The 113,371-nt window shown below is 59.7% G+C and carries 109 protein-coding genes, 8 tRNA genes and 2 pseudogenes (2 of these 119 running past the window's edge); 55 read left to right on the forward strand and 64 right to left on the reverse strand.

Annotation, left to right across the window (positions count from 1 at the left end; all coding sequences use genetic code 11):
• A protein-coding gene (locus C2U37_RS13155; RefSeq protein WP_041215639.1) for a thermostable hemolysin crosses the window boundary here: on the reverse strand, positions 1–12 show its start. The gene continues 654 nt to the left of window position 1, outside the view; the window shows 12 of its 666 coding nt (coding positions 1–12); it begins with the start codon at positions 10–12; its stop codon lies beyond the left edge, outside the window.
• A gap of 187 nt (positions 13–199) precedes the next feature.
• Here C2U37_RS13155 and C2U37_RS13160 point away from each other — a divergent pair, with 187 nt between their 5' ends.
• Together C2U37_RS13160 and C2U37_RS13165 are read left to right on the forward strand one after the other, a co-directional pair.
• Entirely contained in the window at positions 200–841 is a 642-nt protein-coding gene (locus C2U37_RS13160; protein WP_104452462.1) for a class I SAM-dependent methyltransferase, read from the forward strand.
• A 74-nt stretch (positions 842–915) separates the two neighbouring features.
• A complete protein-coding gene (locus C2U37_RS13165) occupies positions 916–2,136 on the forward strand; it encodes a winged helix-turn-helix domain-containing protein (protein ID WP_104452463.1) in 1,221 nt (406 codons plus the stop codon).
• A gap of 10 nt (positions 2,137–2,146) precedes the next feature.
• Here the strand turns inward: C2U37_RS13165 and C2U37_RS13170 are convergent, their stop codons facing one another.
• Complete coding sequence (locus C2U37_RS13170; protein WP_104452464.1) at positions 2,147–2,788, reverse strand: TetR/AcrR family transcriptional regulator; 642 nt, start codon at positions 2,786–2,788, stop codon at positions 2,147–2,149.
• Between the two features lie 93 nt (positions 2,789–2,881).
• Here C2U37_RS13170 and C2U37_RS13175 point away from each other — a divergent pair, with 93 nt between their 5' ends.
• Complete coding sequence (locus C2U37_RS13175) at positions 2,882–3,580, forward strand: DAPG hydrolase family protein (protein ID WP_104452465.1); 699 nt, start codon at positions 2,882–2,884, stop codon at positions 3,578–3,580.
• Positions 3,581–3,724: 144 nt separating this feature from the next.
• On the opposite strand, the gene frdD is transcribed toward C2U37_RS13175, so the two are convergent.
• From frdD to mscM, 7 genes are all read right to left on the reverse strand, one after another.
• Complete coding sequence (gene frdD / locus C2U37_RS13180; RefSeq protein WP_010673803.1) at positions 3,725–4,081, reverse strand: fumarate reductase subunit FrdD; 357 nt, start codon at positions 4,079–4,081, stop codon at positions 3,725–3,727.
• Between the two features lie 112 nt (positions 4,082–4,193).
• Positions 4,194–4,592 (reverse strand): hypothetical protein, encoded by a 399-nt coding sequence (locus C2U37_RS13185; protein WP_010673804.1) that lies wholly within the window; start codon positions 4,590–4,592, stop codon positions 4,194–4,196.
• Positions 4,593–4,608: 16 nt separating this feature from the next.
• Positions 4,609–5,343 carry a succinate dehydrogenase/fumarate reductase iron-sulfur subunit gene (locus tag C2U37_RS13190; protein ID WP_010673805.1) on the reverse strand — a complete coding sequence of 245 codons (735 nt, stop codon included), beginning with the start codon at positions 5,341–5,343 and terminating at the stop codon, positions 4,609–4,611.
• A complete protein-coding gene (gene frdA, locus C2U37_RS13195; RefSeq protein WP_010673806.1) occupies positions 5,336–7,120 on the reverse strand; it encodes a fumarate reductase (quinol) flavoprotein subunit in 1,785 nt (594 codons plus the stop codon). The genes C2U37_RS13190 and frdA overlap by 8 nt, the downstream gene beginning before the upstream one ends.
• A gap of 515 nt (positions 7,121–7,635) precedes the next feature.
• On the reverse strand, positions 7,636–9,513 hold the full coding sequence (locus C2U37_RS13200; RefSeq protein ID WP_010673807.1) for a methyl-accepting chemotaxis protein: 1,878 nt from the start codon (positions 9,511–9,513) through the stop codon (positions 7,636–7,638).
• Between the two features lie 156 nt (positions 9,514–9,669).
• Entirely contained in the window at positions 9,670–10,347 is a 678-nt protein-coding gene (locus C2U37_RS13205) for a glycerophosphodiester phosphodiesterase (protein WP_104452466.1), read from the reverse strand.
• A 29-nt stretch (positions 10,348–10,376) separates the two neighbouring features.
• Entirely contained in the window at positions 10,377–13,652 is a 3,276-nt protein-coding gene (gene mscM / locus C2U37_RS13210; RefSeq protein WP_104452467.1) for a miniconductance mechanosensitive channel MscM, read from the reverse strand.
• Between the two features lie 153 nt (positions 13,653–13,805).
• On the opposite strand from mscM, the gene C2U37_RS13215 reads away from it, so the two are divergent.
• On the forward strand, positions 13,806–15,140 hold the full coding sequence (locus C2U37_RS13215; RefSeq protein ID WP_104452468.1) for an MATE family efflux transporter: 1,335 nt from the start codon (positions 13,806–13,808) through the stop codon (positions 15,138–15,140).
• Between the two features lie 87 nt (positions 15,141–15,227).
• Here the strand turns inward: C2U37_RS13215 and C2U37_RS13220 are convergent, their stop codons facing one another.
• Positions 15,228–16,055: a M23 family metallopeptidase gene (locus C2U37_RS13220; RefSeq protein WP_010673811.1), complete on the reverse strand. Its 828-nt coding sequence runs from the start codon at positions 16,053–16,055 to the stop codon at positions 15,228–15,230.
• Between the two features lie 137 nt (positions 16,056–16,192).
• On the opposite strand from C2U37_RS13220, the gene C2U37_RS13225 reads away from it, so the two are divergent.
• On the forward strand, positions 16,193–16,507 hold the full coding sequence (locus C2U37_RS13225; RefSeq protein ID WP_199770444.1) for a hypothetical protein: 315 nt from the start codon (positions 16,193–16,195) through the stop codon (positions 16,505–16,507).
• A 40-nt stretch (positions 16,508–16,547) separates the two neighbouring features.
• Positions 16,548–17,330, forward strand: coding sequence for a BPSS1780 family membrane protein (locus tag C2U37_RS13230; RefSeq protein ID WP_045525644.1), 783 nt, complete (start codon positions 16,548–16,550; stop codon positions 17,328–17,330).
• Between the two features lie 60 nt (positions 17,331–17,390).
• Here the strand turns inward: C2U37_RS13230 and C2U37_RS13235 are convergent, their stop codons facing one another.
• Complete coding sequence (locus tag C2U37_RS13235; RefSeq protein ID WP_069652134.1) at positions 17,391–18,305, reverse strand: LysR family transcriptional regulator; 915 nt, start codon at positions 18,303–18,305, stop codon at positions 17,391–17,393.
• Positions 18,306–18,425: 120 nt separating this feature from the next.
• Here C2U37_RS13235 and C2U37_RS13240 point away from each other — a divergent pair, with 120 nt between their 5' ends.
• The 3 genes from C2U37_RS13240 (at position 18,426) to oxyR (ending at position 21,028) form a co-directional block, all read left to right on the forward strand.
• On the forward strand, positions 18,426–19,283 hold the full coding sequence (locus C2U37_RS13240; RefSeq protein ID WP_104452469.1) for a Vmh family MBL fold metallo-hydrolase: 858 nt from the start codon (positions 18,426–18,428) through the stop codon (positions 19,281–19,283).
• Between the two features lie 74 nt (positions 19,284–19,357).
• The gene (locus C2U37_RS13245; protein ID WP_103259702.1) at positions 19,358–20,002 is read left to right on the forward strand and encodes a DsbA family protein; all 645 of its coding nucleotides are present in this window, start codon (positions 19,358–19,360) and stop codon (positions 20,000–20,002) included.
• A 129-nt stretch (positions 20,003–20,131) separates the two neighbouring features.
• Complete coding sequence (oxyR, locus tag C2U37_RS13250; protein WP_104452470.1) at positions 20,132–21,028, forward strand: DNA-binding transcriptional regulator OxyR; 897 nt, start codon at positions 20,132–20,134, stop codon at positions 21,026–21,028.
• A 69-nt stretch (positions 21,029–21,097) separates the two neighbouring features.
• On the opposite strand, the gene C2U37_RS13255 is transcribed toward oxyR, so the two are convergent.
• Complete coding sequence (locus tag C2U37_RS13255) at positions 21,098–23,587, reverse strand: penicillin-binding protein 1A (protein ID WP_039039577.1); 2,490 nt, start codon at positions 23,585–23,587, stop codon at positions 21,098–21,100.
• Positions 23,588–23,885: 298 nt separating this feature from the next.
• Between C2U37_RS13255 and tapM the strand changes: the two genes are divergently transcribed.
• From tapM to C2U37_RS13350, 19 genes are all read left to right on the forward strand, one after another.
• Positions 23,886–24,947, forward strand: coding sequence for a PilM family type IVa pilus assembly protein TapM (gene tapM, locus C2U37_RS13260; RefSeq protein ID WP_302058766.1), 1,062 nt, complete (start codon positions 23,886–23,888; stop codon positions 24,945–24,947).
• Positions 24,935–25,504, forward strand: a complete 570-nt coding sequence (tapN, locus tag C2U37_RS13265) for a PilN family type IV pilus biogenesis protein TapN (protein WP_039039579.1) — start codon at positions 24,935–24,937, stop codon at positions 25,502–25,504. The genes tapM and tapN overlap by 13 nt, the downstream gene beginning before the upstream one ends.
• Complete coding sequence (gene tapO, locus C2U37_RS13270; protein ID WP_041212566.1) at positions 25,501–26,097, forward strand: PilO family type IV pilus biogenesis protein TapO; 597 nt, start codon at positions 25,501–25,503, stop codon at positions 26,095–26,097. The genes tapN and tapO overlap by 4 nt, the downstream gene beginning before the upstream one ends.
• Positions 26,098–26,099: 2 nt before the next feature.
• Positions 26,100–26,627 carry a pilus assembly protein PilP gene (locus C2U37_RS13275; protein WP_029314119.1) on the forward strand — a complete coding sequence of 176 codons (528 nt, stop codon included), beginning with the start codon at positions 26,100–26,102 and terminating at the stop codon, positions 26,625–26,627.
• 16 nt (positions 26,628–26,643) lie between these two features.
• Positions 26,644–28,869, forward strand: coding sequence for a type IV pilus secretin PilQ (locus C2U37_RS13280; protein WP_052814886.1), 2,226 nt, complete (start codon positions 26,644–26,646; stop codon positions 28,867–28,869).
• Between the two features lie 191 nt (positions 28,870–29,060).
• A complete protein-coding gene (aroK, locus tag C2U37_RS13285) occupies positions 29,061–29,579 on the forward strand; it encodes a shikimate kinase AroK (RefSeq protein ID WP_010673824.1) in 519 nt (172 codons plus the stop codon).
• Positions 29,580–29,596: 17 nt separating this feature from the next.
• Positions 29,597–30,679: a 3-dehydroquinate synthase gene (gene aroB / locus C2U37_RS13290; RefSeq protein WP_039039582.1), complete on the forward strand. Its 1,083-nt coding sequence runs from the start codon at positions 29,597–29,599 to the stop codon at positions 30,677–30,679.
• Positions 30,669–32,225 carry an SPOR domain-containing protein gene (locus tag C2U37_RS13295; protein WP_104452472.1) on the forward strand — a complete coding sequence of 519 codons (1,557 nt, stop codon included), beginning with the start codon at positions 30,669–30,671 and terminating at the stop codon, positions 32,223–32,225. Before aroB ends, C2U37_RS13295 begins: the two co-directional genes overlap by 11 nt.
• A gap of 70 nt (positions 32,226–32,295) precedes the next feature.
• Positions 32,296–33,168: a Dam family site-specific DNA-(adenine-N6)-methyltransferase gene (locus C2U37_RS13300; RefSeq protein ID WP_029314124.1), complete on the forward strand. Its 873-nt coding sequence runs from the start codon at positions 32,296–32,298 to the stop codon at positions 33,166–33,168.
• Between the two features lie 190 nt (positions 33,169–33,358).
• A complete protein-coding gene (gene rpe, locus C2U37_RS13305) occupies positions 33,359–34,033 on the forward strand; it encodes a ribulose-phosphate 3-epimerase (RefSeq protein ID WP_010673828.1) in 675 nt (224 codons plus the stop codon).
• Complete coding sequence (locus tag C2U37_RS13310; protein ID WP_049636543.1) at positions 34,020–34,685, forward strand: phosphoglycolate phosphatase; 666 nt, start codon at positions 34,020–34,022, stop codon at positions 34,683–34,685. Before rpe ends, C2U37_RS13310 begins: the two co-directional genes overlap by 14 nt.
• A gap of 39 nt (positions 34,686–34,724) precedes the next feature.
• Positions 34,725–35,729 (forward strand): tryptophan--tRNA ligase, encoded by a 1,005-nt coding sequence (gene trpS, locus C2U37_RS13315; protein WP_010673830.1) that lies wholly within the window; start codon positions 34,725–34,727, stop codon positions 35,727–35,729.
• 120 nt (positions 35,730–35,849) lie between these two features.
• Positions 35,850–36,065, forward strand: coding sequence for a hypothetical protein (locus tag C2U37_RS13320; protein ID WP_104452473.1), 216 nt, complete (start codon positions 35,850–35,852; stop codon positions 36,063–36,065).
• Positions 36,066–36,381: 316 nt separating this feature from the next.
• Positions 36,382–36,963 carry an aminodeoxychorismate synthase component II gene (locus tag C2U37_RS13325; protein WP_104452474.1) on the forward strand — a complete coding sequence of 194 codons (582 nt, stop codon included), beginning with the start codon at positions 36,382–36,384 and terminating at the stop codon, positions 36,961–36,963.
• A gap of 278 nt (positions 36,964–37,241) precedes the next feature.
• Positions 37,242–38,459 (forward strand): aspartate aminotransferase family protein, encoded by a 1,218-nt coding sequence (locus tag C2U37_RS13330; protein WP_039039586.1) that lies wholly within the window; start codon positions 37,242–37,244, stop codon positions 38,457–38,459.
• A 75-nt stretch (positions 38,460–38,534) separates the two neighbouring features.
• Positions 38,535–39,554 (forward strand): arginine N-succinyltransferase, encoded by a 1,020-nt coding sequence (gene astA, locus C2U37_RS13335; RefSeq protein WP_039039587.1) that lies wholly within the window; start codon positions 38,535–38,537, stop codon positions 39,552–39,554.
• A gap of 67 nt (positions 39,555–39,621) precedes the next feature.
• A complete protein-coding gene (gene astD, locus C2U37_RS13340) occupies positions 39,622–41,091 on the forward strand; it encodes a succinylglutamate-semialdehyde dehydrogenase (protein WP_039039588.1) in 1,470 nt (489 codons plus the stop codon).
• A 69-nt stretch (positions 41,092–41,160) separates the two neighbouring features.
• Positions 41,161–41,958: a DUF1338 domain-containing protein gene (locus tag C2U37_RS13345; protein ID WP_104452475.1), complete on the forward strand. Its 798-nt coding sequence runs from the start codon at positions 41,161–41,163 to the stop codon at positions 41,956–41,958.
• A 181-nt stretch (positions 41,959–42,139) separates the two neighbouring features.
• Entirely contained in the window at positions 42,140–42,391 is a 252-nt protein-coding gene (locus C2U37_RS13350) for a hypothetical protein (protein ID WP_039039590.1), read from the forward strand.
• Positions 42,392–42,430: 39 nt separating this feature from the next.
• On the opposite strand, the gene C2U37_RS13355 is transcribed toward C2U37_RS13350, so the two are convergent.
• Positions 42,431–43,057: an HAD family hydrolase gene (locus tag C2U37_RS13355; protein ID WP_052814891.1), complete on the reverse strand. Its 627-nt coding sequence runs from the start codon at positions 43,055–43,057 to the stop codon at positions 42,431–42,433.
• Between the two features lie 164 nt (positions 43,058–43,221).
• On the opposite strand from C2U37_RS13355, the gene C2U37_RS13360 reads away from it, so the two are divergent.
• Complete coding sequence (locus C2U37_RS13360) at positions 43,222–44,586, forward strand: MDR family MFS transporter (protein ID WP_104452476.1); 1,365 nt, start codon at positions 43,222–43,224, stop codon at positions 44,584–44,586.
• A 104-nt stretch (positions 44,587–44,690) separates the two neighbouring features.
• Here C2U37_RS13360 and C2U37_RS13365 read toward each other — a convergent pair whose 3' ends face one another.
• The 3 genes and pseudogenes from C2U37_RS13365 to yqfB all read right to left on the reverse strand — a co-directional run bounded on the left by C2U37_RS13365 (position 44,691) and on the right by yqfB (position 46,468).
• Entirely contained in the window at positions 44,691–45,077 is a 387-nt protein-coding gene (locus C2U37_RS13365; RefSeq protein WP_010673839.1) for a DUF1622 domain-containing protein, read from the reverse strand.
• Between the two features lie 61 nt (positions 45,078–45,138).
• Positions 45,139–46,081: pseudogene (locus tag C2U37_RS13370) on the reverse strand (alpha/beta hydrolase).
• A 54-nt stretch (positions 46,082–46,135) separates the two neighbouring features.
• Positions 46,136–46,468, reverse strand: coding sequence for a N(4)-acetylcytidine aminohydrolase (gene yqfB, locus C2U37_RS13375; protein WP_041215617.1), 333 nt, complete (start codon positions 46,466–46,468; stop codon positions 46,136–46,138).
• 270 nt (positions 46,469–46,738) lie between these two features.
• Between yqfB and C2U37_RS13380 the strand changes: the two genes are divergently transcribed.
• Positions 46,739–48,571 carry an SLC13 family permease gene (locus tag C2U37_RS13380; RefSeq protein WP_042878180.1) on the forward strand — a complete coding sequence of 611 codons (1,833 nt, stop codon included), beginning with the start codon at positions 46,739–46,741 and terminating at the stop codon, positions 48,569–48,571.
• 197 nt (positions 48,572–48,768) lie between these two features.
• Here C2U37_RS13380 and C2U37_RS13385 read toward each other — a convergent pair.
• The 10 genes from C2U37_RS13385 to C2U37_RS13430 all read right to left on the reverse strand — a co-directional run bounded on the left by C2U37_RS13385 (position 48,769) and on the right by C2U37_RS13430 (position 52,918).
• Positions 48,769–48,852, reverse strand: a tRNA-Leu gene (locus C2U37_RS13385).
• An 8-nt stretch (positions 48,853–48,860) separates the two neighbouring features.
• A tRNA-Met gene (locus tag C2U37_RS13390) sits at positions 48,861–48,937 on the reverse strand.
• A gap of 36 nt (positions 48,938–48,973) precedes the next feature.
• Positions 48,974–49,048: transfer RNA gene (locus C2U37_RS13395), tRNA-Gln, on the reverse strand.
• A gap of 46 nt (positions 49,049–49,094) precedes the next feature.
• Positions 49,095–49,171: transfer RNA gene (locus C2U37_RS13400), tRNA-Met, on the reverse strand.
• Positions 49,172–49,210: 39 nt separating this feature from the next.
• Positions 49,211–49,285: transfer RNA gene (locus C2U37_RS13405), tRNA-Gln, on the reverse strand.
• A 41-nt stretch (positions 49,286–49,326) separates the two neighbouring features.
• Positions 49,327–49,401 (reverse strand) — tRNA-Gln (locus tag C2U37_RS13410).
• A 42-nt stretch (positions 49,402–49,443) separates the two neighbouring features.
• Positions 49,444–49,518, reverse strand: a tRNA-Gln gene (locus C2U37_RS13415).
• Positions 49,519–49,526: 8 nt separating this feature from the next.
• Positions 49,527–49,603: transfer RNA gene (locus C2U37_RS13420), tRNA-Met, on the reverse strand.
• A gap of 580 nt (positions 49,604–50,183) precedes the next feature.
• Complete coding sequence (locus tag C2U37_RS13425) at positions 50,184–51,806, reverse strand: type I restriction-modification system subunit M (protein ID WP_104452477.1); 1,623 nt, start codon at positions 51,804–51,806, stop codon at positions 50,184–50,186.
• Positions 51,803–52,918 (reverse strand): AAA family ATPase, encoded by a 1,116-nt coding sequence (locus C2U37_RS13430; RefSeq protein ID WP_104452478.1) that lies wholly within the window; start codon positions 52,916–52,918, stop codon positions 51,803–51,805. The genes C2U37_RS13425 and C2U37_RS13430 overlap by 4 nt, the downstream gene beginning before the upstream one ends.
• Positions 52,919–53,058: 140 nt before the next feature.
• Between C2U37_RS13430 and C2U37_RS13435 the strand changes: the two genes are divergently transcribed.
• Complete coding sequence (locus C2U37_RS13435) at positions 53,059–53,976, forward strand: IS5 family transposase (RefSeq protein ID WP_104451977.1); 918 nt, start codon at positions 53,059–53,061, stop codon at positions 53,974–53,976.
• Here C2U37_RS13435 and C2U37_RS13440 read toward each other — a convergent pair.
• The 6 genes from C2U37_RS13440 to C2U37_RS13465 form a co-directional block, all read right to left on the reverse strand.
• On the reverse strand, positions 53,969–55,219 hold the full coding sequence (locus C2U37_RS13440; RefSeq protein WP_104452479.1) for a restriction endonuclease subunit S: 1,251 nt from the start codon (positions 55,217–55,219) through the stop codon (positions 53,969–53,971). The two genes, C2U37_RS13435 and C2U37_RS13440, sit on opposite strands and share 8 nt — an antisense overlap.
• A complete protein-coding gene (locus C2U37_RS13445) occupies positions 55,216–56,379 on the reverse strand; it encodes an RNA-binding domain-containing protein (RefSeq protein ID WP_104452480.1) in 1,164 nt (387 codons plus the stop codon). The genes C2U37_RS13440 and C2U37_RS13445 overlap by 4 nt, the downstream gene beginning before the upstream one ends.
• Positions 56,361–59,003 (reverse strand): TrlF family AAA-like ATPase, encoded by a 2,643-nt coding sequence (locus C2U37_RS13450; RefSeq protein ID WP_104452481.1) that lies wholly within the window; start codon positions 59,001–59,003, stop codon positions 56,361–56,363. Before C2U37_RS13450 ends, C2U37_RS13445 begins: the two co-directional genes overlap by 19 nt.
• The gene (locus C2U37_RS13455; protein ID WP_104452482.1) at positions 59,000–61,972 is read right to left on the reverse strand and encodes a type I restriction endonuclease subunit R; all 2,973 of its coding nucleotides are present in this window, start codon (positions 61,970–61,972) and stop codon (positions 59,000–59,002) included. The genes C2U37_RS13450 and C2U37_RS13455 overlap by 4 nt, the downstream gene beginning before the upstream one ends.
• A gap of 68 nt (positions 61,973–62,040) precedes the next feature.
• Positions 62,041–62,250 (reverse strand): helix-turn-helix domain-containing protein, encoded by a 210-nt coding sequence (locus C2U37_RS13460; RefSeq protein ID WP_023109365.1) that lies wholly within the window; start codon positions 62,248–62,250, stop codon positions 62,041–62,043.
• Between the two features lie 607 nt (positions 62,251–62,857).
• Positions 62,858–63,595: a hypothetical protein gene (locus tag C2U37_RS13465; RefSeq protein ID WP_104452483.1), complete on the reverse strand. Its 738-nt coding sequence runs from the start codon at positions 63,593–63,595 to the stop codon at positions 62,858–62,860.
• 129 nt (positions 63,596–63,724) lie between these two features.
• On the opposite strand from C2U37_RS13465, the gene C2U37_RS13470 reads away from it, so the two are divergent.
• Positions 63,725–65,068 carry an AAA family ATPase gene (locus tag C2U37_RS13470; protein WP_199416846.1) on the forward strand — a complete coding sequence of 448 codons (1,344 nt, stop codon included), beginning with the start codon at positions 63,725–63,727 and terminating at the stop codon, positions 65,066–65,068.
• 381 nt (positions 65,069–65,449) lie between these two features.
• Here the strand turns inward: C2U37_RS13470 and C2U37_RS13475 are convergent, their stop codons facing one another.
• The gene (locus C2U37_RS13475; RefSeq protein WP_000427623.1) at positions 65,450–66,454 is read right to left on the reverse strand and encodes an IS110-like element IS4321 family transposase; all 1,005 of its coding nucleotides are present in this window, start codon (positions 66,452–66,454) and stop codon (positions 65,450–65,452) included.
• A gap of 205 nt (positions 66,455–66,659) precedes the next feature.
• On the opposite strand from C2U37_RS13475, the gene C2U37_RS13480 reads away from it, so the two are divergent.
• A complete protein-coding gene (locus C2U37_RS13480; RefSeq protein WP_103243984.1) occupies positions 66,660–67,232 on the forward strand; it encodes a hypothetical protein in 573 nt (190 codons plus the stop codon).
• A gap of 8 nt (positions 67,233–67,240) precedes the next feature.
• Here the strand turns inward: C2U37_RS13480 and C2U37_RS13485 are convergent, their stop codons facing one another.
• From C2U37_RS13485 to C2U37_RS13500, 4 genes are all read right to left on the reverse strand, one after another.
• Positions 67,241–70,201 (reverse strand): Tn3 family transposase, encoded by a 2,961-nt coding sequence (locus C2U37_RS13485; protein ID WP_103243983.1) that lies wholly within the window; start codon positions 70,199–70,201, stop codon positions 67,241–67,243.
• Between the two features lie 174 nt (positions 70,202–70,375).
• Entirely contained in the window at positions 70,376–71,614 is a 1,239-nt protein-coding gene (locus C2U37_RS13490) for a chromate transporter (protein ID WP_146054366.1), read from the reverse strand.
• 107 nt (positions 71,615–71,721) lie between these two features.
• Positions 71,722–72,660 (reverse strand): chromate resistance protein ChrB domain-containing protein, encoded by a 939-nt coding sequence (locus C2U37_RS13495; RefSeq protein ID WP_103827480.1) that lies wholly within the window; start codon positions 72,658–72,660, stop codon positions 71,722–71,724.
• A 287-nt stretch (positions 72,661–72,947) separates the two neighbouring features.
• Positions 72,948–73,925, reverse strand: coding sequence for a DNA-binding protein (locus tag C2U37_RS13500; RefSeq protein WP_103243981.1), 978 nt, complete (start codon positions 73,923–73,925; stop codon positions 72,948–72,950).
• 190 nt (positions 73,926–74,115) lie between these two features.
• Here C2U37_RS13500 and C2U37_RS13505 point away from each other — a divergent pair, with 190 nt between their 5' ends.
• Complete coding sequence (locus C2U37_RS13505) at positions 74,116–75,129, forward strand: tyrosine-type recombinase/integrase (protein ID WP_103243980.1); 1,014 nt, start codon at positions 74,116–74,118, stop codon at positions 75,127–75,129.
• A 397-nt stretch (positions 75,130–75,526) separates the two neighbouring features.
• On the opposite strand, the gene C2U37_RS13515 is transcribed toward C2U37_RS13505, so the two are convergent.
• A complete protein-coding gene (locus tag C2U37_RS13515; RefSeq protein WP_103243979.1) occupies positions 75,527–75,811 on the reverse strand; it encodes a helix-turn-helix transcriptional regulator in 285 nt (94 codons plus the stop codon).
• Positions 75,812–76,393: 582 nt separating this feature from the next.
• Between C2U37_RS13515 and C2U37_RS13520 the strand changes: the two genes are divergently transcribed.
• The 5 genes from C2U37_RS13520 to C2U37_RS24635 all read left to right on the forward strand — a co-directional run bounded on the left by C2U37_RS13520 (position 76,394) and on the right by C2U37_RS24635 (position 81,323).
• Positions 76,394–77,410, forward strand: a complete 1,017-nt coding sequence (locus C2U37_RS13520; protein WP_103858632.1) for a tyrosine-type recombinase/integrase — start codon at positions 76,394–76,396, stop codon at positions 77,408–77,410.
• Between the two features lie 58 nt (positions 77,411–77,468).
• Positions 77,469–78,107 (forward strand): hypothetical protein, encoded by a 639-nt coding sequence (locus C2U37_RS13525; RefSeq protein WP_103858633.1) that lies wholly within the window; start codon positions 77,469–77,471, stop codon positions 78,105–78,107.
• Between the two features lie 96 nt (positions 78,108–78,203).
• Entirely contained in the window at positions 78,204–78,452 is a 249-nt protein-coding gene (locus C2U37_RS13530; RefSeq protein ID WP_199770445.1) for a hypothetical protein, read from the forward strand.
• A gap of 349 nt (positions 78,453–78,801) precedes the next feature.
• Complete coding sequence (locus tag C2U37_RS13535; protein WP_199770446.1) at positions 78,802–80,298, forward strand: helicase RepA family protein; 1,497 nt, start codon at positions 78,802–78,804, stop codon at positions 80,296–80,298.
• Positions 80,299–80,642: 344 nt separating this feature from the next.
• Positions 80,643–81,323: a hypothetical protein gene (locus C2U37_RS24635; RefSeq protein WP_158656250.1), complete on the forward strand. Its 681-nt coding sequence runs from the start codon at positions 80,643–80,645 to the stop codon at positions 81,321–81,323.
• A gap of 133 nt (positions 81,324–81,456) precedes the next feature.
• Here the strand turns inward: C2U37_RS24635 and C2U37_RS25085 are convergent, their stop codons facing one another.
• From C2U37_RS25085 to C2U37_RS13545, 4 genes and pseudogenes are all read right to left on the reverse strand, one after another.
• Positions 81,457–81,666: a hypothetical protein gene (locus C2U37_RS25085; RefSeq protein WP_233768390.1), complete on the reverse strand. Its 210-nt coding sequence runs from the start codon at positions 81,664–81,666 to the stop codon at positions 81,457–81,459.
• A 9-nt stretch (positions 81,667–81,675) separates the two neighbouring features.
• Positions 81,676–82,763 (reverse strand): IS3-like element ISKpn10 family transposase gene (locus tag C2U37_RS13540; RefSeq protein ID WP_099368947.1). Its coding sequence is split into 2 segments (ribosomal slippage): positions 81,676–82,511 and positions 82,511–82,763, totalling 1,089 coding nucleotides; the frame shifts between segments, so codons are not numbered across the junction.
• Between the two features lie 66 nt (positions 82,764–82,829).
• Positions 82,830–83,267 (reverse strand): hypothetical protein, encoded by a 438-nt coding sequence (locus C2U37_RS24640; protein WP_158656251.1) that lies wholly within the window; start codon positions 83,265–83,267, stop codon positions 82,830–82,832.
• A 729-nt stretch (positions 83,268–83,996) separates the two neighbouring features.
• Positions 83,997–84,751, reverse strand: a pseudogene (locus C2U37_RS13545) (IS3 family transposase); the annotation flags it as partial.
• Positions 84,752–84,830: 79 nt separating this feature from the next.
• Between C2U37_RS13545 and C2U37_RS13550 the strand changes: the two are divergent.
• A complete protein-coding gene (locus C2U37_RS13550) occupies positions 84,831–85,106 on the forward strand; it encodes a dual specificity protein phosphatase family protein (protein WP_103243978.1) in 276 nt (91 codons plus the stop codon).
• Between the two features lie 333 nt (positions 85,107–85,439).
• Here the strand turns inward: C2U37_RS13550 and C2U37_RS13555 are convergent, their stop codons facing one another.
• Entirely contained in the window at positions 85,440–86,033 is a 594-nt protein-coding gene (locus C2U37_RS13555) for a TetR/AcrR family transcriptional regulator (protein ID WP_018429645.1), read from the reverse strand.
• A gap of 71 nt (positions 86,034–86,104) precedes the next feature.
• On the opposite strand from C2U37_RS13555, the gene bdcA reads away from it, so the two are divergent.
• Complete coding sequence (gene bdcA / locus C2U37_RS13560) at positions 86,105–86,818, forward strand: SDR family oxidoreductase (RefSeq protein WP_026227545.1); 714 nt, start codon at positions 86,105–86,107, stop codon at positions 86,816–86,818.
• Positions 86,811–87,491 (forward strand): NADPH-dependent F420 reductase, encoded by a 681-nt coding sequence (locus C2U37_RS13565; protein WP_199416583.1) that lies wholly within the window; start codon positions 86,811–86,813, stop codon positions 87,489–87,491. The genes bdcA and C2U37_RS13565 overlap by 8 nt, the downstream gene beginning before the upstream one ends.
• A gap of 998 nt (positions 87,492–88,489) precedes the next feature.
• Here C2U37_RS13565 and C2U37_RS13575 read toward each other — a convergent pair.
• The 8 genes from C2U37_RS13575 to C2U37_RS13610 all read right to left on the reverse strand — a co-directional run bounded on the left by C2U37_RS13575 (position 88,490) and on the right by C2U37_RS13610 (position 93,579).
• Positions 88,490–89,023, reverse strand: a complete 534-nt coding sequence (locus C2U37_RS13575) for a peptide-methionine (S)-S-oxide reductase (protein ID WP_103243975.1) — start codon at positions 89,021–89,023, stop codon at positions 88,490–88,492.
• Positions 89,024–89,074: 51 nt separating this feature from the next.
• On the reverse strand, positions 89,075–89,569 hold the full coding sequence (locus tag C2U37_RS13580) for a Dps family protein (RefSeq protein ID WP_018429639.1): 495 nt from the start codon (positions 89,567–89,569) through the stop codon (positions 89,075–89,077).
• 198 nt (positions 89,570–89,767) lie between these two features.
• On the reverse strand, positions 89,768–90,034 hold the full coding sequence (locus C2U37_RS13585; RefSeq protein WP_103243974.1) for a hypothetical protein: 267 nt from the start codon (positions 90,032–90,034) through the stop codon (positions 89,768–89,770).
• 170 nt (positions 90,035–90,204) lie between these two features.
• A complete protein-coding gene (locus C2U37_RS13590; RefSeq protein WP_046092728.1) occupies positions 90,205–90,486 on the reverse strand; it encodes a DUF427 domain-containing protein in 282 nt (93 codons plus the stop codon).
• Between the two features lie 69 nt (positions 90,487–90,555).
• On the reverse strand, positions 90,556–90,747 hold the full coding sequence (locus C2U37_RS13595) for a glutaredoxin domain-containing protein (protein WP_409050291.1): 192 nt from the start codon (positions 90,745–90,747) through the stop codon (positions 90,556–90,558).
• Between the two features lie 133 nt (positions 90,748–90,880).
• Positions 90,881–92,146, reverse strand: coding sequence for a thiolase family protein (locus C2U37_RS13600; RefSeq protein ID WP_033982398.1), 1,266 nt, complete (start codon positions 92,144–92,146; stop codon positions 90,881–90,883).
• A gap of 82 nt (positions 92,147–92,228) precedes the next feature.
• Positions 92,229–92,981 (reverse strand): ferredoxin reductase, encoded by a 753-nt coding sequence (locus tag C2U37_RS13605; RefSeq protein ID WP_033982390.1) that lies wholly within the window; start codon positions 92,979–92,981, stop codon positions 92,229–92,231.
• Positions 92,974–93,579: a sulfite oxidase-like oxidoreductase gene (locus tag C2U37_RS13610; protein WP_033982388.1), complete on the reverse strand. Its 606-nt coding sequence runs from the start codon at positions 93,577–93,579 to the stop codon at positions 92,974–92,976. The genes C2U37_RS13605 and C2U37_RS13610 overlap by 8 nt, the downstream gene beginning before the upstream one ends.
• A gap of 605 nt (positions 93,580–94,184) precedes the next feature.
• On the opposite strand from C2U37_RS13610, the gene C2U37_RS25360 reads away from it, so the two are divergent.
• The 7 genes from C2U37_RS25360 (at position 94,185) to C2U37_RS13640 (ending at position 98,449) form a co-directional block, all read left to right on the forward strand.
• Positions 94,185–94,418 (forward strand): alcohol dehydrogenase catalytic domain-containing protein, encoded by a 234-nt coding sequence (locus tag C2U37_RS25360; protein ID WP_442778402.1) that lies wholly within the window; start codon positions 94,185–94,187, stop codon positions 94,416–94,418.
• Positions 94,415–95,194 (forward strand): zinc-binding alcohol dehydrogenase family protein, encoded by a 780-nt coding sequence (locus tag C2U37_RS13615; RefSeq protein WP_442778403.1) that lies wholly within the window; start codon positions 94,415–94,417, stop codon positions 95,192–95,194. The genes C2U37_RS25360 and C2U37_RS13615 overlap by 4 nt, the downstream gene beginning before the upstream one ends.
• A gap of 73 nt (positions 95,195–95,267) precedes the next feature.
• Entirely contained in the window at positions 95,268–95,699 is a 432-nt protein-coding gene (locus C2U37_RS13620) for a GlcG/HbpS family heme-binding protein (protein WP_004357630.1), read from the forward strand.
• Positions 95,700–95,761: 62 nt separating this feature from the next.
• Positions 95,762–96,052 carry a DUF1330 domain-containing protein gene (locus tag C2U37_RS13625; RefSeq protein WP_011191344.1) on the forward strand — a complete coding sequence of 97 codons (291 nt, stop codon included), beginning with the start codon at positions 95,762–95,764 and terminating at the stop codon, positions 96,050–96,052.
• 151 nt (positions 96,053–96,203) lie between these two features.
• Positions 96,204–96,674: a TlpA family protein disulfide reductase gene (locus C2U37_RS13630; protein WP_011191345.1), complete on the forward strand. Its 471-nt coding sequence runs from the start codon at positions 96,204–96,206 to the stop codon at positions 96,672–96,674.
• Between the two features lie 3 nt (positions 96,675–96,677).
• A complete protein-coding gene (locus C2U37_RS13635) occupies positions 96,678–97,190 on the forward strand; it encodes a DM13 domain-containing protein (protein WP_004357637.1) in 513 nt (170 codons plus the stop codon).
• Positions 97,178–98,449 carry an MFS transporter gene (locus C2U37_RS13640; protein ID WP_004357638.1) on the forward strand — a complete coding sequence of 424 codons (1,272 nt, stop codon included), beginning with the start codon at positions 97,178–97,180 and terminating at the stop codon, positions 98,447–98,449. The genes C2U37_RS13635 and C2U37_RS13640 overlap by 13 nt, the downstream gene beginning before the upstream one ends.
• Positions 98,450–98,479: 30 nt before the next feature.
• Here the strand turns inward: C2U37_RS13640 and C2U37_RS13645 are convergent, their stop codons facing one another.
• The 8 genes from C2U37_RS13645 to C2U37_RS13680 form a co-directional block, all read right to left on the reverse strand.
• On the reverse strand, positions 98,480–98,881 hold the full coding sequence (locus C2U37_RS13645) for a RidA family protein (RefSeq protein ID WP_004099044.1): 402 nt from the start codon (positions 98,879–98,881) through the stop codon (positions 98,480–98,482).
• 106 nt (positions 98,882–98,987) lie between these two features.
• Positions 98,988–99,437 (reverse strand): hypothetical protein, encoded by a 450-nt coding sequence (locus C2U37_RS13650; RefSeq protein WP_004099042.1) that lies wholly within the window; start codon positions 99,435–99,437, stop codon positions 98,988–98,990.
• 87 nt (positions 99,438–99,524) lie between these two features.
• Positions 99,525–100,097, reverse strand: a complete 573-nt coding sequence (locus tag C2U37_RS13655; RefSeq protein ID WP_004099040.1) for a hypothetical protein — start codon at positions 100,095–100,097, stop codon at positions 99,525–99,527.
• A 91-nt stretch (positions 100,098–100,188) separates the two neighbouring features.
• Positions 100,189–101,157, reverse strand: coding sequence for a magnesium and cobalt transport protein CorA (locus tag C2U37_RS13660; RefSeq protein ID WP_018716208.1), 969 nt, complete (start codon positions 101,155–101,157; stop codon positions 100,189–100,191).
• Positions 101,154–101,858 carry a glutathione S-transferase N-terminal domain-containing protein gene (locus C2U37_RS13665; protein ID WP_004099038.1) on the reverse strand — a complete coding sequence of 235 codons (705 nt, stop codon included), beginning with the start codon at positions 101,856–101,858 and terminating at the stop codon, positions 101,154–101,156. Before C2U37_RS13665 ends, C2U37_RS13660 begins: the two co-directional genes overlap by 4 nt.
• 132 nt (positions 101,859–101,990) lie before the next feature.
• Positions 101,991–102,488: a peptide-methionine (S)-S-oxide reductase MsrA gene (gene msrA / locus C2U37_RS13670; RefSeq protein WP_004357647.1), complete on the reverse strand. Its 498-nt coding sequence runs from the start codon at positions 102,486–102,488 to the stop codon at positions 101,991–101,993.
• Between the two features lie 43 nt (positions 102,489–102,531).
• A complete protein-coding gene (msrB, locus tag C2U37_RS13675) occupies positions 102,532–102,975 on the reverse strand; it encodes a peptide-methionine (R)-S-oxide reductase MsrB (protein WP_004099035.1) in 444 nt (147 codons plus the stop codon).
• 146 nt (positions 102,976–103,121) lie between these two features.
• Entirely contained in the window at positions 103,122–103,997 is an 876-nt protein-coding gene (locus tag C2U37_RS13680) for a LysR family transcriptional regulator (protein ID WP_011191349.1), read from the reverse strand.
• Between the two features lie 231 nt (positions 103,998–104,228).
• On the opposite strand from C2U37_RS13680, the gene C2U37_RS13685 reads away from it, so the two are divergent.
• From C2U37_RS13685 to C2U37_RS13695, 3 genes are all read left to right on the forward strand, one after another.
• Complete coding sequence (locus tag C2U37_RS13685) at positions 104,229–105,461, forward strand: bifunctional alpha/beta hydrolase/OsmC family protein (RefSeq protein ID WP_103243973.1); 1,233 nt, start codon at positions 104,229–104,231, stop codon at positions 105,459–105,461.
• A 107-nt stretch (positions 105,462–105,568) separates the two neighbouring features.
• A complete protein-coding gene (gene msrA / locus C2U37_RS13690) occupies positions 105,569–106,057 on the forward strand; it encodes a peptide-methionine (S)-S-oxide reductase MsrA (protein ID WP_045269765.1) in 489 nt (162 codons plus the stop codon).
• Positions 106,057–107,082 carry a zinc-binding alcohol dehydrogenase family protein gene (locus tag C2U37_RS13695; protein WP_004357654.1) on the forward strand — a complete coding sequence of 342 codons (1,026 nt, stop codon included), beginning with the start codon at positions 106,057–106,059 and terminating at the stop codon, positions 107,080–107,082. Before msrA (C2U37_RS13690) ends, C2U37_RS13695 begins: the two co-directional genes overlap by 1 nt.
• A 396-nt stretch (positions 107,083–107,478) precedes the next feature.
• On the opposite strand, the gene C2U37_RS13700 is transcribed toward C2U37_RS13695, so the two are convergent.
• Positions 107,479–107,973: a MarR family winged helix-turn-helix transcriptional regulator gene (locus C2U37_RS13700; RefSeq protein ID WP_004099028.1), complete on the reverse strand. Its 495-nt coding sequence runs from the start codon at positions 107,971–107,973 to the stop codon at positions 107,479–107,481.
• 750 nt (positions 107,974–108,723) lie between these two features.
• Between C2U37_RS13700 and C2U37_RS13710 the strand changes: the two genes are divergently transcribed.
• Positions 108,724–109,212: a YkgB family protein gene (locus C2U37_RS13710; RefSeq protein ID WP_018429614.1), complete on the forward strand. Its 489-nt coding sequence runs from the start codon at positions 108,724–108,726 to the stop codon at positions 109,210–109,212.
• Between the two features lie 24 nt (positions 109,213–109,236).
• Complete coding sequence (locus tag C2U37_RS13715) at positions 109,237–109,668, forward strand: DUF6314 family protein (RefSeq protein ID WP_232092758.1); 432 nt, start codon at positions 109,237–109,239, stop codon at positions 109,666–109,668.
• Between the two features lie 38 nt (positions 109,669–109,706).
• Here C2U37_RS13715 and C2U37_RS13720 read toward each other — a convergent pair whose 3' ends face one another.
• Positions 109,707–110,666 (reverse strand): YeeE/YedE thiosulfate transporter family protein, encoded by a 960-nt coding sequence (locus C2U37_RS13720; protein WP_103243971.1) that lies wholly within the window; start codon positions 110,664–110,666, stop codon positions 109,707–109,709.
• Between the two features lie 26 nt (positions 110,667–110,692).
• Positions 110,693–111,100, reverse strand: coding sequence for a MarR family winged helix-turn-helix transcriptional regulator (locus tag C2U37_RS13725; RefSeq protein ID WP_231082216.1), 408 nt, complete (start codon positions 111,098–111,100; stop codon positions 110,693–110,695).
• A gap of 382 nt (positions 111,101–111,482) precedes the next feature.
• On the opposite strand from C2U37_RS13725, the gene C2U37_RS13730 reads away from it, so the two are divergent.
• The gene (locus tag C2U37_RS13730) at positions 111,483–112,379 is read left to right on the forward strand and encodes a LysR family transcriptional regulator (protein WP_103243970.1); all 897 of its coding nucleotides are present in this window, start codon (positions 111,483–111,485) and stop codon (positions 112,377–112,379) included.
• Here C2U37_RS13730 and C2U37_RS13735 read toward each other — a convergent pair.
• Together C2U37_RS13735 and C2U37_RS13740 are read right to left on the reverse strand one after the other, a co-directional pair.
• Entirely contained in the window at positions 112,376–112,615 is a 240-nt protein-coding gene (locus C2U37_RS13735; RefSeq protein ID WP_018429611.1) for a DUF2274 domain-containing protein, read from the reverse strand. The two genes, C2U37_RS13730 and C2U37_RS13735, sit on opposite strands and share 4 nt — an antisense overlap.
• Positions 112,615–113,371, reverse strand: partial view of a TrbI/VirB10 family protein gene (locus tag C2U37_RS13740; RefSeq protein ID WP_103243969.1) — the 3' portion only. It continues 464 nt past the right edge of the window; the window shows 757 of its 1,221 coding nt (coding positions 465–1,221); the start codon falls outside the window, past its right edge; the stop codon is at positions 112,615–112,617. Before C2U37_RS13740 ends, C2U37_RS13735 begins: the two co-directional genes overlap by 1 nt.

The following is a 113,371-nucleotide window of genomic DNA, read 5'->3' on the forward strand; positions in this document are numbered from 1 at the left end:
CTCGATGGTCATGGTTGGCTCCTTCTCTTGCGATGGGATGAGAGTAAAAAGGCAAACTTAAGAAACCCTTAAGGCGCAAAAAAAGACGAAAAAAACTGGCGGGGGGTGAACGGGGGTCGATGGGGGCTCCAGACAAAACAGTTGCCAGCAGCGGGCGTGGCAGGCAATCTGCCCCGCTGTCGCCACCCGAGGAGCTGCCATGTCATCCCCTGTTCACTGTCCCCTGTGTCTCTCCCCTCGGCACCATGCCCTGCCGGTGGCGGGCAAGGGCTATTACCGCTGCCTGGCGTGCGAGCTGGTCTGGATGGACGAGGCGGACCACCTGGACGAGGGGGCCGAGAAGGCGGTCTATGACGGGCACGACAACCGGGTGGACGATCCCCGCTACCGGGCCTTTCTGATGCGTGCCTTTGGCGAGGTGCTGGCCCGGGTGTCGCCTCCTGCCAGCGGCCTCGATTTTGGCTGCGGCCCCGGGCCTGCCCTCATCGCCATGGGGCGGGAGGCGGGCTTCGAGATGGCGGGCTACGACAAGTTCTATGCCGACAACCCCGAGTGCCTGACAAGGCAATATGACTTCATCACCAGCACCGAGGTGATAGAGCACATCGCCACCCCCCGCGCCGTGCTGGACACGCTCTGGGGCTGTCTCAAGCCCGGCGGGGTGCTGGTGTTGCAGACCCAGCGGGTGCTGGGGGACGAGCGCTTCAAGACCTGGCGCTATCGCCACGATCCCACCCATATCGTCTTCTTCGCCGAGGCCTCATTCCGTGCCCTGGCGGTCCGCTGGCAGGCAGCGGTCGAGTTTCCTCATGCGGATGTGGCGCTGTTCACCAAACCCTGAGCCGGGCGTTTTCATTTGGCCATGAGTTGGGCATGCTGGTGGCCTGATACTCAGGAACGGATGCCCCTATCTCCATGTCGATCCCCCACCTCTCATTGCAAGACGCCCGCCACCTGCAACTGGCGGCCCAGGGGCTGCTGACCCCGCGCCGCGCCAGAGCAACCCCCGCCGACCTGCTCGCCTGCATTCGCCGCATGGCGTTGCTGCAGATAGACACCATCTCCGTGGTGGCCCGCAGCCCCTATCTGGTGCTGTTCAGCCGCCTTGGCCACTACGATCCGCGCTGGCTGGAACAACTGCTGGCCGATGGTGATCTTTTCGAATACTGGGCCCACGAGGCCTGTTTCGTCCCCCGGGAAGATTACCGGCTGCTGCGCCATCGCATGCTGGATCCCGCCGCCATGGGCTGGAAGTTCTCCGCCCAGTGGCTCAAGACCCACGGCGGCGAGATAGCGCAGATAGTGGAGCGCATTCGCCAGGATGGCCCGGTGCGGGCGGCAGACTTCGAGCGCAAGAGGGGCAAGGGCAACGGCTGGTGGGACTGGAAGCCCGAAAAGCGCCACCTGGAGGTGCTGTTTACCGCAGGCCAGCTGATGGTGCGCGAACGGCGCAATTTCCAGCGGGTCTACGATCTCGCCGAGCGGGTCATGCCGGAGTGGAATGACGAGCGGGATCTGCCGAGTCCTGATCTCGCCCGGCGGGACATGGTGCGAGCCAGTTGCCGGGCGCTGGGGCTGGTCAAGACCGGCTGGGTGGCGGATTACTATCGCCTTAAACGGGGGAAATACGACGCCCTGCTCCACCAGCTGGCGGACGAGGGGGAGCTGTTGCCGGTACGAGTGGAGGGGTGGCAGCACGGAGCCTTCGTTCACGCCTCCCTGGCCGATGAACTGGTCCGGGCCCAGGCGGGCTCCCTCAAGGCGAGCCACACCGCCGTGCTCTCGCCCTTTGACCCGCTGGTGTGGGATCGCAAGCGGGCCAGCGAGTTGTTTGGTTTTGACTATCGCATCGAGTGCTATACCCCGGCCCCCAAGCGCCAGTACGGTTATTTCGTGCTGCCGTTGCTGCATCGCGGCAAGCTGTTGGGCAGGATGGACTCCAAGGCCCATCGCAAGGAGGGGGTGTTTGAGGTCAAGAGCCTCTATCTGGAAGACGGGATCAGGGTGACCCGGACCCTGGCCCAGGATCTGGGCAAGGCCATCCAGAAGCTGGCGGAGTGGCACCAGACCCCGCTGCTGCGTTATGGCAACGTTCCTGCTCCCTTGTTGGCTCAATGGCAGGAGGTGGCACGCTGAGGAAGGACGCCTACCCTCGCATCAAGCCGGGCAGCACCAGCGCAACGGCCGCGGTGATGCGCGCGCGGATGTCGCTGCCCGGCGCCAGCAAGCCGAGCGCCATCTGGCGCAGCGGCTCCGCCATGGTCATCGCCAGCAACAGATCGCTGGTCTGGGCAGCGTCCAGCTCGCGCAGCCAGCCCAGTTGCTGCTGGCGCTGTAGCCACGCCGCCAGGGTCGCCCTGCCGCGGGCAATACCGTTCTCCTGATAGGCCACCAACAGGGCATCCCGCCCCGTGAACTCATGCTGCAGCAGCCGGAACATGCCCACCGCCGGTGCGCTCAGCACCTGATCTGCAATCGCCTGCAAGCCCTGCTCCAGCATCTCTCCCAGTGCCTCGGGGTGGGTTGCATCCTGCTCGAAGGCCGGCTGGAAGGCATCGGTCCAGCTGCGCACCGCCTGCGCTACCAGCTCGTCGCGATTGGCGGCGAAGCGGTAGAGGGTCTTCTTGGCAACCCCCGCCTCTTTAGCCACCGCATCCACGGTCGCCGCGCTGTAGCCCCCCTTGAGCAACAAGGTCAGTGTCGCCTCGGCGAGGGCGGCGCGAAGGTCGGCTTCCGGGGTGACCGGACGGCCTCGTGAGCGTGTTTCTTCATCGTTCTGGTGCGACATATGGGCTCCTGGAAAGTATTGACAGACTAAGCATACAGGCATAGCGTAATTTAAGAAACGAACTTCGTTTCCTAAATTTATGGGAGTCATATCATGCATCCTTCTGCCCTGTTTGCCCCCTGGGGCGTCAATGACATCAATGAGTTGCTCAGTCCGCAACCCCTTCGCCTGGAAATGGGTCTGACCCGTAGCACCGACGGCCTGCTGACGGTCGCCATCCGCACCGATCTGCACGGCTGCAAGGGGCGCATGCTGGATTGGTGGTTCACCTTCTTCGAGACGACCCAGCACATCAGGTGGTGGCACCCCCACGATCATGTCGAGCACCGGGGCTGGGATCATCACTGGAAAAAAGGGGAGCGCTTCGTGGGAGCCAGCATAGAGGCGGTGGAGTGGCTTGCCGAGCTGCCGCCGGTGGCAGCTCGCCTCAAGTTCCACGGCGCCGAAGAGGTGTTCGCCCCGCAATCGCTACAGGAGGCGCGGGAGACGCAGGCTCTCTCTGCCGCCATCTGCGCCCGTATCGGCTTTGGCGATGAGGTGGCGCTGGATGAGCAGGGGGCGCCGCTGGATGGCGAGATGTTGCACCTGGCGCGCGATACCCCATACGGCTGTGTGCTGCGCAGCCGCTTCCTGCTGGGCAAGGCCTGCACCAATCCGCTTGACGAGGTGCCGGACGAGATAGGCTTCAACCTGATGCGCCACTGCTACAGCGAGTTCAGCTATCTGGCGCAGTTTCTGCCGTCGCTCTACTACGCGGAAAACGGTCGTGAACCGGCGCCGACGCTCTGGTGACGGGGCTGACAGTTGGCGCTGAATGTGGCTGAGTGCCTTGACACATCCAGTGGGAATGCCGGCTATCGGGCTGTGGCGTGAGCCGCCGAGGGGCCATAAAAAAACCGGGCACTGGGCCCGGTTTGTCATGCAGTCAGGATGTGCTTACTGGAGCACCAGCACCATCAGCAGGCCGACGGTGATGGCGGACACCAGGAAGGCGAAGCCATAGAACACATAGTGGTGCAGCTTGGTGGTGTGGATCCCCAAGTCATGCAGGCCGTGGTAAATGCGGTGCATGCCGTGCCAGACGGGCAGGGCGATGATCACCAGCAGGATGCAGGCACCCCACCAGGAGCTGGCGAATGCCAGCACGCGCTCGTAGCTCATGGTCTCCACGTCCATGATGCCCATGGGCACCAGCAGACCTGTGATGAGGACAATGACCGGCAGCAGCATGGCAACCACCATGCCACCCGCACCAAACAGACCCCAGTAAATTGGCTCGTCAGAACGTCTCATATTTTTTCCTCAAATCATGATTGAGTGATCGTGGCCAACGTTTCTGAGTGAGAGCCCGGTACCAAACAGACACCAATAACCGGGTTCGTCAGAACGTCTCATGGTTTTCTCCTCAGGCCACGATGATCAGGACAAGCAGGGATACCGCCGCCAGCGCCACATACTGGGCGATGACGATCGGCTTCTCCGGCACCAGGTCTTCGCCACGGAAGATGCGCATGGCTTTCGGTGCCAGTGCGAACCAGGTCTTGGCGTGGAACAGGCAGGCTGCCAGGGCGATGACGTGGAACAGGATGGCAATGGGGCTCTGCAGGGATTCCAGCCAGCCGTTGAATGCCTCCTGGCCCTGTACCAGGCGCAGCAGACCCCACATCAGCACGACGGCGTAGATGGAGACGAAGATGCTGGTGCCTTCGCGGATCATGTAACCGGTGTAGAAGGCATTCTTCAGCCACCAGTCTTTCTTCATCTCGCGCACGTAGGGCTTACGTTTGCTCTCAGTGTTGTTCATGGTCTCACTCCTGGTCTCAATCCGGCTTGAACATGGCGATCATGTAGTCCTTGGCGCTCTCGACCTTGCCAAGCTGGATGGCGGCGGCCGGATCCACGCCCTTCGGGCACACTTCGGAGCAGTAGCCCACGAAGGTACAGCCCCAGACGCCCTCGTCCTGGCTGATGATCTTCATCCGCTCCCTGGACGCGCTGTCGCGGTTGTCGGCGTTGTAGCGATAGGCCAGTGCCAGGGCCGCCGGGCCGGTGAACTTCTTGTTGATGCCATATTGCGGGCAGGCCGCGTAGCACAGACCGCAGTTGATGCACATGGAGAACTGGTGATACTTCGCCATGTCAGCCGGCGTCTGGGTGTACTCGCCATCGCACAGGTTGCGCGGCTCAGACGGGATGATGTAGGGCTTGATGCTCTCCAGCTTCTCGATGAAGTCGGACATGTCGACCACCAGATCGCGCTCGATGGGGAAGTTGTTGAGCGGTTCGATAGTCATCTTGCCCGGCAGGTAATCCCGCAGGAAGGTCTTGCAACCGAGTTTCGGAATGCCGTTGACCATCATGCCGCAGGAGCCGCAGATCGCCATCCGGCAGGACCAGCGGAAGCTCAAGGTAGAGTCCAGATGATCCTTGATGTATTGCAGCGCATCCAGCAGGGACATCTCTTTGAGGTAGGGCACCTGGAAGGTCTGCATCCAGGGCTCGTTATCCTGCTCGGGACGGTAGCGCAGGATTTCAATTTCGATCATCTCAGCCATTCTTCTTAGCCTCGTCTTGTTTCTCACCCTCGGAACCGTACACGCGCTTGGCCGGTTGGGATTTAGTGATCTTCACATCGGAATAATCGATGGTCGGGGCCCCTTCGCCGTTGTAGAAGGAGAGAGTGTGCTTGAGGAAGTTGACGTCATCGCGCTCCTCGTAACCGTCCAGACGCTGGTGGGAACCGCGGGACTCTTTGCGGTTGATGGCGGAGTGCGCCATGGCTTCCGCCACGTCCAGCATGTAGCCCAGCTCGATGGCGTACAGCAGGTCGGTGTTGAAGACCGAGGACTTGTCGTTGATCTTGATCTTCTTGTAACGGGCTTTCAGCTCGTTGATCTTGTCGATGGTGCCCTGCATCAGCTCTTCGGTACGGTAGATACCGACACCGGCCTCCATGGACATGCCCAGTTCGTTGCGGATATCCGCCGGGTTTTCGGTGCCGTCGATGTCCAGCAGGGAGAGGTGCTGCTTGATGAGCGCCTCGGCCTTGGCGACCAGCGCCTGGGTGTTGCCGTGTTGCTGGGTGGCGGCAAACTCGGCTGCCTGCTCACCGGCCACCTTGCCGAAGACCACGATCTCGGATAGGGAGTTGGAACCCAGACGGTTGGCGCCGTGCAGACCGACGGAGGCACATTCGCCAGCGGCATAGAGACCGGCCAGACGAGTGGCGCACTTGCCGTCGGTTTCGATGCCACCCATGGTGTAGTGGGCGGTCGGACGTACCGGAATCGGCTCTTTTACCGGATCCACACCCACATAGGCCTTGGCCAGTTCGCAGATGAAGGGCAGACGCTCTTTCAGGTACTTCTCGCCAAGGTGGCGCAGGTCGAGGTGAACCACGTCACCCATGGGGCCCTGGATCACGCGGCCTTTTTGCTGCTCCTGCCAGAAGGCCTGGGAGAGACGGTCGCGCGGACCCAGCTCCATGTGCTTGTTCTTCGGCTGGCCGACCGGGGTTTCCGGGCCCAGACCGTAATCTTGCAGGTAGCGATAGCCATCCTTGTTGAGCAGGATGCCACCCTCACCACGACAACCTTCGGTCATCAGGATGCCGGTGCCCGGCAGACCGGTCGGGTGATACTGGACGAACTCCATGTCCCGCAGCGGTACGCCGTGGCGGTAGGCCAGGGCCATGCCGTCACCGGTGACGATGCCACCGTTGGTGTTGTAGCGATAGACACGACCGGCGCCGCCGGTGGCCAGCACCACGGACTTGGCCTGGATGAAGCGGGTGATGCCGTTCTGGATGTCAAAGGTGACGACACCCTGGACACGGCCATCTTCCACGATGAGATCCAGACAGAAGTGCTCGTCGAAGCGCTTAATGGTCGGGTACTTGATGGAGGTCTGGAACAGGGTGTGCAGGATGTGGAAGCCGGACTTGTCGGCGGCGAACCAGGTGCGGGGGATCTTCATCCCGCCGAAACGGCGCACGTTGGCCTTGCCGTCCGGTTTGCGGCTCCAGGGGCAACCCCAGTGCTCCAGCTGGATCATCTCGTTGGTGGCGTTGTTGACGAAGTACTCGACTACGTCCTGCTCACACAACCAGTCACCACCGGAGACGGTGTCGTTGAAGTGGTTTTCCAGGGAGTCGTCATCACGGACGACGCCTGCGGCGCCACCTTCGGCGGCCACGGTGTGGCTGCGCATCGGATAGACCTTGGAAATCAGGGCGATTTCCAGCTCCGGGTGGGCTTCTGCAATGGCGATTGCGGCACGCAGGCCACCGCCACCGGCACCGATGATGGCAACATCGGTCTTGATAATATCCACATCTGCCTCCTTAGGGATAGATTTGCTGGGCACGATTTTGCTCTATGAAAAAAATTCAGGCTTGATGCAAGTCAAACTGCTTTGTTTTAGTGCTTGGCAACGGTGATTTTTATTAAAACCACCCCATTCCTTGGATGAAAATGCCGTCATTATCGCCATCCATCAGTGATCTGGATCAGCCGTACTCGCTACTCTGGTGATTTTAACTCCAAGATTATACGTAGTTTTCTTTCAAAAAAATGAGAAATGCCTCTCTTTTTGGGTATTACCCATAAAGTTTTTAAGTTTTTTATCAAAACAGTTTAATGATAACTATTATCACGATGACATATCGATATTAGGCATCAAAAAAGTAATGCGAATATAGCCATGACAGACTGGGCCCGTCTCCCACACATGGGCAAAAGGAGATGTCGATCACAGGGTTGAGGGTCTCGAAAGGGGATTATAACCGTTGAAACAAAAAGGGTTTATAAAAAAAGGGGCCTGAACGGCCCCTTTCTTCCCATGGTCGATCAGATGCGGAACATGCCGACCTGATTATTCAATTCACCTGAAATATTTTTAAGCTGGGCCGACAGATTGCGGGAGCTGTCTGCATCCACTGCCAGCTCGTCCGAGACATCCTTGACCGCCTGGATGTTGCGGCTCACCTCGTCGGTGACGGCACGCTGTTCCTCGGCGGCGCTGGAGATCTGGGTCGCCATGTCGGAGATCTGGTTGATGGAGGTGGTGATCTGCTCCAGCGCCTGGGTCGCATCGTTGGCATCTTCCACGCTGTTCTGGGCCAGCAGCTGACCCTCGTGCATGGTACTGACGGCGCCCTGGGTGTTGCGCTGCAGGGTCTCGATCATGCTGCGGATCTCGACGGTGGAGCTGTGGGTGCGCTGGGAAAGCACCCGCACCTCGTCGGCCACCACGGCAAAGCCGCGTCCCTGCTCGCCAGCCCGGGCGGCCTCGATGGCGGCGTTGAGCGCCAGCAGGTTGGTCTGCTCGGCGATGCCCTGGATGGTGGAGAGGATGGTGTTGATCTCCTGGGCGTTCTTCTCCAGTTCCTGAATGATGCCGGAGGCCTGCTTGACCTGGGTGGCGAGATCCGTGATGGAGCGCTGGTTGCGGGCAATCACCTGCTTGCCGTGCTCGCAACTGCTGGAGGAGCTGCGGGCCGCTTCCGCGGTCTGCTCGGCGTTGCTGGCCACTTCGACGGCGGTGGCGGACATCTCGTGCACTGCGGTCGCAATCTGGGAGATCTCGTTTTGCTGGCGGGCCAGCCCCTGGTTGGATTTCTCCGCCATGTCGTGGGAAGACCTGGCCTGCTGGTTGAGCTGGGTGGAGGAGTTGGAGATGTCCTGCACCATGACGTGGATGCGCTCGATGAAGGTGTTGACGTGCTTGGCGACGGTACCGACCTCGTCTTCACGCTCGATCTTGATGCGACGGGTGAGATCGCCGTTGCCGCGGGAGAGATCGGCAATCGCCTCGCCCAGGGTTTTCAGCGGCGCCAGGGAGCCGTTGATGGCGACATAGGAGAAGCCCGCCACGATGAGGATGGTCAGCAATCCCTGAATGAGGGCGGAGGTGACCATGCGGGAGACGGACTGGTAGGCGACCGCTTCATCCACAACGATGCCGAAATACCAGTTGGTGTTGGGGATCTCGGTGAGGTCGAATACGCTCGCCTTGCCGCTGATATCCATCTCGGAGATGGTGTTGTCATGGGCCAGCTCGTTGACCTTGGCTGCCGTCAGTTCCGGGGAGATGGCGGTGGCGGGTTTGAGGGTCAGATCCTTGTCCGGGTGGGCGATGATGGTGCCGTTGCTGTCCACCAGAATGGCATAGGTGCCTTCCGAGTTCATGGCGAGCACGTCTTTCACCAGGCCGTCGATGGAGACGTCACCGGCGATGACGCCGTCGGTGTTGCCGCGACTGAAGGGCTCGGCGATGGTGATGATGAGCTGGCCGGTGGTGATGTCGGCATAGGGGGCCGTGATGGCGAGCTTGCCGGCGGCCATGGCGTCCTTGTACCAGGGGCGCTGGCGAGGATCATAGCCGGCCGGCAGATCGGTCGGCTTGCTCTGGATCATCCGGCCATCCTTGGTGCCCACGTAGACGAGATCGAAGTTGCCCGCATTCATGGACTGGGCCAGGTGGCTGAGGGGCTCGTCTTCCTTGGCGAAGGCTTCCTTGGTGGCGGTGACGAGATTGATGCGGGCGTCGAGCCAGCGGGAGATCCCCTTGACGTTGGCGACCGAGCTGTCGTCGATGAAGCTCCAGATCAGCCGCTGTGTTTCACTGCGCAACTGGGAGGTGTTGTACCAGACCTGCAGGCCGGTGATGACCAGAATGATGGCCCCGATGGAGAGGACCAGCTTGTTCTTGATGGATAGGTTCATGTTTACATCCTTGTGAGCGTCAGTCAGAGATCCATGGTGTTTGTTATTGTTATGAGCCAACTCTGTATCGGCTGGCTATGGACTTTATGTATCCCGGTGCACCGCATTTTTTCAATTCTTTTCACCTCCTTGTGGCCTGCCAGGCCGCGCCGATACTCAGCTGAATCGATCTGGCCGGTTGGTGAAGATGCCATCGACACCCATGCTGGCGAGGGCGCTCCCATCACTCACTTCGTCGACCGTGTAGACCAGGATCTTGAGCCCCCGGTGATGGGCATCCGCCACCAGGGTCTCGTCGACGAAATCCACGTCGCAGTTCAGTGACCAGGCCCCCAGCGTCTCGGCAAAGGCGGCGCCGTCGAGGGGCAGGCTGGCCGTGAGGGCGCCGATCCTGATTTCCGGTCGCAGTCCCTTGAAGCGTAACAGCTCGGGATGATGAAAGGAGGAAACGATCCAGTGCGCCTGGGTAAAGCCAAGCTCGGCCTCGGCCCGCCTGGTCAGGGCGGCCACCGGCTCGGCGGTGTGGGCACCCTTTAGCTCGATGTGCAGTTCGCAGCGCCCCGCCACCAGTGCCATCACCTGCCACAGGGTCGGGATCCGCTCCCCGTCCCCCGCATCCAGGCTCGCCAGGTACTCCCGGGATTGCCCGGTCAGCACACCCTGGCCGTTGGTGCAGCGCTCCAGCCGCCGGTCGTGGAAGACCCAGAGCTCTCCGTCGGCCCACTGCACGTCCAGCTCGATGGCTTTGGCACCCAGATCCAGCGCCAGGCTCATCGCCTTGAGGGTATTCTCCGGGGCCAGGCCGCTGGCACCGCGATGGGCAATGATCTGCATGATGGCTCCTGTTGTCGTCTTTGGCGGCTTCATCCCCGGCTCATCCGGATGTCGATCTGCTGATGTGGCAGATGCATGCCGACCTGGCCGAGTTTCTCCAGGATCAGGGAATGTACCTCGTGTGTAATGGGCATCCGGTGATCCATGTTGTTGACGTAGAGCCGGATCTCGTAGATGAGGGCAGAGTCGGTGAACTCGATGAGGAACACCTCCGGGGCGGGTGTATCCAGCACCAAGGTGGACTCGCGTACGCTCTGCTCCAGCAGTTGCTGTACCTGCTTGGGATTCTGGGTCAGGCCGATGCGAATGCGCAAGCGGACCCGGGTGATGGCATCGGACAGGGACCAGTTGATGAACTGCTCGGTGATGAAGGCCTTGTTGGGGACGATGATCTCCTTCCTGTCCCAGTCCACTATGGTGGTGGCGCGGGTCTTGATCTTGGTGACGGTGCCGGTGAGATCCCGGATGGTGACGGTGTCACCCAGGCGGATCGGTTTTTCGAACAGGATGATGAGGCCGGAGACGAAGTTGGCGAAGATCTCCTGCAAGCCGAAGCCCAGCCCCACGGAGAGTGCCGCCACCAGCCACTGGGTCTTGGACCAGTCGATGCCGAGCATGGAGAAGCCGGTGAGGGCGCCAATCAGCAGTACCAGGTACTTGCTCACCGTGGTGAGGGCGAAGCCGGTGCCGGGGGAGAGGCTCAAGTGCTGGAGCAGGGTGAGCTCCATCAACCCTGGCAGGTTGCGGGCGGTGACCACAGTCAGGATAAACGCGAAGACGGTCAGCATCAGATCCTGCAGGGTGATGGCGGAGAGCTGCTCGATGCCGGCCACCTTGCTGCTCACCTGCCACACCTCGATGCTGCTGAGGAAGCTGAATGCCGAGTTGAGATCCGACCATTGCACCACCACCAGCATGGTGAAGCCCAGCATCAGCAGGGTGCGCACCAGGCCGAGGGACTGGGCGCTGATGGTATCCAGATCCAGCTCGGGCTCCTCCACCACATCGGGGATCTCGGAGCTGAGATCGTCCTCTTCCCGCTCCCGCTGCGCCAGGATCTCGGCCCGCTTCTGCTTGGCGCGATCGAAGGCGAGTCGGCGGCGCTGGATCAGCATCCAGCGGTGGGCCAGATAGTAGACGAGCAGGCAGCCGAGCCCCGCCAGCAGGCTCAGCTCCAGCTGGCGCAGCAGGGTGCGGGAGGTGTAGAAGTAGCCGAACAGGGCGCCCAGCACCGCCAGCAGCGGGGCCAGCATCAGGCTGTTCCAGATGAAGTGGTGCAGCAGATGGGGCTTGGTCATGTCTGCCTGACCCCAGGTGAGGGGCAGTTTTTCCCGGTTGAGGCGGGCAAAGAAGAGCAGCAGCCAGAGGGCCCCGATGATGAAGGCGAGGCGTCCCAGGGAGTCGTAGAAGGCGTGTTCCTGATAGCTGCTCGCCATGCCCTGTACGAAGAAGCTCGGGATCAGCACCAGCAGCAGGGTACGAAACTGTCCCCACACTCGCTGCACCCGCTCCTTCTGCCAGCGGAAGTGGAGGATGAGGATCCCCTTCTCCAGAGTGAGGTGGCGCGCCACCAGCAGGGCCAGCAGCAGGAACCAGATTTCACCCAGGCCCCGGGCCACCGCCACCGCGAAGGGATATTGCCAGGCGCCGTCCAGCAGGCCGTGCACCATGAGCACCATGGCGGGCAGCGGCAGGGCGGCGAGCACGGAACGCACCAGCAACCGGCTGGTGAGGCTGAACTTGTCCTGGGTTACCTTGCCGATGCGCGGGGCAATGTAGTGGCTGTATTGAATGAGGTGGCGAGCCAGTTTCAGCCAGCACCAGGCCAGTCCCAGCAGCCCGAGGCCAGCCAGGGTCAGGCTCAGTGGGTTGTTCTCGGCGATGGCCCTGGGCAGTTGCAGCCAGTTGGCCGGGTTGAAGGCAAGGCCGAGGGCGGCCGGGACGCCGAGCAGCACCGCCGGGCTCAGGGGGCGCACGTCCGGCATCCAGAACAGATGGCTGGCGCTGAGTTCGCGGATCTCGTCGATCTTGCTGTTCTGGCGGCTGTAGAGCAGCTTGAGGCGGGTCTGCTCCTGAATGAGGGTATCGGAGGCATCGTTGAGCCGGGTCAGCAGTTGCCGTCTCGCCTTGAGCAGGTTGTCCAGCACGGCGCGCTGGGCCCTGTCCAGGGTGATGTCGTCTCCACTGAGCAGGCTGTTGCGCAGTTGCACCGGATCCTTCAGGGCATCCTGCTCGGTCTCGTACTGGTATTTGGCCATGCGCGCCTTGACGATGGCGGACTCCAGCCGCTCCAGCGGGAAGTAGGCGGGCAGATCGGCCAACTTGCTGCGCAGGTTCTCGCCGTAGGCGTTGCTTATCTGCAACCACTCCAGCTGTTCGCGCACCGAATTGACCAGCTCGTTGAGCCCGGAGAGGGAGGTGTCCACCCCCCGTTGCTCGTCCTGCACCCGTTCAATCTGGTCCTCGAGGGCCCCCAGTTGCAGGGAGAGGGCCTGGTTTTGCTGCTGTTGCTCCTGCAAGAGGGGGAGGTCAGAGGTGAGCTGGCGGCGCAGGCGTTCGCTCTCGGCCAGGGCCTGCTCGGTCTTGTCCCGGCGCAGCTGGTTCTGCTGGGCAAGCAGACTGGTCTGCCACTCATCCTCGTCGGTGATGGCGAGGTTGAGCTCCTGCAGCTTGAGCTTGCCCAGATCGTTGCGCTGCTGGGCGGAGAGCTGCTCCAGCTCCAGCATCTGGATCCGGTCGGAGAGGCTCTGCTCCTTGAGTCGGGTGGCCAGTTGCTGGGCCTCCTGCAACCTGTCCGACTCGTTGCTGAAGCTCAGGCGATCGAGCAGGGAGCGGGTCTGGAGCAACTGCTTGCGCAACTCGTCGACCCGCAGGTGATATTCCTGGCCCGTGCTCTCAAGCTGGTTGAGGCTGTCGGTCACCGCCTGACGCTCCTTGCGCAGGTTGAGCTGGCGGTTGCTGCTCAGGCTGATGGCCTGGCGCAGGGCATCCTCCTTGAGGGAGGAGAGGGACGGGCGGGACTGGGGCTGATAGTTGTGCAGCCCCTCCTTGAGACGGGCGGACTCCTTGGGGTAGTCGATGAGGATCTGCTGGTAGGCCTTGCCCTGTTCCCGGTAGCGCTGGGCATCCCGGGCATATTGCAGCGCCTGCTGGTAGCTCTCCCGCAGTTGCTGGTTTTCCGGGGTATCCGTCTTGGGGATGCTTTGCAGCAGCTCCTCTACCTGAGTGATGGCATCATCAGCCTGGACAGCGGAGAAGGGGAACAGGCTGAGACAGAGCATCAGACAGAGCAGGCGTTGCAACATGGCGCACGTTTCCGTTCAGGAGAAGTCGCCCTAGCCTAAAGCAGGGGCCGGGGCGGGTAAAGCCCTCAAGATGAATGATCCACGGCACAAATAACGGGTGATCCGGGTCTTGTTTGGCTATTATTCTGGCCGTTCCCCTTCATTGAGCAATTTATGTCCTCCGTCGATCTGGGCACGGCCCCCCTTTCCCGCCTCTTCTTGCGTTACGTCACCCCCACGGTGGCCGCCATGCTGGTCACCGGCATCTATGTCACCATAGACGGCATCTTCGTCGGCCATATCCTGGGCCAGGACGGGCTGGCCGGCATGATGCTGGCGTACCCCATCTGCGCCGTGCTCTACGCGGTGGGGGCCCTGATCGGCATGGGATCCTCGTCGCTGGCCTCCTTCTATCTGGGCAAGGGGGAGCAGGCCAGGGCGCGCCACATCGTCGGCAATGCCCTGGTGATGGTGCTCATCGCCTCCGCGCTGCTCGCCTTCATTGGCATTCGTTACGGCAAGGCCATGCTTGTCTGGATGGGGGCGCAGGGGGTCATCTTCGACGCAGGCTTCGCCTATCTGCAGTGGTACGCCTGGCTCGGGGTGTTCGCGGTGCTCTCCATGGCCTTTACCGCCCTGCTGCGCAACGACGGGCGACCCGGCCTCACCACCTGGATCCTGGTGGGGGGCGGCGTGCTCAACGTGCTGCTCGACTACCTGCTGATGGCGGTGATCCCCTGGGGGCTGGCGGGGGCCGCCATCGCGACCATGCTCTCCCAGGCGGTCACCGGGGGCCTGTGCCTGTGGCACTTCTTCACCCCCCGTAGCCAGTTGCGCATTCGCTGGGATACCCTGGTGCCCGACTGGCGGCTGATGGGGGAGACATTGCGACTCGGGGTGTCGAGTTTTCTGATGTACCTCTACCTCTCGGTGGTGCTGGCGCTGCACAACAAGGCGCTGCTCTCGGTGGGCACTTCGCTGCACGTGGCCGCCTATGGGGTCATCAGCTACAGCGAGGCCTTCTTCTATCTCATCTTCGAGGGGATCGCCATGGGCATCCAGCCTATCGCCAGCTTCAATGCCGGGGCGGGCAACTGGGCACGGGTGCTGCGGGTACGCAACCTGGCATTGGGAGTGACCATGGCGGTGGCACTGTGCGGGATGATCCCGCTGTATCTGTGGCCGGAGGCAGTGGTTTATCTGTTTGCGGGGGACAATGCTGCCCTGTTGCCGGTGGCCAGCCTCGGTATCTGGCTCTACTTCTGGGGACTGCCCATGGAAGGCTTGCTGCTGGTGGGGGCCACCTATTTCCAGGCCATCAACCGGGCCCGCATCGCTTCCCTGCTCACCGGCGGCAAGCTGGTGCTGATCGGCGGTTTCCTGTGGGGCTTCTCCTCCCTGTGGGGAGTGGCCGGTGTCTGGCTGGCGCTGCCCACTTGCAGCACTCTGCTGGTCCTGGTGATGTGGCGGGCGATGAATAGGGAGGGGCGCCAGCACAGCGCTGCCTGAGATGTGGTCATGCGTCCATGAAAAAGGCAGCCTTGGCTGCCTTTTTCATTTTGAGTGCCCCTGCCTGTGGGCGGCAGGTCGCCGGCCTCAGGGCTTGAAGGCGCCGATAAAGATGGCGGGGTCGACGCGGGCGTCGTTGAGGCTGACGTTCCAGTGCATGTGGGGACCGGTGGCGCGGCCGGTGGCGCCGACCCGGCCGACGATGCCGCCGCGGGGCAGGCTCTGGCCCAGCTTCACGTCCACCTTCGACATGTGACAGAACATGCTGATGAGGCCCTGGCCGTGGTCGACGAACACCGTATTGCCGTTGAAGAAGTAGTTGCCGATGAGGATGACCTTGCCAGCGGCTGGTGCCTTGATGGGAGTGCCGGCTCCGACCGCGAAGTCGAGGCCGGAGTGGGGGTTGCGCTCCTCGCCGTTGAAGAAGCGGCGCAGCCCGAAGGGGCTGGAGAGCGGGCCTTGGACCGGCTTGTCAAACAGCAGGTTGCTCGGCTGAGCCGGGCTGAAGGTCTGGTAGGCGCGGGTCTGTTCGGCAAGCTCCCGGTTGATGCGGGTCATGTCTTCGGCCAGCGGATTGACCTGGCGGCTGTTCTTGAGCTTGATGTGCTGCTCACGGTAGTGCTTGGTGCCGACTTTGAAACTCAAGGTGCGGCCATCGCTGGTGGTCACCTGATGGGGGCCGGGCGCGCTCTTGAGCGGGATGCCGACGATGGCGATCCACGTCTTCCCGTCTTCCTGTACCACCAGCACAGGCTTGTCCTGATAGCGCACTGCGGGCGCCTTGGCCCCGCTTCCCAGTGGTACCACGGCCACGCCCCCCGGCACCGGGTGGTTGAGCAGGCGGCTGATAAACCCCGGTTCGGCGTGAAGCGCAGGGCTGCCGAGCAGCAGGAGAAGAAAGAAGAGGCGGCGCATGATGGCTCCATCGGATCAGGGGGAAAGCAAGAGGGGGGAGATGATGCCACATTCTGGCGGTGCTGTCCGTCAACCGTGGCCGATAAACTCGTCGGCTGCGGCCCAGAAAGACGCAACGGACACGCCATTGCAGCGAGGTGAATGCTCTGGTTGCGGGTGCCCGCCTTCCCTTCGACCTTGCCAGCCTGAGCATGGGCCGCTGCGCTACCGCATCTTGGGGGCGCTCGCGAGCGACAACAGCTTCACCACCAGCCAGGCCGGGTCGCGGTGGGCATGGCCGGACAGGGGCCCAGACCCCTATTCCATTCGATACCGCCATCGCGGTACCCTACTCGGCGGCGACCCAGGTCACCGACTACAAGGTGAGGCTCTACCCGACCCGGCTGCCGGGCCAGGTAGTACGCACCGGTCCCTACACCGGCACCATCATGGTCACGGTGAGCGTGCCCTGAGGAGACGCCGCTTCGCCCCTATTTTTCGACGAGGTCAATGATGAACAGTGACAGGGCCCTGCGCCACGAACCCAAACGCCATGGCATAGGACAGGGCTGGATCTGGATCCGCACCGGATTCGACATCTTCAACAAGGGGATGGGTGCCAGCGTGGCCATGATAGTGCTCTGGTTTGTGGTGGGCATCGTGCTGGATCAGCTGCCGGCGGGGGGCTTGATCTCCCAGTTGCTCTACATGGTGTGGGGGGCTGGCTGGGTGGCGGTGGCGCGGCGGGGGCACCATGGGGAGGCGCTGCAGTTTGGCGACTTCTTTGCTGGTTTCCGCCATCGGTTGACCCCCTTGATGCTGGGGGGCCTGATGGTGCTCGGCCTCATCATGGGGATCCTGATGATCTGCGTGTTCCTGCTGCACCAGTGGGGACTCACCGGCCTGTTGTCCGCAGATCCGGGCTCCCTGGCGCTGACCCCGGAGCAGGCACAGGGCTTCCTCGTCTGCGCCCTGGTGGGATTGGCACTGTTCGTTCCCGTGCTGATGGCCATCACCTTCGCCCCCGCCCTTATCCTCTTCCATCAGGTCGGGGTCTGGCAGGCAGCCAGGCTCAGCTTCAAGGGATGTCTGCGCAACATGTGGCCCTTCCTCTGGTGGGGGCTGCTCGGGGCCGTGCTGATCTTCTTTGGCGCACTCCTGATGCTGGTGGGCCTGCTGGTGGTGCTGCCTGCCATCAACTACTCCATCTATGCCGCCTATCACGACATCTATCTGGAGGATCAGGAGGCCGAGGAGGGAGAGACCCCGGTCAAGGCATTCGGTTTCGAAGCCTGACCGGCACAGGATGGAGCAAAGAGGGGCCGCGAGGCCCCTTTTTTGTGCGGCTCGCAGGGATCAGAGAGAGGGAGGGGCTTCCTGCCACAGGGGATCGTCCGCCATCCGCTCCACGAGAAAGTCGAGGAAGCTGCGCAGCAGGGGGGACATCTGTTTGCGGGTGCCATAAACGGCATAGACGCCGAGGCGCTTGGGCTGCCACGGGGTGAGCAGGGGGACCAGGGCGCCGCTTGCCAGATGGGGGTGAACCGAGTAGGCGGGTTGCAGGCTGATCCCCGCCCCTTCCAGGGTGGCGGCCAGCAGCAGGTTGGAGATGTTGGCGCTGAGGTTGCCGCTCACCGGGACGGATTCGGGACCATCGGGCCCCAGAAACTCCCACAGGCTCTTGCCGAAATAGGTGTAGGTGAGGCAGTTGTGCAGTGCCAGATCCTGCACCTGCTGCGGCGGAGCATGGCGGGCCAGGTAGGCGGGACTGGCGCACACCACCGAGTGGCAGGTGCCGAGCCTGCGGGCCACCAGGTTGGGATCGAGGTCGTTGGTGATGCGCAGGGCGAGATCGATTCGCTCCTCCACCAGATTGACTGTCCGGTCCAGCAGCAGGATGTCGATCGCCGTGCCGGGGTAACGGGCCAGGTAGTCGTTCGCCGCCCCGACCAGCAGGGCTTCGGAGAGAGAGTAGCTGCAGGTGATGCGCAGTTGCCCCTTGGGGGCCTCGTCATGGCGGATGGCCAGGTGTTCCATCTCTTCCCCCAGGGCCAGCATGGCTCTGGCCCGGTTCAGCGCCTCTTCTCCTGGCCCGGTCAGGCTCAGCCGGCGGGTGGTGCGGTGCAGCAATCTGGCCCCCATCCAGCGTTCCAGCTCGGCCAGGTAGCGCGACACCATGGCACGGGACATCTCCAGTTTCTCCCCGGCGCCGCTTAGGCTGCCCTGTTCCACTACACAGACAAAGACCCGCAATGCGGTCAGCCTATCCATCTTGTGCCCCTATATGCTCGATTTGTGCAACAGTGATGCGCCTATTATGCGGTATTTGTATCGATGGTGATGCAATAAACTGCGCTCATTCCATTAATCCACACCGATGAGCGTTATCTGATGAACAACACACTGCGTACCCTGACCCTGACCAGCCTCCTGATGACGGGTTCCGCCCTGGCGGCCCCCCTGACCGTGACCGTCTACAACCCCGGCGAGAAGGCCATCTTCCCCGTCTCCTCCTCACTGGTAACCGGTGACAAAGAGGCCATCCTGATCGATGCCCAGTTCGATGTGCAACATGGTCAGGCGCTGGTGGACATGATCAAGAAGAGCGGCAAGAAGCTGACCACTGTCTATATCAGTGCCGGTGACCCCGACTTCTACTTCGGTCTGGAACCCGTCATGGCTGCGTTCCCGGATGTCAAGGTGCTGGCCGACCAGCATGTGGTCGACCATATCAAGCAGACCAAGGATGCCAAGCTGAGCTACTGGGGCCCGATCCTGGGCAAGGATGCACCCAAGAGCCTGACCGTGCCGCAAGTGATGACGGCCAGCCACCTGACGCTGGATGGCGAGAAGATTGACATCAAAGAGATGAACACCCCGAATGCTTACCTCTGGGCCCCTTCCATCAAGACGGCCTTTGGTGGTGTGCCGGTCTACAGCGGTGTACACGTCTGGATGGCGGACAGCCAGTCCAAGGCCGCTCGCAGCCACTGGGTCAAGGCGCTGAACAATCTGCTGGCGCTGAAACCTGAGCGCGTGGTGCCGGGTCACTTCCTGGGGACTGCGCCCAAGGGTACCGAAGCCGTGACCTTCACCCGTGACTACGTGCAGCGCTTTGAGCAAGAGCTGGCCAAGACCAAGCACTCCGGCCAGCTGATTGAAGCGCTGAAGAAGGCTTACCCCTCCCTGCCGGTCGATGATGGCCTGGCCATCGGTGCCAAGGTCAATACCGGCGAGATGAAGTGGTAACTCCCTGACGCCTACATCCCTGTGTTTTTTTCCGGGCCCGAGGGCCCGGTTTTTTATCCAGCATTGAAGCGAGAATGATGATGAACGAAGCGCAAACAACCCTCCATTATGTCTATGACCCCCTCTGTGGTTGGTGCTATGGCGCCGCCCCCCTGCTGAAAGCCGCTGCCGAGATCCCGGGCCTTCGCATCGAACTGCATGGGGGGGGCCTCTGGATGGGCGCCAGGCGCCAGGCCATGGGACAGCCCCTGCGGGACTATGTGCGCCCCCATGACGAGCGCATCCATGCCCTCACCGGACAGCGCTTTGGTGAGCGCTACTTCAACGAGCTTCTGCTCAACGAGTCACTGCTCCTCGACTCCGAGCCGCCCATACGCGCCGTTCTGGCGGTGAGCGAGCTTGGCGGCGACGGCCTTGCCTTGTTGCACCGCATCCAGGAAACCCACTACCGGGATGGGGAATGGGTCGGTTCCCCGACACGGCTGGCGGCGCTCGCGCGGGAGCAGGGGCTGACACCGGAGGCATTCGCCCTGGCCTTTGGTCGGGTCGATCTTGTGGGCCATCTGGCCACAAGCCAGGCGTGGCTGCGCCGGCTCGGCGGGCAGGGGTTCCCGACCCTGGGATTGATGCAAGGGGAGCGCGTCGTTGCGCTGCCTGTCTCCTCCTATCTGGGAGAGCCATCGGCGTTCGCGGATCACATCGCCTCCCTGATGGGGTGAGTCTCTCGCCCATCGCCTGCGGCTTGTCAAAGGAGAGGGAGAGGGCAGACCCGTCTGCGCGCCTCCCTTGTCCCCCGCACCGTTCTTGTGCATGCTATCGGCCTCATTGAACGGCAGGATGCAGTACCTATGAACCTTCGCGATCTCGAATATCTGGTAGCGCTGGAAGAGGAGAAACACTTTCGCAAGGCGGCGGAGCGCTGCTTTGTCAGCCAGCCGACCCTGAGTGGGCAGCTGCGCAAGCTGGAAGATGAACTGGGGGTGATCCTCATCGAGCGCACCTCCCGCAAGGTGCTGTTCACGCCCGCCGGCGATGCCATGGCCCGTCAGGCGCGCAAGGTGCTCAAAGAGGCACGAGAGCTCAAGAGCATAGGCCAGCACTTCGCCGAGCCCATGTCCGGCGAGATCCACATCGGTTTCATTCCCACCGTGGGCCCCTATCTGCTGCCCCACATCATCCAGGATCTGCGTGAACACTTCCCCAAGCTGGAGTTCTACCTCTACGAAGATCAGACCCAGGTGCTGCTCAAGCGGCTGGAGGAGGGGGAGCTGGATTGCCTCGTGCTGGCGGAGCTGGAAGGGATGGAGGGGTTTGGCGCCATCCCCCTCTATCAGGAGCCCATGTGGCTGGCCGTCCCCCAGCATCACCCGGAGGCGAGCGCCAAGGCGGTGCCCCTGCACAATCTCAAGGGCAAGAAATTGCTGATGCTGGCCGACGGTCACTGCCTGCGGGATCAGGCGATGGGTTTCTGTTTTGCCGCGGGCATCGGTGAGGATCCGCGCTTCAAGGGTACCAGTCTGGAGACCTTGCGCAACATGGTCGCCGCTGGCAGCGGCATGACGCTGGTGCCCAGGCTCGCCGTGCCCGCCAACCCGGAGGGGGGGGGCGTCAGCTATCGCCCGGTAATCAACCCCGTGCCGGGGCGCACCATCTCCCTGCTCTATCGTCACTACTCGGTTCGCCGCCCCTGCTTCAATGAGCTGGCGGCCCGCATCTCGAGTCTGATGAAAGCCCTGCTGGGCTGACGCAGCCCGCTCGTCATCCCGAAACAAAAACCGGCGCCTGGGCGCCGGTTTTGTTGTTTCCAGGGGGACCTAGAAGATGTCGTCGGTGGAGACGGGACCGTCTGTGGTCGCATCGTCACCGCCATACACCTGGTTGCCATCGGAGATCTGGCTCGCGTAGCGGGTGGGCTCTGTGCCCTCCTTGAAGAACTCCTCCGTGGTACTGCCATCGGCGCGATTGGTCAGCAGACCGGTTTCACGATCGATGCGGACCTGCATGATCCCTTCGGGGACCGGCATCTTGCGTTCGGGCACCTGGTGCAGAGCCGTCTTCATGAAGTCAATCCAGATGGGCTGGGCGGCGCCGCCGCCAAACTCGGCCCGGCCCAGACCGCGCTGGTGATTGTCAAAACCGATCCAGGAGGTGGCCACCAGATTCGGGGTATAGCCGGAGAACCAGGCATCCCGGGATTCGTTGGTGGTCCCCGTCTTGCCCGAGATGTCGTGACGCTTGAGGTCACGGGCTGCCCGCCAGCCGGTACCACGCCAGCCATTGCCCCCCCAGATGGCGGTGGTCAGGGTGTCGGTGATGAGGAAGGCGCTCTGGGCACTGATGGTCTGCGGTGCCATGTTGTTGGGCACGACAGGATCGATGGGGCACTGGGCCTTCCAGTCTGCCGTGGTATTGGCATAGGCATCCGCGCTGTCGAGACCGGCGGCGGCCAGCACGCCGCAGTCGCGGCAGGCGGCGGCCGGGTTGGCCTCGAAGAGGGGGGTGCCGAAGCTGTCGGTCACTTCGGTGATGAAGTAGGGGGTGACCTGGAAGCCGCCATTGGCCAGCACCGAGTAGCCGCGCACCACTTCCAGCGGGGTAAACTCCGCCGCACCCAGCGCCAGGGATTCGTTGGCGGAAATGTGATCACGGGCGAAGCCGAAGCGGGTCAGGCCGTCGATATAGGTATCCAGCCCGATGGCGCGCATCAGGCGGACCGACATCACGTTCTTGGACTTGGCAAGGCCGAGGCGCAAGGTGGTCGGCCCTTCATAGATGGCGGGCGAGTTCTTGGGTTGCCACATGGGGCCCTTGGCAGGATCCCACTGGTTGATCGGTGCATCGTTGATGAGAGACGCCAGGGTATAGCCCTGCTCCAGCGCGGTGGCATAGAGGAAAGGCTTGATGTTGGAGCCGACCTGACGACGGGCCTGATCGACCCGGTTGAACTTGGAGAGCTCGAAGCTGAAGCCGCCGACCAGGGCCTCGATGGCGCCGTCTTGCGGGTTCATGGCCACCAGGGCGGCGTTGACGTCGGGGATCTGGGAGAGCAGCAACTCTTCCCCTTTCTCCCTGACCCAGATCTGGGCGCCGACTTTGAGTACATCCCGCGCCGATTTCGGGGCAAAGCCCTGGCGATCGTCGGTGATGAAGGCACGCGCCCACTTGATGCCATTCCAGCCCAGTTCGGCCTGTTTGCCATTCTTGAGCACCAGGGTGGCGCTCTTGTCGCCGAGCTGGGTGACCACGGCGGCCATCAGGGGCTGATAGGTCGGCTGCTTGGCCAGATGGGCCATGATCTGCTCGTAGTCCCAGGCCGTTTCACCGGCTTTCCACAGCAAGGCGGTCGGGCCACGGTAGCCGTGGCGGGTGTCGTAGTCGAAGACACCGTCCAGCAGCGCCTGGTGGGCGGCGCGCTGACGCTTGGCGGTGACAGTGGTATAGACGTGCAGCCCCATGGTGTAGGCATCTTCACCAAACTGCTCCACCATCTTCTGGCGCACCATCTCGCTCAGATAAGGGGCGTTCAGCGTGGTCTCGGCACCGTGAAAACGGGCCTTGACCGGCATCTTGGAGGCTTCGTCATACTGGGCCTGGGTGATTTTGCCGGTTTCCAGCATGCGACCCAGCACCACGTTGCGGCGGGCGAAGGCGCGCTCCGGGGAACGGATCGGGTTCAGCATGGAGGGTGCCTTGGGGAGACCCGCGATGATGGCGATCTCGTCCAGGGTCAGATCCTTGACCTCCTTGCCGAAGTAGACCTGGGCGGCCGCGCCGACCCCGAATGCCCGGTAGCCGAGGGGGATCTTGTTGAGATAGAGGGTGAGGATCTCGTCCTTGGAGAGGTTCTGCTCGATACGCCAGGCGAGGAATACTTCCTTGATCTTGCGTACAAGAGTCTTCTCGTTGCTCAGGAAGAAGTTGCGGGCCACCTGCTGGGTAATGGTACTGGCGCCCTGACGCGCCTGGCCGGAGACGGCCCAGACGGTGGCGGCACGGATGATGCCGATGGGGTCAATGCCCGGGTGCTCATAGAAGCGGGCATCTTCGGTGGCGAGTACGGCATCGATCATGGACTGGGGAATTTCGTCCAGCCGCAGGGGGATGCGACGAATTTCGCCAAACTGGGAGATCAATTCCCCATCCCGGCTGTAGACCTTCATGGGGGTAGCCAGTTTGACATCGCGCAAGGCGCTGACGTCCGGCAACTGGGGCTTGATGTAGAAGTAGATGCCGATGAGGCTGGCAACGCCCAGCACAGCACCCAGCATCATGACAATAAACAGGCGAACGAGCCATTTCAGCATGGAAGAACTACCAATCGTCTTAAAATTAGCCAACGGGCGCAGAGTATAGCCTTTTTACCCTCGCGGATTCGAGGTTTTCCTGTCCGCAAACAGGCGACCCCGAGAAGAGGCGGGAGGGTAGCACTCCAGGGCACAATTACCAAGGGGGCCGCAATCAAGGCCGAAAGGAGAGGGGCGTCAACTTTTGACACAAACTTTATGACATTGATAGATAGAGCATTATATTGAGTTAAGCCGTCACATCATGACGCGCTGTCCTACAATAAGTCCGAAAACCCAATAACGCATGGATGTGTATATGTTTGGGCTATTAAGTAAGGGATCCCTCGTCTCCATGGCGGGCATTGATTTTGGCAGTCAAACCATCAAGGCCGTCACCATCAGCGGACGTCCCGGCAAGGTGCACCTCGGCTCGGTTGCCGAGATCCCCATGCCAAGAGGAACGCTGGTCGACTATCAACTTCAGGACATTGAACGGGTCAGTCAGTCTCTCAAGTCGCTCAAGCGGCTCGTGCAAGGGGATTGCCAGAACGTGGCCACGGCCGTGACCGGTTCCAACGTCATCACCAAGATCATTCAGGTCGATACCAACATCAACGAGAGCGAGCTGGAGAACCAGGTTCACCTGGAGGCTGAGCAGCTCATCCCCTTTCCCCTCGATGAAGTGAGCCTGGATTTTGAAATCCTCGGCATGGCGGGCGACAACGGGCGTCAGGAGGTCCTGCTCAGTGCCGCGCGGACCGAGAGCGTCAGTGGCCGGGTCAGTGCCCTGACGGAGGCAGGCATGACGACCATGGTGGTGGATGTGGGGGCCCATGCGCTCGGACGCGCCGTGCTGGCCTGCCTGCCCGACCTGCAAACCTCGGAGAAACCGGTTGGCATCGTCGACATCGGTGCCAGCGCCCTGACTTTCGCCGCCCTGCTACGGGGCCAGGTCATCTATTCCCGGTTGCAGAATTTTGGTGGTGATCAATACAGCCAGGCATTGGCCTCTTTTTACAGCATGAGTATGGAAGAGGCGGAACTGGCCAAGCTCCAGGGCTCCCTGCCTGCGGATCATGAGGTGGATGTCCTGTTGCCTCACCTCAGCACCCTGGTGTTGCAGATACGGCGCAACGTGCAGCTGTTTTGCAGCTCTTCGGGGAACAAGGAGCTCTCCAGGCTGGTGCTGACCGGAGGGGGTAGCCTGCTGCCGGGGCTGGCCGGACAAATCGGCAGCGAGCTCAACTGCGAGGTGCTACATCCCGATCCCTTTGTACTCTTTGGCAAGCCGCAGGGAGAGGGGGGGCTGACTCATGGGGCCAAGTACATGACGGCGCTCGGGCTGGCACTGAGGAGCTTCACACCATGTCAAATATAAACCTTCTGCCCTGGCGGCAGGCTCGGGCGCAGCGTCAGAAGAAACAATTCGGCATCCTGTTCGGTCTGTTCCTGGCGGGGACGGCAGCCATCGCCTTTGCCGCAGACTGGCTGGTGCAGCAGCAGATCGGTTACCAGCAGCAGCGCAATCAGCGGTTGCAGCAGGAGATGGCAACCCTGGACACCCAGCTTGGGGAGATCAGGCTTCTCAAGGAACGGCGCAAGGAGTTGATTGACCGCATGCAACTCATCGAGCAGTTGCAGATGCGCCGCAACATCCCTGTGCGTCTGTTCAATCAGCTGCCGGTGCTGGTCCCCAATGGGGTATATCTTGATAGCCTTGCCTTGCAAAACAACAAGATAGATGTGAAGGGAAAGACCGAAGCCTATGGCAGGGTTGCCAGCATGATGCGCCGAATCGACGGTTCCGGCTGGCTGACACAATCCCAGCTCAGCACCATTTTCACGGCCGAGGTGGCCCCCATCGCCCTGAGCCAGTTCTCCATGATGTTCCAGATTGCCACGGCGCTACCCAACGTGGCTAAGGGGCAAAAATGAACCTGCAACAACTGAACGACCTGGATCTCAATGACATTGCCCGCTGGCCGCCGATCGCCAAGGGCATCTTTGTCTTCTTCTGCTGTGCTCTGCTTGGCGGGGCACTCTATTACTACGTGATTGCCAATTCCCTGGCGGCCCTGGGTCGTGAAGCCGCAAAAGAGACCGAGCTCAAGGGACAATTCGAGAGCAAGGCCATGCTGGCCGCGAACCTGGAAGCATACAGAAAGCAGATGGTCCAGCTGGAACATCTGGTCGACACCCAGCTCAAGCAGCTGCCCAACACCCACGAAGTCGCCGGTTTGCTGGATGACATCAGCTTCATTGCCACCGACAACGGTTTGACATTGAACAGGATCAACTGGGAGCCAGAGGTGAAACACGAGTTCTCCACCGAGCTGCCCATGCGCATCGAGGTCGTGGGCACCTATCACGAACTTGGCAAGTTCACGGCGGACATGGCTGCTTTACCGCGCATCGTGATCCTGGATTCTTTCCAGCTCAGCCAGGGGAAGGGTGGTGAGCTGATCGGTATGTCCATGCAGGCCAAGACCTACAAGTACAACGGCAAAACCGTGGAGAAAAAGCCATGAGCATGAGAGCGGGCGTACTTCTCTTGTCGGCGCTGCTGTTGACGGCCTGTGGGGGACAGGAGGACATGGATGAGTATGTCAAACAGACCAAGGCCAGAAAGCCGGTACCGATCGAATCTTTGCCGGAGATAAAGCCCTTCTCTCCCATGGTCTATCAACGCAGCGATCAACGCAGTCCGTTCATTGCACCCCAGCCGGAAACCAGTTCCAGGCTGGATGCCAAGGCCAAGCCGGACTGTGCCCAGATAGTGGCCAATCGGGAAAAGGAGGTGCTGGAACGCTACTCGCTTGCCAGCCTGAGCATGAAAGGCTCCATCGGCAAGCAGGGGCAGTTGTGGGCATTGATCAAAACCCCGGACGGGCAAGCCGTGCGCGTCGGGCTCAATCAGCACATGGGGCTGGATCAGGGCAGGGTCATCAAGATAACGAACACGCATGTTGACTTGATGGAGACGGTACCGGATGGCAAAGGATGCTGGGTCACCCGAGAAACCCAGCTGGCCATGGCCAATCTCGACGCAAAACTATGATCAGGGATGAGCAGAGATGAGAACAACAATAAGAAGGATGACCGGTGTGGCGCTGCTGTGGCTGGGCGGATGCACTCAGGTGTGGGCAGTACCCGCGTTGCAGGAGGTCAAGGTGAATCCCCTGCTGGCCGATCAACTCCTGCTGGAGCTCAGCTTCAGCGAACCGGTCAGCGGTTTTACGGACAGGTTGACCTATGAACCCAATCAGCTTCTGCTGCACGTACCCGGGGCCATCGGTGCCCTGACGGTCAATCCCCTGCCCATCAAGCAGCAAGGGGTGAACAACCTCCTGGTGGAGGGGAAGGGGCAGGGGCTCGACATCAAGATCGCCCTCGATCAGCTCACCCCCTATCAGGTCCATCAGCAGGGCAATAAATTGCTGGTGGCGCTGGGAGACAAGGCTGGGCAGCCGGTCGCTTCCTCGGCGGCGCCTGTTGCAGCCAGCCAGTCTGCGCTCGTCAGAAGCCAGCCGGTGACTCAGTCTGCATTGATTGACACCCAGCGAGTTGCCCAGAACCAGTCCCAGTATCAGGCTCAGCCTGCCATGGCTTCCACACCTACTGTGGCTCCTTCGCCCGTTGCCCCCGGCAAGCCGGTGTTGTCCGTGTCTCAGGCAAACATGGGTGGCGCCTACTTCAACTCGGTCAAGGGCGTGGATTTTCGTCGTGGCAAGGAGGGGCAGGGGGAGTTCCTCGTGACGCTGGACAACAGTTCGGCGGCGGTGGATGTCAGCAGCCGTGGTCAGAAAGTGCTGGCCAAGTTCCACGGTACCCGGGTGCCTGATGATCAGCTCAACCTCATCAATGTGCAGGACTTTGCTACCCCGGTCTCCCAGGTGGAGGTGTTCCGCCAGGGCAATGACACCCTGTTTGAGCTCTCGGTGAACGGCCAGTTTGACTACCGTTACGATCAGGCCGACAAGATGTTCATCATCGAGGTGAAAAAACGGGTGGCCACCACGGCGGCGAAGCAGTACCAAGGAAAACCCATCTCATTGAACTTCCAGGATATTCCTGTTCGTACCGTGTTGCAGATCATCGCCGATTTCAACAATCTGAACCTGGTGACCACGGACTCGGTCTCCGGCAACATCACGCTGCGTCTCGATGGCGTGCCCTGGGAGCAGGCGCTGGACATCATCCTCAAGGTCAGAGGGCTGGACAAACGGCTGGACAACAACATCCTGCTGGTGGCGCCGGCGGACGAGATTGCCGCTCGCGAGAAACAGCAGATGGAGAGCCGCAACCAGGTGGCGGATCTCGCTCCCCTCTACACCGAGTATCTGCAGATCAACTATGCCAAGGCATCGGAAGTGGCGGCCCTGCTCTCCTCCGAGAGTACCAAGCTGCTCTCCCCCAGAGGGGCGGTCAGCGTGGATGAACGTACCAACGTGCTGGTGGTCAAGGACACGGCGGATGTCATCAGCAACGTCAAGCGGATGCTGGATATCCTCGATATCCCGGTCAAGCAGGTGGTGATCGAGGCGCGCATGGTGACCATTGATGATGGTTTCGATGAGGCACTGGGGGTGCGCTGGGGGGTGACCAAGACAGACGGTCATGGCAACGGCACCTCGGGCACCATAGAGGGTAATGATGGCGCCGGAAACAATGATGGCAGTTCCACCATCACTCGCCCCAACGTAGAAGACAGACTCAACGTCAACCTGCCGGTGACCAACGCGGCCGGCACCCTGGCGTTCCAGGTTGCCCGTCTTGCCAATGGCACCCTTTTGGATCTTGAACTCTCGGCTCTGGAAAAGGAGAGCAAGGCCGAGATCATCGCCAGTCCGCGTGTCACCACGGCCAACCAGAAGCCGGCCCTGATCGAGCAGGGGACCGAGATCCCCTATGTGGAGTCCTCTTCGAGCGGGGCGACCTCGGTCACCTTCAAGAAGGCGGTGCTGAGCCTCAAGGTCACACCGCAGATCACCCCGGACAACAGGGTGATCCTGGACTTGACCGTGACTCAGGATACCAAGGGTGAAACCGTGCCGACCGGAACCGGGGATGCGGTGTCCATCAACGCCCAGTCCATCACCACCCAGGTGTTGGTCAACAACGGTGAAACTCTGGTGCTTGGCGGCATCTATCAACAGACCATCAAGAGTGATGTCAGCAAGGTGCCGCTGCTGGGGGATATCCCCGGGTTGGGCTATCTGTTCAAGAAAACCACCAGTGAAAACAAGAAGCGTGAACTGCTGATCTTCGTGACCCCGAGGATAGTGACCGACGCCCTCTGAAAACTTTACTTGTGAGAGTAAAACACATATAACCTTACGCCCCGATGAGGCTGGGGCGTAAGGGCTGCGGTTGCCAGTCCTGGTTTCTACTGAGATAATCCCCCTCCTGATCCATCGCAAGATAAGGTTCATAGGTACCCCGGTCGAGTGTTTACCGGGGCCATACAGTTTGTAATTACTAACGAAAAGACATGGCTGAGAAACGCAATATTTTCCTGATAGGTCCCATGGGTGCGGGCAAGAGCACCATAGGTAGACATCTGGCAGAACAACTGCACATGGAGTTTTTCGACTCAGATCATGAGATTGAGCGCCGCAGTGGTGCCGATATCGGCTGGGTGTTCGATGTTGAAGGCGAAGAAGGCTTCCGGATCCGCGAAGAGAAGGTGATCGGTGAGCTCGCCGAACAGCAGGGTATCGTGCTGGCAACGGGTGGCGGTGCCATCAAGAGCCGTGAAACCCGCAACAAACTCTCCGCACGCGGCATCGTGGTCTACCTCGAAACCACCATTGAAAAGCAATTGGCGCGAACCCAGAGAGACAAGCGTCGTCCCTTGCTGCAAACCGAAGAGCCGCCCCGTGAAGTGCTTGAGCGTCTTGCGCAAGAGCGCAACGCCCTGTACGAAGAGGTTGCCGATTTTGTCATCCAGACGGATGACCAGAGTGCCAAAGTTGTCGCTAATCAAATCGTCAAGTTGATTGGTATGTAATTCATTAGAGGACGTCCATGGAAAGGTTGAAGGTCGAACTGGGTGAACGCAGCTACCCGATAGAGATAGCTGCCGGTCTGCTGCAACGCCCCGAGGTACTGGCGCAGACGATCAAGGGCAAGCGGGTCATGATAGTGACCAATACCGTGGTCGCGCCCCTGTATCTTGAACAGATCATTCAGTTGCTGTCCGGTTTTCAGGTGGAACACCTGATCCTGCCCGATGGCGAGGCCTACAAAACCCTGGCGACCTTCGAGCGGATCATGTCTGCTCTGCTGGAAACCAGCCATGGTCGTGATACCACTCTGATCGCTCTGGGGGGCGGAGTGATAGGTGATGTTGTCGGCTTTGCTGCGGCAAGCTACCAACGAGGCATTCCGTTTATTCAGGTGCCTACCACGCTGCTCTCCCAGGTTGACTCTTCCGTCGGCGGCAAGACCGCCGTCAACCATCCTCTCGGCAAGAACATGGTGGGTGCCTTCTATCAGCCCAAGCATGTGATCATCGATACCGACTGCCTCAAGACCCTGCCTGCCCGGGAATTTGCCGCCGGCATGGCCGAGGTGATCAAATACGGCATCATCTGGGATGCCGCCTTCTTCTCCTGGCTCGAAACCAACATGACTCGCCTGCAGCGCCTCGACGGTGATGCACTCTCCTATGCCATTCGCCGCTGCTGCGAGATCAAGGCCGATGTGGTCGGTCAGGACGAGACCGAGCACGGCGTGCGCGCCTTGCTGAACCTGGGACATACCTTCGGCCATGCCATCGAGGCGGAGAAGGGTTATGGCAACTGGCTGCACGGTGAAGCCGTGGCGGCGGGAACCATGCTGGCGGCCGAGACGGCCCTGGCCCGTGGCGACATGACGGCGCAAGAGGTGGCACGAGTCCGCGATCTGCTGTTGGCCGCCGATTTGCCGGTCAAGGCACCGTCCGATATGGATTTTGCCGCCTTCATTCGCCATATGCGCCGTGACAAGAAGGTGCTGGAAGGCAAGCTGAGGCTGGTGCTGCCGATCGGGATCGGACAGGCCCAGGTCGTGGCCGATGTGACAGACGAGCAATTGATGGCGGTGATCGAGTCTGGTCGTGACCATTAATAAATTGCTCAAGCTGCCTTCTCAGCGGCAGTTGGTTGACCGGCTGCTGCACCTGATCGAGTTCAACCACCCCTTTGTTTTTCTCTCCGGCAAGCCAGGCAGTGGCCGTGGCACACTGTGCGAGTCGCTGCTTGCCCAACTGCCCGATGCGGTGCGGGTGGCCAGCCTCATCGGCAGCCCGTCCATGAAGATGGCAGATGTGCGCCAGTTGCTGTTGCAGCAGGTGGTGGCACGTCCCCTGTTCAACGCGCAGGATGCCCTGGCGGACAGCTTCTTTCGCATGGTGGGTGACAAGCCTGCCAGACTGCTGCTCATCATCGAACGTGCCGATACTTTGCCTGCCGAGCTGGTGGGGGAGTTGTGGGCGCTCTGTCGTCACAACGATACCCTGGCATCTCCTCATAAACTGGCCATCCTGCTCTCGGGTGATGACGCCTGGTGTCGCAACCAGAAGGCGCTCCTCAAGGGACGGGCCATGCCAGCCCTCGAGCTGGAAGTCGCGCCACTGAGCGCTCCTGAGCAACGTATCTTCTTGTATGAGAAGGCCAAAGAGCTCAAGATCCCGACAGCCCTCTTGCCCAAGCCGAAAGTGGAAGAGATCCTGAATGGGGCGGGCGGACATCCGTCAGCCATCATGCAGTTACTGGAGGATACCATGACCGACAGAAGGCCCAAGAAACGTCAGGCCGAGTTGCCCGTCAAGAAGATAGCGATCGTGCTTGCCCTGGTGGCGGGCGGGTTGCTGGCCCTGAGCTATCTGCCCCTGTTCGACAGTGCAGGCCAGGACCCCGCCCAGGCTCCGTCCCAGGGAATGGCGTTGCCCGATCCCGTCTCAAGCGATCCTGTGAACGTCGGTGCGGCGAGCGGGGCTTTGGGTACTCAGACGAGCAGTGGCGCCGCTGCCATCCCGTCAGGGAATCAGGTTGCCCGCGATTGGCAGTCCGATGCCAAGCCCTTGCCCAAGAAGGTCGAAAGTGAGACGGTCACCACGGAGTCAACCAACTATGAGGGGCGCCGGGTCGTCATCTCCGACGAAGTGGTCGAGAAATTGATGAACCAGCCGAACGTCAGCGGCGCCTTGCCCACGGCCGTGGTGGATGAGCTGGTGGGGAGCGGTTCCCGTGCGGTCCCGACCGGAACGACGGCTCAGGTCAAGAATCCGGCCCCGAGCCGTGTCCCGGCCCGGACAGAGGCTCAACCGGCCAGTGGCGCGCAGACAGCGCCGGTCGCGGCCCCAGCGGCCAAGGTGGCGTTGACGCCGGTGGCGACTCTCAACAAGAAGCCGAAGAATCACTACAGCATCCAGTTGATGGGGGCGAGCAACACCAAGGCGGTAGACAGCTTTGTGGCCGAGCATGGCTTGGCGGGCAAGGTGTGGGTCTACAAGACCCGCTTCCGTGGCAGTCCCTGGTATGTAGTGGTGCAGGGAGACTACGCCAGCAGTGCCCAGGCCAAGGCGGCCATTCGCAAGCTGTCGCCTGCCTTGCTCAAGGGACAACCCTGGCCCAAGTCATTCGCCCAGATACAAAAAGAATTGAAGCAATAGCCAGCCACCCGAGGAAGGGGGTAGAATCACCCCCCTTTTTTGGGCATAGCCTTGTCAACACCGGACTTCCATGAAAAAAACACGCGCGTTTTTAAAATGGGCCGGGGGAAAATACTCCCTGGTCGAAGAGATCGCCGAGCGTTTGCCGGCCGGGCGTGTGTTGCTGGAGCCCTTCGTCGGGGCCGGATCCGTGTTTCTCAACACGGATTACGACGCCTATGTGCTCAACGACATCAATCCGGATCTCATTGGCCTCTACAACCACCTCAAGCAGCAGCCGGACAGCTTCATCAGCGAGGCCCGCAAGCTGTTCGTGGCCGAGCACAACCACAAGACCGCCTATTATCGGCTGCGTACCCAGTTCAACCAGACCGCGGCCGGGTTTGAACGGGCTCAGTTGTTCCTGTTTTTGAATCGCCATGGTTTCAACGGCTTGTGCCGTTACAACAAGAAGGGGGGGTTCAACGTTCCCTTCGGTTCCTACAAGAAACCCTACTTCCCGGAGAAAGAGCTGTGGGCCTTTGCCGAGAAGGCGCAGAAGGCGACGTTCATCTGCGAAAGCTATGCCGACGCCATGGCCCGTGCAGAGGAAGACTGGGTGATCTACTGCGATCCGCCCTATGCCCCCCTCTCCACCACGGCGAGTTTCACCACCTATTCGGCAGGCGGTTTCACCCTGGACGATCAGGCGCTGCTGGCCAGGCTGGCTCGCCACACCGCCGCCCATAAAGGGGTGCCCGTGCTCATCAGCAACCATGACATCGAGTTGACCCGCGAGCTCTATCGTGGCGCCCGGCTCGACGAGATCCTGGTCAAGCGTACCATCAGCCGCAACGGCGGTGGTCGCAACAAGGTGGCCGAGCTGCTGGCGCTCTACCCGCCCGGCATCGAGCCCGAACAGGGCTATTATCCCGGTGAGGCGGAGCTGGTTGCCGTCGGCTGAGTGAACAACGGTCCCTGAGGGGGCCGTTGTCATTTCTGATGCTGCCGCTGGTATTCCGTGAGCCGCGCCTGGCATCGTTTGCCAGCCATGGTGCCGGAGCGGCGTGTTCTGTAGATGCGGGTCGTTTTCATCGCCCTTTTGCGATAAAATTGCGCCGTTTTTTCTGCCACGCTGCCAATGGATGACGCTGATGAAAGACTTTCTGATTGCCCCCTCTATCCTCTCCGCCGACTTTGCCCGTCTGGGTGAGGATGTGGCCAAGGTGCTGGCCGCCGGGGCCGACGTGGTCCATTTCGATGTGATGGACAACCATTATGTCCCCAACCTGACCATAGGCCCCATGGTCTGTCAGGCGCTGCGCGATTACGGCATCGAAGCGCTCATCGACGTGCACCTGATGGTCAAGCCGGTGGATCGCATCGTGCCTGATTTTGCCAAGGCCGGTGCCAGCCTGATCACCTTCCACCCGGAAGCCTCCGATCACGTGGATCGCACCCTGGGCCTCATCAAGGAGCAGGGTTGCCAGGCTGGTCTGGTGCTGAACCCCGCGACCCCGCTCACCTGCCTGGAGTACGTGATGGACAAGCTGGACGTGATCCTGCTGATGTCGGTCAACCCGGGCTTTGGCGGTCAGAGCTTCATCCCCGGCACCCTCGACAAGCTGCGCCAGGTGCGCCGTCTGATCGACGAGAGCGGCCGCGACATTCGCCTGGAAATCGATGGCGGGGTCAAGGTCGACAACATTCGCGAGATTGCCGAGGCGGGTGCCGACATGTTCGTGGCGGGCTCTGCCATCTTCGGCAAGCCGGATTACAAGGCGGTGATCGACCAGATGCGCGCGGAGCTTGCCCATGTCCGTCGCTGATCGCCCCTTTGACCTGGTGCTGTTCGATCTGGATGGCACCCTGATTGACAGCGCCCCGCAACTGGCACTGGCGGTCAACCGTACCCTGGCGGAGCTGGGGTTGGCCGAGGCCGACGAGGCCGTGGTGCGTACCTGGGTCGGCAACGGCGCCGACAAGCTGATCCAGCGGGCTCTCGATTACCGCGACGCCCCGGAGCAGTTTGCCAAGGCCCGCCCCCTGTTCGACCGTCACTATCAGGCGTGTCTGCTGGAAGGCCTGGCCATGTATGACGGAGTGGCCCGTAGCCTGCGCCGTCTGCAGGGGCTGGGTTACCAGCAGGCCGTGGTGACCAACAAACCGAGTCACTTCGTACAACCCATTCTGGAGGCCCTCGGCATCAGCGACTGTTTCGCACTCTGGCTCGGGGGCAACTGCGTACCCGTCAAGAAACCGAGCCCGGAGCCGCTGTTGCACGCCTGCCACGAGCTGGGTGTCAGCCCGTCCCGCACCCTGATGGTGGGGGATTCCGAAAATGACGTGCTGGCCGCCCAGGCCGCCGGCATGAAGGTGGTGGGGCTCACCTATGGCTACAACTATGGCCGCCCTATCGCAGACTCTCGCCCCGACTGGGTTTGCGAGCAGTTTGCCGAACTCGACGCCCTGCTGGTCTGATCCAGACCGGGCTGACGGATAACAAGGATTACTACTCTGATGACTAAACCAATCGTATTGAGCGGTGCTCAACCCTCGGGCCAGCTGACCATCGGCAACTACATGGGGGCCCTGCGTCAGTGGGTCAGCATGCAGGATGACTTCGACTGCCTCTATTGCATCGTCGATCTGCACGCCATCACCACCCGGCAGGATCCGGCCGCCTTGCGCAAGGCGTGCCTCGACGCAGCCGCCCTCTATCTGGCGGTGGGCATTGACCCGGCCAAGAGCACCGTCTTCATCCAGTCCCACGTGCCCCAGCACGCCGAGCTCGGCTGGATCCTGAACTGCTACACCCAGATGGGCGAGCTGTCGCGCATGACCCAGTTCAAGGACAAGTCCGCTCGTTTCGAGAACAACGTCAACGTCGGCCTGTTCGGTTATCCGGTGCTGATGGCGGCCGACATTCTGCTTTATCAGGCCAATCAGGTGCCGGTTGGTAATGACCAGAAGCAGCATCTGGAGCTGACCCGCGACATCTGCACCCGCTTCAACAACCTCTATGGCGAAGTCTTCACCCTGCCGGAACCCTTCATTCCGACCGAAGGGGCCCGGGTGATGAGCCTGCAGGACCCGACCAAGAAGATGTCCAAGTCCGACGACAACGAGGCCAACTTCATCGGCTTGCTGGAAGATCCCAAGCAGATCGTCAAGAAGATCAAGCGGGCGATGACCGACTCCGACGAGCCGGCCGTGGTGCGTTTTGATCCCGAAAACAAGCCGGGGGTCTCCAATCTGCTGACCCTGATGTCCGGTGTGACCGGCCGCTCCATCCCGGAGCTGGAGCAGCACTTCGAAGGCAAGATGTACGGCCACCTCAAGAGTGAAACGGCCGATGCCGTGGTCGCCTTGCTGGAACCCATCCAGGCGCGCTTCCGCGAGCTGCGTCAGGATGAGGCCCATCTGCAGGCCATTTTGGCGGCTGGCGCACAAAAGGCGCGTGAAAGGGCTGAAAAAACCCTGATCAGCGTATATGATGTCGTCGGCTTCGTTCCTCGAGCCTGACATACTGGGAAGGTGTAGTAGAAGAGAGCTGGGTGGATGCCTGGCTTTCTTTGTTTTACACCTTCCGGTTTGTCGCAACCTCCCCCAATGTCAAACACGGGCTTTGCCCCAAGAGAAAGCATGTCTGTCGAATCACAAACCCTGAGTGAAGAGTTGGGTGACAAGGGTCACTGGCTGCGCAAGTTTCGCAAGGCCAAGAACCTCAATACCTTGCAGTTGATGGTCTCCAACGCCATCGACAAGCACCACAAGACCCCGGCCATCGCGGCTGCCATCTATCTGGCCGAGTGCCAGCGGGAACGGGAACTGGAACAGGGCCGTTATCTGGACCGCTGAGGTCCGTTCCCTTGCCAAGGTGACTCCTTCCCATCTGCCTGTCACGTCCTGTGCCCTTTTCCCGGTCGTCTCCCGTCTCTTTTACCTTGCCATCCTGACATGGAGAGGCTGATGCTGCCCGGTCGGGGACAGGCCCACCGCCGGGTGGGGTCGACAGGCCCGGATCGCCATTGAAGAGCGGACAGACTGCACAGCAGGTGAGGTCATCGCCGGTTTATTAACGCAAAGAGACATGCCAGAATGCGCGGCGTTTGTCTGCCCGCCCTCGCAACGGGCTGTCCGCTCACCGTCTCTGTCTTATTCCCAGGGTGTTTGCATGCTGCTACTCATCGACAACTACGACTCCTTTACCTGGAACCTGGTGCAATACTTCGGCGCCCTGGGGCAAGAGGTGGTGGTCAGGCGCAACGATGAGCTGAGCCTGGAGGAGATAGCCCGGCTTGCACCCCGCCATCTGGTGATCTCTCCCGGGCCCTGCACGCCAAACGAGGCGGGCATCTCTTTGGCCGCCATCTCCCGTTTTGCCGGCGAGATCCCCATCCTCGGCGTCTGTCTCGGCCATCAGTCGCTGGCACAGGCCTTTGGTGCCCGGGTAGTGCGTGCCCGTCAGGTGATGCACGGCAAGACTTCTCTCATCCGTCACAAAGGGGAGGGGGTGTTCAAGGGGCTCAACAACCCGCTGCGGGTGACCCGCTATCATTCTCTGGTGGTGGAGGCGGAGTCGCTGCCCGACTGTTTCGAGGTTACCGCCTGGAGCGAACATGCCGACGGCAGCCCGGACGAGATCATGGGGCTGCGGCATAAAACGCTGGCGCTGGAGGGAGTGCAGTTCCATCCGGAGAGTATTCTGAGCGAACAGGGGCACCAGTTGCTGGCCAACTTTTTGGCCGTTTCCTGAAAAAATTGCGATGTCTGTCTCAAAACCGTCATGAGGCAAAAAAAAATTTCCCTGAGACTTTATTCACCCTCCTCCCTGTCCAAATTATCTCTTGCCAACACCCCCTGAGCCGTTATGCAATGCGGTTGCCTAAAATCTCAAAGGCAATCGAACATTGTTCCTTATAGGCGGTTAAGTTACAGACTTTTTACTTTTTTTCTGTGATAATTCCGCCACGTTTACACGGATTTAACTTTTGGGCGGTGGATTATTCTGCCGCGAGATAGCAGGAGAGCAATATGTCAGAGTTGTTGGCAGTGACACGTGAAGTGTTTGATGAAGTGATGGTTCCCAACTATGCGCCGGCCAAAATCATCCCGGTGCGCGGCGAGGGGTCACGTGTCTGGGATCAGGAAGGCCGCGAGTATGTGGATTTCGCGGGCGGGATCGCGGTCAATGGCCTGGGCCATTGCCATCCCAAACTGGTCGAGGCCCTGAAATCCCAGGGTGAGAAGCTGTGGCACCTCTCCAACGTGATGACCAACGAGCCGGCCCTGCGCCTGGCCAAGAAACTGGTCGCCGCCACCTTCGCCGAGAAGGTCTATTTCTGCAACTCCGGTGCCGAAGCGAACGAAGCGGCCCTCAAGCTGGCCCGCCGCTACGCCATCGAGAAGTTCGGGGCCCACAAGACCCAGATCATCGCCTTCCACCAGGGCTTCCACGGCCGTACCTTCTTTACCGTCAGCGTCGGCGGCCAGGCTGCCTACTCCGATGGCTTCGGTCCCAAGCCTGCCGACATCACCCACGTCGCCTACAACAACCTGGAGGAGCTGGCTGCCGTCATCTCCGACAACACCTGCGCCGTGGTGATGGAGCCGCTGCAGGGCGAGGGTGGCATCATCAGCCCCACCGACGAGTTTGCCAAGGGTGTGCGCGAGTTGTGCGACAAGCACAACGCCCTGCTGGTTTATGACGAGGTGCAATCCGGTGTCGGTCGAACCGGCGAGCTGTTTGCCTATATGGGCCTGGGCATCACCCCGGACATCCTCACCAGCGCCAAGGCGCTGGGCGGCGGCTTCCCCATCGGGGCCATGCTGACCACCACCGAGATCGCCTCCCACCTGAAAGTGGGCACTCACGGCTCCACCTACGGCGGCAACCCGCTGGCCTGCGCGGTGGCCGAGGCGGTGATCGACGTGGTCAACACCCCGGCAGTGCTGAGCGGCATCAAGCAGCGCGAGCAGCTGTTCCGCGAAGGGCTGGAAGCCATCAACGCCAAGTACCACTGCTTCAGCGAAGTGCGCGGCAAGGGCCTGCTGCTGGGCGCCGTGCTCAACGATGACTTCAAGGGCCGCTCCCGCGACTTCCTGCTGGCCTCCATCGATCAGGGCCTGATGGCGCTGGTTGCCGGTACCAACGTGGTGCGTTTTGCCCCCTCCCTGGTGATCCCGGAAGCGGACATCAAGGAAGGGCTGGCCCGGTTCGAGAAAGCGGTCGCTCAGGTGGTCAACGCCTGATCCAAATTGAGGTGGGGAGCCCTCCCGGCAGGAGCCGGGACCCCACCTGTCGTCAATGAAAGGGAGTTGTCATTTATGTTGGTTATCCGTCCTATCGAGCAGCGCGACTTCGCCGGCCTCAAGACCTGTGCCATCGAATCCGGCACCGGCATGACATCCTTGCCGGTCAACGACGAGCTGCTGCAACGCAAGATCGATGCCTCGACCCAGACCTTCCTGGACAAGCCCGCCGGCAAGGGCGAGTGCCTCTATTTCTTCGTGGCCGAGGATCTGGAGACCGGGGAGATGGTCGGTACCTGCGCCATCGACGCGGCGGTCGGCCTGTCCCAGGCGTTCTACAACTATCACATCGGCAAGGTGGTGCACTCCTCTCCCAAGCTCGGCATCTACAATGTCGTGGAAACCCTCACCCTCTCCAACGACTACACCGGCAATTCCGAGCTCTGCACCCTGTTTCTGCGTGAATGCGCCCGCGAGGGGCTCAACGGCCGTCTGCTCTCCAAGCACCGTTTCCTGTTCATGGCCGAACACCCCGAGCTGTTTGACAGTACCGTCTTTGCCGAGATGCGTGGTGTCTCCGATGGCAACGGCCACAGCCCCTTCTACGAGTGGCTGCAAAAACATTTCTTCTCGATGGATTTTCCCACCGTCGACTATCTGACCGGCATCGGCAAGAAGCGCTTCATCGCCGAGCTGATGCCCAAGTACCCCATCTACGTCAACCTGCTGAGCAACGAGGCGCGCGCCGTCATCGGCAAGACCCACGAAAAGACCCGGCCTGCCCTCAAGATGCTGCAGGATGAGGGGTTCGTGAATCGCGGTTATGTCGACATCTTCGACGCCGGCCCCACCGTCGAATGCGAGGTGAAGAACATTCGCAGCGTGCGCCGCAGCCAGAAGCTGGCGGTGCTGGTGGGTGAGCCCATCGGCGGTCATACCTACCTCATCTGCAACACCAGGTTCGAGCAATACCGCGCCTGCTACGGCAACATCCGGGTCGATCTGGACAAGCACGAAGCCATCATTCCGCCCAAGATGGCGGCCGCCCTCAAGGTGGAAAATGGCGACATGGTGCGCGTCGTCGATCTGGATTGACCCGCCCCGCAGCACAGCATTGAGACAGGCTGCCGAGGCGGCCTGCGTACCCACAGGGAGTGAATTGATGATGTCTTTAGTCCAGTTTATCGATGGCCAGTGGCTGGCCGGTGAAGGCAAGCCGTTCGAATCCATCGACCCGGCCAAAAACGAGGTGATCTGGCGTGGTGAGGCGGCAAGCCAGTCCCAGGTGGATGCGGCCGTCAAGGCGGCCCGCACGGCCTTCTACCATTGGTCCGATCTGGCCCTTGAAGAGCGCCTTGCCATCGTGCGCCGCTATGCCGACCTGCTCGGCGAGCACAAGGAGGCGCTGGCCCTGACCATCGCCCGTGAAACCGGCAAGCCCCTGTGGGAGACCCGCACCGAAGTGGCGGCCATGCAGGGCAAGATTGCCATCTCCATCCGTGCCCATGACGAGCGCACCGGCACGGTGGAAAACCCCATGCCGGGCGCCAAGGCGTTCGTGCGCCACAAGCCCCATGGCGTCGTGGCCGTGTTCGGCCCCTACAACTTCCCGGGCCACCTGCCCAACGGCCACATTGTGCCGGCGCTCATCGCCGGCAATGCGGTCGTGTTCAAGCCTTCCGAGCTGACCCCCATGGTGGCTGAAGCCATGGTCAAGGTGTGGCAGGAGGCGGGGCTGCCCAAGGGGGTGCTCAACCTGGTGCAGGGGGAGGTCGACACCGGCAAGGCGCTGGCCGGCAATCCGGACATCGACGGCCTCTTCTTCACCGGCTCCTCCCGTACCGGCCACTTCCTGCATCAGCAGTTTGCCGGCCAGCCGGGCAAGATCCTGGCACTGGAGATGGGTGGCAACAACCCGCTGATCGTGAAAGATGTGAGCGACATCGACGGCGCCGTTCATGCCATCGTGCAATCCGCCTTCATTACCTCCGGCCAGCGCTGCACCTGCTCGCGCCGTCTGTTTGTCGAGCGCGGCGAGCGGGGCGATGCCCTGGTCAAGCGCCTGGTGGAGGTGGTCGGCCAGATCAAGGTCGGCCTCTATGACGCCGCCGAGCAGCCGTTCATGGGCGCCATGATCAGCGAGAAGGCCGCACTCGGCATGGTCGAGGCGCAAGCCAACCTGCAGCGCCTCGGTGGCGAAAGCCTGCTTACCCTCAAGCACCTGGAAGCGGGCACCGGCTTTGTCTCCCCGGGCATCATCGACGTGACCGCGGTCAGTGCGCTGCCGGATGAAGAGTACTTCGGCCCGCTGCTGCAGCTCATTCGCTACGACGACTTCGATGTGGCCATCGAGAAGGCGAACGCCACCAGTTTCGGTCTCTCGGCCGGTCTGCTCGGTGACAACGAAGCGGACTGGAACCACTTCTTCAAGCGGATCCGTGCCGGTATCGTCAACTGGAACAAGCCCATCACCGGCGCCTCCAGTGCCGCCCCCTTCGGCGGCATCGGTGCCTCCGGCAACCACAGGGCGAGCGCCTACTACGCCGCCGACTACTGTGCTTACCCGGTCGCCTCCGTCGAAGACAGCAAGGCTGCTATGCCGGATCAGCTGTCTCCCGGTCTGACCTTCTGATAACAAGAAAATAAAAGAGGGGCACTGAACAGGTGCCCCTGTCTGTACCCGCAATCAAAGGAAAGAGAGATGCAAAAGGATATCGACACCCTGTTTGGCCATCTGTGGGACAACTACATTCAGGTCACCCCCAGTGCTCACAAGGTTCATCAACTGCTGGGCGGCGGTGCCCCCATCATCAACGATCACGTGGCGTTTCGGACCTACAACCTGCCCAAGCTCGGTCTCGAGAAACTGGCGGCCCACTTCCGTGCCCTGGGGTACGAAGAGAAGGGCGAGTATGTGTTCAAGGCCAAGAAGCTCTATGCCAAACACTTCGAGCATAAAGATCCTGATGCGCCCAAGGTGTTCATCAGCGAGCTGAAGGTGGAAGAGTTCTCCGAAGGTGCCCAGGCCATCATCCACAAGCTGGTGGATCAGGTACCCGATCACCTCACCGACACCCCGGCTTTCCTCTACGCCGGCGCGCCCTGGCAGGTCTCCCACACCGACTACCAGACCCTGCTGGCAGAGAGCGAGTATGCCGCCTGGATGGCCGCCTGGGGTTATCGTGCCAACCACTTCACCGTCAACATCAACCGCCTGAAGGACTTCGACACCATCCAGCAGGTGAATGCGGCGCTCAAGGCGGCAGGCTTCGTGCTCAACACCGTTGGCGGCGAGGTGAAGGGCGATCCCGAGGTGATGCTGGAGCAATCCTCCACCATGGCAGACAAGGCCGAGGTGCCCTTCAGCGACGGCGTGCGCACCATCCCGAGCTGCTTCTACGAGTTTGCCCTGCGCTACCCGCAGGCCGACGGCGTGCTCTACCCTGGCTTCGTCGAAGCGTCGGCCGACAAGATCTTCGAATCCACCAACGCCATGTAATGGCCGCCATGAAAACAACGCCCCGCCTGGGGCGTTTTTTTATGGATTTACGCCGATCTGACACCCTCTTTACCTCCTCTTGACCCATCAGTTCGCGGCGACTCGCTAGCATGATGCCGCCCGCTGCCGTGGGCCATCGCCGCACCGTGCCGGTGTATGCCACCCGTTTTGGAGTCATACCATGAAGATTGTTCTGCCTTTGCTGTTTTCCCTCACTACTCTGACCGCCGCAGCGGGCGATCAGGGCAGCCGTACCCCGCCCAAGCCTCCGCACGAGCTGTCGGCCGAGATGAAAGCGGCGTTTGAGAGCTGCAAGGAGCATGGCAAACCGGGGGAGTCGGAATTTGACAACTGCATGTCAGATCTGGGATTTGAGCGGCCGGACGGCCCGGCACCGGCAGGTGGGAAGGAGGGGGAGAATGAGGCCGAGTAAGCTGGTGCGGGTCCGTCGGTTAGGATGGGCCCGCACCGCTCACACCCGTTGCAGCGTCCCTTCGGTGGCCAGCAAGGTGGTCATGCCGGCGGCCTTGCCAGCCTGAATGCCTATCCGGGTGTCTTCAAACACCAGGCAGTTGGCCGGGTTGGCGCCGAGCTGCTCGGCCACTTTCAGGAAGGTGTCCGGGTGGGGCTTGTGATTGACCACATCATCGGCACTCACCAGCACGGAGATGAAGGCATCGAGCCCGGTCTGACGCAGGATGTGCGCCGCATGTTCCCGGGTTGAGCCGGTGCCTATGCCCATGGGCACCTTGCCGTGGTACTGCCTGACCAGCTCCCACATGGCGGGAAACACCCGGACGTCGTCGATCCGTGCCAGGTAGAGGGCGACCTTGCGCCGGGCAAAGGCTTCCACGTCGATGGTCATCCCGTGCCGCTCTGCCAGCATGGTCACTATCTTGCGGGTGGGGATGCCGCCGTACTCGTTGAGCTGTGCCCGATCAAACGGCAGGCCGAACTCGGTACTGGTGATTTCCCAGGCATCCAGGTGCAGAGGCATGGAGTCCACCAGGGTACCATCCATGTCGAAGATCAGGGCGTCGTACTCGTCGAATCGGGGCTGTTCACTCTGGTGATGATCGCAGGGGGATGACTGGGGCATGGGGGGCGTCCTCTTCGGCAAAGACTCACCCTAGCAGATCCAGCGCGCAGATGTCGCGACCTTCATCATGGTTGGCAGTGGTTTTGACCATCGGCTAATGATATATGAGACAATAATGTGCCTTGCACCCCCTGTGCCGATATCTCATATGAGCGAGCCTGCCTATGTCCCCCAAAACCGTCTTCTCGAGCGTGGCCCTGGTGATCGCCCTGGGCTCACTGGAAAAGAGCATCGTCACCACGCCCTTGCCCATCATAGGGGTTGAGCTGAACGCCGGTGCCGCCCTCACCTGGGTCGTGACCGCCTATCTACTGGCGGCCACTGCGGCCCTGCCCATCTATGGCAAGTTGAGCGACATGTTCGGCCGGGTACGCATGCTCAACATCGGTATCGGCCTGTTTCTGGCGGGATCCGTGGCCTGCGCCCTGGCCCAGGATCTGCCGACCCTGCTGGCCGCCCGCGTGCTGCAAGGGTTGGGGGGCGGGGGGCTGATCGCGCTCGCCTTCACCGTGATCGCCGACTGTATTCCGCCACGGGAGGTGGGCAAGTATCAGGGGTATATCTCGGCGGTCTATGCAGTCTCCAGCATCGCAGGCCCGCTGCTCGGTGGCTATTTTACCGAGCAGCTCAGCTGGCGCTGGATCTTCTGGATCAATCTGCCGCTCGGCGCTATCGCCCTCTGGCTGGTGAACCGCAATCTGGGTCACCTCAATGTGCGTCGCCACAGCCGCTTCGACTGGAAGGGAGCGGCACTGCTCATTACGGTCACCACCCTCACCCTGTTGCTGCTCTCGCCGGAAGCGGCCTTGCCCGCCGTCTGGCTCGCGGCTGCGCTGGGGGTTGCCCTGTTGCTGCTCGTCCTGGCTGAGCGGCGGGCGCACGACCCCATACTGCCAGCCCACCTGGTGCGCCTGCCGGGTTATCTGGTGAGCGTGCTGCTGGCACTGGCCTCCCAGCTGCTGATGTTCGCCGTGCTGGTCTATCTGCCGCTGCAGATGCAGTGGCAAAAGGGGATGAGTGCCAGTGACAGTGGCGGGATCATGGTGATCTTCATGGTCTGCATCACGGCAGGGGCCTTCGTCGGAGGCAAGCTCATCGGTCGTACCGGTCACTACAAGCGTTTCGTGGTGGCAGGTTTTGCCCTGGCAGCGCTGGCCCTGTGGCAGATCCACTTCGACGTCTGGGCCAGGCTGGGACTGGGGTTTGCCGGTATCGGCCTTGGTCTGGAGCTGCCGGCGCTGTCGGTGGTGGTGCAAAATGCCCTGCCGCGGGAAGATCGCGGCATCGGCATGTCCCTGTTCAACTTCGGCCGGGAGCTGGGTGGGGCGGTCGGTGTCGCCATCTGCGCTGTGTTGTTCCATGCCGCCCTGCCAGCAGGCAGCAGCCCCAATCTGGCCAGCCTGAGCCCGGCCGAACTGGCACCCGGTTTCAGCGCCACCTATATCGGCATGGCGCTGATCGCCACCGCCGCCCTGCTGGTCACCTTGCTGGCATTGAAGCGCCACGAGCTGGCCAGCAAGCACGTCTGATAGTTGCTATCGGATACAAAGAGGGCTCCCCGCGGGGAGCCCTCTTCATGGGATCAGGCAGGTGCCTTTCCTTCCGTGTCGTGGCCTTGTGCCACTCAGCCCACTCATCGGGCGTCGGGGCGGGAAGGTGACCTGACAGGCTCGGGTTGCTGGCGCTCGGCCTGAGCATCGAGTTCCTTGCCGAGGAAGTAGTTCAGGAAGGTGCGGATGACCGCGATGATGGCGAGGCGCACCAGCTCCTCCTTGCTCGGTGCCACCGTGGTGGCCAGGATGTCGGCAGCGAGCTGGAACTCCAGCGCCAGGATGAGCCAGCTGCCGAAGCAGAGGCGGATACGGGGAAAGCCGGGCTCGTGATCCCGCACTCTGGCCGCCAGCCAGAGGGTCTTGCCAAGGCCGATGACCACGCAGGCGATGGAGATGATCTCCAGCAGCAGCTGGAACAGCTCCACTCCGTGCATCATGCCCTCTTTCAGGCTCGCTATCTCGAACAATCGGGTTACCTCTCTGATTCAAAAGAGACACTTTTAACACGGCATGGGGGCCGGTTCCAACTCAGAGTCTTCTGAGCATCATGGCTATCTGGTCGATGAGCTGACGAGCGGCAGGGCTGATGGCCGCCAGTTGGAAGTAGCCATGAATGACGCCATGCTGCCGCTGGCAAGTGGCATCGACGCCAGCCTGCACCAGCTTGCCATACAGGGCTTCCCCTTCGTCGCGCAACGGATCATATTCCGCCGTGACGATATGGGTCGGCGGTAATCCTGACAGGACGGGATGGTGGAGCGGGATGGCTGGGGGGCAGGCTGCCCAGGTAGGCGTGAAAACCGCTTGCGAGCATGTCCCGGGTGATGAGGTAGTCGTCACCGAGATCGCGGTAGCTTTGGCTCTCGCAGAGGGCATCCAGCATGGGATAGAGAAGCAGCAGGGCCTTGGGCAAGGGGGCGCTGGCAGCCTTGAGCCGCAAGGTGGTGACCAGGGCGAGATGACCCCCTGCGCTGTCGCCGGCAATGGCGAGACGTGCCGGATCCCCATGCCATTTCTCCACCTCGGCCATGATGGCCCGCGTGGCGGCCAGCGCATCGTCGTGAGCCGCAGGATAGGTGTGTTCCGGGGCGAGGCGGGTGTGTACGGCGAAGATCAGGGCGCTGGCCCGGTTGCACAGCATCCGCATCTGGCGATCGTGGGTCTCGAAATCCCCGCTGACAAAACAGCCGCCGTGAAAATAGATCAGCACCGGATACGCGGGGTCCGGTTTGTCTGCGGGCCGATAGCAGCGGATGGCGTGGTGATCGGCCTGCCACTCTTCGATGGCGCCCACCTCTTCCCGCTCACCGCCCAACAGGGCAGAGGCAAGGTAGCCGTCACGGCGCGCCTGCCAGCTCAGCTGGCTCGCCTTGGGACGACCTGCGGCGATGAAGTCTGCCACCATGGCTGCGATGGTCGGTTCGAGTTGTTTTTCCATAAGACACCAATGACTGTATATAAAAACAGTCATTGTGCGCTTTTGGCCCGTGAGCGCAACCGGCGTTAGCTGAGGCAGCTCACAAAATCAGGCTTCAATCAGCACGAATTCAATCACATAGAGGGGCGGCAGTGCGGGGTAGATATCGCGGATCACATCTTTAAGCTCGGGGAGGGTCATGTTCTCCTGACGGGCGTGCTCGTCGCTCAGCGCCTCGAAGGCGACCGCCTTGACCGAGATGACTTCAATGGTGCCAAAAGGCTGGTGTTCCGGGTTGGTGAACAGGGCCAGGCGCTGGCCGGGCTGCCAGTTTGCCTCGCTCTCGTCGCGGATGGTGATGGTCTTTCGGCCAGCCTGGATGTCGGCGACAAAGCGGCTGAAGAAGGTGAATGCCGGGTAGGCCGGGGTGTGCTGGGTCATGTCGTCTCCGAAGGGCAAGGGGTGAGAGGGCGGCTCAGGCCGCGGCGGGCCCATTTTAGGAGGGGCGGGGGGAGCGTGCAGCACTTTTTACCCCGACATGTGAAGGGCGACCGACTGCGTTCACTGCTCGGTAAAATGGCCGCAACTGAACCTGGATGTGAGATGATGCGGCCTCCTCTTTCTTGATATGTAACAAATCAAGGGGACGGGCTCTGTGGTCTGATGGCGTCCGGGGCCGGCCGTGGTTGACGTTGAACAAAAGGAGCAAGTGTGAATTCCGAGTTGATCTGGGTGCTCAGCATGCTGGTGGGTGCCATTCTCCTGTTTATTACCAACAAGGTCCGCATGGACGTGGTCGCCTTGTTGATCATCATTCTGTTCGTGTTGAGCGGCACCCTGACCCTGCCGCAGGCGCTGGCAGGATTCAGCGATCCCAACGTCATTCTGATTGCCGCCCTGTTCGTGGTGGGGGAGGGGCTGGTGCGTACCGGCATCGCCTATCAGGTGGGAGATGCCCTGGTGAAGGTGGCCGGCAGCAGCGAAACCCGCATGCTGGTGCTGCTGATGGTGGCGGTGGCGACCCTGGGGGCCGTGATGAGTTCGACCGGGGTGGTGGCCATCTTCATCCCCGTGGTGCTGAGCGTGGCGAACCGGATGGGGATCCCGGCGGGCAGACTGATGATGCCGCTCGGCTTTGCCGGCCTTATCAGCGGCATGATGACGCTGGTGGCAACCCCTCCCAACATGGTGGTGAACAGTGAGCTGATGCGGCACGACATCCAGGGGTTCGGCTTTTTCGGCTTCACCCCCATGGGGGTCATCATTCTGGGGATGGGGATCCTCTATATGCTGCTGATGCGCACCTCCTTGGTGCGTGAAGGAGAGGAGGGCAAGGGCAAGCAGATGGGACGCAGCACCATGCGGGATCTCATCCGTGACTACCGGCTGGCCGGGCGAGCACGCCGACTGGCGATCCGGCCCGATTCCCCCCTGATCGGCCAGACCCTCGACGAGCTGCAATTGCGTGCCCGCTTCGGGGCCAACGTCATCGGGATGGAGCGCTGGCGCAAGTTCAGGCGGGTGATGGTCAGTGTCACCGGGGTGACCGAGTTCCAGGCCAAAGACGTGCTGCTCATCGACATGTCGGATCCCGAGGTGGATGTGCGGGAGTTTTGCAGCGAGGCGCGGCTCGAGCCCATGATATTGCGCGGGGAGTATTTCTCCGACCAGGCGCGGGAGGTGGGCATGGCGGAGGTCTCCCTCATCCCTGGCTCCCGGCTGCTCGGCAAGAGCATCCGCGAGGTGACCTTCCGTTCCCGTTACGGCCTGAGCGTGGTGGGGATCCGCCGGGATGGAGAGGCGCTGACCGGCAAGCTGGTGGACGAGGCGCTGCAGATGGGGGATACCCTGCTGGTGGTGGGGAACTGGAGCCTCATTCGTCAGTTGCAGACCCATCATCGCGATTTTCTGCTGCTGGGCCTGCCTGCGGAAGTGGACGAGATGGCGCCGGCCCGCAGCCAGGCCATTCACGCCCTGATTGCCCTCGGGGTCATGATAGTACTGATGGTGACGGATCCCGTGCCCAACGTCATCGCGGCGCTCATCGCCTGCCTGCTGATGGGCAAGTTCCGCTGCATCGATCTGGAGAGTGCCTACAAGTCCATCCACTGGCCGACCCTGATCCTCATCGTGGGCATGCTGCCCTTTGCCCTTGCATTGCAGCAGACCGGCGGGGTGGATCTCATCGTCGGCGCGCTCATCTCGGCAGTGGGGGAGATGGGCCCCAGGGTGATGCTGGCCAGCCTCTTCGCGCTCTGTGCCGTCATCGGGCTCTTCATCTCCAACACGGCGACGGCGGTGCTGATGGCGCCCATCGCGCTGGGTACGGCCCATCAAATGGGGGTGTCGCCTTATCCCTTTGCCATGACCATCGCCATCGCCGCCTCGGCAGCCTTCATGACGCCGGTCTCGTCGCCGGTCAACACCCTGGTGCTGGGCCCGGGCAACTACAAGTTCATGGACTTTGTGCGCATCGGCGTGCCCTTCACCTTGCTGGTGATGGTGGTGAGCGTCATCGCCATCCCTTGGTTCTTCCCGTTCTGACGACAGAAAATTATATGGCGGCCTGCGGGCCGCCTTTTTATTGCCCGCAGTGCTCTGCGAGATGAAAAGGGTGGACGCCGGAGCAGGGCATTGCGCCGTCATGAAGTGGCGTTGCAGGAGTGGAGAGGGGAAGAAGAGCGGCAAACGCCGGATACAAAAAAACCAGCCTGAGCTGGTCTGTTTGGTACTGCTTTCGATGGTGCGGAAGGAGAGACTCGAACTCTCACGCCTAGGGCGCCAGAACCTAAATCTGGTGCGTCTACCAATTTCGCCACTTCCGCAAGAATAATGGTGGCTATGACGGGATTCGAACCTGTGACCCCCGCATTATGAGTGCGATGCTCTAACCAACTGAGCTACATAGCCGTCTTGTGCACGACTTGCGTCGAATACAAGCAAAAATGGCTGGGGCACTAGGATTCGAACCTAGGTATGGCGAGATCAAAACCCGCTGCCTTACCGCTTGGCGATGCCCCAACAGTGTTCTTTGCAATCGGATGATTGAAGGAACGTTTTTCAAACATGGTGGCTATGACGGGATTCGAACCTGTGACCCCCGCATTATGAGTGCGATGCTCTAACCAACTGAGCTACATAGCCGTTTGTTGTCAACCACATAGGTGGAAGAGAACATAAAAATGGCTGGGGTACTAGGATTCGAACCTAGGGATGGCGAGATCAAAACCCGCTGCCTTACCGCTTGGCGATACCCCAACAGCGATGCCTGACAGAGACTATCAAGCATCATTCAAAAATGGCTGGGGTACTAGGATTCGAACCTAGGGATGGCGAGATCAAAACCCGCTGCCTTACCGCTTGGCGATACCCCAACGACGATGCCTGACAGAGACCATCAAACATCATTCAAAAAATGGCTGGGGTACTAGGATTCGAACCTAGGGATGGCGAGATCAAAACCCGCTGCCTTACCGCTTGGCGATACCCCAACTAGAGATGGTGGCTATGACGGGATTCGAACCTGTGACCCCCGCATTATGAGTGCGATGCTCTAACCAACTGAGCTACATAGCCAACCGTGCTTCCAGTGAGTCGTTGCCTCGTCACTGTGCGGCCGGAATTATGCGTATCTGGCTCTGGGGCGTCAACCCTTTTTTTGTTTGAAAAAACGAATTTGGGTGCGTTTGGCGAGTTATTGGCCGCTGTCGTGCAAAAGCCCAACAATATGGTTTTTTTTACGACATTCGCACCCAGATCGCGCCTCTGGCCAGATAAAAAAGAGGCCAGCAAATGCTGGCCTCTCATGGGGTTAGACGTTGAACAGGAAGAGTTACACGTTGAACCTAAAATCCCCATAAAAATCCAATTCTTGCGGGGCGTTGCGCAACGGATCATTCTACCGCGCACATAATATACCCCCAAAGATACCCCCATTCTACGACGATACCCCAAGACACTCGCAGCAACCCCTCAAACTGCGTGCCGGCCTGCCGTGAGCGCGGAAGCGTGCTGCTGGTCGGTGATCAGCCTCAGGGAGTAATTGTACCGCCCGCGTCACAAGTAATGGGCCGACCAAGGGATCGACTCTCGCCATTACGGTTTGCAAAGTGAACCGTGATGGCATCACGTTGCAAACCAATCGGCTTTGCCTTTGTTAAGGCAGCGGAGGCAACCCCAACTCAGCCAGATACTGATTGTGGCGCGCCTTGGCGTCTGCAATCTTGTTCTCGGCGGCAACCAAGTCGGCATGAACCGCTGCCAGGTCGATCTCTTCCTCAGCTTGCGCGGTGCTCACATAGCGCGAGATGTTCAGGTTGAAATCGTTCTTCTCGATTTCTTCCATGCTCACCCGGCGAGAGTAACGCGGCGCTTCCTTGCGGTACTGGTAGGCATCGATGATTTGGTCGATGTGCTCCGGCAAGAGCTGGTTCTGGCGTTTGCCCTTCTCATAATGCTCGGCAGCGTTGATGAACAGCACGTCGTCCGGCTTCTTGCACTTTTTCAGCACCAGGATGCACACCGGTATGCCAGTGGAGAAGAACAGGTTCGCCGGAAGGCCGATCACGGTGTCGATATGCCCATCCTTGAGCAGTTTGGTACGAATGCGAGCCTCGGCACCGCCACGGAACAGCACACCGTGGGGCAGGATGATCGCCATCACACCGTCTTGCTTGAGGAAATGGAAGCCATGTAGCAGGAAGGCAAAGTCAGCGGCGGACTTCGGTGCCAGGCCGTAATTCTTGAAGCGCACGTCTTCGCCCAGCGCCTCGCTTGGCTCCCAGCGGTAGCTGAACGGCGGGTTGGCCACCACCGCGTCGAACTTCGGCATTTTGGCCGGATTGGTCTCGCGCAACATATCCCACTCGTTGAGCAGGGTATCGCCATGGAAAATCTCGAACTCCGAGTCCTTCACCCCGTGCAGCAGCATGTTCATGCGAGCTAGGTTGTAGGTGGTGATGTTCTTTTCCTGGCCGTAAATCTTGCCAATGCCGTGCGGCCCCATCAGGCGGCGCACGTTGAGCAGCAAGGAGCCCGAGCCGCAGGCAAAGTCGAAAACGCTATCCAGATGCGAGCGCTTGCCGGTGGCTGGCTCCTGGCTGTCCAGCGTGACGATGGCCGACAGGATGTCTGAAATGCGCTGCGGCGTGTAGAACTCGCCGGCCTTTTTGCCCGAGCCTGCCGCAAACTGGCCGATCAGGTACTCGTAGGCATCACCCAGCGTGTCACTGTCAGTAGAGAACTGCCCCAGCCCCTTGGCGATCTCGGCGATGATCTTGCACAGGCGGGCATTGCGCTCGATGTAGGTCTTGCCCAGCTTGTCCGACGCCAGATTGATCTCTGAGAACAAGCCACGGAAGGTGCTGGCGAAGGACTCTTCCTCGATATACTTGAAGCCCTTCTGCAAGGTATGCAGCAGCTCGGCATCCTGCGTGCGCGCCATCTCGGCGATGTTGCCCCACAGGTATTGGGGTTCGATCACGTAATGCACCTTGCGGCGCATCTGCTTCTCGAAGTCGGGTACGTCGTCCAGATTTTCCTCGTACCACGCTTGAAGCGGCGTATTCACGCCGGTCTGCCTCAACACATCGGAAGGAAGGTCTGGATAGTCCGATCCCAGCTCCTTCTGCGCGGCGGCCTCGTAGTTGTCCGACAGATAGCGCAGGAAGAGAAAAGCCAGCATATAGTCGCGGAAGTCGTCCGCATTCATCGCGCCACGCAGTTGGTCGGCGATGGCCCAGAGGGTCTTGCCCAATTTTTGCTTTTCGGATTCGGTCATGGTGTACCTGCTGTTGCGGCCTCAGGAACTTGAGGGAACAAATCGGGATTGAAGGGGTAGCGATTCAGGAAGTCGTTCAGGATCTTCTTGAAGTAAGCCTTGTTCTCATCGAGCATCTGCTGCGGCTCATACAGCGAGTAGTTGCCGTGACTGAGGATGTTGATCAGACGCGCGTGCAAAATGCCGTCCGGATCATCATCGTCTTGCTTGATGCAGGCCGAGAAGTTCTTGTGGCCGTGGAAACTGGCCGTCTTCTCCAGAATCGTGCGCAGCATGTTGAAATGGTGCGTGAACAAACGATCTTCCTGCGCGGCCTGATAGAGTTCCGCCAAGGCCGCAACGTGGTGGAAGAAGGGCGTATCGCCCTCTTCGGGCCGCAGCAGATAGCCGCCGCTGGGCGGGTGCTTGTTGATCACATAGCGGCGCGCCTTGCCCAGCTCATTGCAGAGCACATTGAAGAACAAGGTGTGGTGCGTGGAAATTACCGTTTTGAGCCGGTTGTCCTGCCGCTTGAGCAACTGCGTCAGGTGATTGGCGACGGCAATGGCGTTGTGTTCATCCAGCGACGAGATCGGATCGTCGATATACAGGTACTTCACCCATTGGTACGCCTCGATATCGGCGTCCATCGCCAGTTCGACCACAGCCAGAAAAAAACACCAGATGAAGATATTTTCCTCGCCGCGTGACACCTTGATGTTGTCAACGTTCTGGCCATCCACCAGACGCGAAAAGCGTACCGCCCACTCTGGGCCCTCGGTGTCGATACGGAAGTCGAAATCCGCGTAACGCCGCAGTAATGGGCGGATGCGGTTGTCCATCTCCAGATCGAACAGGCCCTGGAAAAAGCGTGACTCCTTATTGAGCAGCAAGCGCCTGTCCGCATCGCCTGCCAGATCGTTGTTCCAGTGGAACAGGTCTTCAGTGAATGCGTTGAAGTACAGGGTATCGCGGGCGTCGTCCTGCTTGCCCATGTCCTTGAAGGCCATGGACAGCCGCGTCTTGCCAGTGCCGTTGTAGGCATATAGCAGGATGGTTTTTTTGTTTTCCAGCTCGCTGCGTAGATGGGTAGCCAGCGCGGCCAAATCGGCGAAGGATTGAGCCGGCTTCATGCGTCCACCTCATCCAGCGCCGGGAATAACTGCTGCATGAGACCAATTTTATGATTCTGTAGGGGCGTTGTTTCCTAAATCCGGGAACTATCCGGCCACTCGGTGATCTGATCTCTTAGGTCAACTGCAGGGAGCGTCAGATGGGCAAGTCCAAGCACAAGATCAGTAACTGGAAACAGTACAACCAAGCCTTGGTGCAACGCGGTTCGCTAACCATCTGGATGACTGAGCAAGCCATCAAGCACTGGCATTGCCAGACCCATCATGGCCGCCGGGGACGTGGCTTTCACTACAGCGATAGCGCCATCGAGACCGCGCTGATGCTCAAGGGCGTGTTCAAGCTGCCACTGCGCGCCTTGGAGGGGTTCATTAACTCGCTGTTCAAACTGATGCAGGTTCCCTTGCAGTCGCCGGACTACAGTTGCATCAGCAAGCGCGCCAAGACGGTAGAGATCAAGTACCGCCTGCCCAGCCAAGGCCCGGTTGCTCACTTGGTGATTGATGCCACCGGCCTCAAGGTCTACGGCGAAGGCGAATGGAAAATTCACAAGCACGGCAAGGAGAAACGGCGCCTTTGGCGCAAACTCCATCTGGCCGTGGATGCTGCCAGCCATGCCATCGTCGCGGCCGAAGTCAGCCTCGACACGGTGGCCGATAACGAGGTGCTGCCGACATTGCTCAATCCCTTGCGGCGCAAGATCGAACAAATCAGTGCCGACGGCGCTTATGACACCAAAGAGTGTCACGCCCTGCTGAAGAAGAAGGGAGCCAAGGCCACCATCCCGCCGAGAAAGAACGCCGCGCTGTGGGAGGAAGGTCATCCCCGCAACGAAGCCGTCAAAGCGCTGAAAGCCGGTGAGCTGGAACAATGGAAAAAGGACTCCGGCTATCATCAGCGTTCGAAGGCCGAAACCGCCATGTATCGCTTCAAGCAGCTCATCGGACCGAAACTGAGCCTGCGGGATTACAACGCCCAAGTGGGGGAAATCCTGGCCGGAGTCAAAGTCATGAACAAGGTCATTGGCCTTGGTATGCCTGTTCGGCAGCCCATCAATTAAGCGAGGCGAACCGCCTGGGGACAGGCTGTCCCCCCTCTGATTTGATCAACATCGCCTTCTGTAGGTCTTCCAGCTTCTGCGACTGCAAGTTTATCCGCTCATCGAGTGAAGATAAAAAAGACGCGATATATTCTTGCTCGGCAGGCGTTGGAAGCATGGCATCATATGCGAACAAATCTTCGCGGTTAATCTTGGGAATCTTGCCTCGCCCAGAGTGCTTCGTTGCATACTTAACAAATGACTCTGACCTCAACAAATATACGAGAAACTCCCGACGTAACATCTCGCAGCATGGGCGTATTGGGTATACGTCTGCGCTGCAGACACCACTGATGTCTGGGGCGGCAACTTTGTTAAGCGCGGGCCTGATTTTCGAATAAAGGATATCGTGTTCATCGAAGGCGTACTTCCCGCTGATGACCCCATCCTCCTTCGCTGTCCGTAAATTCAGAAGTTTCCCCGTGCCTGCTTCGATGTTTTCCCCTCCAACGTGCGGTAAGTCGCAATATGGGGGCTTGGTTGGGTCGACTTGGCCAGACGCAATCTCAATAACTCGCTGGAGCGACACTTTTTCCCACTCCCCAGTCTCCCGAAACTCCGGAAACCTCAGACCGGGCACAGTTTCGCCTTCGCGGGGGAAAAGCTGCTGCATCAGGCCCTTTTTGTGGGTCTTGAGGGTGTCCAGCTTTTGGGTTTCCGCCGTGATCAGATCATCCAGCGAAGATAGGCAGTCGGCGATTTTTTGTTGTTCATCGCGTGGAGGGATTGGCAGTTCAAGCTCGGAAAACTGCTTGTAACTGATCATCTTTCCATCACGAAGCCCCTCAAGATTTTTGATCATTTGAGCGATAAAACGATCAGTTTTTAGGTAATGCCTAAAGTAATCTTCAGAGTGGCCATGTCGCAGTCGTAGAATTACATAAGCAGGACTACAAATCCCCCTATATCTAGAGAACTCAATGCCGCCTTGAAAAGAACGCAGGCTAATGATGAAGTCGCCGACTTCAACCACCTTGTAGCTTTCTAGGCTTTTGTCAGTTACGGAAACATGATAATCAATCATTTCCCGAGGGATTGCTCCTTGCTCTTGGGTTATGGCAAGAACAGGGAGGTCGGAGTTGTGATCTTTATTGGAAATTTGATCAAAGATCATATTTCCAAATTCAGAGCCCCATCCGTCCTCGGCCCGATACTCCGGAAACCGCAACCGTGGCACCAACTGCTGTTTTTTATTCTCACTCACGCTGCTTGCTCCTGCGGCCGCGCGACGATGGCCTTGAACAGGTTCCCCGCCCGGTCGTCGATCAGTTCAATTTGCGGCCAGGCCCGCAAGGCGCGCAGCAGACCGCTACCCAGTCCGCGATACGGCAGCAGCTTGGCGGCAAAGGACGCCAGAATCGGGTTGCGCATATTGGAGTTGCCCGCCTTGATGTTTTCGATGGTCAGGTTGTTGGGCAGATGACCAGGGCTGATGATCTCGACCCGATCGGCAAACACCAACACGCGCACCGGCGCGCTGATGAAATAGTCGCGGTGGATGAGCGCGTTAGCGACCAGCTCCTCCCAGACGATGCGGGGAATCTCGGCCTGCCCTTGTGAGTTAAAGCCCTGCTCGCCCTGAGTGGCGCGCGTGTTGGCGATGATGAAACCCAGCGACTGCTGGAACACATCGGCTAGCTTGCCGGTGATGTCGCGGCTGTCGATATAGCGCTGGTCTTCGATCTCATTGCCGACAAAAGCCACCGCCTTGACGATGAAGGCAGGCAGTGCGTACTGCGGCGCTTTGGCAAACAGCAGGCTGCCCGCCACATTGAGCTGCCCCTGGTTCATCAGGTTCATGTTGGTCAAGAGCTGCGGCAGCGGTTGCTTGTGCTGGGCGAGCGGTTCGCCGAATTGCTGTTCGAAGAAAGTTTCGAAATAGGGCAGGTCCACATCGCCCGCGCTCAAGCCCGCCACAGGCGTCTCATCCGCATGCACCAGCCCTGCTTGCTGGAACAGGCGCTGGATTTCTTCACGCGAGGTGGCGCGGCGCTTGTCCGAGCCGTTCTTCACCCAGATGGCTCCGTTCTTGTCCATGTAGGGTTTGCTGACGCCTTCCACAACGGTGACCACCATCACGGTGCCGTTGGGGTGCGGCACATTTTCGGTGAGCGGGTTCACCGCAGGCCGCACATTTTGCGAGGCGCTGTTGGAGATGAGCTGGTTCAGGCGGTCAATGTCCGCGTGAGACAAGCCCAGCACCGTGCCGTCGTTATGCACGCCAATGAAAATCCGCCCGCCAGCGGTGTTGGCGAAGGCCACGATCTCCGCCGCCAGCGCGTCGGCATTGGTGAAGTTCTCTTTGAACTGATGGCGGCTGTCTTCGCCACGGCTCAAGCAGTCGATCAGTTCTGTGGTTTCCATAGGTTGTAAACCTCTTTGCGTCGGTTGAAGGCTTGCTGGCCTCCTTCCATGATGTTGATGATGGCGTCCTGCACCGGACGAGCGTCGATGCTGCCGCTTTGTACGGCGACTTGCTCATCCTGATAGCGGCAGGCATGCACTTGCTCCGCATCACCCAGCACCGGAAAGTTGGCGTTGTGGGTAGCGAAGATGAATTGGGCGTGAGGCTTCATCTCGCGCAGCAGCTTGATCACGTCGTCGTAGATGGTCTGGTTGTCCAGATCGTCTTCCGGCTGGTCAATGATGATCACGTCGTTCTGGCGCTGGCTGAGCACATATAGCAGCAACGCGGAAGCACGCTGCCCGAGCGAGTGGTGCTTGAGTTCCTTGCCGCGATAGCGAATGACGAAACGGTTAGGCACCTGCCAGGTGACGAACTCCGTCAGGTTCTGCATAAAGGTCTTTTCGAACACCTCCGGCGTGCTGCCCGCTTTTTTCAAGGCGTTTGGCAAATCACGCAGCAGGCCGCCGAAATCGGCGTAATCCTCCATCACGGCGCGCAGGGTGGTTTCGCGGATGTTGCTGCCCTTGAAGAGCTGCTGCATGAAACTGATGGCGGCTTCCTTGTCGCCTTTGAAGTCGGCTTCGATCTGCAGGGCGGTATGGCCAGCGTTCACCCGATCCAGTTCGGCCTTGATGGCGTTGAACTCGCGCAGCCACAGGCCGTTGAGCTTGTCGATCTCGGCAAACAGTGCGTCGCGGATGCTGCTCTGCTGGCTTTCCTGCTTGGCGAGCGCCTCCAGCATTTGCTCCGCCTTGGTTTTACGCTGCTGTTGGGTCAGGAAGTCATCCGGCTGGATGGCCGTCATGCCGGTCTGCTTGAGTTCCTGAGCCAGCTGACGTTCGACCTGGGCAAACTCTTCCTGAAGACTCTGGCGCGCGGCATCGAACTCGCCTTGTTTGAATTGAAGCCGGGAGGTAACAGCGCGGGCCTCTTGCTCGATTTGCTTGAGCTGATCGACTTTGGCAACGAGATTGGTAAATTCGGCGTAATAAGCCGTGAAGAAGTCGGGGTTCTGCTTGGAGACGTAGCTCGTGGCATTACGCAGATCGTCTTCGTGCTCGGCGATCAATTGCCCGAGGGCGAGCACAAAGCTGTCTGCCCGCTCCTTCATGCGTGCCAGTGCACTGGCATCCTGCTGGAAGCCAAGGCGCTTTTGCAGCTTGTCGGCAACCCCGTACTCTTCAAATTTCTTCAGCCGGAAGTTGGCATCGGTGAGCTGGGACTGGTAATCACGCCTGAGTTCGGCAGTATTGCTGAGCTTGAGCCAGCGTTGCGCAGCATCACGCACATGCTGGCGTTGGGTTTCGATTTCGTCTCGCAGTGTGCGGAGCTTTTCGCCCACCAGCTTTTCCACTAGATCGGTCTCGAAACCTTCGCCGGTGCTGGAAAGGTCTTTCTGCCCGAAGTAGATCGGACGGCGCAGCACGGTTTCCCGGATCGATACACCGGGCTGCAATTTGCCGTCCAGATAGACGTTCGGCGCTTCGCGGAAAATGCGGGAGATGGTGAATTCCTGTCCGTATACGTCACAGGCCGTCAGCGTCACCTTGCCGCCGCTGCCCAGAGTGTGGCGGATCAGTTCATCCTTGTACTTGGTGTCCTGCGCCTTCTCCCCGCGAGGAATATCGAGGGCGTAGCGCACTGCTTCCAGAATGGAAGACTTGCCGCTGCCCCGGATGCCGATCAACGTGTTCAGTTCAGGCGAGAAATGCAGCGTTTTCCCGTCAAGGATGCCCCCGTCAAAGTGAATGCTGCGGATGTGCGATGCGAGATGCTTGGGCGGCTCCGTGACGACCCGCGAAGCAGGATCGCTCAAGGCAAACTTGACCGCATCAAAGGACAGTTCACCCAATTTGAGGTAACAGGCTTTACCCTGACCAATCTCTTCGATGCATTTGGCGTCGCAGCCTTCCAGTTCGGCGGGGTACCAGCCACCTAGATGCTGCTGCGTTTTAGTCCGACAGGGTTTGTTTTTCTCTTGCAGCTTGTTGTACGTGCGTACCTTTTGGAAGCCCAACGTGCGACGGCGGAAGAATTCGTTCTGGCCCAGCTCGGCAAGACGCCCCCCGTCCAATTCGGCCCACAGCCCGCTCGGTGCTTCGACATGGGCAAAGACAAGGAAAAAGTCGCGGTGATAGCTTTCCAGCTTCTTGATGGTTTCCAACAGCGACAGCGAGGAGCGCCCGTTTTCCTGCTCGTACTGGGCAGGGACTTTTCCTTCAAAGGCAACACCCAGGAAGGGGTTGATATGGTCATGACCATCGGCCAACCAGTCGTCGGAAAAAACGACCAAGGTGTGGATGCCATTGGCCCCGTCATTGACCGACAGCTCGACGCCGGGCAACAGCGCAATATCCTTCTTCTGCGCTGTCTTGCGCAGCGCTTTGAACTCCTCGAAATCGAACTTGTTGTGATTGGTGATGACGCCCAGCTGAATACCTGCTTTCTCCAGTGCGTTCACATAATTGCTGTTGTAGAAGTTGTCATCGCCTGTGTACTTGAACTCACGATCTGCGCGGGTGTGCAGATGGAAGTCCGCACGAACCCACTGCGCCCCCTGTGTAAAGACGGTTCCCATCATCGCCCCTCCTCATAGGCAGCCAAACCAGCAATCTCTCGACCCTGGGCGAGCTTGTGCAGCAGTGGTGTCAGCTCTTCCATCAGGGCCAACTCTTTCTGCGTGCGGGCTTTCCATCCAAGTTCCAGCGGGGCCATCAACTCGGAGAGGCGTTCGCCATCGAAAATGCGGCGGCGCAAAATGTCATCGACAAAGGCTTGCAGCGCTGATGCGTCCAGTGTGTGGCGGTTGGCGAGATCGGTGAGTTCCCGTGTTTTTTTCTCTGCCTTGAAGCGGTCGAACCCGCTGCGGATTTGATTTTCGTCCAGGGCTTCATTGACTGGCAGGCCACGGATGTACTCGGCGATGTCCTCGCGCTCGTCGATGAACTTGGCGTCGGACTGAATCAGGCCAATGAGCTGCTCACGGTTCATGGTGAGCTTGCCGGGCTTCTGCTGGGTCAGCTTGGCGATGAGGCTCATGATGTAGTCGTAGTCGATCACGCTTGAGGCGAAGAGCACGAATTCGAAATCAAGCTGCTGCACTTCTGGCGGGGTCTGGTCGCGATCCTGCTGTTCCTTCAAGCGCTTGGCCGTTTCGAGGTACACACCTTTGAAGCCTTGCATCTGATCGGGTGGCGCAATCTGGGTGATCTGCGCCTTCTGCTCATCCGAGAGATCGGTATATTGATCGAGCTGGGTCTTGAGGCGCTGTACTTCCTTGAACAGATTGACGAACTGCGCCCGTGCGGCATCGCCTTTCAGGTTGGCCACTTCTTCCGGCGCATTGCCCACGCCTTGCGACCGCATAAAGTCGGCCAGCTTCTGGGTGGCGGTTTGCAGGTTATCGATGACCTTGGGCGCAGGATCTACCAGCCAGATTTCACGCGGGTTGTCGATCTTCTCGCCAGAGAACAGTGCAATTGCCTCTTCGACCGGCTTTTGCTGCTGACGGAAGTCGAGGATGTTGCCATAGGGCTTGCTGTCGTTCAGCACGCGATTGGTGCGCGAAAACGCCTGGATCAAGCCGTGATGCTTGAGGTTCTTATCCACGTATAGGGTATTGAGGTACTTGGAGTCGAAACCGGTGAGCAGCATGTCCACCACGATGGTGATGTCGATCTTTTGCGCGGCGGGGAGATCGCTGTTGGGATACTGCTGATCCTTGATGCGCTTTTGCACATCCTGGTAGTACAGGTCGAACTCGCCAATGCGGTGGTTGGTACCGAAGCGGGCGTTGTAGTCGGCCACGATGCGCGTGAGCGCAGCCTTCTTGCCCTCGGGGTCTTGCTGGTTATCTTCTTTCTCTTGCGGCAGGTCTTCCTGAATCTGTTGTACGTCCTTATTTCCCTCGGCAGGTGGAGAGAATACGCAGGCAATGTTCAGCGGACGGAACTCAGGATCTTGCTCGGTCTTTTGTTTTTGAATCTCCGCGAACAGTTCGAAATACTCGATGGCATCGTTGATGCTGGCCGTTGCCAACACCGCGTTGAACTTGCGGCCATTGGTCGCTGCATCGTGCTTGGCGAGAATGGTTTCAATGACCTTGGGCTTGGCCACACCTTCACCAGGCTTGGGAGGATTCTTGCCTTCGGGCTTGAAGTAATCCACGTGAAAGCGCAGGACGTTGCGATCCTCGATGGCGTGGGTGATGGTGTATTGATGCAGGCAACGCTGGAAGAGGTCGTCGGTCGTGCGGTAACTGGCCTGCTGACCTTCGATCTGCTGGTAGCTGGCGTTCTTCTCGAAGATGGGTGTGCCGGTAAAGCCAAAAAGCTGGGCGTTGGGGAAGAACTCCTTGATGGCTTTGTGGTTGTCGCCAAATTGTGAGCGGTGGCATTCATCAAAGATAAACACCATGCGCTGGTTGCGTAATGGCTCCAGCCGTTCCTTGTAGTTGCGTCTGTTGGCCCCATCCAGAGCCAGGCCCAGCTTCTGAATGGTGGTGACGATGACTTTATCGGCGTAGTCATCCGACAGTAGGCGGCGCACCAGGGTCTCGGTGTTGGTGTTCTCTTCGACGCAGCCCTCCTGAAAGCGGTTGAATTCCTCGCGAGTCTGGCGATCCAGGTCTTTGCGATCCACCACAAACAGACACTTGTCGATGTCCGGATTGTCTTTGAGCAGGGTGGACGCCTTGAACGAAGTCAGCGTCTTGCCTGAGCCGGTGGTGTGCCAGATGTAGCCGTTGCCGCAATTCTGGTGGATGCACTCCACGATGGCTTTGACGGCATAGATTTGGTATGGCCGCATCATCAGCAGCTTCTGCTCGCTGGCCACCAGCACCATGTAGCGGCTGATCATTTGCCCTAGAGTGCACTTTGCTAGGAACTTCTCGGCAAAACTATCGAGCAGCGTGATTTTCTTGTTGTCTTCGCTGGCGAACTGGTAAACCGGCAAGAAGCGCTCATCCGCGTTGAAGCTGAAGTGCCGTGCGTTGTTGTTGGCGAAATACCAAGTGTCAGTGCGGTTGCTGACGATGAAGAGCTGCAGGAAGCACAGCAGTGTCTTGCTATAGCCATTGCCGGGGTCAGTCTTGTAATCAACGATCTGCTGCATGGCCCGGCGCGGGCTGACCGCCAAGGTCTTCAGCTCGATTTGCACTACCGGTACGCCGTTGATGAGCAGCATCACGTCGTAGCGGTGATGGCTGTTGTCAGTATTCATGCGCAACTGGTTGACGACCTCGAAGTCGTTCTTGCACCAGTCTCGGATGTTCACCAAGGTGTAGTTCAGCGGCGTGCCATCGTCGCGCTCGAAGCTGTTGATGCTGCGAAGCCGCTGGGCAGCGGCGTAGACATCGGGTGTGATAATGCCGTCGAGCAAGCGTTGAAACTCGCTGTCAGTCAGGTGCACGCGGTTCAGCGCCTCGAACTTGGCTCGGAAGTTGGCTTCGAGCGCGGCACGGTCGCGAATGTCGGGGCGATAGGAGTACTTGAGGTCGCCGAGCTTGGCGATCAGATCAAGTTCGATTTGTTGTTCTGTGGTCGTCATGAACCTTGCCTCAAAGACCCAAACGGTTTACTGCCGCCGTTGTTCTGGCGGGGGGAATGCCATGGAGCTCATGTATGCCGACTCCCCGGCTCACCGACATCTTCATCTGCGCCGCCTGCACGCACCCATTCATCCACCTCGGAGAGCTGGAACTTCCACAGCCGCCCCACGCGGTGTGCGGGCAGACCCTTGCGCTCGCGCCAGCGGTACACGGTGTCCTTGGCCACGCCCAAGTGCTGGGCGACGTGATCGGCGGTAACCCACGGTTCTGTGCTCATGTCGATGGCGCTCGAAGGTTGCAGTTGAAAGTCGTCTTAAGTCGTTTGGAGTCTATCATTTGAATGCTGCGGAAGCAGCAAGATTGTTCTTGGCTACTGCCCTTGTGAGTTGAATGTGGTAACAAGGGGCGCAGTGCCGCACTGTCACCACCATGGTGACACGCTGCCACCACAAGGTGACCACATTGTCGCCACCATCCTTGCCACTCTTTCAACACATTGTTCGCACAAGGTTGCCACGTTGTTGCCAACATGCCGCCACACTGTTTACACAGTCGGCCGGCAGCCCGATCTGATCGCACAGATATTTTTTGCTGGTCACAAAGGCTCTTGCCACGTTACTCCCTCGCCTGGGCACAAGATAAGCAATAACAGTCGAGGGATTTGGAATCTACGTTGGGCAACTATGGAATGTACGTGGACGGAAATAAGTTTTTCGCTGCCTGATCATGTGCCCGAACAACAGAGCATTGGAAATAACGTTGCGCCTTGTTGGGAACAACGTAGGGCCAGATAGGGAGTAACGGGGCATGTGACCAGCTAAAAGTCATGCGATCAGCGCCGCAGGATTTGGAAACCCGACGACTGGAAACAGCGTATTTTTTGCCTACTCAGTTGGCGGCATGTCCGCATTGCCGCCGCTGCGGAAATGGGCGTCAACCACGCTGGCGATGTCAGCAGGCTGGGCTCCTGCGTTGAATGCAAAACGCAGCGCCTGCTCCAGTTGTTGCCAGCCCTGCGCTGAAGAGACATGACTGCCCACTGTTTCAGCTAGGCGAAAAATCAGCCCTTCCAGCAGCTCTTCGTCACCCACGTTCGCTGCGGCCTGCTCCGCCAGCGCCAAGAGGACGTTGTGTGCTGATGCCATCGAGTCGATTGGCACTCCTGCCAATGCCGCAGGCGTGGTGATGACACGATCCACTCTGACGACTGTCGCCAGATCAAGGGCCTGAGCGACGCCCGGCTCGATCTCCATGCGGATCAGCACATCGCCAGCCAACAGAAAGCGGGTCTTGATAAGCCCCGGCTGCTCATCCTGAAACAACCACACCGACTGCTTGTCGGCCAGCAGCTTGCCTAGCACGAGCTTGCTGTCATCCAGTGCCCCACGATCCTGCCACTGGTGCAACACGTCGGTACGCAGGCGCCCGCCTTCCACACCGAGGTGGTGCAACAGGCCGACGAGTCGTTTGGCGGAGATCACCTGCTCCTTGCCACGTAGCCAGACCGAGAGGTTGGCAGTGCGGATACCGGTGGCTTCAGCAATCCGCCCCAGCGTTTCCCCGCGCAGTCGTATCAAGGAGGCGGCAAGGGCTGGCAATTGTTCAGGAGTAAGGATTGGCATGTCGGGCCCTGTGAATTCACTGTAAATCACTATAAGGCTTGTTGACCAACAAGACGAGCGTGCGGAGCTTGGCGATTCGCGCAAGATGCTATTATAGTAATTTATAGTTAAATTATTTCAGAGGCCATCATGCGCAAGCGAAAGCAAGCCCGTCCGCTGCGCCTGCGGGAATACGAAGCTGCCCTTGCGGCACTCAAGGCGCAGCATCCCTGGCTTGCCCGGCAGATCGTCGAACCGGCGCCGGGGCATCTGGCCGTGGTAGCACATCTGTTTGCCCAGGTGGAATACCTGCTGCCACCCGCCGTGCTCGCCCGCAAGGGCTCACTGTCCGTGAGCTGCAATCGGGATCGCCTGGCCATCCATTACCAGCCGCCGCGACGCCACAGCGAACGCGCAGCAGCCGTGTTCGATCTGATTGCCCAAACGAAGCACCTTTCGCAGCAACAATGCCCCGTTTGCGGTGCACAAGTTATCGGAGACGGCATCCGCCCGCAGCGTTGCCCGCAACATGAAGGAATCCAGGGGCTGTTTGCCGAAGAAGTGCGCCGCAGCCGCCAGCTGATCGTCGAACAGGGGGTACAGCAGGTGGTGCGCGATCTGGGCAAGGTGACGACCGAAGACGTGCGCGCTGCCACGGCGGTTGAAGATGAGCCCGTCCCGAGTGAAGCCGAAGCGGAGCAGGTTCAGGAGCAGCCGACAGAATCCGCTCAATCAGTACCCTTGCCGAGCATCGTCTTTCTTGATGAAGCAGGACTGGAGGCGTTCGTGGATCGCCACCGGCCGAAAGGCGATGACAAATTCAGGCGCGCGCAAGCGATGGCGGAACGAATCAAGCGGGCGGGGCATGGCCGCCGCCAACTGGGCCTGCTGCCTCCGGACTGGAAAGCCCTTCTGGATGAGTTCGCGCAGGCTTTTCCAAACTTCCATGAACTGGCCGAGCTGCTACGTGACCACTTTGCCCTCTCCAGCCTAGGCGATGGCCGCGTATCCTGGCCTGTCGTGTTGCTGGTCGGCCCGGCGGGCATCGGCAAAACCGAGGCGGCACGCTGGTTGGCCGATCAGTTGTATTTGCCTTTTCGTGTATTCGATATGGCGAGTACGCAATCGAGTTCGCCGCTCGCAGGTTCCGAATCGTTCTGGAGCAACTCCGAGCCAGGCCAGCTCTTTGAGCTGCTGGCCTACCAGCCGCTGGCCAACCCGGTGGTGGTGCTCGATGAACTGGACAAGGCAAGCAACGGTAGACCGCAATACGATCCGCTGGCAGCGCTCTATACCTTGCTGGAACCGCGCAGTGCGCGGAATTTTATCGACCTGTCGATCCGTGATTTCTCCATCGACGCCAGTCATGTCAATTGGATCGCGACCGCGAATGAGCTGGAGGCGATTCCGGGGCCGCTGCGCTCACGGCTGACGGTGTTGCACATTCAGCCGCCCAGGCCAGAGCAGGTCAGAAGCATTGCGCAGTCGATCTAGGGGACGATAGAGAATTCGGAAAAAATCGTACGCTAAGCTTCGCGAGTTCTTGTAACCAATTCATTGTTTTTTCAATGGATGAAAGAAAATGGCGAAAGCTATTTGGGGCGAATAGGGAAAACGGAATCTATGGTCACTCCCGTTTTTGCAACACCGATTTTGACGACAAGTTGGCTTGCTTGAATCTATCCGGCGTCTGAATGGGATTTTATTCCCGCGCCTTGATGAGTTCCGCGCCTGATGAACCTCCAGAAAATATACGGCTTCAATGAGCCTTTCCGTTTTACAGGTTCCTCAACAGGCCGGTGGGCCGTTAGTATCATCAATATCAGTATTCGCAAAACCAGATCAGTAATTCTTTAAACCGGTGTATTTCTGCCGTTATGCTACATAAGTTTGCTGTCGTGCCGTTAGGGCCCAGGCTATTCTGGCCAGCTTGTTTGCCAGAGCACAAGTGACGACAAAGTTGCTTTTCCGGCACAGTAAATCCCTGACCCAATCGGCCAATTTGCCAGACTGGTGTTCCAGTTTTTGTATGAATACCCTGGCACATTGAACCAACAAAGTTCGGATCTTTTTATTACCTCGCTTACTAATTCCCAGCAATGTCGTCCTACCTCCCGTGCTGTACTGCCGAGGTACAAGCCCTGTTGCCGCCGCAAAGTCACGGCTGCTGGCGTACTGCTTCCCGTCGCCAATCTCAGTTGAAATAGTACTCGCTGTCAGTGTTCCGACGCAGGGAATGCTCAGCAAGCGCTGTCCAACCTCATCTTCGTCCAACTTTCGTTTCAACTGGGATTCCAAATCTTTAATCTGCTCAACAAGATAGTGATAATGCTGTTGTAATTTCAGCAATAACTGGCTGAGGTAAAGAGGCAAACTATTATCCTCAAGAATGGTACTCAGTCGGCTAATAACGGCAGCTCCTCGGGGAACGCTAATGCCAAATTCCAGCAGAAAAGCATGCATTTGATTGGTTGTTTTTACCTTATCCTGAACCAGGGATTCACGGACACGATGCAGAGCCCGCATTGCCTGCTGAGATTCCGTTCTGGGCTGCACAAAACGCATAGACGGACGCGATGCAGCTTCACAAATAGCTTCGGCGTCGACAAAGTCGTTTTTATTGCTTTTAACGAACGGGCGGACAAATTGTGGTGATATCAGCTTTGGGGAATGCCCCAACTCTTCCAACTTGCGTGCCATAAAGTGAGAACCGCCACAGGCTTCCATTGCGATGGTTGTAGCGGGGCATGTCGCCAAAAATTCGATCAACTTTGGCCGGGTAAATTTTTTACGGTAAACAGCCTTCCCGCGACGATCCTGGCAATGAATATGGAAAGAGTTTTTACCCAGATCGATACCAATGAGCGCAATGTTTTCCATGATAGTTCTCCGAATGAAAGCCTGTCCTCAGCATAGTACCGGGAAGGAGGGAGTGACCATCTCATTAAAAATCGGGCGCTAAGGCGATTTGGCCGACCATATCGCCCGCAAACCATTCCGCGCGGCCGACTTGCAAACGCCCTGAGTCCATGCTGTATAGTCGTCATTTATGACCGGGGGCGGTCTTTGCTTGGAAAGATAAAAGATGTCGAACGCGCAGCTGATGGCAGTAGTCGAGGTAGACAAAGAAGATCGGATAATTTGTCAGCGCGACGGCTGTGGCCACAGCGTGTACAAACGCATCCACATCGTGCGGGAGAACGGGCGCTTCACCGTTCTCGGCTCCGAGTGCTTCAAGCTCCTATACGGCTCCGATGACACCGGGGCGGTGCCCCTTTATGGATCAAGCGCTGGCCAGCTTCTTACCGACGCCGAGCGTCAGGTGCTAATCGATAATACTGACCGCTTCATTGCAATGCTTGAAGCGCAGCGGCTTCAACTGGAACATGCCCGAGCCCTGGATTTACGCGCTAGACAAGAAGAACAGCGCGAGCGCGAGGAAGCTGCCCGAATTATCAGAGGCGCGTCGGATGCGCTGCGTGACGAAGAACGCAATGCTCAGTCGCTTGCCCTGGAAAACTGCCGCCGGCAATACCCAGGGCTCAATCTGGCCACACCAGGCTGGCAGGGCTTGGTTTATTTAGAGAAGCTAAGAATCTTGCGTGAGGGTCGTGGGAATCGATTCACGCAGCCGCGAACTGAATCCTCCCTCTTCTAGATTATTTCCTACTCTTGGGGCTTACGCAGCTCCCTGAACCCGCCTTCGGCTATACGCTGCTGGCGCCACACATAGTCCCCGGTCAGGTTGATGTGCTCCCAGCCCAGCGGCGACAAAAATTGCAGCATGCCGTCGTCGGGCAACTTGCCTTTCTCACGCAAGGCCTGCGTCGCCCGCTCCAGGTAGACCGTATTCCACAGTACGATTGCGGCCGTCACCAAATTGAGGCCGCTGGCGCGGTACCGCTGCAGCTCGAACGACCTGTCGCGGATCTCGCCCAGCCGGTGGATGAATACCGCCCTGGCCAGCGCATTGCGCGCCTCCCCCTTGTTCAATCCGGCGTGCACGCGCCGGCGCAGCTCGACGTTCTGAAGCCAGTCCAGGATAAACAGCGTGCGCTCGATCCGCCCCAGCTCGCGCAGCGCGATCGCCAGGCCGTTCTGGCGCGGGTAGCTGCCTAGCTTGCGCAGCATGAGCGACGCGGTGACGGTGCCGTGCTTGATCGAGGCGGCCAATCGCAGCACGTCGTCCCAGTGTGCGCGCAGGTGCTTGATGTTCAAGCTGCCGCCGATCATCGAGCGCAAGGCCGGGTGATCGCCCACCTTGCCCGGCACGTACAGCTTGGTGTCGCCCAGATCGCGGATGCGCGGCGCGAAGCGGAAACCCAGCAGGTGCATCAGCGCGAACACGTGGTCGGTGAAGCCGGCGGTGTCGGTGTAGTGCTCCTCGATGCGAAGGTCCGATTCGTGGTACAGCAGGCCGTCGAGCACATAGGTCGAGTCGCGCACGCCGACGTTGACCACCTTGGTGCTGAACGGCGCGTACTGGTCGGAAATATGGGTGTAGAACAGCTTGCCGGGCTCGGCGCCGTACTTGGGGTTGATGTGGCCCGTGCTCTCGGCCCGGCCGCCCGCGCGGAAGCGCTGGCCGTCCGACGACGACGTTGTGCCGTCGCCCCAGTGCGCAGCGAAGGTGTGCTTGAACTGGGCGTTGATCAGTTCAGCCAGGCCGGCCGAATAGGTTTCGTCCCGGATGTGCCAGGCCTGCAACCAGGACAGTTTCGCGTAAGTGGCGCCGGGACTCGATTCCGCCATCTTGGTCAGGCCGAGGTTGATGGCGTCGGCCAGGATCGCGGACATGAGGAACGTCCGGTCCTTGGCCTGCTCCCCGCTCTTGAGATGGACAAAGTGGCGCGTGAAACCGGTCCAGTCGTCCACGTCCATCAGCAGTTCGGTGATCTTGATCCGAGGAAGCATGCCGCTGGCGAAGTCAATCAGCGCCTGGGCCTCGTCCGGCACCACCGCGTCCTGTGGGCTGATCCTCAGTCCTGTCTCAGTAATGATCGCATCGGGCAGTTCGTTCGTCAGCGCGAGCCGGTTGACGGTGACCAGCTGCTGTTCGAGCAAGAGCAAGCGGTCGTGCAGGTACTGGTCGCAGTCCTGGTTGACCGCGATCGGCAGCTCGCGCGCTGATTTCATCGCCCCGAACTTTTCCGTGGGTAGCAGGTATTCCTCGAAGTCGCGGAACTGGCGCGAACCCTGCACCCAGATGTCCCCCGACCGCAGCGAATTCTTCAGCTCCGACAAGACGCAAATCTCGTAGAAACGGCGGTCAAGACCTTCGTCGGTGATGACCAGCGGCTTCCACCGCGCCTTCACGAATGCGATCGGCGCGTCGTCCGGCACCTTGCGCGTCCCGGTCATGTTCATCTCGCGCAGGACGTCGATCGCGTCCAGAACCGCTTGCGCCGCCGGCGCAGCTTTAAGCCGAAGCACGTCCAGAAACTCGGGCGAATAGCGCCGCAGGGTGCTGTACTGCTCGCCCACCAGGTGCAGGTGGTCGAACGTTTCGGGCTGGGCCAGTTCTGCCGCCTCGGTCACGCTTTGAGTGAAGTCTGTCCACGGCAGCACGGCCTCGATCGCGGCATACGGGTCCCTGCCGGATTCCTTGGCCTCGACCAGCGCGCGCCCGATTCGGCTGTACAGGCGCACCTTGTCGTTTATGGCCTTGCCCTGCTTCTGGAAGTCCTGCTGATGCTTGTTCTTGGCTGCGCTGAACAGCTTGATCATAATGCGGTCATGTAGATCGACCAGTTCGTCCGTCACGGTGGCCATGCCCTCGATGGCCAGCGCCGCCAGCGTGGCATAGCGCCGCTCGTCCTCGAACTTGGTCAGGTCGCGCGGCGTCATCTGCGCGCCCTCGCGGGCCATCTTCAGCAGCCGGTTCTGGTGGATCTGGTGGCCAAGCCCTTCCGGCAGGGCCAGCGACTGGAACACCTTGAGCCGTTCGATGTGTTCGCGCATGTAGCGGGAATTGGGTTTGAGCGGCGACTGGCGCAGCCATACCAGCCAGGTAATGCTCATGTCGGGCGCCACATTGAGCAGGTTGTCCAGGGAGCGCCTGTGGTGACGTTCCAACGGCTCAATCAGCGTGCGATAAATTCGCCGGTTCGCCCTCGTCACAGCCTCGGCGCAGGCCCGTTCGATGACGGTCAGCGTCGGCAGGATGATGCGCTTCTGGCGCAGTGTTTCGAGGGAATGCGCGGCGAGGATCATTGCCTTGTCGGTCTGCATGGCGAGGTCGGCCAGGCAGTGCACCAGCTTGCGGAAATCCGGCAAGCCGAACACGGACAGCCCCAGGTAGGCGCGTAACTCATGCAGGTGCTCGTTGCGCGTTTTTTCGCGCTCGCCATATTCCGGCCAGGCGCCGGCGTCGCTGCGCACCTGCTTGGCAATCCAATGGATCACCGGATCTGGCAGCCTAGTGTCGCTGGCCAGCGCCTGGCCAGGGTAGCGCAGCAAGCACATCTGAACCGCGAAGCCGAGGCGATTGGCGGCGCCCCGGCGCTGCCGGATCAACGCCAGGTCGGCATCCGTGAAACTGTATTGCTGGATTAGGTCATCCTGACTTTCTGGCAACACCAGCAGGCTGTCGCGTTCGGTATCAGAGAGGAGTGAGCGGCGCGGCATTCGATCGGACCCTTCGAGGATAAGCCGGGATAAAGCCAGTAATGGGACGAAGCGAAAAAGTAATTAAGGAACGTACTTTTCTTACTTTCTAACTAAGAAGCTTCTTTGTGCTATGCCAAGACAAAACCAGAACGGCACGACGAAGGTCAGCTCCAGCAGACTCAGGCATTCCCCCTAGAACACCAGCCACCCGACCAGTCCAGCCGCGAGGATCACGACGACTACGTTGAGTTTGTTCTTCCAAGCATAAAGGAATGCCAAGGCCGCGGCGAAGATCGATATACCCGCCGTCAACGACGGCACACGCTCGGCGGTGACATGCGCCAGGTCGACGGTGGTGGCGCCAATCAGGCCGACGACCCCGGCCGCGACACCATCCAAAAAGGCGTGCAGCTGCTTGTTCTCCACAACCGCCTCCAGCCGGTCATAGAAGATCAGCGAGAACGCAAAGGCCGGCAGAAAGACACCGACCGTCATGGCCATCGCTCCAACCGGACCGCCCGCCACATAGCCGACGAACGTTGCGAAGATGATGAGCGGCGCCGGTAATACACCGGAAAGCGCCAGCCCATCCAGGAACTGCCCATCCGTCATCCACCCGCGCCCGACAGCGTCGTTGCGAACGAACGGAATCGCGGTATAGGCGCCGCCGAATGTGAGTAAGCCGGCTTTTAGTCCAGCCACGAAAATGAGGAGCACGGAGGCTTGGCCTTGAATGACCGTTTCCACAAGCTTCGCGGTGGGCGCGGCCGACATAGCAACGGCCGTAGCCAACGCCATCGCCCCAAGTGTCACCAGAAGCGCAAACGCCCGACGATTCAACACGAGCAAAGCGTACACAAGGCCACTCGCCGGCAGGGTGATCCAAAAGTCGACCCCGCCACTGGCTGCCAGCGCGCAAACGATGGCAATGACCCACAGCCAGCGACTAAGTAGGATGTGCTCTCCGATGCGGTGCACGGCGCGCACGATCAGCGCGATTACGGCCGCTTGTACACCAAGGAATGCGGCACCCAGCGAAGTGCCGACAATGTCGATCTCGAAGTACAGCCAGGACAGCGCAAACATCAGCAAGAATCCCGGGAGCATGAACCCAAGTCCCGCCAGCAAGCCGCCCAGCCGCCCCTTTGCTCGGATACCCAGATGAACGCAGATCTCGTGCGCTTCAGGACCGGGCAGCACCTGCATCACCGCAAGCAGTTTGTTGAAGCGTTTGCTCGAGATCCAGCGTTCCTCATCCACGAGTTCGCGGCGCAGCATAGCGATCTGAGCCACAGGACCGCCCCAAGCGAGCAGGCCGAACTTGAGGAATCGCACGAAAAGCTGGAAGTAGCTCATGGCTGGAGGAACGGCTTCAATCGCGGCATCTGGCGCCTCGTTCGGGCGGTACGATGCATCATTCGGGACGTTCAAAGGTGTTCTCCTTGCAGTTCAGTATAAGTAGGTCGAATACGCTGGATGTCCTCCTCGGCAGTCAGGCGCACAATATTTGAGCTCCGACGTCTTGGCGATCAGTACATTCAGGTCGTGGCGGTTCCGTTGCCAAAGCTGGCCATCAAACCGTCGAACACGGTCGAGGCCGCGTCCAGCAGTGCGTCGTCCTGGGCAAGGCTTTCGCGCATCCCGGCCAGCACGCTTTCGATGCCGGCGGCCTCTGGCGGCTGCACACCCCCGACATCGAGGTAATGCACCAACTGGCCGATCCGCCGGATGGCAGGTTGATCCAGTCCAAAGCTTTCGGCCAGCACCTCGAAGGTGACGCGGTTGCCGATATGGCTGAATGCCGCCCCATCGAAATCGAAGCCGATGGCGTCCGATGGGCAGTCTCCAGGGCTGGCCAGCCATTGGAAGTAGGCGCGGCGGTCGATGAAGCGCCGGATCAGCCAGGCGCTAGCTAGGCGATCCACCCACGGCCGCTGCCGCGTCGCCCAGATGCGCCCTTGGTAGTCCTCACACCGCAGTCGGCCGATCTCTCCTTCAGCCGACTGCGGTTCATCCGGCGACAGGGTTCGGGCACAGGCGAGTTCAAGCTCGCGTAGTGCGCAATCGACCTGTCGCTGTGGCTCGTCGGGAAAGAAATCGATCGCGACCAGAGCTGCAAAGGACTTGCGCAGCTTGCGCGTCTGCTTGAGCGTCTCCTGCACGTTAGCGGAGTCCAGCTCGCTTCGCCTCTGTGTGATCTCGGGTAACAAGGCGGCGTAATCCTGGCTACGGTCAAACAGCCGAGCGTAGTCCGTGTCATCGGCGGCTTCGGCATTCAATACATATGCCGAACCTCCACCGGAGACCACCTCGGCAGCCACTGCCGCCAGCGTCGAATGGCAGGCTTGGCAGTGCGGCATCAAGTACACGCCGTCACGTAGCACGGTGGCGCCGGCCGCTTTGAGTGCCCGCCAGGCACGCTGGCGGACAGTGGCATTCTCGGTGGGTAGGGAGAGAATTAAGGCAATTAGTTGCATGACGTAGAGTATAAATCAATAAAGACTTATACTCTACAAACTTTATGACGATGGCTGATACGAGGGTTGCCAGGATTACGATTTTTCGCAAAAACATGCCCAACCCATTGTTCCAAAATGGGAAAGTTTTCAATCTCGGGAGTGCCGCTTTGCACAGCGCACCCGGCTCAGGTCAAAATGTCCGGTTGCTGGCGAAGGTGATACCGCCCTGCGCTCGATCGGCCGGTCCTGACGCCCGCCATTTTCGACACCAAATTATTCCCAAAAATATTCAAGCCGGCCCGGCGCTACGGCTTCTTGCGCCTGCCGCCGGCGTTCTTGCCCGCAGAGCCTTCGATTTGCTTCCGTAGCTGGGCGTTTTCGTCTTCCAGCTCGGTGACACGCGTGTCGAGGCGCACGTTCTCGTGCTCGGCCTTGTCCAGCAGATCGGCCCCCATCGCGGCGTCCATGTGCTCGCGGCTGGCCATCTCACGCGCGGCGCCCAGCTGCTCGCGCAAGGTGTAGACCTCGCCCAGGTGCTCCTTCGCCTCGCCATTGGTGCGCTCGACCTGAATCTGCAATCCCTGCTTCTCCGCGCGTAGGACGGCCACCGCCTGCTGGTGCTCCTGCAGGTAGGTGCGCAGCTGCTGGGCGTCGTGCTCCAGCGTGCCGATGCGCGCTTCGAAGCCCTGCCGGTCACTCTGCCGCTGCGCGGCCGCCTTCTCCTGGAAGTGATCGAACTGGTGCCGGGCCTGCGCCAGCTGGTCGGTCAGCAGCCGGACCTCGGCCGCCCGGTCCGCCAGGCGCTGGGTGAGGCCGTCGTTCTCTGCCCGCAGGGCCGCGATCGCTACAGCGCCGTGCTGCCGCTCGTCGCGCTCGTGCGCGAGCGCCGCCTTCACCTCGGCCACTTCGGCAAGGAGCGTGTCCCGCTCGGCGCGCAGCTGGCGGCCGCCGGCGCGTTCCATCTCCAGCTGCTGACCGTCTTCTTGACGGGCCTTGTCGTGCGCGGCGCGCAACTGCTCAACCTGCGCCTGCGCGCCGGCCTCCAGACGCTGATACACACCCTTGACGGCTTCCAGCAGGTCGGCGGGCAGGCCGGCGCCGGCGGCGGCCGTCTCGCCTTGGTGCTGCGCTTTCCACTGCTTGAGCATGGGCGCGATGGTGCCCTTGCTGCCGGTGTCGCCAAGCGCGGCGCGGACGGTGTCCACGGTGGGGTTGGTGCCGGCGGCCGCCAGCTGGGTGGCGGCCTTGACCACCTGGGAGAAAAGAATGCCTGCGCGCGCCATGGTGGGCCTTTCGCGAAATTAAGTAACGTATTCCATAATACGTAATATCACGATATATTACGCTGTGTGTTTTTCGCCGTCACGCGCCAATTTACGCTTCGATAATGTTCGTTACAGCAGGCTATACCACCGGCGGCGTGCTATGCTGGCCGTAATCCCGTTATGAGCGCGCAATTGCGCGACGCCCGCCATGGCCACCACGCCCGCCGTCACCGATATGCCCGATACCGGGTCGGCACCGGCTATCCGTACCGCTGTTACGCCGCAGGACGACCACAACCACGCCGCGCGGCACCGCGTCTTTCTGGCTGCCGCCACGTCCGACAACACGCGCCAGGCGTACCGCTCCGCAGTTAAGCACTACCTGGACTGGGGCGGCGTGCTGCCGGCAAACGAGCCAGCCGTTATCCGCTATCTGGTGCGCTACGCCGACACGCTCAACCCACGCACCCTGGCGCTGCGCCTGACGGCGCTCTCGCAATGGCACGTCCACCAGGGCTTCGCCGATCCGGCCGCCACGCCGACTGTGCGCAAGACCTTGGCCGGGATCGCGCGCACCAATGGCCGCCCGAAGAAGAAGGCCAAGGCGCTGCCGATCGAAGATCTGGAGCTGATCGTGGCGAACCTGGCCAGCCTGGGCACGCTGAAGGCGGCGCGCGATAACGCGCTGCTGCAGGTGGGCTTCTTCGGGGGATTCCGGCGCAGCGAGCTGGTGGGCATCAAGGTCGACCACATCACCTGGGAAGCGCAGGGGATCACGCTCACGCTGCCACGCTCGAAGACGGATCAGACCGGCGAGGGCGTGGCCAAGGCGATCCCCTACAGCGCTGGGCCGTGCTGCCCAGCGACGGCGTTGCGGACATGGCTGGACGCTGCCGGCGTGGCCAGCGGCCCGGTCTTCCGGTCGATCAGCAAGTGGGGCGTGGTGGGCGCCGATCGCCTGAATCCGGCCAGCGTCAACACCATCTTGGCCGGCGCCGCCCAGCTGGCCAAGCTCGGCTACGTGCCGGAACTGTCCAGCCACAGCCTGCGGCGCGGCATGGCCACCAGCGCGCATCGCGCCGGCGCCGAGTTTCGCGACATAAAGAAGCAAGGTGGTTGGCGCCACGACGGCACGGTTCAGGGCTATATTGAAGAAGCGGGGTTGTTCGAGGAGAATGCGGCGGGTAGTTTGTTGCGTTCGCGCACCAGGACCAGCGGCTGAACTGGCTGCGCGCCGGCGGCTGATCTCCGCTGGGATGCGTAAACTTACTATACAGGTATCGTAACTTTACCCATGCCGGCCTCTGGCCACCGGCTGACAGCGTCACACCCCAAGGGGAATGGCCGCATTTGAAATCAACGGCTTACGCGGTTCGACGGTAGCCAGAAGGGCTTAGCGCCCGATTTTTTCCGTTTTCCCTATTCGCCCCTAAATGAGCTGGGCTTTAACAGCGACTGGATCGAAAAGTGCCTGGCGCACGAGGACGGGCGTTCGTCGCGCGGCGTCTATAACAAGGCCGAGTATGAGGTGCAGCGTCGGCATATGATGCAGCAGTGGGCGGATACCGTTGACGCCTGGATCGATGGCCGGAAGTATGCCCCCGCGCTTTTGCCGCAAGCTATGCCCTTGATGGAACTGGATCCCGCCCTTTGACCGGGCGGGATTTACGCTTGGAAACATCAGGATGTTGGGCACGCCGGATCGGCGCAGCCCGCCGTGCCGTGAGCCAAGCCTCGACCTCGGCCAGGTCCCATACGATACAACGTGGCGAGAGCGCGAACCGGCGGGGAAACTCGCCACGCTGCTCCATTTCATAAATTGTGCTGTCGGCCATCGGTACCATCTCTCGCAACTGTTGCCGCCGGATTGTTCTCCGAATTTGTGTAGTTTCGATCTTTGCCATTCTCAATCTCCTTCATTGCTGAGGCGATTGAGAATGATAGATGGTGATAGTGAAAGCCCCTTCGAAACGCATTGCGGTGTTTTCGGGCTATAGCGTACACATCGGCGGGTTCTTCCTGACTGCTAGGAGCAGCATAGGGGCGAACAGGCGCTGATGGACAAGCTCGAAACGTGTGGGGCCTGCAACAACGCCGACGCCTGCGGTAGACACGACTCCCTTCAAAAAGTGGTTTGTCTACCAATCCACAGAAAAACACGACGAGTTGAAAGCGGCGTGTTTTCAGGGGGTTGAGAAGGAAGGAAAAGAGGCTGGCGATATTCGGTTTTTCGCTCTAGGTGCAGTATAGGTGCAGAGAGCGTCGGCTAGAATCGGCGGCAAATGTGCGGGTGTGGTGGAACTGGTAGACGCGCCGGATTCAAAATCCGCCGTTGCAAGACGTGTCGGTTCGAGTCCGACCCCGGGCACCATTTAAAACTCTTGTCTGGTCAACAAGATACGGCGTTTAGGCGCTGTCCTCTCTCGGAACAAACTGCGGTTGAAACTCTCAATAACGTGCAATTACGTGCAAGAGGTTTTAACCAGATGGCAAACGTTCAAAAAATATCCGGCAAACGTGGCACAAGCTACCGTGTCCAGTTCATGCGAAATGGTCGCCGTGTCGGTCAAACCTTCCCCCGCAAAAAAGATGCAGAAGCCTTTTTGGCTCAAATCACTGTATCTGACGATCTAGCCGATGCGCTAACAAACGTCACCTTATCAACAACGACCCTATCCCAAGCAATCCGCGATTACCTCGACCAGTACAATGGCCGAGACCCGAGTATCATCCAGCGCCTTACGTGGTGGGCTGAGCACCTTGGCACTAAGCCAGTTGGCCGAGTAACACGCCAGCAGGTAAAAGCCGCCCTGAATCAGTTGCAAGTGGAGGGGAAACAACCAGCTACCCTCAACCGTTACCGCAGCGCGTTATCTAGCGTCTTTGTTTGGTTTAACGACAAGCACGACACCAAGCACAACCCCGCCCGTGAAGTTCGCCAGCAGAGCGAAGATAACGCTCGCACCCGTTTCTTGTCTGATGATGAATTGCCGCGACTACTGGCCGCAGCCAAAGCCAGCAAATGGGATCGCCTGCACTTGCTGATCTCGATGGCAATCTTTACAGGCGCTCGCCGCAGTGAGCTGATCGGCCTGCAATGGTCAGATGTTGATCTCAAGGCCAGAACAGCCCACCTGCACCATACAAAGAACGGCACCCAGCGAGTGCTGACCCTTCCCCCGTCCCTTGTTCAAGAGCTGATGAAGTTTCGGCAAGTGGGCAATGCCTACCTATTCCCACACCCCAGCAAATTGAATGCCCCCTTTGAGCACTTTGATTCATTCTGGCAAGCCTGCCGTGACGAAGCCGGAATAACAGATTTCCACTTTCACGACCTGCGGCACAGTTGCGCCAGCCTGCTTGCCAAGAATGGGGCCTCTCTATTGGAGATCGCCCAAGTGCTAGGCCATAAATCAATCACCATGACCCAGCGTTACAGCCATCTTTGCAACGGTCATAAGCAGTCATTGACTGATCGTGTATTCGGGGCAATTGCTTTGTGATTTGCCTCAGTAGACCTTTGCACTACAGGATAAAACCTACCGACAAGGACATTTGAGCATGAGTGACACAGAAGACACAAAAGAAGCGATTCTCGAGCGCTTGGAGCAAGCGCGTATCAATGCAAAAGCGCTAAAGCACCCATTCCCACCTCAGGAGGTCATAGAGGATTTGGTTGATCGGTTAGCTCATTTCCACCCCCACTTAAAAGATGAGCGGTCAAGGACAAACCAAGGAGAGCGGGAGAACACTATCCGAAAGGGGATCAAGGCCGTTACTGCGGAGGTTGAGAAGCTAAGGGGGACACTGGGTAACTTTGAGGAAAAATATCCAGACGCCGCAGATGATGCTCGTTTCAATGTGAACGCTCGTTTTAACCTTGCGCTAGGTGAGACCACACTGTCCGAACTACTGAAGGCTGTAGAGACGGGACTTATCCTCACGTCTCGAAAGTACACATACCAGTCCAGTGATTTCGAGGTGATCCGGATTATCGAAAATACGTGGCTCAACGGACGTGACAACGGCGAACGACTTAAGGCGACTAGCACCAATGACGGGCCGTTCATCTGCTTTTTGGCGGCTGTGCTCGGCGTGAGCAACATCAGGGCTAGAGAGCTGTGGCGCGACTTCAGAAAGGCTCGATCTAATGCTATCGAACGGACTGGCGCGCGGGGCCTTGAGCGCCAGCAGGGGTGACAAAACAGGTAAAAAAGAGCATTTCATCACCCCGCCCCTAACTGGCCTTTGCTGCATATTAGTCCGCACACGACCGCAGAAGACCAGAGAGAGCAAATGATGATTAATCAGACTGATTTAATAGCCGAAGCGTCCGACCTCACCCACTGGGTGCCGAGTCGGGAGCTTCCAAAAATGTATCCACAATTCACTGCCTCGCAAATGAAGGCACTGCTCTGGAAGCGTCAAGAACACGTTGGATTGTCGCGATGCTGCCGGATGGTCGGGGCGAGGCTTTACGTCAACACCAAGTTGTTAGGCTATTGGCTAGCTGGTGCGTTACCTGAACAGCAGGCAACGGATTAGTAAGTCGATATAAAACCAACTACGGCAAGGCATTGAAAGAATGCAGTGCAACGCTACATGGAATCCCAAAGAAAATGCCCCAAGACGCGAATCAAGAGGCATAGAAATCTAACGACTGGCCCGACAGTTTGGCGACCAAAGGCCAGTCAAAGACAAGGAAATCATAGCCCATGAGTGACCAAGAACCAATCAAAAATCGGTTCGTGCTGGATGTGATGGCCGCTAATAAATCCCGAGTAGCCCATCACAGGCCCTACGCCATTCCACCTATCAAGCAAGATCGGAAAGCTGCAATCATAGTGGCATGCGAATATTTTGGATTAGGAGTGTATACCAATGGGGGCTTGGAATGACCGCCGCGACAGATGCCCCATCCAAGACAGTGGATAGACCATTCCTTCGCTTTGCCGATCTTACTGATCATCGAGTTATTGTCCTACACACAGGAGAGCTGGCGAATCGCGATGCCAATGTGAGGGCGACCTTGCAACGTGTTCACAATGAAGTTTTGTTAGCAGATAACCCGATAGATCCAGAAGTGGAACCAGAACAGACGCTATTTGTCAGCACGGGCCAGCTTGGCGAAATAATCAAGATATACAAGGTTGCTGATTCGGACTCAACAAAGCGAATCATCGTGCATCAAAAAGGGGCATTGGCCGTCGATAAGGCGAAGCGGTTGATTTGCGAGCTACGCAAACAGGCTCCGAGCGCTGAGATCTATTTGGGGAGGCATGGTAATAATGCGCAGCCGTGGGGCTTGGTGGATGTGGTCGATCTAGAGCAAAGTATCCAGCAATCAGAAGAGCGAATGACTACGCGATTGCCATTAGTGAGGGGGTTCACTGGCTTTGATGCCCAAGCCAGCTACCTGATCAAGGGTTACCTACCCGCACAGTGCGCGGCCTCAATCTATGGCCCTAGTGGCTCGTTTAAATCATTTCTGGCTGTGTCGTGGGCTTGCCATATCGCCACTGGCAAGCCTTGGAATGGATGCAAGGTTGAGCATGGCGCAGTGCTCTATGTCGTCGGCGAAGGGGGCGTTGGTGTCCCTCGACGAATCCGTGCGTGGACTGACGAATACAACGGCTGTCAGGACGTTCCAAACGTCTATCGCGTAGATATGCCCGTTTTTATGGCTGACCCGCTACAAGTGGCAGAACTTAAGATTGCAGCCGCACAGGTGAGGCAGGAAACCGGATTGCCCGTAAAGTTAATCGTGATCGACACTGTAGCCCGTTGCTTTGGTGGTGCGGATGAGAACCGAGCGGCTGACATGGGCGCTTTCATTGCTGGTTGCGATACCGTTAAGGCCGACACGGGCGCGACGATGTTGATGGTTCATCACACCGGAAAGGACGTTGCTAACGGGGCCCGTGGTAGCAGCGCATTTAAGGCCGCGCTTGATGCTGAGTTCTTTGTTAGTCGTGAAGGTGATAGAGCGCAGAGCATGATTCTACGCGCTACCAAAATGAAGGATGGGGAGCCACCGCAGGATCTGGCCTTTGACCTGAAGAGTCGCATTGTCACGTATGATGATGAGGGGGACGAGGTAACATCATTGGTTGTCCATGACATTGGCAGGGAGCCGCAAGATCCAGAAGCTGACGGCCTGAGCCCGACATCAAAGGCGCTATTTCAGGCGGTGAAGAAAGCCTCTGGCGAAGACGGAACAACCACGAAAGACAAGGTGAGAAAGGTGTTTCAGGACATGTTTGTTGACGGCAAAAAGCCAAACATGAGCAATTTTGCACGATACCTAAAAACGCTGGACGGTCATGGTCTGATAACTATTTCCGGTGACGAGGTGAGGTTGGTAACACTGGACGATGCAATTGACGAATAGCTGACGAGTCGTGACTAGATGGGTTGAAGATAGCCTACTCGTCGTCATGGAGGTTGCCTAGACGACGAGCTTGACGACGAGTTGACAGAATACCTCTGTAACCCGCATGGCATAAGGATTTGCGGGTTTTTTGCTATTTTTGGCCTGACGAGCTGCTCGTCATTGGGTCTTTGACGAATAGTTGACGAGTTCATGACGAGAGAGCGACAGGGCATTACTCATATCACGGCTGTTGCATAGGTGACGAGCTTGATGATGAGCCATTGTGTGCTTAGTACTGTATGAGTCATGGCAATCTGATAATGTTATCGGGTTCATTGTGTATTTTTTAACAAGGATTATGTATGAATTTTAAACTTGGACTCTTAGTAATTCCCTTTTTTGTTTTTGGGTGTGCCTCACCTAAATTTAATTACGTACCAAGTTCGCAGTCATTTACCATACCTGAGCTTGGCAAAGTGATAAAAATTGGAATCGGTGAGAATCTATTATCTCAAGGCGTCAGTAGTTCAGTAGATGTCATAAAGTTAAGTTATCAGCAAAGCATAGCCGCATATGAAATAACTCCAGGTGAATTCAATAAGGTTGGAGAGGATGACAAGTTTGAATACTACATGCCAACACCTGTTGATACATCTCAAGGCAAGATAATGAGGGGGTTAATGACATCATATCCTGACTACAGCGCATCAATTAGGATTGATAGAGCAACAAAGCAGGCCTGTATCATTTCTCCTGTGGACGTAACAGTTTGTGGGGATGTGAAATTTGAACGTGGAAGTGCATACAAACAGACCAATGCATCATTTCAACAAACCCTTATCTACAATGGTAAGGTCGGGGATGAGGTTAACTTTAGCTATCGTGAATTCAGTGGTGACCTTGCAAGGCCAGCGTTTAATTCTGACGTGAAATATGATCTCTCAAAATCTAATGTTGTCGGCTACAAAGGGGCAATGTTGGAAATTATAAAGGCTGATAATTTAGAAATTGAATATAAGGTTTTGAGAGGTTTTTCGAAATAATTTTTAAGTGGCTGACTTATAAATAACCAAAATAAATGGTGGGTATATGCCACCATTTATAATCATGGTGATGGTTCGTTATACTAAAAAGCAGCTATTGATATATGTGTCATATATGGCGTGCTTGCAAGGATTATTTGCATATTTTATCAAGAAGCTTTATTTGTTTTTTTGTACAGCGCTCAATTCTTTTATCCCAGTCTCCAGACCATCCTTCATTTTTAGCCTCATTACAGATTGCTATGACTTTTTGATAATCCGACAACTTTTCCATTATTATCGATAGCTGCTGATAACCTTTGTGAGATGGCAGGGTAATCCCCCCATTTTTAGGGGCATTCAAAAGTAGAGGTCATGCGGCCTGTGCCAGACGCTGTTTCGGCGTGTAGCCACCCAGCGCCATATTGGGCCGCTCATGGTTATAAACCCACAGCCAGTTCGTGGCAAACTCCTGTAGTTCATTCAGTGACTCAAACAGGTAATGGCCCAGCCAGTCGTAGCGCACCGTGCGGTTAAACCGTTCGATGTAGGCATTCTGCTGCGGATTTCCTGGCTGGATATAGCCCAGGGTTATCCCCTCCTGTTTCGCCCATCGCTTGAGCTCTTCGCTGATGTATTCCGGGCCATTGTCACATCGGATAATGGCGGGCTTACCTCGCCACGTGATCACCTGCTCCAGCGCCCGTTTGACTCGTGAGGCGGGTAAGGAGAAATCCACCTCGATGCACAGCGCTTCACGATTGAAGTCATCGATCACATTAAACAGCCGCACCGAGCGGCCATCGCTGAGCTGGTCATGCATAAAGTCCATCGACCAGCACTGATTAGGCTGGTCGGGAACCGCCAACGGCTCTGGCTTAGCCCGAACCAACCGTTTCCTGGGTTTTATCCGCAGATTGAGCTCCAGCGCCCGATAGATCCGGTATACCCGTTTGTGATTCCAGCCAAAGCCTTGGACGTTGCGCAGGTACAAAAAGCATAACCCGAAGCCCCAGTTGCGCTGGCTGGCCGTGATACGTAGCAGCCAATCGGCAATTTCCTGGTTTTCATCGACCAGCACGGGCTGATAGCGATAGCAGCTTTCACTGACCTTGAAGATCCGGCAAGCCAGACGGATGGATATGGCGTAGTGAGTCACGGCTTTGGTCGCCATCTCCCGGCGGGCAGATGGCGTTACCACTTTTTTGCCATGGCCTCGGTGATGATCTCTGCCTTGAGGCGCTCCTCGGCGTACATCTTCTTGAGGCGGCGGTTTTCGTCCTCCAGCTCCTTGAGTCGAGCCATGAGGGAGGCATCCATCCCCCCGAATTTGGAACGCCACTTGTAGAAGGTGGTCGTGCTTATGCCATGCTCGCGGCAGAGCTCCGGGACGGGAGCTCCAGCCTCAGCTTGTTTGAGGATGGCGATGATCTGGGTATCGCTAAAGCGTGATGTTTTCATGTAGAACCTCCTGCGTTCAAGGTACGGGAAAATTCTACTTATGAGCACCCTGGTTTTTCGGGGGGATTACCGCAGTGGCATACCGTATTCGGAGATTAAAATTCGCGATGCTTTTTTTGAAATAGATATTTGCTTGTTACATGATGTTATTGACGGTTCAAGGCCGATTACCTCCCTATGTTTATAATAAGTAATAATTTCATTTTGAAATAAAAAGTGGACATCAAGAATCGGTGTGCGTGAATTTATTAAGTTTTCAGCTTTAACAAATAACTTCTTGGCTAATTCAATATGCTCAATTTTATTTAACCAGCTAGCAATACTTCCAACTAGCTGTACCGCACTGCCGCTAGAGAAGCAGATGTTAGCTTCAATGATTTCATTTGGTGAAGAGCCCATGGGGTTGTATGTGGTTAAGATAATCTCCTTTTCTGCGGTTGTGATCTCATTTTGCCACCAATCTGACAGACCATGATATTCAATAACGCCTTTAACTTGAGTCATGTTATCAGCCTTAAAGTTGATATGTAGGAATCATGGAGAATGATGATAAGGCAGTACTTGTAAGTCTTGCAAGATTTTTCCATTTTGTGTGTCTACGTTAAAATTTAAAACTACTTTGACGATTATTTTTATAATTTACTGCTAATAAGGGCGACCATGGAAACTGAGTGCAACACCTGCAATGTTGCAAGGTTTTGCCATGGCTTATCAAGAAATCAGTATTGAAGAGAGCGTTACCATCAAGGTAGGCAGCTTAAATTACTTGAGTTTGCGGAGTTTGCGGAGTTTGCGGAGTTTGCGGAGTTTTCGGGAGTCACAATGGGACTGTGAAAATAAGCGGTAATAGGGCACGAAAAAATCGCTTGCTCGCTATAAAAACCTGACAAAACTTAACATTTTTCGCATCTGCGTTTAAGTGTACACCACATGGAGCCACCGTTTACGCACCGTTTATGCAATCTGGCACTATGTGTGTGGTTCAAGTAGGCAGCAGATAGGTATTCGGCCTAAGTGGTGATGTGCCGCTGTATCTCCGTGCAATTTCGTGCAACCCGCCCAAGACCAGCTAAAACCAAGCACAACCGAAAACCAGTTGAAATAAGGGTTTATGACCTGTACGATTTGCCTGAAACCGTAGTTTCGGGATTCAAAATCCGGTTCCGAGAGGAGTGTCGGTTCGATTCCGACCACCCGCACCACCTTTAATCTCAAGGTAAACCGACGGCCAAAAAGTTCGAATCTCACCCGGCTCGCCAGGCACTCCCTCGTGAACTCATCGATCACATTCAGCATGCGGAACCTCCGCCCGTTATGGGTGCGGTCCTCGACGAAGTCGTAGGACCAGACGTGGTTGGGATATTCCGGCCGCAGCCGAATGCAGGACCCATCGTTCAGCCACAAGCGGCCCTTCTTCGGCTGCCTGTACGGCACCTTGAGCCCCTCCCGCCGCCAGATCCGCTCGACGCGCTTCATATTCACCACCCAGCCCGCCCGGTGCAGCAAGGCCGTGATCCGACGATAACCATAGCGCCCATAGCGGGTGGCGAGTTCGACGATGTCGGCGGTCAGGGCCGCCTCCTCGGCTCGCGCCATCGGCATCTTGCGCTGTGTGGATCGATGTTGCCCCAGAACCCGGCACACCAGCCGCTCCGATACGCCGAGCTTGGCTCTGACGTGCTCGACACAGCGCCGGCGCCGGGCGGGGCTCAGAAGTTTCCCGACGCAGCTTCCTTCAGGATCAGCTTCTCCAGTGTCAGGTCAGACACCGCCTTGCGCAGCCGCTCGTTCTCCTTCTCGAGATCCTTCAGCCGCTTAACCTGGTCGCTCTTCAGGCCGCCAAATTCCTTGCGCCAGCGATAATAGGTGAATGCCGTCACCCCGATCGCCCGGATCGCCTCGGCTACCGGCCGTCCCTGCGACACCAAAACGTCGACCTGCCGAAGCTTCGAGACAATCTCTTCAGGCTTGTGCTTCTTCTGCGCCATCGCTCAATCCTCCAAAGGCTCGAAAGCCTAATTCAGGGAGGACCACTTTTCAGGGGGCAGACCAGTCGATGTCGCGCAGGTGAGCTTCATCGCGCCTATCATCGTGGATACGGCGCTCGGCGCGATCGACCGTCACATCGGCGAGTTCAAAGTGCTGGTTCACTGCAACCAGGGCCTCTCGCGGTCGCCCTCGATTGCGTTGCTTTATCTACTGAAACACACGGACGCGCTGGGGTCGCAAGATCCCGCTGCCGCACTGTTGGCGTTTCGGAGGCTCTACCCGCCGTACGCACCTGCTCAGGGCATGGCGGACTATGTGCGGCTGAATTGGGCGAAGTATTTGCAGGATGGCTAGCTCACTTTCGGAGCTGTTCCAAAGATGACCTTTCGGGAGCGGGAGCCGCGAGCCTACTTGTGACCGACTCGCGTGGAGTGTCCGCTTCCGGCACTGAACCCAAGTTCCGCTAGTGACTCGTTTCGGACCTTCAGCATGTCAGCTTCGCGTCCGCACGATAAGCTGACATGCCCGGGAGCTTCAGTCTTTTCTGGCGGAGTGCGCATTGCCCATCGGCCATATCCAGGTGTCCAACTCCGATGGCACGCAAACGCTGAAGCGGCAGCGCGACGCGGTGTTCGCGACCAACCTTTCCGGTCGATAACGTCCTGGTCATTTTGCCGAGCTTGCGGATTAGCCGCGAACCACCTGCTCAAGACCAGCCCCGGCGAGCCGGGCGGCGGCGAGCAGGCGATCGAGATCGTGCCCGTTGCGAGCGCTGGCGGACAGGCCGGCCATGACGGTGCTCATATAGTCGGTCACGCGCTCGGCCTGTTCGGGATGGCGCGCGGCGACGAAGCGATGGATCGCCTCCTCCGCCGCCGCAAGGAACGTTCCGGCCGCCTCGCGTGCCTCGCGGTCGGTGCAGCGCACACCCTCGATAACGAGGCACCCCGCCGCGTCCGGATCGGCGGCATAGCGCCGCGCCGCCGCTTCCAGCACCGCGACGAGGCATTCCGCGACCGGGCGATCGGCGTTCAGCAGATCGAACAGCGGGATCGCGCCGGTACCGGCATAGCGATCGAGAATGCGGCTGTAGAGCTCGGCCTTGCTGCCGAAGGCGGCATAGAAGCTGGGCGGGTTTATCCCGATCGCCTGAGTCAGGTGCGCGATGCTGACGGCATCATAGCCACGCGAATGGAACAGCCGCTGGGCGGTCGCGACCGCTTCGTCCGGGTCGAACAGGCGCGGTCTGCCGCGTGCGCGGGATAATTTTGTATGAACCACTACAAATACCTTGACGGGTGTTTCAAGTCGTTTATGTAGCGAGTCGTAAGTTATTGATCAAGGAAAGTCCGATGGGTGTGTTTGAGGCGAAATCCGTTCTCGTGCTGGGTGGCAGTCGGGGGATCGGCGCGGCGATCGTTCGGCGTTTTGTGGCAGATGGTGCGAAGGTGACCTTTACCTATTCCGGTTCGCCTGACGCGGCCCACGCGCTGGCGGCCGAAACGGGCAGCACCGCTGTCGAGACGGACAGCGCGGATCGCGACGCGGTGATCGCGCGCGTGAAGGACAGTGGCGCGCTCGACGTGCTGGTCGTCAATGCCGGAATCGGTGTTTTCGGCGATTCTCTGGAGCAGGATCCGGACGCAATCGACCGGCTGTTCCGGATCAATATCCACGCGCCCTATCATGCCTCGGTCGAGGCCGCGCGCCAGATGCCCCAGGGTGGCCGGATCATCGTCATCGGATCGGTGAACGGCGACCGGATGCCCGTTCCAGGCATGTCCTCCTACGCGCTCAGCAAGTCTGCGCTGCAAGGGATGGCGCGCGGGCTGGCACGCGACTTCGGGTCCCGCGGGATCACGATTAATGTGGTGCAGCCCGGCCCGATCGACACCGACGCCAATCCGGCGGACGGACCGATGAAGGAGCTGCTGCACAGCTTCATGGCGATCAAGCGCCACGGCCGGCCAGAGGAAGTCGCGGGCATGGTGGCGTACCTCGCCGGCCCGGAGGCGGGGTTCGTTACGGGCGCCATGCACACCATCGACGGCGCGTTCGGTGCCTGATCCGACCTCGCCCGCGCCGATGACCACCATCGGCATCATCGGCGCGGGCGAGGTCGGCAGCCAGATTGCCCGCGCCGCCATCGCCAACGGCTATCGGGTTGTCATCGCCAACTCGCGGGGGCCCGAAACCCTGGCCGGGCTGGTCGCGGAGCTCGGGCCGCCTGCCCGCGCCGCGACCGCTGCCGGTGCGGCGGAGGCGGGAGAATTCGTCGTGATCGCGGTCCCGCTCAAGCTGGTCAACGACATGCCCGTGGCGCAACTGGCGAACAAGATCGTGCTCGACACCAACAACTATATGCCGTGGCGCGACGGGCGCTATGCCCTCGTCGATACCGGCGCGAAGACCGAGCACGAACTGCGGCAGGACCAGCTGCCAACGTCCAAGGTCGCGAGGGCGTTCACGCATATCCAGGCACCGCGCCTGTTGCTGTCGGCGCGGCCCGCTGGCACGCCGGGGCGGCACGCGCTGTCGGTGTCGAGCGACTATCCCGAAGCGGTGGCGCTGGTCACGCGACTGTACGACCAGTTCGGCTTCGACACGGCGGACAACAGCCCGCTTAGCGAGTCCTGGCGGAGCGCTCCGGGTCAGCCCGCATGGCACGCGCACGACCATCAAACGCGTCCCGCGCTGATTGCGAACCTTGCCAAGGCGACACCGCTCCCACCGAGATAGGGCAGACTGCCTCTGCCCGACCACACCGCCCATGCCTACGAGGTCTTCGCCGTTCTCTCGCCCGCGCCGGCATCACGTTCATGTCGGCCTGCGCCTGCCGCGGTCGGTATCGCTGAGAGGGCAGCAGCGATCCGCGATCCCGCCGACAAGGCCTACGGTGTTCGACTGAAAGCGGGAGTCTGTGTGAAGAGCGGAATGTCGCCTTTCAGCCAAGTCGGTAATGACCGCTGCTGGCGCGAAGCCGAAATGCGCCGCCGATCGCCTGTCTTTCCACGCCATGGCCACCGATTATGCGACGGGCGCGCTGAAGGGGTGGGCGAGCTCGGTACGTAACGCTATTCTACGCCTGCCTTCGATCGCTCTTGCGGCCCTGCGCTGGCCAAGCCAACAGGATCGCACCGGATCGTAGCGTAGGGAAACATCGCACGCCAGCGCACAGTATCGCGCCATGGCGTAGGAAAAAGCGTGGCTCGCCGGAGTCGGTGAAAATGCGAACTTCGATCTGCCGATTCCCCTCAATCATATCCAAAGGCCCGCCGTCAAGATGCGCAAGCGTGATCGACTGAGAGCAGAAAGGATTGTCGCTGCCGGCGGGCCGATGCCGAATCTCCGAGAGCGCGCAGTGATGTTGGCGGAGAAGCTAGGCGAAGTCCGCACCCGTGATTTGACGGAGGTCGGCATTCCTCGGTGCTACTTAACAAGGATGTGCGAGGAAGGACTGTTGATCAAGGTTGGCTACGGGCGTTACCGCGCTGTTCCGCGGCGAGCCGCTTAACCGGAACGCTGCCGACCGTCAGTCCGAAGATGGGCCGAATAGGCGCACCGCGCTGTCGATGATCAGTTGGGGTCGCGGTTGGTGTAGTTGAGAGCAACCCAGGCGTATCCGACAGGGTTGCGGCGGACATGGCCGATTCCGGGGAACGCCGTATGGAGCATGGCAATCAAGGTCTCATTGCGCGCGAACTCGTCGAATGCTTCAGCGCGGAGCCGCATTAGAACTACGAACCATCACCGCTATCGATGACTTGCCGGACAGTCGGGTTCGCTTCAGGGAGCGCCAGTTCCGAAAAGTGCCGTCGGATATGATCCAGCTTGGGATCGATGTAGCGGCGGCAGAAGGGCCTGCTCGGGTCGGTTCGATAGTAGTTTTGGTAACGCTCGTCCGACGCTCTGAAACCTTTAAACGGGAGGACCAGGGTGTGCACCGCCTTGGCAGACGCGCCGGCGAAGCGGACGATCGCCTGTTCGGCCTCCGGCCGCTGGCTCTCTTCAAAGATGTAGATCGCGCTGCGGTACTTGCTGCGAGGCGAGCGGGCCCTGGCAGCGGAATGCGTTCTGAGATGCACCTCGGACAGCGTCGCCAACGGAATAACCGATGGATCGAAGGTGACGATCACCCCTTCTGACCAGGTATCTGCCGGCGCGTCCGACCGGACAAAGCCCTGGTCGACCTGGGCGACGCCGCGCAACGCCTGGAACACTCCCTCTGTGCACCAATGGCATCCCCCTCCAAAGCCGGCCTTCGCCATCATCACCTCCCACGCCGAGGCGTGAATCCTGACGTAGGTTTGCCCGGCAAAGCGCTAGCGGCTGATTTCGAAGAGGAACCACGCACGGCGCTCAGCCTCGTCCGTCCAGGCATCGATCAGGCCGGACGTCGCATTATCCTTCGCCTTGTCCGCGACGTCCTTTGCGCGGCGAAACGACTCGACCATGTGGAGATTGTCGGCGCGGAGCTCGCCCAGCATGTCCTGCGGTGTCACGAACTCAGCATCATTGTCCTTGATCGTCTGGTGGCGCGCGATATCGCCGATCGATCGAATGGTGGTGTTGCCCGTCTTTCGGGCGCGCTCGGCGATCGCATCGGTGACGGCGAGGATCTCTGCGGCCTGCTCATCAAGAAGCAGGTGATAGTCCCTGAAGTAGGGTCCGGAGACGTGCCAGTGGAAATTTTTTGTCTTCAGGTAAATCGCGTAGCTGTTCGCCAGAATGATCTTCAGAGCGTCGGCGACAGTCATCGCCGCGCATTCGTCAAGATCAGAAGGTGTCGGAAGGGCGGAGGCATTGTTGTTCGTCATCGCTTAGACTTTCTCAATCTGGCTACACGGGATCCAGCACCGATTCCCCCACGGATGGCGATGTATAGAAGATGAATTCATTGCCAGACGAAGTCCAATGGCCGGTGGCTATAGTTTCGATACCTTTGAGCGACATGCGCAGTCTTGGGGGGCCGGGCGTCGCAGGCGGACCGGTCGGCCGGGACCTCCACCTGCCCGTCAGGGGGCCGGTCGGAAATCCAGCACGAACGCGACGACCTTTTCGGCGGACATCTCGCACGGCTTCAGCAATGTTCTATCTGATGTAACGCGATAGAGGTTGAAGCTGACAATGTCGGTCCCGGCCAACTCCCTGGCGAACAGGCTGTTGCGACGTCCGTCACCGGATCGCCGGACAGTCACGCCGAAACGCCGGCCTTCGTAGGCGCCTTCGCTGTATCCCTCGGGAAGCTCCGCGAAGGCGGCATCGAACTCGGCATGCTCCATCTCAATCCAGTCGTCTTGATTCGACAGAAGCCCAAGGGTCCGAGGCCCTCGGCGCCAGTCCGCGGAGAAGGTCCGGGGCGGAGCCCTGTAGCCGACGCGGCCTGGGATGGGCGGAAAAGCCGTCCCGCGGGCGCTTGCACATGGCGCTGAGGCCGCCACCTGTCCGCCTGCTACGCAACCTCCACGCCTTTCCAGAAGGCGATATGATCCCGGATGCCCTCGGCGCCTGGCGTCGGATCTGGATAGGTCCAGGCTGCGTTCACGTTGAGCGCGTCTCCCACACGCACATGGAAGTAGCGCGCGGTGCCCTTGATCGGGCAGACGGACGTGTGCGGGCTCATCTCAAGCAGGCCAAAATCGACTGCCGACGGTGGGAAGTAGTGGTTTCCCTCGACGACGACCGTCTCGTTGCTTGTGGCGATGGTGGCGTCATTCCAGATAGCTGAGACCAACGGACTCTCCTTTCGTATTCATCAACCGGCACGGGGCTTGCGGGCTGTCTGCCCCAAGGCCGCACCCCCTCAGATGGCGGGCGGCGTGCGCCCCAGGAGTTTGTCGAGTTCGCCTCTGACATCGAGCTCGAAAAGCTCGTCGGAGCCACCGACATGCGTGCCGTTGATGAAGATCTGCGGCACGGTGTTTCGACCCGACGCTTCCGTCATGGCCTGCCGGTGAACCGGATCCGCCTCGATATCGAGTTCCTTCCATTGCACGCCCTTCTCCTCGAGGAGCATCTTCGCCCGGCGGCAGAACGGGCATCAGTTCGTGATGTACAGCAGCACATCAGTTGTCATATCGCGTCTCCGACAGTTGGAAGCGGATCGCTGTCATGGCGTTGATCTACCGTCAGCCGCGTTCGAGGAGGGCGACTGTGCCTTGACCGCCGTCGGCGCAGATGCTGACGATTGCGCGCGATCCGGGCGGCATGGCCCAAAGTTCCTTTACCGCCTGGCTGAGGTCGCGCGCGCCTGTAGCGCCGAACGGATGACCCAGGGCGACCGAGCCTCCATTGGGATTGACGCGGTCCCAGTCAAAATCGCCCATAGCCGCCTGGACACCGGCTGTCGCGCGCACCCACTCCCGATCGGTGATGGCCGCGACGTTCGCCAGGACCTGGGCTGCAAAGGCTTCGTGGATTTCCCAGAGTGCGATGTCGGAGAAGCTGAGTTGATGCCGCGCGAGCAGGCGCGGAATGCCATAGGAGGGCGCCATCAGCAGGCCCTCGGTGTGGAGATCGACGGCAGAGATCTCGTAGTCGACGAGCCGCGCGTAGGGGGTGCCCGCCGGGAGTCTCGCCACACCGGCTTCGGTAGCGACCCAACACCCGGCGGCTCCATCCGTAATCGGTGAGCTGTTGCCGGCGGTCAGGGTTCCCCTCCCGCTGTCGCGATCGAAGGCGGGCTTGAGTGCGGCCAGCCGTTCGGGCGACGTATCGGCGCGCGGGTTCGCATCGCGCGCCAGCTCAGGCAGCGAAATCACGAGATCGTCGAAGAAGCCACGTTCCCAACCAGCGACTGCCCGCTGGTGGCTCTTGAGCGCCCAATCATCCTGCGCGACGCGCGAGACCCGCCAAGCCTTGGCGGTCTCCTCCATATGATCACCCATCGTCCTTCCGGTGATCCGGTTTGCCCAGCCCTTTGTGGGGAGCACGTAGTCTCGTGGAGTCAGAGACTGGAGGGCGGCAAGCGCGGCGGTCGCATCCTGCGCAAAGAGGTCGGTGAGCCGCTTCGATGCATCGGCCGTCAGGGCGATTGACGGCCGGCTCATGACTTCGGACCCGCCGACCATGGTGAGGTCGGTTCCTCCGCCCAGCATCCCTGCCGCAGCGAAGGTCGCCGTCATGCTGGTCGAGCATGCCAGGACGACGGAGAACGCCGGAACAGTCGGATTGAGCTTGGCATCAAGCCAGGTTTCGCGAGCAATATTGCTCCAGCCCAAATTCGGGATCACGGTTCCCCAGACGAGGAGATCAGGCTCCGCCTGCGCCGCCATCGCCTGCACGACAGGCACGGACAGAGAGATGGCATCGTAGGCAGCCAACGCGCCTCCGCCGCGGCCGAAAGGCGTCCGAAGGCCAGCGGCAATGAAGACGGGTTCGGCAAAGCGGCTCATGATGATCTCCAAAATTAATCCGTGGGCTGCACGTCCACGATCGGCGGGACGCGAAGTAGCTTGCGCCGCTAGCCGCCGTATGTCAATGGCCATTAACACCGTAGCGCTCGGTTTTGACAATGGAGGGGTCCAGGCCGGCCAGCAGCGCGCCCTCGGTCGCGATGTTGACGAAACCGTTGGACCCGCAAACGAATACTTGTGTGGGCTTTCGGTGAAGCCGGGCCAGAACTTCTTGGACCATCACGCCGTCGATCCGTCGCGCAAAGTCCGATGCGCGGATCGGGTTCTCGCGCGTAATTGCCAGCGCCAAGGCGAATGCCGGATCGCTGCATTCGATGGAATGAAGCTCTTTTGAGAAGAGAACGTCTTCAGCGGTTCGTGCGGACAGGAGCAGCGCTGTCGGCACGACCTGGGCTAGTGCGCGGCGCTGCCGGATCATCGCCATCAACGGCACGAGGCCGGAGCCTGCCCCGATCAACAGCACTGGGTCTATGGCAGGTTCAGGCCATAGGAAATGGCCGCCGAGCGGACCACGAAGCTCGATTTCGTCTCCGATCGCCGCGACATCGTGGAAGAACGGCGAAACTTCGCCATCCGGCAGGCGCTCGATAGCGAGCTCGACCGTCGGGAACGAGATTGCCGAAGACGCAATCGAGTAACTCCGCATCGCACTGTAGCCACCGGGCGCGGTCAGCCGGACATCGACGTGCTGCCCTGCGATGTGCGCGAACGGTTTGCTCAACCGAAGGAAGAAGCTCTTGATACTCGGGGTTTGCTGGACGATTTCGTCGATCACGCATGACTGCCACGCGATTTGCGCGCCGTTTTCAGTCATTGGTGTAGCGCTGCTCGCGCCACGGATCGCCATAGATGTGATAGCCGCGCAGCTCCCAGAAGCCCGCCTCGTCACGCGTTGTGAATTGCAGCGCGTTCACCCATTTGGCGGACTTCCAGAAGTAAAGGTGCGGAACCAGAAGACGCGCCGGCCCTCCATGATCGCGGGGAAGCGGCTTGCCCGCATAGTTGAGGGCGACCATCGCTTTCCCGGAGAGCAGATCCGCCAGCGGGACGTTTGTCGAGTAATTATCGTAGCAGTGCGCCAAGACGAAATCGGTGGGCCGATCGAGCCCTGCATCTGCAAGGATGTCTTCGATGAGTACGCCCTCCCAGGCGGTATCCAGCTTGGACCAGGACGTGACGCAGTGAATGTCTCGGGTCATCTTGGTCTTCGGTAGGGCGTTGAACTCGCTCCAGTTCCACACTTTGACGGGCTTCGGACCGATCTTGACGGTGAATTTCCAATCGGAGGGCTCCACGCTCGGCGTTGGCCCGGCCGTCAGAACAGGGAAATTCTCCACGAGATGCTGACCCGGCGGTATCCGATCGGACTGGTCGCCGCCTGGACCGCGGCCTGTGAAACCTCTGGTGACCATAGCGAAACCCCCTTGCTTGTCACGACAGACCAGAACCTGATTCAGTTCAGAATTCTGTAAAAGATCTTTGCGCGCACAACCGCCGAACGAGCCAATTCACTGAAAATCAGAATACCGGATTCTCTATTAGCGTAGAGAAAAGTGTTGGACCATTTTGAGTCGTGGTTATGCGTGAAGACTATAGCGTCAGTCCAGTATGATTTCCCAATACCCTGTAGCTATAGTTTCGATAGCTTCGAATCGGCATTGCAGGCGTATCCCCGTCAGCGGATTTCGAGCGGACGCCGTCGCTTGCCAACGTTGGTGTGAGACCGGCGGGCGAGATCGCCCCTGCCAACGCGACCGCTGAGAGGTCGACTCCTCAACCGCTTGGGCGCTTATCGCCTCCATCCGGATGCTCACCCGCCGAACAGCAATAAACCGCTATTTTCGATAAACTTCTGAATCCGGCTCCGAGGTATGGAAACTATGTCGTACCGCTATTGGATATGTTGCGCGCATACCTTCATAGTCTGACACGCGAAATCTTTAAATCCTGAGTATATTTCGGAAGAAATTTCGATCTGATCGATAAGACTTCAGGATACAGCAAGCTGGAGACACCGATGAAAGCCGTTGGTTACAAGGTTCCGGGACCCATCGCCGAGGACGCCTCTCTGGTCGACATTGATCTGCCTCGGCCTGTCGCTGAAGGAGGCGATATCCTGGTTGAGGTGAAGGCTGTCTCGGTCAACCCGGTCGACTACAAAATCCGCAGCAGCACGCCGCCCGCTGATGGCGATTGGAAAGTGCTGGGATGGGATGCGGCCGGGATCGTGCAAGAGGTCGGCCCGACGTGACGCAGTTCGCGGTAGGCGACGAGGTCTATTATGCCGGATCGCTCATAAGGCCTGGCACCAATGCGGAGTTCCATCTCGTCGACGCCCGGATCGTCGGTCGTAAACCCGCGTCGCTCGACTGGGCGGAAGCGGCGGCGCTGCCACTCACGACGTTGACGGCCTGGGAAGCCATGTTCGATCGCCTGGACGTGACGAAGCCCGTTCCCGGGGCGGCGGCGATCCTCATCATCGGTGGTGCGGGTGGGGTCGGGTCGATCGCCATCCAGATCGCTCGACAGCGCACGGATCTCATCGTCATCTCCACCGCCTCTCGGCCGGAAACCCAGGAGTGGGTTAAAGGGCTTGGGGCTCATCATGTCATCGACCACTCTCGGCCGCTCGCGCCACAGATTGCCGAGCTCAACATCGGCGCTCCCGCTTTCGTGTTCTCGACCACGCATACCGAGCAGCATGCATCCGACATCGCCGAACTGATCGCCCCGCAAGGACGGTTCGGATTCATCGACGATCCCAAGGCGCTCGACGTCATGCTGTTCAAGCGCAAGGCAGTGTCGATCCACCACGAGCTGATGTTCACACGGTCGCTCTACGGCACGCCCGACATGGATGAGCAGGGCAAGATCCTCAATTCGCTGGCGGTGCTGGTGGACGACGGCAAAATTCGCACGACGCTAACCGAAAAATTGTCGCCAATTAATGCCGCCAATCTGAAGACGGTGCACGCACTGATCGAAAGTGGCGCGGCAAGAGGCAAGATTGTCCTCGAAGGCTTCTGATGACTGCCACCGCCGAACGTCTTTTCTAACCTCAAGAACGCCGGACGGATTACGCCACGGCGAAGGAAATTTCATGACGAAATCCATTGCCACCGCCTCGATCAACCGCGAAACCGCCGTCGCCCTCATCGACGCGGCGATCGCCGCGGCACGTACAATCGGCATCCCGGCTGCGGTCGCCGTCGTCGACGCCACCGGTAACCTGCGCGCGTTCGAGCGCACTGATGACGCGCCGTTTCTCACCGTCGATGTTGCCATCGACAAGGCTTGGAGTTCCGCCTCGTTTGGGTACCCCACCCATGTCTGGAACGACTATGTTTCGAACGATCCAAAAGTGGCGCCGCTGGCCTATCGCCCCCGGATGGTCGCTGTCGGCGGAGGCTATCCGATCCTGGAAGACGGGAAGTTGATCGGCGGGATCGGCATCTCCGGAGGCAACTATCAGCAGGATCAGGATGCGTGCGTCGAGGCACTCACGAAAATCGGGTTCGAGCTGCCAGCCTGACGACTTTAAGGCCATCGCCAGCGGCGGTGGCCTGCAGATGCGACCTTATGAAAGACTTTAAGATGGAAGCGTTCGTCGTCTTCACCCGCGAAGAAACCACCGATCCGGAAGAACTCGCAACCTATTCTGCAGGCGTCGGCCCATCGTTCGATGGCCACGACGTAACCTTTCTCGCCGCTTATGGCGCGATGGAGCATTTGGAGGGGCCGCCCGTCGAAGGGGCCGTAATTTTGCGGTTCCCGACGATGCAGGCCGCCCGTGATTGGTATCATAGCCCCGCCTACCAAACCATCGCTGCGCACCGTTTTGCCGGTTCCCGCTATCGCGCCTTTGTCATTGAGGGGCGGCGGTGACACACCGACGGAAGAACGGCGGGGCTGGCCACGAGGTATCGGTCGGCGAACTCGCATCCTACAACCTGTAGGGGATCAAGGCGGTGAGGTTCGCGTGCCATCGCCACACGCGACCACTCATCGGACTTCTGCATCGGAATTGGAGGATCAGATGAGCGTCGACGAACGACAAGCCCCCGAGCTGCGGGTGCAGAGATGGATTGGCGCGGATGGAGAAAGCATCGCGCCGCTCAAGCTGTCGGATCTCGGCACCGGCCCGAAAGTCCTCTTCGCCTTCCAGCACTGGTGCCGTGGCTGCCATTTGCATGGATTTCCGACGCTACAAAGGTTGCATGGTGCATTGAGCGCCAAGGGCGTGGGCTTCGCGGTGATCCAGACCGTCTTCGAAGGAGCGGATGAGAACACCTTCGAGAAGCTGCGCGTGAACCAGCTCAAGTATGCGCTTCCTGTCGCGTTCGGTCAGGACGAGCCACCTGCCGGCGCGACGCTTCCCACCTTCATGGAGGACTACCGCACGCGGGGAACGCCCTGGTTCTCCGTGATGGACGCTGGCGGCCGCATCGTATTCTCGGACTTCCATCTCGACGCCGATCAGCTCGTGAAGGGACTGGAGCTGGTGTAACCGATGCGGCGCTGGGTCATCCTGATTGCCACCCATCTCGCGATGCTCGCCATGGGCTTCGCGGGCGGTGTCTACACGCTGCCGATCCTGACCGCCCCCCAGGCCCCGGACGCGGCGGCCTTGCGGACCATCTCAGCCGAGACGCTCTACGCAGGGCGTCTGGCCCGCGATCTCAAAGGCAGCGACCTGCTTCACTGGGGGGAAGGCGAGATCCGGGTCTCGCGCGACCGTATCGCCCATATCGGGCGCCTCGCCCCTGGTCCCGACTACAAGCTCTACCTCGCACCACGTTTCGTCGACACGAAGGAGGCCTTTCTCCTAATCAAGGACAGATCAGTCCGCGTGGGCGATGTGAAGACGTTCAACGGCTTCATCGTCGAGGTGCCTGCCGGCATCGATGTCCGTGACTACAACACGGTCGTCATCTGGTGCGAAGCATTCGACCAGTTCATCAGTGCGGCAGAGTATCAACCCTCAAGTCAGGCCCGAGAACGAGCCCGGCGATGGATACCATGAGGTCGGCGGGCAAGCGCGGCCTCGTTCTCGCGCCGGTGGCGGCGCTGCTGCTGAGCGTCGCCGCTCTGCTGCTGGGCAATGGCCTGCTGAGCACGCTCCTGATCGTGAGAGCCGGCCATAAGGGGTTCTCGACCGGCGCGATCAGCGCGATGATGTCCTTCTATTTCGCGGGTTTCACGATCGGCGCGCTCGTGTTGCCACCGATCATCGTCTCCGTGGGACATGTCAGAACCTTCGCCGGCTTCGCGGCCATTGCCTCGATGACCGCCCTTCTCCATGTGGCGTTCGTGGAGCCGATCGCCTGGATGCCGCTTCGCCTGATTACCGGCTTCGCCTACGCGGGCATGATCCTCGCAACGGAGAGTTGGCTCAACGCCCACGCATTGCCATCCACACGCGGGCAGCTCCTGTCGATATTCGGAGTTGTCTCTATGGGCTCATGGGCAATCGGGCAGGCGTTACTCAACATCGCACCGCCCGCCGACGTGACATTGTTCCTCATCGTGTCGCTGCTGATATCAGCGGCGGTGGTTCCGATCACCTTGCTGCCCAGTCATCCGCCGGCCCAGGTGGAACAGGAATGGGTCGCGTTCAGGGACCTCGTCCTCGTATCACCTCTCGCTGCGGCTGGCGCTTTCCTGGCCGGCCTGGCTATCGGTGGTTTCTGGGGCATGGGCGCGAACTTCGCCCAGAGCATCGGCCTCGATGTGGGCGGTATCTCCGCCTTCATGGCTGCGGTTCTTGGTGGAACGCTCGCCTTCCATTGGCCACTCGGTTGGCTTTCGGATCGAGTGCCCCGGAATCTTGTCATCGCCGGTGCGGCGCTGGCGTCCGCAGCGTCTGCCATCGGCGTAGCGTTGGCGGTGGAAGCGCCTCTGCCGCTGCTCCTTGCGGCAGGTGCGCTGTTCGGCGGCTTTGGCATCCCGATTTATTCGTTGTGTCTCGCCGTCGCAAACGACGATCTTCCGGCCGGTCGGCTACTCGGCACCGCGCGCGGGCTTCTGTTGCTCAACGGGATCGGGACAGCCGCTGGCCCCCTAATAGGAGCAGCTGCAATGAATATCGTCGGCCCTGGCGGCCTGTTCCTTTATGCGGCGGCGTTGCTCACGCTCCTGGCAGTGCTGGCCATCGCCCGCAGGCAGCCGAGGCGCGCCAACCAGGCCAAGGCGGCCCCCCGTTCTCCGAGCACGCCGATGATAACCGGATCTCTCGATACGATGATATGCATGGAGAAGCGGGCGCAGGGCGTGCGGGATTAGCGCGGCACGGCGCCTGCACGAACCGCGGGGTCAGGCGATGATAGCTGTTACGCGAATTTCGATACGCATGGTTGGAAGCCCCAGCGCTTCGATTCCCAACTGCGTCCAGATTGGAGCGCGGTCGGGCATGTAGTGGCGATACAGCTTGGCCATTGTTTCGTTGATCACGGGAGGGAATCCACCGACGTGATAGGAATTGACGTGGACCACATGCGGCCAGCGTGCTCCGGCGGTCGCGAGCGTCCGTTCCACGTTCTTGAACGCCTGCTCGATCTCTTCCTCAATCGACTCCGGAATGACGAGATCGTCGTTCCATCCGCCCTGTCCGGAGATCTCCACGCGGTCACCAATGCGCATTGCCTGAGAATAATGAAGCGCGTCATGCAGGCGCGTCCCGTATCCGGGGGTGATGAAGAATGAAGGTGTTGTCATGAGTTTGCCTTTGATGAGCCAGGTCAACGCGGCTGCAAGTGACCGTATGCATGCAGAAAGAGATGCAGGGCGTTCGGCACTAGCGCGCCGGCTGCGGTGGAGGGCTTTATTCCACGTCTTCTACGGTGAGGTCCCGGCCGTTGAACTGCACGGTCTCCCCGGCTCGGGCACCCTCGATCGCTTCGAAGATCGGCGCCATCGTGGAAATGCCCATGAGCTCACGCCCCTGACAGGTAAACTTGCTCGTTGACACCGCGATCACAAAGTGGCGGCCGGACAGCTTGACGACAGCGCCTTCGTTGACGGCCAACTTGGGGCCGAAATCGATCGTCCTGAGCTTTTCGAGTTTATTGGCGTAGTCATGGAGCGTGTCATCGAGCGCTTCAGCGAAGTCGCTCGCGACCTCGGCCTGAGCTAGTTCGTCGTTTTCGATCGGTTCGCTCCGATCGAGCCGAGCGGTAGAGACATAGTCCAGGTAGTTTTCGCGAGCGCTGTGCAACGCTGCTGTCTCCAGCAAGAGCATAGTTTCTCGTATGTGGTCCTTGTTCCAGTCCATAATCACCTCCTAATTTTCGATGTTCTTAAAGTTCAGCCTGCAGATGTGTGGGCCAGGAAGGCCAGCCTTTCCGGCTAAGCGACACCGCTATTCGTCGCTGATGACGTCTTCGCCCTGGTATGGAACCCTGATCAGCCGAGGATCTCGAATGATGCTCGTGACGAGCCAGACATATTCCTGCTCGGCGGTATCGAAGCCGAGGATGCTGAAGGATTGGCCGAAAGGGCATGGCGGGAAGTCTGGAAAGCCCTCGCGCAGAACGTAACGCTCGGGATCGCTGTGAAACTCGCTCTTGTAGACTTTCCGTAGTCCGTGCTTGCTCGGCGCGTCCTGGTCACCTGCCGGTGCTGTTTCCCGATGCGCCACAAGGCGCTCGGACAAGTCGCGGGGGCAGATTTCGTGGAACACGTCGAAGGCGTCGATCAACAGGCCTTTATGCTCTGTCGCCGGATCGGTGATCGCGTAGATGTTGGAGGCATCTTCGCCGTCGTCCCCGCTCTCGAGGCGCAACGCCGCATCGACGCGAATGCTGCATGCATCGAGGGTTGACCCTAGTTCGAGATCGACGAGATTGCCGTCCTTGACGCGGTATTCGCGGTCATAGCCTTTGGCGATGAATGACTGGACTGCTTCTAGAACGTCGGTCACCTGGGAGGTCATGGAAGCACCTTCATCTTGAACTGGATTGGACACGCTCGCGCACAAAGCGCGCTGTGACTCGGCGGACGGAGAAGCTCGCGAAGTGCGTTACTCATAGCCACTTGGCCTTCTTGAAGCGCATGAATAGGAGAAGGCAGAACACCGCTATCACTCCGAGCACGACGAAGTAGCCATATGGCGTGTCCAGTTCCGGCATGTGCTTGAAGTTCATGCCATATATTCCGGCGATCGCCGTCGGGACCGCCAAGATCGCCGCCCAGGCCGCGAGCTGGCGAGTGACCACACCGATCCTTTGCGCTTCCAGAAGGCTGCTGGCCTCGAAGACCGTGGACAGGACAAGCAGGAGGCCGTCGACCATGGACTGCACGCGGTGGACATGGTCCGCGACGTCGTGGAAATATGGTGTCATTTCGGCGCTGAGGCAGGGAAAGTGGCCGCGAACGAGCTTTCGCACCAGCTCGGCCATAGCCCCGAGCGTGCGCTTGAACCGCGTGAGTTCGGACCTTAGTTCGAAGATTCGCGCCACCTCTTCTGGCCCGAGGAAATCGTGCAGCGACCGTCGCTCCATCGCCAGGACGTCGTCCTCGATCATTTCGAAGATGGGCAGATACTGGTCGACCACTCGGTGCAAGATCGCGTGCAGCACATAGTCGACACCCTTGCCGAACTGCGTCGGCGATGCCTCGAGTTGCTCCCGAAGTTTGCCCAGCGCTCCGGCATTGCCGTGCCGCACGGTGATAAGGTGATTGTGACCGGTGAAGATCGCCATCTTGCCGTAGCTGATCCGGTCGCCGACCAGCTCGGCGGTCTGGGCGACGACGTACAACTCATCGTTGTAGACCTCGAGCTTGGGCGGGCACAGCGGGTGCATGGCGTTGTCGATCGCCAAAGGATGGAGGTTATACGTCGTCTGGATCGCGCTGAGTTCGTCTGCGGTGGGCTCGCTAAGCGCGATCCAGCAGAAGCCCGAGCGATTCTCGTTTAGTTCGACGTGCTCATCGAGCCTGATTTCACGGACTCGCTTACCTTCGTTGTAATAATATGCGGCGATAATGGTCATGCAGGCCTCGCAGGAATTCGCAGGCCACGCTGTACAGCCGGTCGCGCCAGCCCGCGTTCGAGCCATGCCTGCACGTTCGAATAGCTGCTTAGGCCGAGGATGTCGCCCGCTGCGTAGAATTCGACCAGCGCATTCACCCAGCCAAACGTCGCAATGTCCGCGATCGAGTAATCATCGACAATCCATTCGCGGCCCTCCAGCCGGTGATCCAGGACCCCGAGAAGACGCCTGGATTCATCAACAAAGCGCTGCCGAGGTCGCTTGTCCTCATAGTCCTTGCCGGCAAATCGCAGGAAAAAGCCTAGCTGTCCGAAGGTCGGCCCAACGCCCGACACCTGAAAGAACACCCAGGCCAGAGTCTCGTACCGCTGGGCGGGTGTTGTTGAGATGAGCTGCCCCGTCTTGTCGGCCAGATAGATGAGGATCGCACCGGTTTCCCATATGCCAATGGGCTGGCCGTCAGGGCCAGCCGGATCGATGATCGCGGGTATGCGGCCGTTGGGATTCAACGACACGAACGCTGGATCCTTCGACTCGTTGTTCGAGATGTCGACGAAGTGGGGCTCATACGGCAGGCCAGTCTCCTCCAGCATCATCGAGACCTTGACGCCGTTGGGCGTGGGGGCCGCGTATAGTTGCAAGCGATCCGGATAAGATGCTGGCCAGCGCTGCGTGATGGGAAAGGAGGAGAGGTCTGTCATATCTGGATCCTGGCACTGCGACGGCGGCTGAATGGAATGATCTGCTTCAAGGCCGGGTTCGACGACCGCGTCGATTGACGCGGTCGTCGGAGGTTGCGAACCGGATCGGCGCGGCACTAACGGCAGCGAAGCCTATTCCGCTGCAGCCCCGGCCGCAGGGCTCACATCGCCGGCCTCATGCCGCTTTGGAAGAACCCAGTCGGGACGGACGAAGTGGCAGGTGTAGCCGCCCGGCCGCTTCTCCAGATAATCCTGGTGATCGGGCTCGGCCTCCCAGAACTCGCCGACCGGCTGGACCTCGGTCACCACTTTGCCATCCCACAGCCCCGAGGCATCCACATCGGCGATCGTATCCTCGGCGACGCGCTTCTGCTCCTCGTCGACATAATAGATGCCCGACCGGTAGGAGAGCCCACGATCATTGCCCTGGCGGTTCAGCGTCGTCGGATCGTGGATCTGGAAGAAGAATTCCAGGATGTGCCGGTAGCTCGTCACTGTCGGGTCGAAGACAATCTCGATCCCCTCGGCATGCGTGCCGTGATTACGATACGTGGCGTTCGGAATATCGCCGCCCGTGTAACCCACACGGGTCGAGATGATGCCGGGCCGCTTGCGGATCAGATCCTGCATGCCCCAGAAACATCCTCCTGCGAGAACAGCGCGCTGATGCATGTTAAGCCTCCTCTACTTGATCGAGATATTCACCGTATCCCTCGGACTCCATCTCGTCGCGCGGGATGAAGCGAAGGGACGCAGAGTTGATGCAGTAGCGCAGACCGCCGCGGTCGGAAGGACCGTCCGGGAAAACGTGGCCCAGATGGCTGTCGGCGTGTACCGACCTGACCTCCGTCCGGACCATGCCGTGTGCACTGTCCCGCACCTCGTTCACGTTTGCCGGAACGATCGGCTTGGTGAAGCTGGGCCAGCCAGTACCCGAATCGAACTTGTCCGTTGAAGCGAACAGCGGCTCTCCCGACACTATGTCGACGTAGATGCCAGGCTCCTTGTTGTCGTTGTGCTCACCCGTGAAGGGCCTTTCGGTCCCCGAATCCTGGGTAATCCGGCGTTGCTCGGGGGTCAGGCGGTCAACTGCTGCCTGTGACTTCTCAAACTTCATGATAGTCTCCAATAATTAATCTAGAGAGCTCGACACACTGTCATTTATCTTTGCAGTCATTGCGCCGACTATAGCAGTGCGCCCCAGATTTATCCAATACGCTGCGCGTATAGTTTCCATAGCGCCGAAGCTCTTCACGTCGTGATTCAGTTCCACTCATACCGGGCTGCCAGCTGCGCGATGTTCCGTATCTCGACCGTTGCCGTGGAGCCGGATACTGTCGCGATCACGACTTCGCGCTCCAAGACAAATCCGTCGATCGGCCGAGTGACGAGGCCTTGCACGGTCGGCGATCGTTCCGGAAGAATGCATATGGCGTGGCCGTCAGCGACGACCCGTTGCACCCAGTCCTCGCGATCTGATCGAAAGCGAGGTCGCATGAGCAAGTCCCGTCGCGCGAAGTGATCGAGGATCCGATCGCGAAACTCGCATTTCAGGCGATCGACGAAAGGAAACTCGAGCAGGTCTTCGCCGCGCACGATCTCGTTGGCAGCCAAGGGATGGTTTGCAGAACAGCCGAGCACGAAGCGCTCCCGAAATAGAGGATGCACATCCAGCTTGCGTTCCGGTCTTGTTTCACGCGGCATGATGCACGCGTGGTATTTTCCTGAAAGCACCTCCGATGTGTCCTCGTTCGACTGGAGCGAGTGCAGCTTGATTTCGATGGATGGCATCTCCGCCAATGCGCTCTCGAAGAATGCCGTAAATTCCTTTGGTCCGACGGTGGGCGCGACGGCGACATCCAGCACGCGGTGCCCCCCCATCGCCCAGTGCTCCGAGTGATTGCGAACGCTCTTCATCGCGACCACCATGCGCCGGAATTCTGCCTCGACGTCATGGCCAAGGCCAGTCAGGCGGCTGTTCTTCCCGTCGCGATAGATCAGCGGCCCGCCAAGCTCATCTTCCAAGCGGCGGATCGCGCGGGTCAGACTTGGCTGTGACACACCGCTCAAGCGAGCGGCCGCTGTGAAATTCAGCGTCTCGGCCAAGTTGATGAAATAGCTGACTTGATTGAGTTCCATAGTCCTTTGGCCCACGCGCCTGACTGATACCTCTTCCGTGAGACCGCCTTTGGAAAGCAGGTCGCAGAAGTATGCTTGGCGCATATAATCATGGTATAGGGGCTTGTCTATATGATGCGCCAGACATATAAATGATAGCCTGAGATGACGATTACCGGTTGGCGGTGCGCTCCGCTCAGCTCCGTCGAAGGTTCTGAGAGCGCAACCGCCAAGCCGCGAGCTGGAGGTTTGATGGACATGGCAGAAACAACATTCACGTTTGCGAGTGGAGCTGGCTCTCAGCTTTCCGGGCACCTCGAACCGCCAGAGGGAACGCCGCGGGGCTGGGCGATCTTCGCCCACTGCTTCACCTGCGGGAAAGACAGTCGCGCCGCCGTTTACATCTCGCGCGCGCTGTCGCGTGCGGGCATCGGGGTCTTGAGGTTCGATTTCGCCGGAACCGGGATCAGCGGTGGGTCGGGGGAACCTGTGAGTTTCGCGTCGGACGTCGAGGACCTTAGGGCTGCCGCAAAGGCGATGGCGGCGGCGGGTATGTCACCCTCCCTCCTTGTCGGGCACAGCCTGGGTGGCACCGCTGCGATCGTAGCCGCGGCCGAGTTGCCTGATATTGCGGCGGTGGCGACGATTGGTGCGCCGGCCGACCTTCAGCATATCTTGCGGCTCTTCGGACCGAATGATCTGGACACCATCGCGAGCGAGGGCGAGGCCTCGGTGGAGATCGCCGGTAGGCCCTTCCTCATTCGCCGAGGGTTCCTTGAGGCGGTTGAGGGGATCGACGTCGAGAAGGCCATTGCCTCCCTGCGACGGCCGGTGCTGGTCATGCACTCTCCGCTGGATCAGGTGGTCGGCATCGACCACGCGTCGCGCATCTTCGTCGCGTCCAGGCACCCTAAAAGCTTCATCTCGCTCGACAACGCGGATCACCTTCTCACCGACGTCGCGGACGCGAACTACGCTGCGGCCATGGTGGCGGTTTGGGCGAGCCGCTTTCTCCCACCACTCACGGCGGATCTTCCGCAGGTCGAGGTTGCGGAGGGCGTCGTCGCCACCGAAACTCTTGCAGGGACGTTCCAGCTCAAGGTCCGCAGCGGCGAGCACACTCTGTTCGCCGACGAGCCAGCATCGGTCGGTGGCCTCGGGACCGGACTATCTCCCTACGAGCTCGTATCTGCCGGCCTCGCAGCCTGCACGGTGATGACGATGCGTCTCTATGCGAACCGCAAGGGCTTTCCGCTCGAACGGGCGAGCACGACCGTGCAGCACGAGAAGGTGCCGGACATGATGCCACCCGACCGGTTCACCCGCACCATTGTCCTCGATGGGCCGCTGAGTGATGATCAGCGCGCTCGGATCCTCGCGATCGCTGATCGGTGTCCCGTCGATCTGAGTCTCATCCGGGGTTCGGACGTGCAGACCGAGCTCTTGAGCGCCAGTCAGGCTGCGGATCCCGCGAGGCTGGCTTGACCGTGGCGCACACGGAGGAGGGCGAACGGACTGTGAGCCAATCGCCTACCGGCAATAGGGCGGCCGCGACAGAGCGAGCAATTCTCGCAGGCGGCTGCTTCTGGGGCATGGAGGATTTGCTGCGCCGAGCCAGGGGAGTCATTTCGACGCGTGTCGGTTACACAGGCGGAGAAATGCCTGATCCGACCTACGCGAGACATTACGGCCATGCGGAAGCAGTGGAAGTGACCTTCGACCCTTCCGTTCTCGCCTATCGCTCGCTCTTGGAACTCTTCTTCCAGATACATGACCCCACGACCTACGAGCAACAAGGCAGCGATGTCGGTCCGAGCTATCGATCGGCGATTTTCTACACCACCGAAGTGCAGAAGGAAGTCGCCCTCACAACCATCGCGGAAATCGAGGCATCAGGAAGCTGGCCAGGCCCGGTCGTGTCGGAGATCAACCCAGAAGAACCCTTTTGGGAGGCGGAGCCAGAGCACCAAGAATACCTGGTGCGCTATCCTGGGGGCTATAGCTGCCACTTCGTGCGCCCGACCTGGCGGTTGGACCGCTCAGACGAACGCCCAGCTGTAATACTTGACAGAAAGAGTTGATGATGACCGAAACCGTGACTAATCAGGCCGCCTGGCAGAAAGCGCCGGGGCAGCCACTGAGGATCGGTGTCACCGCTCTGCCGCATCTGGCGGCGAACGAGATATTGATCCGCAACGCGGCCATCGCGATCAACCCACTCGACTGGATTCTGCAGGACGTCGCGCTTTTGCCATGGCTCGACTATCCCGCGATTCTCGGCAGCGACGTCTCCGGTGAGGTCGCGGCGGTCGGTGGCGCGGTCGAGCGGTTCAAGGTCGGCGATCGAGTCATCGGACAGGCGGTCGGGACAACCGTAAATCAACCTGCGCAGGGTGCGTTCCAGCACCACACGATCGTGCTGGACCACATGGCGGCGCCGATCCCCAACAACATTGCCTTCGCTGATGCGGCAGTCCTCCCGCTTGGCCTTGGCACCGCCGCAAGCGGGCTCTACGGACGGACACAGTTGGCTCTCGCGCCACCGTTACACTCGCCGACCGCGCGTCCAGAGGTCGTTCTGGTCTGGGGTGGATCGTCGAGCGTTGGCTGCAACGCCATCCAGCTCGCGGTGGCGTCGGGCTACAGGTGCGTCGCCACCGCTTCGGCGCGCAACGTCGGCCTGTTGAAGGAGCTGGGTGCAAGCGAGGTTCTTGACCACTCGAGTCCAGCCATTGTGGAAGACGTGATTGAGGCAATGCGCGGGCGCAGTCTCGCTGGAACGCTTCACGCGACCGGTCACATGAAAGACTGTTTTGCCGTAGTTGCGAGATGCGAGGGCTCGCGCCGGGTGGCAGCGACGCTGGCCCCGCCCGACGAGCGTTCATTTGGAGTCGAGGCGACGCACATCTCCGGGACGAGCCTCAAGGATGACGAGGTTGGTCCAATGATCTACCGCGAATTCCTGCCGCAGGCTCTCGCGGCGCGCACGTTCGTCCCCGCCCCTCCGGCGAAGATCGTGGGCCAGGGCCTTGAAATGCTCCAGGCTGCCTTGGAAGCCCTGAAGGCGGGTGTATCCGCAGCGAAAATCGTCGTTACCCTGCCTTGAGTGACCAGCCAGGCGGTTTTTCGCGTTCGCAGTCTGAGGTGGCCCGCACTTTGCCGATTGGGAAGCTCTACCGGGAAAACGCGTTTGGGACGCGCGCTGCGCTCCTGCCGGAGCATGCGTTCCCGAAACCTGTTCCCGACTGCTTTTCCCCGAAACTACCTATCGGACATAGAGAAATGGGAATGCAGCGAGTGGTTTGAACGGCCGCTTCCGAAACCGCGTTCCGATCAATTGAGCGGCTAAAAGTGGGGCGATCACCGACATATTAGAATGAGACCGCCATGCCCGATCGGCCGGCTTGACGCGTAGCCAAAAGAATGCGGCTGATGGTAGGCTCGCTGACATTATGAAGCCCCGCCATCTGAGCAGCGTTGAGCTGCCGCAATTGCGAGTCTCCTACGCGTCGTCGTTCTTCTCGCGGTCCACACCTCGCTCATGCAATTCGGCATCGACGGGGCAGTTCGTGCAGCCCTCGTAGCAGCACAAGCGGCAGATGCGGTATGACTGCTCGAGGTTTTCCAAGCGATTTCGGAGAACGCGTTCAGCGATGTCCGATAAGGTTTTCAGTTCGTCTGGATTAAGGATCGATAGCCCTTCGGCAATCACTTGATCGCGCGAGGCCAGGACCTCGTCGCTCGCGACCTTGCCAGTTGGAGTAAGATAGAGGGATCGCGCGCGCCCGTCTGTCGAATGCTCCCTACGCTCGATCAATCCCTCGCTTACCAATCTATCCACCAGGCGAACAGTTCCAGCATGTGAAAGGCCCACCCCGATCGCAAGCATACGGATCGAGAGCCCGGGCTTGTGCGCGAGCAACGCCAGCGCTGAGGCGGCGGGTCCAGCTTCCGGCGCCCGCGATGAACTAGCGCGAACGATGTCGTCGCTGATCATGAGTGCGAACGCCCCGAAAATGTTTCGATCTCGAGGTCCATCCATTGCCACATCTATATGTGCGCGGAGCATAGACAGCAAGCCATACCGTGGTCCTCTTCCTCCGCGCGGCTTGTGGAAAATGTCCTGTTTTAGAAGGGTTTCGGAGGATTTCGACTGATCGAGCGCGCCGAAAAAAACGGGTCCGGCTCGTTAAGGCCGCGGAACCGTTGATACCTGGCGGCTATAGGGCAAGCCTTTTCGCTCGGAATCGCCGTAGGTCGCGCCCGAGAATCACTCCGCGTCAGCGCTGTCATCCAGGCCGCGCAGGTGCAGATCAGCGAGACCTAGCTTGCCCCCGGCGTCGCACTTCCATCGTGTCACCGCGCGCGATCACGATTGTATCAATCCCATTGAGGAACAGTCCGTGCTCCACGACGTCGGGGATTGCGGCGATCGCTGCTACGATTTCGGTGGGCATGGTTATCTCGTCCAGGGCCGCGTCCATCCGTACAGGCTGGACGTTTGCCAACGGGCTATAGGCCCACCCGGAGCGCCAGCCCCATCAAGTCAAAATCCCGCAAAGGTCGCGCGTTTGCTGGGTAAAGGCATCGCCGATGAGGATGGCTTCGTGAGGCAGCGAAGCGCGAACCAGCCGCTCGACATATCTCGCTTATTAGTATATGCGTCGCGCATATACTGCAACGCCTGCCCGAAGCACGTAGACGACGTTCGTGACGTTCCCACGGGACCACTGTTGAGGAATTTTAGATGAGCATTTTCGACCGTTATGAATTTCTTGTCCCCGAGCACGGTCGGAGGGATCTTGGCCTGCTTAGATGGGCTCTCGTGATCGTATTTCTGTGGTTCGGCGCGATGAAGTTCACAGCGTACGAGGCCTATGGTATCGCCCCGTTTATCGAACACAGCCCGATCATGAATTGGCTCGGCATGTTCGGGACGCAGGGGCAAAGCTATTTCATCGGCGTTATCGAGTTATCGACCGGTCTCGTTCTGATCCTTGGTGCATTTCGTCCACTCTTCTCTGCGCTAGGCGCACTAATGTCAGCAGCGACCTATCTGATCACGCTGACCTTTTTCATCACCACTCCAGGTGTCGCGGAGCAGACTGCCGGCGGCTTTCCTGCGATTTCGGCTGCACCAGGGCAGTTTCTACTGAAGGACGCAGTTCTGCTAGCGGCGTCCCTCGTGCTGCTGCGTGCTTCGGTCCGCCACAGAGGGGCGCTTGTGCCCTCGTGACTGTGGTCCTCTCGTGACGGCGGCGTGCAAATCCTGCAGAACCTCCGCGGGGCATGGATGCTCCGTCGCGATATCGAGCCCGGAGGCGCTCAGCTGCATGGCGACGCGGTCTTCGCCCGTTTCGGCGAAGGCGCGCTCGCTTATCGAGAGAGCGGCATTCTCACACTGGCAGATGGCAGAGTATTCTCCGCGTGCCGGCAGTATCGCTATCGCTTGAGCGAGGACAGTGTTGTCGTCGAGTTCGCAGACGGACCTCATATCGGGACGCAGTTCCTCAGCTTGAGTTTCTCGCGGACGGATACCGGGTTGGAAGCGAGTGGCGTCTATGCCTGCGGAGACGACACCTACCATGCAACCTACAGGATTCTGGGGCCGGCGGCCTTTGAAGTGGTCATCATGGTCCAAGGGCCTGCAAAGGCATACGAGCTAGTCAGCCGATATTCCCGGTCGGGATAAATGCTCATGTCAGGAGGGCAAGTCCTCTGTTGCCCTTATCATGGCCGTGAAAGGCAGCGCCGGAATAACTTACCACGCGCTGCAAATCCGAAGACGATTGTCGTCGTCATCAGAAGGTAGGCGACTATCCCACCAGGTGAAAGAGTCGGAACCGCTGCGAGGATCAACCCATCATTCCCGCCGGGTATGAGCGCGATGCCGATACCCATCAATGTGCCGCCGACGATAGATCGCAGAATGCCATTGGCTGTCGGCAGTTGGAGACGCAGATTGCCTTGGCGAAAGGAGGCGGTTAGGGCGCCTGCGATCGAAGAGATCACCGCAGTGAGCGCGACCTCGCCGGCCGGCGACATTCTGAGAGGAAGGGCGCGTTGAATCACGTCTGCGAAGGTCCAGGCCGGCGAGAGTGCATATAGAAGTCCGCCAGTGATACCGAGTCCAATCATCGAAGCGCCGAACGACCAACCCGGCTTTGTTCGCAGAACGCTCTTCGTGGAAACGAAAACGAGTGCCAGCACGAGCACAACTAGGAAGGCTAGGAGAGTAACGAGGCCTGTTGCGCTCGGTTTGGAGATTAAGCTTGGCCATGTTGAATCGTAGCCGAACCTGCCATGGTCGGCAACCAAGATACCAATCGTTAATCCCAAGGGTAGAGCTAGAAGTCGCATCTCCCCATCCCCAAGCCGCGCCAGCGATCCGAGCAGGCATGTGTCATTAATGAGTGCGCCGAGGCCGAAGGCGATGGCGCCGATGAGCAGGAGGAAATTGATGCTGGTCGAGGGTGCGAGTGTTGCGCCCAGTGTTCCCGTCCAGACTATCGGGACCGCAACCAGGCCTGCCGCTGCCGACGCTGCGAGAAATCCGACGAACATTTTCGGCGGCTGTCTTCTGTGTAACTCATGAGCGGCCACCACTAAACAGGTTCCGCCTTGGTTCGCCGCATATCCGAACCCGAAGGCAAGTACGCATAGAAGAAGTTCGAGCGCAAACGATCCCATTATTTCAAGCCTGCCTGATCATATCGTCAGCCTTCTGATGCGACGTTCCAGCGTGGCGAGCGCCCCGGCTTAGCTTTACCACGGGAAGGCGCGATCCTGCTGTAGCCGCACAGATGGCAAAGGCTGACCGAGCCATCTTTGTCGAAGCCGTTTGCCACAAGGAGCCGCTCCGACAGCATGCCTAGAATGTCGAGGTCATTGGGCGACAGGGGCGAAATACATTCGGAGATCACCTGCTCCCGTGCCTTGAGCAAGGCGTCCGTTATCTTCTTCCCCGAATTGGTGAGGTGAATGAAGCGCGCCCGCCTGTCGGTGATTTGTCTTCGTCGTTCCACCAACTGTTCGCGCTCGAGCCTATCGATCAATCGCACCGTCCCGGCATGAGAAAGCCCGATCGAGGTAGCCAAAACGCTGATCGGCAGTCCGGGCTCCATGCTGAGTAACACCATCACGGCGGTCCCCGGGCCGCTTGGTGAAAACGAGGCCGAGACACTGGCGATGCTGTCTGCAACCGCCAACGCGAGTGCACCTAAATGGTACTTGGCGACCTCAGGCTCCATACCGCAAGAATATATGCTTCGCGCATAGACTTCAAGCGTGTGAAAATGTATGACCGCCGCATGCATCTATGACAGATTCGGACATGGTCATGCTCATTGAGGGGCTCAGCTCGGATTCCACATCTGAGATCAACGGACGTGCTCGTTCCCCAGGCGCTAGCGGGGGTGGGCTCGATGAAAGTGGACGTGCATGGGTGCCGCTCACCGGGCGCAGGCGGTTCGCCGATGAGACCGCCGGTATGATCGGACGGGTCTCATGCCCGACCTGACTCTTGATCTCCGATACCTGAAGTACGCCGTTCAGGTCGCCGAGGCCGGCAGCTTCCGCCGAGCGGCGGAGCGCCTATCGATATCGCAATCCACCGTCAGCCGACGTGTGCAGCTGTTTGAGCGCCAACTTGGCTTTTCTCTCTTCAAGCGTACGCGAGCGGGGGCAGGGCTGACTCCAGAAGGTGAGCGCTTCCTTCAACAAGCGGTGGTGGGAGCGCGCTACCTTCGTAACGCCGCAACGGAGATCCGCTCCGCGCGGAAACTCAAGACCGGGCTCGTGAGGTTTGGAATGCTTGAAGCGTTCCCGGCGTGCCCGATCATCAACATTCTCTCGGCATTCAGAAATAGACATCCGACGATCGAGGTAAAGCTTGAGGAAGGCACTTCAGAAGAAAACACTTTGGGGGTGAAGCGCGGATTACTGGACGCAGCAATCAGCCTGAGTGCGAGCAAGAGCCCTCAGTTCCAAGTTCGACGTCTCTGCGAACCAGATCTGTTCGTGGCATTGTCCCCGCTTCACGAGTTGGCAGCACGGCCACAGCTGTCGTGGGAGGACATTTGTGACGAAGTCTTCCTCGTTCGCTCGGATGGCGCTGGGCGTGAGCTCGCTGGCATACTCCGGCGCATGGTGGGCGCCGGAGACGGAGCGGTTCAACTCTCGATCCAACAAGTCAGCCGAGAAACCCTGCTGACGATGGTCGAACAGGGCTTCGGCTTGACCATCACCAGCGTGATCTACCGGCCGGATATCGCGTTGATCCCGCTCCCATCGGCGCGGGCGCCGACGGCCGCTATAATTTCTTCCAGTGACAACGACAACCCGACTCTGCCGCTGCTGCTGAAGTGTTTCGACACCCCCTCTAGAGCGGGGACCACGGATTAATCGGCGCTCCCCGGCGTCAACGTTCGCCTGGCTTTGGCGAAGCCACGGTCTGTCGCGATGAACCGTTGTAACATCGGGACGATTAACCGAGCTGGGTCAACAGCGGACTGACCTTGCTCTCGGCCCAATAGGTGGGCGTAGTCAACAAGGTCCTGGTGGAGAGCTGCAGGTAGCTCGACCTGTACCTTAAGCGGCTTGTCGTCCGCGATGGGGCCTAGCTTAAGCTTCGACATCATCAACCTCCATATGGCTCCAGTACCAAGTCTCGCGTCACGATAACGCGCACGGGAAATCCGGGCCGAATAGTGATCGTGGGCGCGACGTTGAGCTGACGCCTCACAATCTGCTGCCCTGCGTCGTTGATGGTGTCCTGCCCACCGTTCCGGATCGCCTGAACGAGCTGATCGTCGTTGTCGACCGCGAGTTCGGCGCCGACGCTCAGCAGTGTCGACAATCCCGCAGCCTTGGCCAGATCCCACCAATGGTAATCGACGCCATCCTGCAGCCCGGCGAACCCTTCAGCGTCAGCACCAGGCTGGCGCTCGAGAACGATCGAGCGCCCGTTCGGGAAGACGAGCCGAGTCCAGACGAGCAGGACTCGGCTCTGGCCGAACTGCACGTTGTTGTCGTACTGCCCGACCACACGAGTGCCTTGCGGCACAAGCAAGATACGGCCGGTTGGGCTGTCGTAGATGTTTTCGGTGACCTGCGCGGTGATCTGGCCGGGTAGATCGGATCGGATGCCGGTGATCAGCGCCGCGGATATCACTGCTCCCGCCTGAAGGACGTTCGGCGATACTGGCGCAGCGACGCGATCGGGCGCAACCGTCCTGCGATCGGCCGCGGCGTTCAGAAACGCGTTCTGCCGGTCCTGCGCCGAGGGCGTGGCGGGCGGCGGAGCGAGGCCAATGCTCGCCAAATCCGGCACCGGCGCGAGCGCTGGGGCAGCTCCCGCAGCAGCGGGTGTGCCCCGGCTTTCCGATCCGGAGAAG

Origin of the sequence: Aeromonas sp. ASNIH1 (genome assembly GCF_002934285.1) — a bacterium.
GTDB lineage: Bacteria > Pseudomonadota > Gammaproteobacteria > Enterobacterales > Aeromonadaceae > Aeromonas > Aeromonas caviae.

Bases quoted from the DNA above. Each gene is read 5' to 3' on its own strand.
- C2U37_RS13160 (WP_104452462.1), top strand. From the start codon at position 200: ATGTCATCCCCTGTTCACTGTCCCCTGTGTCTCTCCCCTCGGCACCAT.
- C2U37_RS13165 (WP_104452463.1), top strand. From the start codon at position 916: ATGTCGATCCCCCACCTCTCATTGCAAGACGCCCGCCACCTGCAACTG.
- C2U37_RS13170 (WP_104452464.1), bottom strand. From the start codon at position 2,788: ATGTCGCACCAGAACGATGAAGAAACACGCTCACGAGGCCGTCCGGTC.
- C2U37_RS13175 (WP_104452465.1), top strand. From the start codon at position 2,882: ATGCATCCTTCTGCCCTGTTTGCCCCCTGGGGCGTCAATGACATCAAT.
- frdD (WP_010673803.1), bottom strand. From the start codon at position 4,081: ATGAGACGTTCTGACGAGCCAATTTACTGGGGTCTGTTTGGTGCGGGT.
- C2U37_RS13185 (WP_010673804.1), bottom strand. From the start codon at position 4,592: ATGAACAACACTGAGAGCAAACGTAAGCCCTACGTGCGCGAGATGAAG.
- C2U37_RS13190 (WP_010673805.1), bottom strand. From the start codon at position 5,343: ATGGCTGAGATGATCGAAATTGAAATCCTGCGCTACCGTCCCGAGCAG.
- C2U37_RS13200 (WP_010673807.1), bottom strand. From the start codon at position 9,513: ATGAACCTATCCATCAAGAACAAGCTGGTCCTCTCCATCGGGGCCATC.
- C2U37_RS13205 (WP_104452466.1), bottom strand. From the start codon at position 10,347: ATGCAGATCATTGCCCATCGCGGTGCCAGCGGCCTGGCCCCGGAGAAT.
- mscM (WP_104452467.1), bottom strand. From the start codon at position 13,652: ATGTTGCAACGCCTGCTCTGTCTGATGCTCTGTCTCAGCCTGTTCCCC.
- C2U37_RS13215 (WP_104452468.1), top strand. From the start codon at position 13,806: ATGTCCTCCGTCGATCTGGGCACGGCCCCCCTTTCCCGCCTCTTCTTG.
- C2U37_RS13220 (WP_010673811.1), bottom strand. From the start codon at position 16,055: ATGCGCCGCCTCTTCTTTCTTCTCCTGCTGCTCGGCAGCCCTGCGCTT.
- C2U37_RS13230 (WP_045525644.1), top strand. From the start codon at position 16,548: ATGAACAGTGACAGGGCCCTGCGCCACGAACCCAAACGCCATGGCATA.
- C2U37_RS13235 (WP_069652134.1), bottom strand. From the start codon at position 18,305: ATGGATAGGCTGACCGCATTGCGGGTCTTTGTCTGTGTAGTGGAACAG.
- C2U37_RS13240 (WP_104452469.1), top strand. From the start codon at position 18,426: ATGAACAACACACTGCGTACCCTGACCCTGACCAGCCTCCTGATGACG.
- C2U37_RS13245 (WP_103259702.1), top strand. From the start codon at position 19,358: ATGATGATGAACGAAGCGCAAACAACCCTCCATTATGTCTATGACCCC.
- oxyR (WP_104452470.1), top strand. From the start codon at position 20,132: ATGAACCTTCGCGATCTCGAATATCTGGTAGCGCTGGAAGAGGAGAAA.
- C2U37_RS13255 (WP_039039577.1), bottom strand. From the start codon at position 23,587: ATGCTGAAATGGCTCGTTCGCCTGTTTATTGTCATGATGCTGGGTGCT.
- tapM (WP_302058766.1), top strand. From the start codon at position 23,886: ATGTTTGGGCTATTAAGTAAGGGATCCCTCGTCTCCATGGCGGGCATT.
- tapN (WP_039039579.1), top strand. From the start codon at position 24,935: ATGTCAAATATAAACCTTCTGCCCTGGCGGCAGGCTCGGGCGCAGCGT.
- tapO (WP_041212566.1), top strand. From the start codon at position 25,501: ATGAACCTGCAACAACTGAACGACCTGGATCTCAATGACATTGCCCGC.
- C2U37_RS13275 (WP_029314119.1), top strand. From the start codon at position 26,100: ATGAGAGCGGGCGTACTTCTCTTGTCGGCGCTGCTGTTGACGGCCTGT.
- C2U37_RS13280 (WP_052814886.1), top strand. From the start codon at position 26,644: ATGAGAACAACAATAAGAAGGATGACCGGTGTGGCGCTGCTGTGGCTG.
- aroK (WP_010673824.1), top strand. From the start codon at position 29,061: ATGGCTGAGAAACGCAATATTTTCCTGATAGGTCCCATGGGTGCGGGC.
- aroB (WP_039039582.1), top strand. From the start codon at position 29,597: ATGGAAAGGTTGAAGGTCGAACTGGGTGAACGCAGCTACCCGATAGAG.
- C2U37_RS13300 (WP_029314124.1), top strand. From the start codon at position 32,296: ATGAAAAAAACACGCGCGTTTTTAAAATGGGCCGGGGGAAAATACTCC.
- rpe (WP_010673828.1), top strand. From the start codon at position 33,359: ATGAAAGACTTTCTGATTGCCCCCTCTATCCTCTCCGCCGACTTTGCC.
- C2U37_RS13310 (WP_049636543.1), top strand. From the start codon at position 34,020: ATGTCCGTCGCTGATCGCCCCTTTGACCTGGTGCTGTTCGATCTGGAT.
- trpS (WP_010673830.1), top strand. From the start codon at position 34,725: ATGACTAAACCAATCGTATTGAGCGGTGCTCAACCCTCGGGCCAGCTG.
- C2U37_RS13320 (WP_104452473.1), top strand. From the start codon at position 35,850: ATGTCTGTCGAATCACAAACCCTGAGTGAAGAGTTGGGTGACAAGGGT.
- C2U37_RS13325 (WP_104452474.1), top strand. From the start codon at position 36,382: ATGCTGCTACTCATCGACAACTACGACTCCTTTACCTGGAACCTGGTG.
- C2U37_RS13330 (WP_039039586.1), top strand. From the start codon at position 37,242: ATGTCAGAGTTGTTGGCAGTGACACGTGAAGTGTTTGATGAAGTGATG.
- astA (WP_039039587.1), top strand. From the start codon at position 38,535: ATGTTGGTTATCCGTCCTATCGAGCAGCGCGACTTCGCCGGCCTCAAG.
- astD (WP_039039588.1), top strand. From the start codon at position 39,622: ATGATGTCTTTAGTCCAGTTTATCGATGGCCAGTGGCTGGCCGGTGAA.
- C2U37_RS13345 (WP_104452475.1), top strand. From the start codon at position 41,161: ATGCAAAAGGATATCGACACCCTGTTTGGCCATCTGTGGGACAACTAC.
- C2U37_RS13350 (WP_039039590.1), top strand. From the start codon at position 42,140: ATGAAGATTGTTCTGCCTTTGCTGTTTTCCCTCACTACTCTGACCGCC.
- C2U37_RS13355 (WP_052814891.1), bottom strand. From the start codon at position 43,057: ATGCCCCAGTCATCCCCCTGCGATCATCACCAGAGTGAACAGCCCCGA.
- C2U37_RS13360 (WP_104452476.1), top strand. From the start codon at position 43,222: ATGTCCCCCAAAACCGTCTTCTCGAGCGTGGCCCTGGTGATCGCCCTG.
- yqfB (WP_041215617.1), bottom strand. From the start codon at position 46,468: ATGACCCAGCACACCCCGGCCTACCCGGCATTCACCTTCTTCAGCCGC.
- C2U37_RS13425 (WP_104452477.1), bottom strand. From the start codon at position 51,806: ATGACCGAATCCGAAAAGCAAAAATTGGGCAAGACCCTCTGGGCCATC.
- C2U37_RS13430 (WP_104452478.1), bottom strand. From the start codon at position 52,918: ATGAAGCCGGCTCAATCCTTCGCCGATTTGGCCGCGCTGGCTACCCAT.
- C2U37_RS13435 (WP_104451977.1), top strand. From the start codon at position 53,059: ATGGGCAAGTCCAAGCACAAGATCAGTAACTGGAAACAGTACAACCAA.
- C2U37_RS13445 (WP_104452480.1), bottom strand. From the start codon at position 56,379: ATGGAAACCACAGAACTGATCGACTGCTTGAGCCGTGGCGAAGACAGC.
- C2U37_RS13450 (WP_104452481.1), bottom strand. From the start codon at position 59,003: ATGATGGGAACCGTCTTTACACAGGGGGCGCAGTGGGTTCGTGCGGAC.
- C2U37_RS13455 (WP_104452482.1), bottom strand. From the start codon at position 61,972: ATGACGACCACAGAACAACAAATCGAACTTGATCTGATCGCCAAGCTC.
- C2U37_RS13460 (WP_023109365.1), bottom strand. From the start codon at position 62,250: ATGAGCACAGAACCGTGGGTTACCGCCGATCACGTCGCCCAGCACTTG.
- C2U37_RS13465 (WP_104452483.1), bottom strand. From the start codon at position 63,595: ATGCCAATCCTTACTCCTGAACAATTGCCAGCCCTTGCCGCCTCCTTG.
- C2U37_RS13470 (WP_199416846.1), top strand. From the start codon at position 63,725: ATGCGCAAGCGAAAGCAAGCCCGTCCGCTGCGCCTGCGGGAATACGAA.
- C2U37_RS13475 (WP_000427623.1), bottom strand. From the start codon at position 66,454: ATGGAAAACATTGCGCTCATTGGTATCGATCTGGGTAAAAACTCTTTC.
- C2U37_RS13480 (WP_103243984.1), top strand. From the start codon at position 66,660: ATGTCGAACGCGCAGCTGATGGCAGTAGTCGAGGTAGACAAAGAAGAT.
- C2U37_RS13485 (WP_103243983.1), bottom strand. From the start codon at position 70,201: ATGCCGCGCCGCTCACTCCTCTCTGATACCGAACGCGACAGCCTGCTG.
- C2U37_RS13495 (WP_103827480.1), bottom strand. From the start codon at position 72,660: ATGCAACTAATTGCCTTAATTCTCTCCCTACCCACCGAGAATGCCACT.
- C2U37_RS13500 (WP_103243981.1), bottom strand. From the start codon at position 73,925: ATGGCGCGCGCAGGCATTCTTTTCTCCCAGGTGGTCAAGGCCGCCACC.
- C2U37_RS13505 (WP_103243980.1), top strand. From the start codon at position 74,116: ATGGCCACCACGCCCGCCGTCACCGATATGCCCGATACCGGGTCGGCA.
- C2U37_RS13515 (WP_103243979.1), bottom strand. From the start codon at position 75,811: ATGGCAAAGATCGAAACTACACAAATTCGGAGAACAATCCGGCGGCAA.
- C2U37_RS13520 (WP_103858632.1), top strand. From the start codon at position 76,394: ATGGCAAACGTTCAAAAAATATCCGGCAAACGTGGCACAAGCTACCGT.
- C2U37_RS13525 (WP_103858633.1), top strand. From the start codon at position 77,469: ATGAGTGACACAGAAGACACAAAAGAAGCGATTCTCGAGCGCTTGGAG.
- C2U37_RS13530 (WP_199770445.1), top strand. From the start codon at position 78,204: ATGATGATTAATCAGACTGATTTAATAGCCGAAGCGTCCGACCTCACC.
- C2U37_RS13535 (WP_199770446.1), top strand. From the start codon at position 78,802: ATGACCGCCGCGACAGATGCCCCATCCAAGACAGTGGATAGACCATTC.
- C2U37_RS24635 (WP_158656250.1), top strand. From the start codon at position 80,643: ATGAATTTTAAACTTGGACTCTTAGTAATTCCCTTTTTTGTTTTTGGG.
- C2U37_RS24640 (WP_158656251.1), bottom strand. From the start codon at position 83,267: ATGACTCAAGTTAAAGGCGTTATTGAATATCATGGTCTGTCAGATTGG.
- bdcA (WP_026227545.1), top strand. From the start codon at position 86,105: ATGGGTGTGTTTGAGGCGAAATCCGTTCTCGTGCTGGGTGGCAGTCGG.
- C2U37_RS13575 (WP_103243975.1), bottom strand. From the start codon at position 89,023: ATGATGGCGAAGGCCGGCTTTGGAGGGGGATGCCATTGGTGCACAGAG.
- C2U37_RS13580 (WP_018429639.1), bottom strand. From the start codon at position 89,569: ATGACGAACAACAATGCCTCCGCCCTTCCGACACCTTCTGATCTTGAC.
- C2U37_RS13585 (WP_103243974.1), bottom strand. From the start codon at position 90,034: ATGGAGCATGCCGAGTTCGATGCCGCCTTCGCGGAGCTTCCCGAGGGA.
- C2U37_RS13600 (WP_033982398.1), bottom strand. From the start codon at position 92,146: ATGAGCCGCTTTGCCGAACCCGTCTTCATTGCCGCTGGCCTTCGGACG.
- C2U37_RS13605 (WP_033982390.1), bottom strand. From the start codon at position 92,981: ATGACTGAAAACGGCGCGCAAATCGCGTGGCAGTCATGCGTGATCGAC.
- C2U37_RS13610 (WP_033982388.1), bottom strand. From the start codon at position 93,579: ATGGTCACCAGAGGTTTCACAGGCCGCGGTCCAGGCGGCGACCAGTCC.
- C2U37_RS25360 (WP_442778402.1), top strand. From the start codon at position 94,185: ATGAAAGCCGTTGGTTACAAGGTTCCGGGACCCATCGCCGAGGACGCC.
- C2U37_RS13620 (WP_004357630.1), top strand. From the start codon at position 95,268: ATGACGAAATCCATTGCCACCGCCTCGATCAACCGCGAAACCGCCGTC.
- C2U37_RS13625 (WP_011191344.1), top strand. From the start codon at position 95,762: ATGGAAGCGTTCGTCGTCTTCACCCGCGAAGAAACCACCGATCCGGAA.
- C2U37_RS13630 (WP_011191345.1), top strand. From the start codon at position 96,204: ATGAGCGTCGACGAACGACAAGCCCCCGAGCTGCGGGTGCAGAGATGG.
- C2U37_RS13635 (WP_004357637.1), top strand. From the start codon at position 96,678: ATGCGGCGCTGGGTCATCCTGATTGCCACCCATCTCGCGATGCTCGCC.
- C2U37_RS13640 (WP_004357638.1), top strand. From the start codon at position 97,178: ATGGATACCATGAGGTCGGCGGGCAAGCGCGGCCTCGTTCTCGCGCCG.
- C2U37_RS13645 (WP_004099044.1), bottom strand. From the start codon at position 98,881: ATGACAACACCTTCATTCTTCATCACCCCCGGATACGGGACGCGCCTG.
- C2U37_RS13650 (WP_004099042.1), bottom strand. From the start codon at position 99,437: ATGGACTGGAACAAGGACCACATACGAGAAACTATGCTCTTGCTGGAG.
- C2U37_RS13655 (WP_004099040.1), bottom strand. From the start codon at position 100,097: ATGACCTCCCAGGTGACCGACGTTCTAGAAGCAGTCCAGTCATTCATC.
- C2U37_RS13660 (WP_018716208.1), bottom strand. From the start codon at position 101,157: ATGACCATTATCGCCGCATATTATTACAACGAAGGTAAGCGAGTCCGT.
- C2U37_RS13665 (WP_004099038.1), bottom strand. From the start codon at position 101,858: ATGACAGACCTCTCCTCCTTTCCCATCACGCAGCGCTGGCCAGCATCT.
- msrA (WP_004357647.1), bottom strand. From the start codon at position 102,488: ATGCAGGATCTGATCCGCAAGCGGCCCGGCATCATCTCGACCCGTGTG.
- msrB (WP_004099035.1), bottom strand. From the start codon at position 102,975: ATGAAGTTTGAGAAGTCACAGGCAGCAGTTGACCGCCTGACCCCCGAG.
- C2U37_RS13680 (WP_011191349.1), bottom strand. From the start codon at position 103,997: ATGGAACTCAATCAAGTCAGCTATTTCATCAACTTGGCCGAGACGCTG.
- C2U37_RS13685 (WP_103243973.1), top strand. From the start codon at position 104,229: ATGGACATGGCAGAAACAACATTCACGTTTGCGAGTGGAGCTGGCTCT.
- msrA (WP_045269765.1), top strand. From the start codon at position 105,569: ATGGAGGATTTGCTGCGCCGAGCCAGGGGAGTCATTTCGACGCGTGTC.
- C2U37_RS13695 (WP_004357654.1), top strand. From the start codon at position 106,057: ATGATGACCGAAACCGTGACTAATCAGGCCGCCTGGCAGAAAGCGCCG.
- C2U37_RS13700 (WP_004099028.1), bottom strand. From the start codon at position 107,973: ATGATCAGCGACGACATCGTTCGCGCTAGTTCATCGCGGGCGCCGGAA.
- C2U37_RS13710 (WP_018429614.1), top strand. From the start codon at position 108,724: ATGAGCATTTTCGACCGTTATGAATTTCTTGTCCCCGAGCACGGTCGG.
- C2U37_RS13720 (WP_103243971.1), bottom strand. From the start codon at position 110,666: ATGGGATCGTTTGCGCTCGAACTTCTTCTATGCGTACTTGCCTTCGGG.
- C2U37_RS13725 (WP_231082216.1), bottom strand. From the start codon at position 111,100: ATGGAGCCCGGACTGCCGATCAGCGTTTTGGCTACCTCGATCGGGCTT.
- C2U37_RS13730 (WP_103243970.1), top strand. From the start codon at position 111,483: ATGCCCGACCTGACTCTTGATCTCCGATACCTGAAGTACGCCGTTCAG.
- C2U37_RS13735 (WP_018429611.1), bottom strand. From the start codon at position 112,615: ATGATGTCGAAGCTTAAGCTAGGCCCCATCGCGGACGACAAGCCGCTT.